Below are 111,216 nucleotides of genomic sequence, written 5' to 3'. Positions count from 1 at the left end.
TTCGGCAGCCTGTGGCAGGACGTATCGCCCGCGGCCGCGTTCGGACTCAGCGCGGCCTGCGCGATCGGTGCGATCCTGTTGCTGGCGACGAACCGCAAGGAGGCCGCGGCGTGACCCTCTGGTGGCAGCAACTGGTGCTGGTGATGCTCGGCGGCGCGCTCGGCGCGGGCGCGCGCTATTGGCTCGGCGGCGCGTTGCTGCGGCAGTTCGGCAGCGGCATCCCGTACGGCACGCTGGCGGCCAACCTGATCGGGTCGTTCGCGGTCGGCTTCCTCGCGATCTGGCTGGAAGGCCGCGGCCCGCAGGCGCTGTACTGGCGCGCGTTCCTGATCGTCGGCGTGCTAGGCGCGCTCACCACGTACTCGGCGCTGATGCTGGAATGCCTGCTGATGGCGCGCTCGCAACGCAGCGAACTGCTGTTGGGCTATCTCGGCGGCACCCTCGCCGCGGGCCTGGTGCTGGTCTGGGCCGGCGCGAAATTCGCGGCGATGCTGCGCCCCGCGTACTGATCCGCCAATGTTGGCAAGGTCGCGGGCGCGGGCGCATGCTCCGCCTGCGGCGATCCGGCCGCGGGGGAGGGAATGACGATGCGAATCCTGATAGCGGGCATCATCGGCGGCGTGGTGATGTTCATCTGGGGCGCGGTGGCGCACATGATGTTGCCGATCGGCGAGATGGGCATGAAGGTGCCGACCGAACAGGCCAGCGCGATCTCGGCATTGGGGCCGACGACGCAGGGCGCGGGCGTGTACATGTACCCGAGCATGCCTGCCGAGGACTGGCAGGACGACGCCAAGATGAAGGCGTTCGCGGAATCGGCGAAGGGCCAGCCGTACGCCTTCGTGATCTACCAGCCAGGCGGCAACCCGGTGAATGCATCGATGGGCCCTGCGCTCGGCAAGCAGTTCGCCTCCGACACCGCCGGTGCGCTGGTCCTGGCCTGGGTGCTGTCGCTGGTGGCGGGCGGTTTCGGCCGGCGCGTGCTGGTCGGTGCGGCGGCGGGCCTGTTCGCCTGGCTCGCGGTCAGCGTGCCGTACTGGAACTGGTACATGTTCCCCGGCGATTTCACTGTCGGCGCCTTGCTGGAACAACTGATCGGCTGGACCGTGGCGGCCGCCGCGAGTGCCTGGTGGCTGGGACGCGGCGAGCGTCGCTGACATTCAGCATCCGGGCGGGGTAACCCGCCCGGATGATTTGCCGGGGCACTGCAATGGTGCCCATGGCGCGCAGCGCGACGTCGCTCACGTGGGGCAGTTGTCAGTCGCATGCCCCTCGCGCATCCAATGAAAACGAAATCAGCACGGCCCATCGCCTGCGCTCGCAGGGCATGATGGCTTGCGGCGCACGCCACGGGGATCCGGGGCAGGGAGACCGCCTGGATCACCCGATCATCGCGGATCGCCACATGCGATTCGCCAACCGGCCGACGCGAGGGGGTTCGCGCCGACCGGTCCAACCGCAGGAGTGGCGCCGTGGGTCTGGGGACATTGGATATCGCAATCGTGCTGGCTTACCTCGCCGGCATCTTCATCCTGGCGCAGTGGGTCTCGCGCGAGAAAGCCGGGCACCAGAAGGACGCGAAGGATTACTTCCTCGCCGGCAAGGCGCTGCCGTGGTGGGCGATCGGCGCATCCTTGATCGCGGCGAACATCTCGGCCGAACAGATCATCGGCATGTCCGGTTCCGGCTATGCCATCGGCCTGGCGATCGCGTCTTACGAATGGATGGCGGCGGCGACGCTGCTGATTGTCGGCAAGTGGCTCCTGCCGGTGTTCCTGCGCAACGGCATCTACACCATGCCGCAGTTCCTGGAGCAGCGTTACGGCAGCCGCATTCGCACGCTGATGGCGGTGTTCTGGCTGGGCCTGTACGTGTTCGTCAACGTCACCTCGATCCTGTGGCTGGGCGCCATCGCGGTGTCGCAGGTCACCGGCATGGACCAGATGCTGGCGGTGGTGCTGATCGGCGTGTTCGCGCTGCTGTACCAGCTCTACGGCGGGCTGAAGGCGGTCGCGCTGACCGACATCGTGCAGGTCACGCTGCTGGTGCTGGGCGGATTGCTGGTGGCGGGCCTGACCCTGAACCAGCTGGGCGAGGGCGCCGGCATCGCGGCGGGCTTCCATCGTTTGTGGCAAGCGGAGCCCGGCCACTTCGAGATGATCCTCGACAAGGACAACCCGTTCTACAAGGACCTGCCGGGCTTGAGCGTGCTGATCGGCGGCATGTGGATCATGAACATCAGCTACTGGGGCTTCAACCAGTACATCATCCAGCGCGCACTCGCCGCCAAGGACATCGGCGAGGCGCAGAAGGGCGTGCTGTTCGCGGCCTTCCTGAAGCTGCTGATGCCGGTCATCGTGGTGTTGCCCGGCATCGCCGCGGTGATGCTGGCGCCGAACCTGGACAAGCCGGACCAGGCCTATCCGACGATGATGCGCTTTCTCCCCAGCGGCATCCTCGGCCTGGTGTTCGCGGCACTGGTCGCGGCGATCGTGGCCTCGCTGGCATCGAAGGTGAATTCCATCGCCACCATCTTCACCCTCGACTTCTACGCGAAGATGCGACCGCAGGCCGACCAGCAGCGGCTGGTGCGGGTCGGGCGCATCGCCGCGGTGGTCGCGGTGGCGGTCGGCATCCTCGCCGCCAAGCCGCTGCTCGGCAGCTTCGACCAGGCCTTCCAGTACATCCAGGAATACACCGGCTTCTTCACCCCGGGCATCGTGGTGATCTTCGTGCTGGGCCTGTTCTGGAAACGCGCCAACGAAGCCGGCGCGCTCGCGGCCGCGATCGGTTCGTTCGCGCTGTCGATCGCGTTGAAGCTGGCGTGGCCGGAGCTGCCGTTCATCGACCGCGTCGGCCTGGTGTTCCTGCTCGCACTGGCGCTGGCGGTGGCCGTGTCGTTGCTGACCCGGCATGCGCCCGAGAAGGACATCATCGAGACACGCGACGTCGATTACCGCACGCGATCCGTCTTCAACATCGGCGCGCTGGCCGTCATCGCCATCCTGACGGCTTTGTACACGGTGTTCTGGTAGGCGCTACGGCATTGGCATCAGGACAAGGGCGGGCCGAGAGGGCGCCGCCCAGTGCCGTTGCTGCCGTCATTTGGGAGAGTTTGGTCGATTTTCAATTTCGCATATCTAGCATCGCCCGACATTCGACCAAGCGTTGCCATCGCGCCGGAATAGTTGGCCGGCGATGCAGCGCTCGTTGCCGCGTAGCTCCGATGGCGGAACGTATGTAGGGGCTGCAACGGGTTCCCGGATCACGACTTGCTCGGTAGTGACCGGGCAACGTTCGTTTTCCTCATTGGCGAGCATCTGCTCTGTGGCGATCAGTTGTCGCTTGGTAATGAAAGCTGCCGCGATGGTCGCGACCCATAGGGCAGCCAGAATCAACGCTGTCGCTTGCCATCCTTCTCGTTGCACGGGCAATCTCCTGAGTTTCAGAATTCTAAGCCCGGCCCCGGAATAGCTCTCTCGCAGGCAAAATTTCAAACGATCGCCACATTTTCAATTGGTCGTTTGATTCCGCCTGCCGGTACTTGGCCAACCGTGCTTCTGCCGCTTGGCGAAACAGCAACCCGCGCAGGCGCTCCGGGCTGATCCGGTCTTTATCCGGCGACACCAGGTCGCGGCCGGCCATGCGCCAGCCAGCCCACGGCCCGTAGAGCGGCGTTCTGTTTTCGACCACGCGCTCATAGTGGCCGGCGGGGGACTCTTGCTTGCAGTACATGCAGGCGGTCATGCGGCGAAGGCCTCGATGTTGCTGGGGCTAGGCTTCGTACGCGAGAACCGCCATTTCAGCCAGTAAAGAATTAACACCGCTGCAGAACAGGCCACTCCAATAGTTCGCATAATGTCTATTATGTTAATATTTGGATTAGCCTCCCGGGCGCCGCCCTAGTAGCCATTGCACACGGCCCTCACCGCCGCATCGATCCTGCTCAGGTCGTCGAAAGTACGCTTGAAGCCGAGCCGCTCCAGTTGCCGTACGCGTTTGGCCTTGGCCAGTGAACATGGGCTTGGCCGGGGTGTGCGGCGGCGGCCGGAGCCATCGCGCACTCGAAGGTGCTTTCTCGTTGCTGGCGGCTTCGTCGTCCTGGTGGAAACCGCGATAGGCGGCGGCGACACCGGATCCGGCACGTATTCGATGCTGCGGTCCATCCGCTGGTTCGTTGCGCAAGCGGCCGACTGGTAGCTCACCTGGCCGGCACGGCCGACGCAGCGGTACAGGCTGGCAGCGGATGCCAGTCCCGGGAACAGGCAGATCATCAGCAGGATCGCGAATTTCATCGGGCTTCCATCGGCATGGGTCAACCCGACTATCGATGGCAGCGGACGCGACTTCTGTCGGGAAACCCCGCGCCCGCGGCTCGGGAACGCCCGCATGCATCCGCGGCCGTGCACCGGCGCGCAGTCCTGCGCTAGTCGTCCTCGGCGTAGCGCCAGAACAGCGGGCGGCCCAGCATCTCCCCGCCTTCGATGCCGATCTCCGTGCCCGCATCGATCGCGAGCGCCAGCGCGCCGTCCTGGAACGACCAGCTCATGGCTTCGGCAGCGGACGCATCGCTGGGCAGCGCGGTGACACGCCGCGCGCGCGCTGGCAGCAGGCCTTCGCCGGATCGCTTGCCGCGCGCTTCCTTCAGCGTCCACAGCGTGTGGAAAGCCGCTGCACGCTGCGCTTCCGGCATGCGCTGCAGGCGTTCGGCCTCTTCCGGCGAGAACGCGAAACGCGCCAGCGCATCGAGATCGCGTTGGCGGCGCGGGACTTCGACATCGATGCCGACCGGCATCGTCGCCAGCGCGACGGCCAGCCAGCCGCCGCTATGGCTCAAACTCAGCGAAAGCGGCGACGGCGCGCCGTCGACCAGCAAGCACGGGCGTCCGTCGTCGTGGCGCTGCAGCGCGATGCGCGTCATCTCCGCCTGCAGCCAGTCGGCTGCGATCCTGCGCGCCAGCCAATGTCCGGCAAGGAAACTGCGCCGGCGCGCCGGGGCGGACATGGCCTGCAGGCGCGAGGCCTCGTCGTCGGTCAGCCACCACTGGCCCGCGGCCTCCGCTTCGGCGGCGATGATGTCCAACTGCACGAGACGCATGCGTCCGACGGATGGCGTGCTCATGCTGCTATGCATCGGCTCCATTTGCCTTGGCTGTGCTTCGCGAGCATCGTGCCATCTGCCCCACGCCGCGAAAAGAAAAAGCCCGGCGCAAGCCGGGCTTTCGATTGCAGCATCTCGATTTCGCGGGTTTGGGTGGCGTCCCCACGGGGATTCGAACCCCGGTCGCTACCGTGAAAGGGTAATGTCCTAGGCCTCTAGACGATGGGGACAAAACCGCAAAATTTTCAGGAGATGGATCTGAAGAGTGGTGGAGCCAGGCGGGATCGAACCGCCGACCTCCTGCATGCCATGCAGGCGCTCTCCCAGCTGAGCTATGGCCCCACGGGCTGGAAAGACGCGCATTCTGCGGGACGTTTTCCGAAGCGTCAAGCGGCTGTTTCGATTTGCTTGCCGATTTCCGTTCGCGGCGCCGGCCGCAAGGTCGCCACGCCATGCCCCTGCTCGGCCAGGTACTGCAGCCATTTGCCGAGGAAGGTGTTCATCCGCAGGCGATGGTCGAGGATCCGCTCCGGCGGCGGGAACATGCCGATCACGTCCTGCCAGCGCCGGCCGGCATAGCAATGCGTGGCTTCCACCTGGCGCGCATCGCGGTACAGGCGCAGGTTCGCGGAGGGATCGTGCAGGCCGGTCTGCGGATCGACCAGCCCGTAGGTCATCCGCAACTCGACGGTATAGGCATGGCGTTCGACCGCTTCCAGCCGCAGGTCCAGCCCGTCGCCGATGCTCGACACATACGCGCCGCAGGCCAGGTCCGCCGGCTCGAACAGGCGCTGCAGGCGCGAATGATTCTCGGCATACAGGCCCATCAGCCAGCTGAAACGGCTCAGCTTCGGCAACGGAACGCGACGGGCAAGCACGCGGCTCATGGCATCGATCCTACACGTGCGATCCGCGCCGCGGCAGGATTGACGCAACGCGGGAACAGGCCTAGCGTGGGGATTCCCGCAGCCCGCTCAATACATCTCGCGATTGATGCCGAGATGCTCGAGGACGCGGCTGGAAATCTCCTCGATCGACGCATGCGTAGTGCTGAGCATCTCGATGCCTTCGCGGCGCAGCATCGCCTCCGCCTGGGCCACCTCCCGCTTGCAGGTGTCCAGCTGCGCATAGCGCGAATTCGCCCGGCGTTCCTGGCGGATCTGGTGCAGGCGGATCGGGTCGATGGTCAGCCCGAACAGCTTGTTGCGGTGCTGCCGCAACTTCGCCGGCAATCGCTCTTCCTCGAGGTCGTCCGGGGTCAGCGGATAGTTCGCCGCGCGGATGCCGTGGTGCAGGGCCAGGTACACGCAGGTCGGCGTCTTGCCCGCACGGGAGACGCCGACCAGGATCAGGTCGGCCTCGTCGTAGTTCATGCTGATGCCGTCGTCGTGGGTCAACGCGTAGTTCATCGCGTTGATGCGGCGGTGGTAGGTGTCGAAATCGACGATGCCGTGCGCCTGCCCCACCCGCTGCTGGCGGGCCTCGCCCAGCTCGCGCTCCAGCGGCTCGATGAACGGCGCGAACACGTCCAGCATCAGCGCCCCGCTCTCCGCCACAAGGGCGGTCAGCGACCCGTCCACGCACGAGGTGACCACGATCGGGCGCGTCCGCGCGGCCTCGCCCGCCGCTCGGATGCGGTTCGCGGCATCGCGGGCCCGGTCCGGGGTGTCCACGAACGGCAGGCGGTCGGTCTGGAAGCGGCTGCCGGAAAACTGGGTCAGCAGGCTGTGGCCGATGGTTTCGGCGGTGATGCCGGTACCGTCGGAGACGTAGAACACGGGGCGGACGGCATCCATATGCAATCGTAGTCATCGCTCTAGGCGGGCGATGTAAAATAACGGACTTCCAGCGCCCATGCGCCGCCCTGCCCCACGGAGCCCGCCTTGACCAGCAATGTCCTCTGGCTGCACGACCTGCGCCTGTCCGACCTCGCCCAGGTGGGCGGCAAGAACTCCTCGCTGGGCGAGATGATCGGCGAATTGTCCGGTCTGGGCGTCTCGGTGCCCGGCGGCTTCGCCACCACCGCCGACGCGTTCAAGGCCTTCATCGCCCACAACGACTTGCACCAGCGCATCTACGACAAGCTGGCGACCATCGACGTCGAGGACGTGCCCGCCCTGACCCGCGCCGGCGCCGAGATCCGCGGCTGGGTGATCGACGCCCCGTTGCAGCCGGAACTCGACGCCGACATCCGCACCGCCTACGCGAAACTGTGCGCTGATGCCGGTGCACCGGACATCGCCGTGGCCGTGCGCTCCTCCGCCACCGCCGAAGACCTGCCGGATGCGTCCTTCGCCGGCCAGCAGGAAACCTTCCTCAACGTGACCGGCGCCGACGACGTGGTGCACAAGGTCAAGGAAGTCTTTGCGTCGCTCTACAACGATCGCGCCATCGCCTACCGCGTGCACCACGGCTTCGCCCACGAGGACGTGTTCCTGTCCGCCGGCGTGCAGTTGATGGTGCGCTCCGACGTCGGCGCCTCCGGCGTGCTGTTCACCCTCGACACCGAATCCGGTTTCCGCGACGTGGTCTTCGTCACCGCCAGCTACGGCCTGGGCGAGATGGTCGTGCAGGGCGCGGTCAACCCGGACGAGTTCTACGTCTACAAGCCCACGCTCAAGGCCGGCAAGCCGGCGATCCTGCGCCGCTCGCTGGGCAGCAAGCAGCTGCGGATGGTGTATTCGAAGGTGCCCGGCGAACGCGTCAAGACCGAAGACACGCCGGCCGAACTGCGTTCGAAGTTCTCGATCAGCGATGCCGACGTGCAGGAACTCGCCAAGCAGTCGCTGGTGATCGAGCAGCACTACGGCCGGCCGATGGACATCGAATGGGGCAAGGACGGCAACACCGGCAAGCTCTACATCCTGCAGGCGCGCCCGGAGACGGTGAAGTCGCGCGCGCATGCGACGCAGATCGAGCGCTACACGCTGCAGCAGCGCGGCGAGGTGCTGGCCGAAGGCCGCGCCATCGGCAGCAAGATCGGCAGCGGCACCGCGCGGGTGGTGCGTTCGCTGGCCGACATGGAGCGCGTGCAGCCCGGCGACGTGCTGGTCGCCGACATGACCGATCCCGACTGGGAGCCGGTGATGAAGCGCAGCGCCGCCATCGTCACCAACCGCGGCGGCCGCACCTGCCACGCGGCGATCATCGCGCGTGAACTCGGCGTACCCGCCGTGGTCGGCACCGGCAACGCGCTGGACACCATCAAGGACGGCGACCCGGTCACCGTCAGCTGCGCCGAAGGCGATACCGGCTTCATCTACGCCGGCGCCCTGCCCTTCGAGCGCACCACCACCGACCTCGGCAACATGCCGCCGGCGCCGCTGAAGATCATGATGAACGTGGCGAATCCCGACCGCGCCTTCGACTTCGGCATGCTGCCGAACGCCGGCATCGGCCTGGCGCGGCTGGAGATGATCATCGCCAGCCATATCGGCGTGCATCCGAAGGCATTGCTGGAATACGCGAAGCAGGACGCGGCGACCAAGGCGAAGATCGACGCGCGCACCGCCGGTTACGCCGGCCCGGTCGAGTTCTACGTGGATCGTCTGGCCGAAGGCATCGCCACCATTACCGCCTCGGTGGCGCCGAACCCGGTGATCGTGCGCCTGTCCGACTTCAAGTCGAACGAATACGCCAACCTGATTGGCGGCAGCAAGTACGAGCCGCACGAGGAGAACCCGATGATCGGGTTCCGCGGCGCATCGCGTTACATCGACCCGAGCTTCCGCGACGCGTTCGCGCTGGAGTGCAAGGCGGTCAAGCGCGTGCGCGAGGACATGGGCCTCACCAATCTGTGGGTGATGATCCCGTTCGTGCGCACGCTGGACGAAGGCCGCAAGGTGCTGGACGTCCTGCGCGAGAACGGCCTGGTCCAGGGCGAGAACGGCCTGAAGGTCATCATGATGTGCGAGGTGCCGTCCAACGCGCTGCTCGCCGATGAATTCCTGGAGCTGTTCGACGGCTTCAGCATCGGTTCCAACGACATGACCCAGCTCACCCTGGGCCTGGACCGCGACAGCGCGATCGTCGCCGGCCTGTTCGACGAACGCGACCCGGCGGTCAAGAAGATGCTGTCGATGGCGATCGCCGCGGCCAAGGCGAAGGGCAAGTACGTCGGCATCTGCGGCCAGGGTCCGAGCGACCACCCGGATCTCGCGCTGTGGCTGATGGAACAGGGGATCGAGTCGGTGTCGCTGAACCCCGACACGGTGGTCGACACCTGGCTGCAGCTGGCCAAGGCCAAGCAGGCCTGATCGCATTCGCGGCTGGCGGCGCTTGCGCCGCCTCGCGGCTCCGGTAGGCTCGGCGGCATGCCGCACCGGAACATGCCATGGCGTATTTCCTGAGCCCGCTGCACTCGCCGCTGGCGCTGCTGCTGTTCGTCGTGCACCTGCTGGTGATCGCACGCGCGATCACCCGGCCCAATCGCGCGCCTGCCTCGCGGGTGGCCTGGGTGGCGGTGATCACCTTCCTGCCACTGCTCGGGGTGATCGCCTATCTGTTGCTGGGCGAAACCAGCATCGGCCGCACGCGGATCAAGCGTCTGCGCGAGACCGAGGCACGCATGCCCCTGCCAGTCGATGGCGGCGTGGCGGCGGATGTGTTCGCGCCCCGGGCCAAGCCCGTGTTCGACCTGGCCCAGTCGATCAACGGGTTCAAACCCGTCGCCGGCAACCGCATCGTCCTGCTCGGCGATCCAGCGGCACCCCCTGATGCACCGAAACTCGATTCGAATGCCGCCATCGATGCCCTGGTCGCCGATATCGAACAGGCCCGCGCGAGCGTCCACATCGGCTTCTACATCTGGCTGGACGACCGCAACGGCGCCCGCGTGGCCGATGCCGTCTGCGCGGCCGCGCAGCGCGGCGTGCAGTGCCGGGTGATGGTGGATGCCCTGGGTTCGCGCGCCTTCGCGCATGGCCCGCGCTGGAAGCAACTGCGCGATGCCGGCGTGCGCGTCCACGCCATGCTCGACGACGTGCCGCGCCTGGGTCATCTGGCGGTAGGCCGGGTCGACCTGCGCAACCATCGCAAAATCGCGGTGATCGACAACCGCATCGCCTACTGCGGCAGCCAGAACTGCGCGGATCCCGAATTCCGGGTGAAACCGAAGTTCGCACCGTGGATCGACCTGCTGCTGCGCTGCGAGGGCCCGGTGGTGCGGCAGGCGCAATACCTGTTCCTCAGCGCCTGGATCAGCGAAACCGGCGAGGCGCTGGAAGCGATGGTGACCGCATCGCCAGCGCCGGAGCAGTTCGAGGATGGCGTGATCGCGCAAATGTTCGGCACCGGCCCGACCGCCCGCCACAACGCGATGTCGGACATGTTTGTCGCGGCGATGTACGCGGCGCGCGAGGAACTGCTGGTCACCACGCCCTACTTCGTGCCCGACGAAGCCCTGCTGCGGGCCCTTTGCGCCGCCCCCCGGCGCGGGGTGAAGACCACCATCGTGTTCCCCGCGCGCAACGATTCGATGCTGGTCGGCAATAGTTGCCGCAGCACCTGGCCGGACCTGCTGAGCAGCGGAGTCAGCGTGCTCGAATATCCGTTGGGGATCCTGCACACCAAGTCGATGACCATCGATGGCGGGATCGCCCTGGTCGGCTCGGCCAACATGGACCGCCGCAGCCTGGAACTGAATTACGAGAACAACCTGCTGGTCGCCGACCATGCCGTCGTGCAGGCCATCCGCACGCGGCAGCTGGGCTACATGTCGGTCTCCCAGCCGGTCGATCTCGACACCGTGCGGGCGTGGCCCTACCGCCAGCGCCTGCTGCAGAACGCGATCGGGATGATGGCGCCGCTGCTGTAGCCAGGCCCTAGCCGCAGATGCGGTTGCGGCCGGCGCGCTTGGCTTCGTACATCAGGGCATCGGCGCGGCTGACCAGCCGCTCGTAATGGGCAAGCCCGGTGCGCTCCGCCACCCCGCCGCTGATCGACATCTTCCAGCCCGGGGCGAAGCCGCTGCAGTCCAGCCGCTCCACCGCCCAGCGCAGCCGTTCGCAACGCCGGCGCGCCTCTTCCAGCGCGAGCCCTTCGAACAGCACCGCGAATTCCTCGCCGCCCCAGCGCGCCAGCTTGCCCAGCGCGCCCAGTTCCTCGCGCATCACCCGCGCGACTTCGGTCAGGGCGCGGTCGCCGGCGGCGTGCGAATAGCCGTCGTTGATCCGCTTGAACTGGTCGATGTCGATCAGCGCGAAGCTCAACGGACGCCCGGATCGAGCCGCCTGGTCGAAGGCGCGCGCCAGTGCCTCGTCCATGCTGCGACGGTTGCCGAGCCCGGTCAGCGCATCCTCGCGCGCCTGCCGCTCGAACGCATCGGCCTGCTCCTTCAGCCGTGCGACCAGGATGGATTTCTCATGGTCGGATTCGCGCAGCTTGTCGGTCTGCTCGCGCAGGTCGCTGGTGCGCTGCTCCACCACGCTCTCGAGGTGCGCGGCGCGGCTGCGCAGGTGGCCCAGCCGCCAGCGATACAGGCCGGCAACCAGCAAGCCGGCGCAGGCGGCCAGCAACGCCAGGAACCAGGTCCGCTGCCACAGCCGCGGTTCGATCTCGATGTCGAGCGTGGTGACGTCGCGGCTCCAGCCCTGCCCCAGCCCCGGCGCCGAGGCATTCACTTCGAACCGGTATTTCCCCGGGCCGAGGTTGGTGTACTGGGCGACGCGCTGGTTGCCGCGTTCGATCCAGCCGCGGTCCACCCCCTCCAGGCGGTAGCGGTAGCGGACGAAACGCGGGGTCAGGAAATTGAGGCTGGCATAGTGGAATTCGAGCTTGCGGGTTCCGGCCGGCAGCTTGAGCGTGGCCTGCAGCGGCACGCTGGCATCGTTCACCAGCGCCTGTTCGATCACCACCGGCGGCAGCTGGCGCTTGTAGGCATGCAGGGAACGCGGCTGCACCACGGCCGCACCGCCGGCGGTCGCGACCCAGATCCGCCCGCTGCTGTCGCGCAGCGCCGCCGGGCCGGATGCGCCGTTGCACTGGTTGCTGGCCAGCCCGTCCGCTTCGCCGAAGCGATCGAGTTCGAGCGTGGCCTTCTTGCCGTCGAGCACCGCTTCCGCCTCGCTGCGGGCAATCCGCATCACGCCGCGATTGGAGGTCAGCCACAGGCTGCCGATGCCGTCGTCCACCACCGCGAACAGGGTATCGATCGGCAGCCCCTGCGCCAGCCCCAGCGCCTTCAGCCGGCCGTTGCGGTAACGCAGCAGGCCGCGGTCGGTGGCGAACCACAGCGTGCCGTCGTTGTCTTCGTGGAAATCGAACACGTCCTGCGCGCCGTTCATGCCACGCATGTCCACCACCTGCACGCGGCCGTCGGCGATGTGCGCCGCGCCGTTGGCGGTGCCGACCCACAGGCTGCCGTCGCGCGCCAGGTGCAGCGAGATGATGAATTCGCGCGGCAAGCCCTCCGCAACGCCGAAACGCTCGAACTTGCCGTCGCGCATCCGCACCAGCCCGCGGGTGGTGCCGATCCACACCGTGCCGTCGTCCTGCTGCGCCAACGCACGCACCTGGTTGCTGCCGGGCATTCCATGCGCGTTGTCGTAATGCGCGACCACCCTGCCGGCGCGCAGGCGCAGCAGGCCGGCGGTATAGCTGCCGACCAGCAGGCTGCCATCGCGATCCTCGAGCAGGCTGAGCACGGAATCGCTCGGCAAGCCGTCGGCGGCGGTGTAACTGGCTTCGAGCTTGCCGCCGCGCCAGCGGTTGAGGCCGCGGCTGGTGCCGATCCACATCGAGCCGTCGCGCGATTCCGCCAATGCGCGCACGTAGTCGTCGCTCAAGCCCTGGTCGCCGTTCCAGGTGCTGAACGGCGCATCGCTCAAGCGCAGCAAGCCGGCATTGGTGCCCGCCCACACGCTGCCTTCGCGGTCGATCAGCAACGCGGCGACGCGGTTGTTCGGCAGCCCGCGCAGGCTGGTGAATTTCTCGACGCCGGATTGCGTCAGCCGCAGCAGGCCGTTGTTGACGGTGCCGACCCAGAGGTTGCCGGCGGCGTCCTTCGCAAGGCTGGGCACGCCGTCGACCGGGAGCAAGCGCGATACCTGGACGAAACGCTCGCCCTCGCGACGGTAGACGCCGCGCTCGGTGCCGACGAACACGGTGCCGGCGGCATCCTGGATCGCGCGGAACACCGGCGCGTCGGGCAAGCCGGATGCCTTCGCATACACCACCGGGCGGCCGCCGGCGAAATGCACCAGGCCGCCCGCGGTCGCGGCCCACATGCTGTCGTCGCGATCCAGCATCAGGCCGTAGGTGACGCCACTCGGCAGGCCGCTGCCGGCATTGAAGTGGACGACCTTGTCGCCGTCGACCAGGTCGATGCCGGAGTCCTCGGTCGCCACCCACAACCGGCCCTTGCGGTCGAGCATGGCATCCATGATTTCTTCCTGGGCCAGGCCGTCCTTGACCATCCAGGTGCGCCAGAACTCGCCGCGCTTCACGGTCACCCCGCCGCGCGACGTGCCGATCACCACCGCGCCATCGGCGGAGGCGCGCACCGAGCGCACCCCGTTGTCCTTCAGCGCCGGCGTATTGCCGCGGTCGAAGGCATGGAATTCCAGGCCGTTGTAGCGGACCAGCCCTTCCCAGGTGCCGAACCACAGGTAACCGTCCGGGGTCTGCGCGATGGCATTGACCTGGTTGTGCGGCAACCCCTGGCGGGTGGTCCAGGTCTCGCGGAAATACGCGGACAAGGGCTTGTCCTGGGCGCCGGCCGGCGGAGGCAGCAAGCCGACGCACAGCAGCAACACGGCCATCGCCATGGCGCGCGCCAGATTCCCCACAGATGCCCCCCGCATCCGCTCCATCCGCCCTGTCCTCAGTCCGCCGGCAAGCCGGCGAGCGGTCCCATGAACTTGCGATAGTGGCGCAATTCCGCGATCGAATCGCGCACGTCGCTCAAGGCGGTGTGCGCCGACTCCTTGCTCACCCCGGCCAATACCCCAGGCGACCAGCGCCGCGCCAGTTCCTTGATCGTGCTCACGTCCAGGTTGCGGTAATGGAAATGCGCTTCCAGCGCCGGCATCAGGCGGTGCATGAAGCGCCGGTCCTGGCAGATCGAATTGCCGCACATCGGCGAGGCATTGGCCGGCACCCACTGCCGCAGGAAGTCCAGGGTGCGCGCTTCCGCCTCGGCCAGCGCCACGCCCTCCTCCAGCACCCGCCGCCACAGCCCGGACTTGCCGTGCTGGTTGCGGTTCCAGTCGTCCATCGCTTCCAGCGTGGACAAGGGGTGGGCGATGGCGAATTCCGGGCCTTCCGCGAGCAGGTTGAGCTGGCCATCGGTCACCACCGTGGCGATCTCGAGGATGCCGTCGCGGCCGGTGTCGAGCCCGGTCATTTCCAGGTCGATCCAGATCAGGCGCTCGTTGGGCTGTTCCACGGGCTAGGACTCGCGTGCATGCTGGGGTGCGGGCATCATACCGGCTCGCCCGCGAGGCCCTGCATGCTCCAGAACGCCACTTCGGCCATCGGCCACTACGCCATCCTGACCGCGATGCTGGCGCCCGCGCTGCTGATGGCCGCCACCGCGTCGCTGCTGGTTTCCGCCAATGCCCGCCTGGCCCGCGTGGTGGACCGCCTGCGCGCATTGATCGTGGCCTGGGAGCAGGATGCGCCCGACCGCGTCGAGCGCGACGACCAGATCCGCCGCCACCGCGAACGCGCGCACCTCGTGCTGCGCGCCTGCCGCCTGCTGTACGGCGGGCTGGCGAGCTTCGTCTGCACCAGCCTGGCGCTGGCGATGGACGCCTTCCTCGGGTTCAGGCTGGGCGCGATCCCCACCGTCACCGCGGTGGTCGGCGTGCTGTTCCTGCTCGCGGCCAGCTTCGCCATGTGGCGCGAGGTCAGCCTGTCGGTGCGCAGTTTCGACCTGGAACTCGACCAGGAACTGACCCGCCGCCGCGGCTAGCGCGCCGGCCTGGCGCGCTTGGCGCGGAAATACTGGGTCAGCATCGTGCCGGCCTCGCCGGCAAGCACGCCGCCCGCCACCTCAACGCGATGGTTGTGGCGCGGGTCCGCGAGCAGGTCGAACACGCTGCCGGCGGCGCCGGTCTTGGGGTCGCCCGCCCCGTACACCACGCGTGCGAGCCGCGCATGCACCATCGCCATCGCGCACATCGCGCAGGGTTCGAGCGTCACGTACAGCGTGCAACCCACCAGGCGATGGTTGCCGATGGCCGCGCCTGCCCGCCGCATCGCCACGATCTCGGCATGCGCGGACGGATCGGATTCGGCGATGTTGCGGTTCCAGCCCTCGCCGACGAGCTTGCCTTCGGCATCGACCACCAGCGCGCCGACCGGGATTTCGTCGTCCTCGTCGCGCGCGCGTTCGGCCAGCGCCAAGGCGTGGCGCATCCAGCGTTCGTCGTCAGCCGCGACGTCGGTCATTCCCACTCTATTGTAAACAAGACATTTTTATCTTTTATATTCAATGGCTTATTTTCCTGCTAATTGGTAATACCATGAAAAATACCATGCTCAGAAAAGGCTTAACAATATTTTGAAAAATTGCCTACTGAGCGCTGCCGCACAGCTCCATAGGCCGCTTTCCTGGCTTTGCTTCCAGATGTATGCTCTTCTGCTCCTGCAGCTAATGGATCACCGCAAACAGGTTACTCGCCTGGGGATTCCCTTTCGACCCGAGCATCCGTATGAGACTCATGCTCGATTATTATTATTATAGAAGCCCCCATGAATAAATCGCTCATCATTTTCGGCATCGTCAACATAACCTCGGACAGTTTCTCCGATGGAGGCCGGTATCTGGCGCCAGACGCAGCCATTGCGCAGGCGCGTAAGCTGATGGCCGAGGGGGCAGATGTGATCGACCTCGGTCCGGCATCCAGCAATCCCGACGCCGCGCCTGTTTCGTCCGACACAGAAATCGCGCGTATCGCGCCGGTGCTGGACGCGCTCAAGGCAGATGGCATTCCCGTCTCGCTCGACAGTTATCAACCCGCGACGCAAGCCTATGCCTTGTCGCGTGGTGTGGCCTATCTCAATGATATTCGCGGTTTTCCAGACGCTGCGTTCTATCCGCAATTGGCGAAATCATCTGCCAAACTCGTCGTTATGCATTCGGTGCAAGACGGGCAGGCAGATCGGCGCGAGGCACCCGCTGGCGACATCATGGATCACATTGCGGCGTTCTTTGACGCGCGCATCGCGGCGCTGACGGGTGCCGGTATCAAACGCAACCGCCTTGTCCTTGATCCCGGCATGGGGTTTTTTCTGGGGGCTGCTCCCGAAACCTCGCTCTCGGTGCTGGCGCGGTTCGATGAATTGCGGCTGCGCTTCGATTTGCCGGTGCTTCTGTCTGTTTCGCGCAAATCCTTTCTGCGCGCGCTCACAGGCCGTGGTCCGGGGGATGTCGGGGCCGCGACACTCGCTGCAGAGCTTGCCGCCGCCGCAGGTGGAGCTGACTTCATCCGCACACACGAGCCGCGCCCCTTGCGCGACGGGCTGGCGGTATTGGCGGCGCTGAAAGAAACCGCAAGAATTCGTTAACTGCACATTCGGGATATTTCTCTATATTCGCGGTTCAGCAGGCATGTCCCCTTTGAGGGCGACCCGACGACAGGATAATCGACCTTATGGTGCGCAAATATTTCGGCACAGACGGTATTCGTGGCAAAGCCAACGAAGGCGCGATGACGGCGGAAACCGCCTTGCGCGTCGGCATGGCGGCTGGCCGTGTCTTTCGTCGCGGTGACCACCGCCATCGTGTCGTGATCGGCAAGGATACGCGCCTGTCGGGCTATATGCTTGAACCCGCGCTCACAGCCGGTTTCACCTCGATGGGCATGGACGTATTCCTTTTTGGCCCGCTGCCGACAACGTATAGGAAGAATAAACGCCCTTTTCACCCAAGTCCAACAGCTTTGGACCGCAGTTGACTCTTTCGACACCCCTGCGATGCAACCCAATCCGGCTGACGGGGAGCCAGCAACGCTGAAAATTTACCCTCCTCTTTCCCACTAGCGGCTCCTTTTCCGACAACCAGCACGGCGGATCCCTGCCGCGGCGCTGTGAACGCAGCATTTTGATTGGTATCGTTGGCCTTCAGGCTCGTCAGTCAAACAGACCCAGGAGCAGCTCAGCCGGTGGCGCCCGGCTTTCGGGTAACGCCCTGGTCCCGCTGGTTTCGGCTTTGTGCTTCAGGTGATCAAGGATCTGCTTGATCACTATAGGGTCTTCAATGCAGGCGATGACTTTCATGGCGCCGCCGCAGCCGCTGCAGGTCTCGATGTCGATATTGAAAACACGCTTGAGCCGTTGCGCCCATGTCATCGACGCTCGCCGTTGTGCTGGTGTTGCCGGTTCATCAGCCACCCTGACCTTGTTGCCCCTGCCCCGTTTTGCCGGCGTGACCAACGCCCGGTGCCGACTGTTGGGTGCGAACACCCCGTGGAAGCGGGTTAGGTTGACTCTGGGCTTCGGTACCAGGGCGGCCAGCCTTGCAATGAAATCCAATGGTTCGAAAATGACGTGCGTGGTGCCGTCCCGGTACGGCGTCTTGAGCTGGTAGCGCACGTTGCCGCCTCGTGTTAACGACAGCCGCTTCTCGGATACCGCCGGGCGGCTGATGTACCGGCACAGCCGTTCGAGCTTCTTGCGTTCATCGGCCCTGGCCGCCACGCCGGCGTGCAGGCTGGACCCGGCTACCTTGCCAATCCCGTCACCGAACGGATCACCACTGGTCGGCAGAGTTTGCAAAGTGAACACCTTTCGCCCCGCCTGTGAACCGACAGCGATACGGTAAGTGATCGAGTGCCCCAGCAGGGGTGTCATCGGGTCGTCATCCACCGCATCCGAGGCCAGATAGCTGTTTTCGACATCCCGTTCCAGCAGGCCTTGCCGTTCCAGATAGCGACCCACCCGGTGGGCGATGGTGTGCGTCAGCTGGGTGAGCTCTGGGCTGGTCGGCGCCTTGACCCAGCGGAAACGCGCTGAGCCGTGGGATTGCTCGACATACACACCGTCGAGAAACAGCATGTGGAAGTGAACATTCAGATTGAGCGCCGATCCAAAACGCTGGATCAGGGTGACCGCGCCCGTCTTGGCCACTTGGTGGGTATGGCCCGCTTTCTTGACCAGGTGCGTGGCAATGACGCGGTAAACGATGCCCAGCACCCACCCCATGATCTCGGGCCGGCTGGCAAACAGGAAACGCAGCTGAAACGGGAAGCTCAACACCCACTGACGCATGGGTTGTTCAGGCAGTACTTCATCAACCAGCAAGGCGGCACTTTCGGCCATCCGCCGCGCCCCACAGCTCGGGCAGAAACCGCGACGCTTACAGCTGAAAGCGACCAGGTGCTCGGCGTGGCAAGACTCGCAGCGAACCCGTAGAAAGCCATGCTCCAGCCGCCCGCATTGGAGAAATTCTTCAAATTCCCGTTGCACATAGCCCGGCAATTCCTTTCCCTGCTCTGCCATAAGCGCAGCGAATGCCGGGTAATACTCGTCAACGATCTGATAGAGAAGGGTTTGCTCGGGTCGGTGGCTCTGGTAACGACCAGTATCCCGATCCCGGCTGGCCGTCCTGGCCGCCACATGAGGCATGTTCCGCGTCCTTGCAATACTGTGTTTACATACAGTCTATCGCTTAGCGGAAAGTTCTTTTACCCTCAGCCGAAATGCCTGCCGTTGCTAGACATTGCCAGCCAGTGCCCGTCACTCCCACTCGATGGTCGCGGGCGGCTTGCCGGAAATGTCGTAGACCACCCGCGACACGCCGCGCAGCTCGTTGATGATGCGGTTGGATACGGTGCCGAGGAAGTCGTACGGCAGGTGCGCCCAGTGCGCGGTCATGAAGTCGATGGTCTCCACCGCGCGCAGCGCGATCACCCATTCGTAGGCGCGCGCGTCGCCGACCACCCCCACCGACTTCACCGGCAGGAACACCGCGAACGCCTGGCTGGTCTTGTCGTACAGGTCGGCCTTGCGCAGCTCGTCGATGTAGATCGCATCGGCCTTCGCCAGCAGTTCCGCGTATTCGCGCTTCACCTCGCCGAGGATGCGCACGCCCAGCCCCGGGCCCGGGAACGGATGGCGATAGACCATCTCGCGCGGCAGGCCGAGCTCGACGCCAAGCCGGCGCACTTCGTCCTTGAACAGTTCGCGCAACGGCTCGACCAGCCCCAGCTTCATGTCTTCTGGCAGGCCGCCGACGTTGTGGTGGCTCTTGATCACGTGCGCCTTGCCGGTCTTGCTGCCGGCCGACTCGATCACGTCGGGATAGATGGTGCCCTGCGCCAGCCACTTGGCATTGCCGAGCTTGTTCGACTCCTCGTCGAAGATCTCGATGAACAGGTTGCCGATGATCTTGCGCTTGGCTTCGGGATCGCTGACGCCCTTGAGCTTGTCGAAGTAGCGATCCGCGGCATTCACGCGCACCACTTTCACGCCCATATGCTCGGCGAACATCGCCATCACCTGGTCGCCTTCGTTGAAGCGCAGCAGGCCGGTATCGACGAACACGCAGGTCAGCTGGTCGCCGATGGCCTTGTGCAGCAGCGCCGCGACGACCGACGAATCCACGCCGCCGCTCAAACCCAGGATCACTTCATCGGAACCGACCTGCTCGCGCACGCGGGCGATCTGGTCCTCGATGATGTTGGCCGCGGTCCACAGCGTCTGGCAGCCGCAGACCTCCACCACGAAACGGCGCAGCAGCTCCTGGCCCTGCTTGGTATGGGTGACTTCCGGGTGGAACTGCACGCCGTACCAGCGCTTGTCCTCGTTGGACATTGCCGCAACCGGGATGCGATCGGTGACGGCGGTGATGACGAAGCCCGGCGGCGCCTTGGCCACGTGGTCGCCATGACTCATCCACACGTCGATGCGCGGCGCGCCGCCGTGGTCGCTCAGGCCGTTGAACAATGCATCGGGCTTCACGATCTCGACTTCGGCGTGGCCGAATTCGCGCTGGTCGGCGGCTTCCGTCGCACCGCCGAGTTGCGCGGCCAGCGTCTGCATGCCGTAGCAGATGCCGAGCAACGGCAATCCGCTGTCGAACACCTGCTGCGGCGCGGCCGGCGCGCCGGCTTCGGTGGTCGATTCCGGCCCGCCCGACAGGATGATGCCCTTGGCGCCGAACGCCGCGATCTCCGCCGGATCGTGATCCCAGGCCCAGATTTCGCAATACACGCCGATCTCGCGGATGCGGCGGGCGATCAGCTGGGTGTACTGCGCGCCGAAGTCCAGGATCAGGATCTTGTCGGAATGGATATTGGTGTTCGGCTGCTGGGTCATGTGTTTTCTTCAACTGGAAACGAAGAAGGGAAACTCGCGTCTCCCTTCCGTGTGAACATCAACCGGCGCGGTAATTCGGCGGTTCCTTGGTGATCTGCACGTCGTGCACATGGCTCTCGCGCTGGCCGGCACCGGTCACCTTCACGAACGACGGCTTCTTGCGCATGTCCTCGATGGTGGCGCAGCCGACATAGCCCATCGTCGCGCGCAAACCACCGGCGAGTTGATGGACCACGCCGCTCAGCGGGCCGCGGTACGGCACGCGGCCTTCGATGCCTTCCGGCACCAGCTTGTCGGCGTCGCTGGCGTCCTGGAAGTAGCGGTCCTTGCTGCCCTTCTCCATCGCGCCGAGCGAGCCCATGCCGCGGTAGCTCTTGTAGCTGCGGCCCTGGAACAGTTCGGTTTCGCCCGGGCTTTCCTCGGTGCCGGCGAACAGGCCGCCGATCATCACGCTGGAGGCACCGGCGACGATCGCCTTGCCGATGTCGCCCGAGTAGCGGATGCCGCCATCGGCGATCAGCGGGATGCGGTCCTGCAGCGCCTCGGCGACCATCGCCACCGCGGTCACCTGCGGCACGCCAACGCCGGCGACGATGCGGGTGGTGCAGATCGAACCGGGACCGACGCCGACCTTGACCGCGTCCGCGCCGGCATCCAACAGCGCCAGCGCGGCATCGCCGGTGACGATGTTGCCGCCGACCACCTGCAACTTCGGGAAGCGCTGCTTGGTCCACGCCACGCGGTCGATCACGCCCTGCGAATGGCCGTGCGCGGTATCGACGATGACCACGTCCACGCCCGCCGCCACCAGCGCCTCGATGCGCTGCTCGGTATCGCCGCCGACGCCGACCGCGGCGCCCACCAGCAGGCGGCTGCCGGCATCGTAGGCGGCGTTCGGGTTGTCCGACTTCTTCTGGAAATCCTTGACCGTGATCAGGCCGCGCAACGCGAATTCGTCGTTGACCACCAGCACCTTCTCGATGCGGTGGCGGTGCAGCAGGCCCAGCACTTCGTCGTCGCTGGCGCCTTCCTTCACCGTGACCAGCTTCTCGCGCTTGGTCATGATGTGGCGGACCGGATCGTCCAGCTTCTTCTCGAAGCGCATGTCGCGGCCGGTGACGATGCCGACCAGCTGGCCGCCGTCGACCACCGGCACGCCGGAGATGTTGCGCGCGCGGGTGAGCTTGAGCACCTCGCCGATGGTGGTGTCGGGGCCGACGGTGAACGGCTCGCGGATCACCCCGGCCTCGAAATTCTTGACCCGGGCGACCTGCGCGGCCTGCGCCTCGGCCGACATGTTCTTGTGGATGATCGAGATGCCGCCGAGCTGGGCCATGGCGATGGCCAGGCGCGCTTCGGACACCGTGTCCATCGCCGCGGAGACGATCGGCAGGCGGATGTGCAGGTCGCGGGTCAGCCGCGTGGCGAGGCTGACGTCCTTGGGCAGGACCGTGGAATGCGCGGGGACGAGGGAAACATCGTCGTACGTCAGTGCTTCAGCCTGGATGCGGAGCATCGGCAGTCCCGGGAGAGTTGGGGAAGCGCGTCATTATAGCCGCCTGGCGCGCCCGGAGTCTGCCCTTGCCGCGAACTCAGCGTTCCGCGGCCGCCGCGTCGGCCAGTTCGGCCGCTTCCAGGGTGTTCTGCATCAGCGTGGCCACGGTCATCGGCCCCACCCCGCCCGGCACAGGCGTGATCCAGCTGGCGCGGTCGGCGGCGGCTTCGAACTGGACGTCGCCGGTCAGGCGGCCATCGTCCAGACGGTTGATGCCGACATCGATCACCACCGCGCCCGGCTTCACCCATTCGCCGGGGATCAGGCCCGGGCGGCCGACCGCAACGACGAGGATGTCCGCCTCGCCCACGTGCCGCTTGAGCACGTCCTGCGGGGTGAACTTGTGGCAGCTGGTCACCGTGCAGCCGGCGATCAGCAGTTCCAGCGCCATCGGCCGGCCGACATGGTTGCTGACGCCGACGATGGTCGCGCTGGCGCCGCGCACCGGGCGATCGGTGTAGGCCAGCAGCGTGGTGATCCCGCGCGGCGTGCACGGGCGCAGGCCGAACTGGCGCAGCGCCAGGTGGCCGACGTTCTGCGGGTGGAAGCCGTCCACGTCCTTGTCGGGATGGATGCGCTCGATCAGCGCGCTGGCATCGGGGATGCCGGGCAGCGGCAGCTGGATCAGGATGCCGTGCACCTTCGGGTCGGCGTTGAGCCTGTCGATCAGGGCGAGCAGTTCGGCTTCGCTGGTGCCGGCCGGCAGGTCGTGGTCGAACGCGGTGATGCCCACGATCGACGCCGCGCGGCGCTTGTTGCGCACGTAGCTCTGGCTGGCCGGGTCGCCGCCGACCAGCACCACCGCCAGCCCCGGCCGCGACTTGCCGGCGGCGACGCGGGCGTCGACCTGCGCCTTCAGGTTGTGCAGCAGGTCGTCGGCGATGCGCTTGCCGTCGAGGATCTTCGCGCTCATGCGGGGCTGGGATTCGATGCGGGGTAGGCGCACATTATCGCCCACCACGCTGCCGAGCCGATGCCATGACCGACAGGGAAACCGTTGAAATCGAGGCCGCGGCCTTCCGCCGCCTGCGCGACCACCTGATGCTGCAGCGCCCGGACGTGCAGAACATCGAGCTGATGATCCTGGCCGGCTTCTGCCGCAACTGCCTGGCCGACTGGTACCGCGAAGCGGCGGAAAACAGGGGCATGGCGATGACCCGCGACGAGGCGCGGGAAGCGGTGTACGGTATGCCCTACGCGGAGTTCAGGGCGCGGCACCAGGCCGAAGCCACGCCGGAACAGCTGGCCGCCTTCGAGGCGCGCAAGCGTTAGACCCGAACGTCGGCCTCATCACGCTACGATCAGAGCAGGCAGGGGACACCATGGCGATCCAGGGCGAATGTCCGAAGTGCGGCAAGCGCGTGTTGCACGTCAACGTCGAAATCATCGTCGGCATGGTGGACGGCGACAGCAAGGCGCGCTGCCTCAGCCACAGCTGCATCCATTGCCACACGGTGCTGGGCGTGCAGATCGACCCGCGCGCCAAGCCGCGTGCGCGCAGCAGCAAGACCGCGGCGAAAGCCTGAGTTCCCTCAGTTGCCGTCCTGCGGCAGCCCCCACGGCTGCGGCTTGGCTTCGCCTTGCAGCGGGCAACGCGGCACGCCGGAGCCGACCACGCAGTTCACGCAGCAATCCTGGCGCGGCGGCGCGGCGTTCGGCACCGGCAGGTAGGAAGGCGGTTGCACCGGGCCGAGTTGCGCCAGCTGCGCCTGCGGCTTGAGCTTGAGCAGCACCGCCCAGTCCTGGCGGTTGAAGTCGCAGGCGGACAGGGTATCCGGCGAGCATTCCACGCCATCCTCGCTGCGCTGCTGCAGGCCCCAGAAATGGCCGCTGGCATTGAGGTTGAGCACGCGCATGGTCACCGCCTGCTGCACGTTGCCGCCGATCAGATAGGCCTTGGCATCGCCGTCCGCACCCGCCGCGACCACGATGTCGCAATGCATCGCCAGCCCGGTGGCGCCGCTGTCGATGGCGCGCACCAGCCCCTGGTGGCCGTAGACGCGGCCGGTGCGCACGTAGCACAGCAGGTCGCCGGCCGCCGGCGGCGCCGCCATCGGCGCAAGGAACTGGTAGGGGCTGCCGGCGGGGTCCAGCCGCGCCGCGCGCACGTAATCGAAATGCCCGCCGGAAAGGATGAACCCAGGCACGCCGGCACGGCGCATCACCCACGACACGAAGGCCGCCGACCACGGATTGTCGATGACGAAACCGCGGCAACCCAGCCCGGGATAGGACGCGTTGCCCACCGCGTACGCGCAATCGCCGGCGCCGTTCGCGCCGCTGCGGCCGAGCAGCCCGGCGTCGTTCCAGTACATCGCGACCTGCCGCCAGGCCGCGCCGCCGCCTTCCAGCCCGCTGCCCTCGCCTTCGGCGACGATGCTGCTGGCCAGCCTGCCTTCGCTGGTGATGAAGGGCCGGCGCCAGCGCATGTGCTCGTCGCAGGCGACCGCGGCGATGCGGGTGGCGACCTCCGGGTCGGATTGCCGGCCGCGCAGCGACGGACACTGGTCGGCGGCGAGCGCGCTGCCCGCGAATGCCAGCAGGCAGAGCATGGCCAGCCCTTGCAGGGCACGCGTCATCGAATCCAACTTCAGCCACCTCCCGCGCAGAACGCGGCGTAATCGACATACCCAGGGAATGCGGAATCCGGCGCGCAAACCGGGCATTGCGGGTCGGCATGCAGGCGGGTTTCGCGGAACCGCATGGACAACGCGTCGAATTGCAGCAACCGGCCACGCAAGGGTTCGCCGATGCCGAGCAGCAGCTTGATCGCCTCGGTCGCCTGCAGCAGGCCGATCACGCCGGGCAGCACGCCCAGCACCCCGGCTTCCGCGCAATTCGGCGCGGCGTCCGCCGGCGGCGGCTCCGGGAACAGGCAGCGATAGCACGGCGCCTCGCCGCGATGGCGGCCGGCATCGAACACGCTGGCCTGTCCCTCGAAGCGGTGCACCGCGCCGTACACCAGCGGCTTGCGCAGTTTCACGCAGGCGTCGTTGAGCAGGTAGCGCGCAGGGAAATTGTCGGCGCCGTCGATCACGACATCGATGCCGTCCAGCAGGCGCTCCACGTTGTCCGATGCAACCCGCTCGCGCACGGCCTCGATCCTGGTGCGCGGATTGAGCGCGGACAGGGCGATGGCGGCGGACTCGACCTTCGGCATGCCGATGCGCGCGTCGGCATGCAGGATCTGCCGCTGCAGGTTGCTGCGGTCGACCGCGTCGTCGTCGGCGATGCGCAGGGTGCCGATGCCGGCGGCCGCGAGGTAGTACGCGGCGGGCGAACCCAGGCCGCCGGCGCCGACCAGCAGCACCCGCGCTGCTTCCAGCGCCTTCTGCCCGGCAAGGCCGACATCCGGCAGGCGCAGGTGGCGCGAATAGCGTTCGCCGAAATCGGCATCGACATCGGCGCGCCGCATCGGCAGGCCGGCGGCATCCCAGGCCTCGGTACCGCCCTCGACCGAGGCCACGTTGCGATAGCCGCGCGCTTCGAGGAATTCCGCGAGCTGGCGCGAGCGCATGCCGCGCTGGCACAGCAACAGCACTTCGGCGTCGATGTCCGGCAGGTGCGTTGCAGGATCGGCCTGCAGGTCTTCACGCACGATGCCGAGCGCGCCCTCGGCCATGCCGAGCGCGCGTTCGTGCGCGCCGCGCACGTCGATCAGCAGTACGCCCGCGCGCTGGCGGGCATGGGCTTCGCTGGGGCTGAGGTGGCGAATCGGCATGCTGCGATTATCGCCGATCAATAGGCGAGCACTTCGACCGCATCGCCGCGCGCGCAGGACTGCGGGCCCTCGGCCAGCACCAGCAGCGCATCGGCGTCCGCCGCGGCGCGCAGGCGATGCGAGCCGGTGGCGTCGTTCGGCGCGATCCATTGGCTGCCGTCATCGCCACAACGCAGGGTTCCGCGCATGAATTCGCGGCGTGCGTGCGGCTTTTCGATGGCCGCATCCAGCCGCGCGAACCGGCGCGGCCGGGCCGCCCTGCCCTGCATGCCATCGATCAGCACCCGTCCCAGCGCCAGGTACGTCGCCAGCACCGAGACCGGATTGCCCGGCAGGCCGAGGAACTGCGCACGGCCCAGCTGCCCAGCCAGCAGCGGCATGCCCGGCTTCATCCTGACCTTCCAGAAGTGCACCGCGCCATGCATCTGCAGCATCGCCGGGATGTGATCCTTCTCGCCGGCGGATACCGCGCCGCAGGTGATCACGATGTCGAAACTCGAAGCCGCGTCCTGCAGCATCGACGCGATGCGCGCGGGATCGTCCGGCAGGGTCGGCCACGCCGTCGGTTCCAGGCCGTCCGCGCGCAACAGCCCCATCAGCAGTTCGCGGTTGCTGTTGTAGATCTCGCCCGGCTGCAACGGCATGCCCGGCTCGACCAGTTCGTCGCCGGTGGTGAACACCGCGACGGTCGGCTTGCGCGACACCGGCAAGCGCTCGATGCCCAGCGAGGCCGCCAGCGAGACCTGCACCGCATTGAGCGGCGTGCCGGCGCGCAGCACCGGATCGCCCGGCCGTGCATCCTCGCCGGCCTTGCGCACGTTGGCGCCGTCGCGCACGGCGCTGCGCAACACGACCGCATTGCCGTCGACGCTGCTCTCCTCGCGGATCACGACCGTGTCCGCACCCCGCGGCATCGGCGCGCCGGTGGTGATGCGCACGCATTCGCCCTCGCCCACCTGCAGGTCCAGCGCGCGGCCGGCGAATTGCTCGCCGACCAGCACCAGCGTGACCGCATCGGCTTCGTGCAGGTCGGCATGGCGGCAGGCATAGCCGTCCATCGCGCTGTTGTCGAACGGTTGCAGCGCGATCGGCGCCGCGATGTCCTGCGCGAGCACGCGCCCGTGGCAGCGCGCCAGCGGCAGCTGCTCGACCGGCAGGCGATTCGCCATCGCGACGCGCTGCAGGATGGCGCGCGCGTCGTCGAACAGGATCGGGCTTGGGAAGTCAGTCATCCGCATAGCCTGCCAGACGCAGGTCGTCCGGCGTGTTCAGATTGCCGAAGCGGAACCCGCTGAAACGCACCCGCGCCAGCGACATGCGGGCCTGCATGGCCTGCACCGAGAAGTCCCGCGCCGCGATGCACACAGCCACGGCATCGCGCAGCGAGTCGACGCGATACAGCGCCACCAGCGGCTGCAGGCCGTCGTCGTCCTCGGCCACGGCGCCATCGCCGCCGGCATTCGCCAGCGTGCGCAGCAGGCAGTCGTTGGCATCGACGATGTCGACCGGGACGGTCAACAGCCACGGCGTTGCGCATGTCGATGCCAATGCATCGAGGCCGCCCAACGGGCCGATGTCGGCGATGCGGTCGGCGATTGCCTGCAGGCCAAGCCGGGAATGACGCGGCAAGTCGCGGTTCGCGGAAACCAGCACCGCGCCGCATTCCGGCTCGAAGCGCCGGGCGATGCGGAGTACCTGCGGCACGCCGTCGCGCTGCAGCCAGGCCTTGTCGCGGCCGCCGAGCCGACTGGCACGACCACCGGCGAGGATGCCCAGCGTGACCTCGCCGCGCGCCACCATCACGCGGCTACTTGGCGCGCTTGACGCGGCGGATCAGCCGCTGCTTCTTCGCGACCTGGCGATCGGTCAGCACGTTCTTCTTGTCCTTGTACGGGTTCTCGCCTTCCCGGAAGAGGAAGCGGATCGGCGTGCCGACCAGCTTGAAGCGCTTGCGGAAGAAATTCTCGAGATAGCGCTGGTAGGTGTTCGACAGCGTCTTCAGCCGAGTGCCGTGCACGATGAAAGTGGGCGGGCTTTCCGCGCCCGGATGGGCGAAACGCATCTTCGCCACGTGTCCGCGCACCACCGGCGGCGGGTTGGCCTCATAGGCCGCCTCGACCGCGCGGGTGACGTCGGCGGTGCTGAACACCTTGGTCGCCGAGGCATGCGCGCGGTGGATCGCTCGGAACAGCTCGCGCAGGCCGGAGCCGTGCAGCGCGGAAATGCGCACGTTCTCCGCCCATTCCACGAAACTCAGCTTGCGCGCCACCAGGGTCTCGGCCTGCTGGCGTTCGTAATCGCTGCGGCCGTCCCATTTGTTGATGGCGATGACCAGCGCCTTGCCGGCATCCAGCACCGCGCCGAGCACGGTGGCGTCCTGGTCGGTCACGCCTTCGCTGGCGTCCAGCATCAGCACCGCGACCTGGCATTGCTCGATCGCCTGCAGGGTCTTGAACACCGAGAACTTCTCGACCGCCTCCTCGACCTTGGAACGACGGCGCAGGCCGGCGGTATCGATCAGGCGGTACTTGCGGCCGTCGCGCTCGAGGTCCACCGCGATCGAATCGCGGGTGGTGCCCGGCACTTCCGAGGCGATCATCCGCTCCTCGCCGAGGATGCGGTTCACCAGCGTCGACTTGCCCACGTTCGGACGGCCGACGAAGGCGATGCGCACCCGCTTGGGATCCGCATCCAGGGTTTCGGCCGTGCCCTCTTCCGGCAGCAGCCGGACCGCCTTCGCCAGCAGGTCGTCGATGCCGGTGCGGTGCGCGGACGAGACCGGCAAGGCATCGCCGAACCCGTAGCGGGCGAATTCCGCCATCGCCGATTGCAGGTCGATGCCGTCCGACTTGTTGACGATCAACAGGGTCGGCTTGGAGAGCTTGCGCAGCCAGCGCAGGATGTCGTCGTCCAGCGCCGAAGCGCCTTCGCGGCCATCGACCACGAACAGCACCAGGTCGGCTTCCTCGGCGGCGGCGCGCGACTGGCGCGCGGTGGCGCCGGCCAGGCCTTCGTCCTCGCCGGCGATGCCGCCGGTATCGACCAGCACAAACGGGCGGCCTTCGACCAGCCGGCACACGCCGTAGTTGCGGTCGCGGGTGACGCCCGGCTCGTCGTGCACCAGCGCATCGCGGGTGCGGGTCAACGCATTGAACAGCGTGGACTTGCCGACGTTGGGACGCCCGACCAGGGCGACGAGGGGCAGCATGGATCAACCTTTGCGCGTGCGGCGCGGAATTTCTGTTTCGGGAAACGCGACGGCCCCGGCAGGGTAGCCGGGGCCGCAGGTGCATGCCAGCCCGGGGGCCGGCCCAGGCCTTATTGCAGCGCGAACGCGGCGAGCTGGCCCTCGACGGTCTGCACCACCAGGATGCCGTCGGCCACCGCCGGCTGGCCGTTGATCGCGCCGCCCACGCTGGAGCGCGCGGCGAAGGCGCCGTCGTTCAGGCGCAGCCAGTGCAGCACGCCCTCGAAGTCGCCGACCACGGCGTAATCGCCCTGCACGGCAGGCGCGCTGGTATTGCGGTAGGCCAAGCCGTCCTGCTGCCACAGGCTGCCGCCGGTGTTCTTGTCCAGGCCCCAGACCTTGCCGGTCGGGTCGGTCACCACCACGGCGGAATTGCTCAGGCCCAGCCCGCGCGGGCCGCCATTCTCGCGATCCCACATCAGCTGGCCGCTGGGGCCGTCGATCGCCACGGTGTGGTTCTTGTAGCTGGTGGCGAACAGGGTGGTGTTGTCGAGCACGGCCGGGCCGTCCACGTCGGCCATGCGCTCCAGCTCGCTGCGGCCGTCCGGCTGCGCGACCGGGGTGGTCCAGACCACGCCGCCATCGGTCATCGACAGCGCGGTCAGGGTGCCGTTGTCGTTGCCGACGAACACGATGCCGGGGCCGAGGGTGATCGCGCCGTTGCCGCGCACGGTCAGCGAAGGCACGTCGGCGCTGTAGAACCAGCGGCGCTCGCCGCTGGCGGCATCGAGCGCGGTGACGCGGCCATCGTTGGAATGCACGAACACCATGCCGCCGCCGATCGCCGGCGCGACCAGCACTTCGTTGGCGACCTTGGATTTCCACTTCTCGGCACCGGTGGCGGCGTCGAGCGCGATCACGTCGCCTTCCAGGCTGCCCACGACCACCAGGCCGTCGCCGGCACCCGGACCGCCGGTGAGCGGCAGCTCCGAGGCATAACGCCACAGCGACTGGCCGCTGCGCAGGTCGAATGCCGACACACCGCCTTCGACCGCGGCGGCATAGACGTGGCCATCGGCGATCGCCGGCCGCTGGGCGATGCCGAGCCGTTCCTCGCCCTTGCCGACCGAAGCGCTCCACAGCTTGCTGACGGTCACGCTGGGCGCGATCTGCACCAGCGGGGTCGGATCCTTGGAGCGATCCTTGCCGCGACCGTCGAGCAGGTTCTTGACGGTCGAGCAACCGGACAGCAGGGCAACCGCCAGCGCGGTGGCGGCGATCAGGCGCAGGGGGCTTCGCATGGCCTGGGTCATCAGGTCTTGTCCTCGGTGTGCGGCGGCGTGCCGCCGGCCTCGATCAGTTTCAGGGTCAGCAGGCGGTGCTGCGGGTCGCCGACATCGACCAGGGCCAGCGCCTTGAGGTATGCCTCGCGCGCCTTGGCGCGATCGCCCAATGCGAACTGCGCATCGCCGCGGGCATCGAGCATGGCCGGGTTCTTGTCGTCATCGAGCAGGGCCAGCGCTTCCTTGCCCTGGCCGGCGTCGACCAGCAGGCGGGCCAGGCGCTGGCGCACCACGCCGCGCAGGTCGGGATCGATGTCGTGCAGCCCGCGCAGGGTCGCGATGGCGTCGTCGCGCTTGCCGGCTTCGGTCTGCGCCTTGGCCAGCTGCAGGGCGGCCAGCGTGGCCAGGGTCGGGTTGCCCTTGCCGATCTGGTCGAGCGCCGCGCGCCCCTTGTCCACCGGCAAGCGGCCGGCTTCGTAGTTCTTCACCACTTCGGCATAGCGGCCGTTGACCGCCATCCCGCGCTGCTGCTGCTGGCCCTGCCACCACTGCCAACCGGCGATGGCGCCCAGGCCCAGGGCCACGCCGCCGATCAGGCCAAGCGCATTGCTGCGTACCCAGGAGCGGACTCGTTCGCTCTGTTCGTGCTCGTCGAGCAGGTCGTCGATTGCCATGCTGTCTCTTGCCCGCGTTCAGTACGCGGGTCGTCAATGAGTGTGGGAATTGGAATCGGTCGTCGGCATGGGACCGATGACCGGGCCGCCGGTTCGACGCTCCGACTGTTTCAATCGGCCGCGACGAGCGAACCGTCGGAGGATACCGTAAAGCGCGCGACGTTCGCGCGGGCGAAGGCGCCCATGTCCACGTTGCGCCCGTGGTTTTCGACATCCACCGCCGAGGCGTTGCCGATGGTCAGGCGCGCGACCTGAGCGGCGGCGTAACGGCGTTCGCTGTTGGCCGGCACCAGGCCTTTCTCGAGGCTGCTGCCATCGATCGCGGTCACGGTGATCCAGCTTTCGCCGCGGGTGCGGACCACGATGTCGCCGGCCGTCGCGGCGGGCGCGGCCACCGGCGCCATCGAGGCGACCACCGTGCGCGGGGTCGAGGGCTGCGGCTGCGCTTGCGTGGCCTTGCCGCTGAGATCGACCGGCACGTCCAGCGGCGCGCCATCGCCGGTATTCGCCAGGTGCTGGCGGGTCGCGACCCAGGCCGGCACCACCAGGAACAGGGTCAGCACGATGTAGACCAGCCGCCGGCCGAGCTGTTCGGCCCACCACTGCGCCTTCGGCGTGTGCGTGCGGCTGACGATCCGCGACGGCTCGACCGGCCCGACGTCGACCAGCGCATCCATCATCGGCGCCGTCATCAGGCCCATCAGGCGCGAATAGCTGCGCACCTGGCCGCGCACGAACACCGGGGCCCCCAGGCGCGACCAGTCCTCCGCTTCCAGCGATCGCACGATCCGCGCCGGCATGTGCAGCCTGGCGGCGACATCGTCGATGCTCAGGCCGGCGGCCTCGCGCGCCTGCTTGAGGCGTTCGCCGCAGCCCGCCAGGGCGTGGTGGGTCTTGTCCGGATGGGGAGTCATTGCGTGCGCGGGGCAGTCGTGGAGCCGGGGGAAATCGCCTCCAAACGGGAAAGATAACGCTCCGCGGCCAGGTTGTCGCCTAGTTTCTGCTCGATTCGCGCGGCCAATTGCAGTCCTTCGGCATCCGTCGGGGCGAGCGCCAGCCAGCGTTCGGCGAACGCGCGCGCCTCCAGGTACTGCCCGCGCGCGAACTGCAACGCCGCCATGCCCGACAGCGAAGGCAGGTTGCCGGGCTCGAGCGCCAGCGCCTGCCGCCATTGCGCTTCCGCGCGATCCTGCTGGCCTGCGCTGTCCGCGCAGGCCCCCGCGTTGGCCAACGCGGCGGCTGGAGTGGGATAGCCCGGATCCGCCAGGGCCTTGTCGAACCAGTCCAGCGATTCCGCGGCGCGTCCGTTCCCGCACAGCCAGGTGCCGTAGTTGTTGGCGTAGGCGCCGTTTGCCGGCGCGATCGCGACCGCCTGCTGGTAGTGGCTGCCCGCTTCCGCGGCATTGCCGCGCGCCGTGGCGATGGCGGCCAGCAGGGTATGCGCGTCTCCCGACCTCGCATCCGCCTTCAATGCCTGCCGTGCCAGGCGCTCGGCCTCGTCCATCCGCCCCGCGCGATACAGCCCCGTGGCGTTGGCCAGCAGTTGCGAGACCGCAACCGGCGCGCCCTTGCGCCCCTTGTCGCTGACCTCGTAAGTGGGTGCGACCTGGGTGTAATCGCCGCGCGCCGCCGTCGGCCTGATGATGCTCAAGCGCTCCAGGCGGCTGCAGCCGGCCGCCAGCAGGACCGCGCATGCGACCAGCGCGAGTGCCTTACGCCGCATCGGACACCCCGCTTTCCTGCAACCGCTTGCGATGCTCCGCCGAGCGGCGGGTGCGATCCATCACCTGCCCCTTCAGCTGGCCGCAGGCGGCATCGATGTCGTCGCCGCGGGTGCGGCGCACCGGCGCGATCATGCCGGCGTTGTTGAGCTGCTTCTGGAAGGCGCGGATCGCCTCGTCCGTCGGCCGCGCGAAACGCGTGCCGGGGAACGGGTTGAACGGGATCAGGTTGACCTTGGCGGCGTCCTTCATCTGCACGCGGCGGTCGAACTCGCGCAGCAGCTTGACCAGGCCGCGCGCGTGCTCGGGCTGGTCGTTGACGTCCTTCATCAGGGTGTATTCGAAGGTCACCGAGGTGCCGCGCTTGCGCAGCGCGTAGCGCACGCAGGCGTCCATCAGCTCGGCGATCGGGTACTTCTTGTTGAGCGGGACGAGTTCGCTGCGCAGCGCGTCGAACGGCGCATGCAGCGAGACCGCCAGCGACACGTCGCTGACTTCGCCCAGCCTGTCGATCATCGGTACCATGCCGGCAGTCGACAGGGTGACGCGCTTGTTGGCCAGCCCGTAGCCGAGGTCGTCGCGCATGATGCTCATCGCGCGCACCACGTTGTCGAAATTCGCCAGCGGCTCGCCCATGCCCATCATCACCACGTTGGTGAGCTTGCGCTGCTGGTGCGGCACGTTGCCGAGGTGGCGCGCGGCCACCCACACCTGGCCGATGATCTCGGCGGTGGACAGGTTGCGATTGAAGCCTTGCGTGGCGGTCGAGCAGAACTGGCAGTTCAGCGCGCAACCCACCTGCGAGGACACGCACAGCGTGCCGCGGCCCTTGTCCGGGATGTAGACGGTCTCGATGGCGTTCTTCGGATCCATGCCGAGCAGCCACTTGTGGGTGCCATCGGTGGATTCCTTGTCGAAGATCAGCTGCGGCGCATGCACCACCGCGCGATCCTCCAGCTTGGCGCGCAGCGCCTTGCCGAGATCGGTCATCTCGCCGAAATCGGTCACGTAGCGGTGGTGGATCCACTTCATCACCTGCTGCGCGCGGAATTTCTTCTCGCCGAGTTCTTCCTCGAAGAAGCGTTCGAGGGAGGCGCGGTCGAAATCGAAGATGTTGGTTCGCGTTGCGGCGACCGCAGCCGCCGCAACCGAATCGCGCGCACCGACAGCTTCGCCGACGAGGGCGATGTCGATGACCGGGGCGCGCGTCTCGCTCATCCCGGGCTCAGCGCGCGTAGACGTCGGTGGCCGGGAAGAAGTAGGCGGTCTCGATCGCCGCGTTCTCCAGCGAATCCGAACCGTGCACCGCATTCGCGTCAATGCTGTCGGCGAAGTCGGCGCGGATGGTGCCCGGCGCCGCTTCCTTCGGGTTCGTCGCGCCCATCAGTTCGCGGTTCTTCAGCACCGCGTTCTCGCCTTCCAGCACCTGGATCATCACCGGGCCGGAGATCATGAAGTTGACCAGCGCGTTGAAGAACGGACGCTCGCGGTGCACGGCGTAGAAGCCTTCCGCTTCCTGCTTGGACAGGTGCTTCATCTTGGCGGCGACGACCTTCAGGCCGGCCTTCTCGAAGCGGGAATAGATTTCGCCGATGACGTTCTTGGCAACGGCATCGGGCTTGATGATCGAAATGGTGCGCTCCAGCGCCATGGGAAATTCTCCAGTCAGGCGGGTCGCAAACTTCCCAGTTCGCTGACCCGAAGATAACAGAAAACCCGCGTACTGGCGCGGGTTTGGCCGATATGGCTGCGGAGAATTCTAACCGATGACGCGGCCCGTCCGCATCCACTTTCCGATGCCGGCGGTCGGCTGCCCGTTGACGCGTCGCGGAAACCCGGCCTAATATCAAACAAGCGTTTGATTCAGGAGACTGCCGGATGAGCCTGCAACACTTCTCCACCAAGGACCGGATCCTGCACGCGGCCGAGGAACTGTTCGCCGCGCAAGGGTTCGCCACCACTTCGCTGCGGCAGGTGACCAGCCGCGCGGACGTCAACATCGCCGCGGTCAACTACCACTTCGGCAGCAAGGACAACCTGGTCAACGAGGTGTTCCGCCGGCGCATGGACGAGATGAGCGCCGAGCGCCTGAAAGCGCTCAAGCACGCCCTCGACACCCGCCCGGGCGAGCTGGAACCGGTGCTTGCCGCCTTCGTCGAACCCGCGCTGGCGATGGCCCAGGACCGCCACGGCGGCGGCGCCTTCATCCGGGTGATCGCCCGCGCCTACGCCGAAAGCAACGACAGCCTGCGCAAATTCCTGTCCGACCAGTACGGCCACGTGCTGCGCGACTTCGCCAAGGCGATCGACGCCTGCGTGCCCGGCCTGGGCAAGGAAACCCTGTATCGCCGGCTGGACTTCCTGTCCGGCGCGCTGACCTATGCGATGGCCGACTTCGGCCTGATCAAGCGCCCGCACGGCGTCTCCGAGGCCACCCATCGCGAACGCGCCGCCAAGGCGCTGATCCGCTTCGCCGCCGCCGGCTTCCAAGCCGACGCGAACTGACGTTATACGATTTTTCAAGGAGTTGCATAATATGTCTGAGAAACTGCTTGTATGCCGTGCCGCGGTGCTTGGCGCCGGCGTAATGGGCGCGCAGATCGCCGCCCACCTGACCAATGCCGGGGTCGATACCGTGCTGTTCGACCTGGCCGCCAAGGAAGGCCCGGCCGATGGCGTGGTGCTCAAGGCGATCGGCAACCTGGGCAAGCTGTCGCCGGCGCCGCTGGCCAGCAAGTCGCTGGCCGAGGCGATCACCCCCGCCAACTACGACAGCGGGCTGGAGCTGCTCAAGGGCTGCGACCTGATCATCGAGGCCATCGCAGAGCGCATCGACTGGAAGCAGGACCTGTACAAGAAGATCGCCCCGTTCGTGTCGCCCACGGCGGTGCTGGCCAGCAATACGTCCGGCTTGGGAATCAACAAGTTGGCGGATGTTCTTCCCGAAGAGCTTCGGCACCGTTTCTGCGGCGTGCACTTCTTCAACCCGCCGCGCTACATGCACTTGGCCGAACTGATCCCGGCCAAGACCACCGATGCTTCGGTACTCGAGGGGCTGGAGACCTTCCTGGTCACCCAGCTCGGCAAGGGCGTGGTTTACGCCAAGGACACCCCGAACTTCATCGGCAACCGCATCGGCGTGTTCTCGATCCTGTCGGTGATCCACCACACCCAGCAGTCCGGCCTCGGTTTCGACGAGGTCGATGCCCTGACCGGCCCGCTGCTCGGCCGGCCGAAGTCGGCCACCTACCGCACCTCGGACGTGGTTGGCCTGGACACCATGGCCCACGTCATCAAGACCATGGCCGACACCCTGCCCGATGACCCCTGGCACCAGTACTTCAAGTCGCCGGCGTGGCTGGACGCGCTGATCGGCAAGGGCGCGCTGGGCCAGAAGACCGGCGCCGGCATCTTCCGCAAGGTCGGCAAGGACATCGTGGTCCTCGATCTCGAGAAGCAGGACTATCGCCCCGCCGACCGCGTCGCCGCGCCGGAAGTGGTCGAAATCCTCAAGGAGCGCGACCCGGCCAAGAAGTTCGCCGCCCTGCGCGCTTCCGCACACCCGCAGGCGCAGTTCCTGTGGGCCTGCTTCCGCGACCTGTTCCACTACAGCGCCTACCACCTGAAGGACATCGCCGAAACCGCGCGCGATGTCGACCTCGCCATCCGCTGGGGCTACGGCTGGTCGCTGGGCCCGTTCGAGACCTGGCAAGCCGCCGGTTGGAAGCAGGTCGCCGAATGGATCGCCGAGGACATCGTCGCCGGCAAGGCGATGAGTTCCGCCGCGCTGCCGGACTGGGTGTTCGACGGCCGCGAGGGCGTGCACGGCGCCGAGGGCAGCTACAGCCCGGCGCGCGACGCCAAGCTGCCGCGCTCGTCCCTGCCCGTCTACAAGCGCCAGCGCTTCCCCGACCCGGTGCTGGGCGAGCGCTTCGCCCCCGGCGAGACCGTGTTCGAGAACGAGGGCGTGCGCGCCTGGCACGACGGCGACGGCATCCTGGTCATTTCGTTCAAGACCAAGCTGCACACCGTCAGCGACAAGGTGCTGTCCGGCGTGCAGGAGGCCATCGCCATCGCCGAGCGCGACTTCCGCGGCGCGGTGATCTGGCAGCCGAAGGAGCCGTTCTCCGCCGGTGCCGACCTGTCCGGTGCGCTGGGCCTGCTGCAGTCCGGCGACCTCAAGGGCTTCGACGCGATGGTCGCCAACTTCCAGGCCACCAGCCAGCGCATCAAGTATTCGCTGGTGCCGGTGGTCGCGGCAGTGCGCGGGCTGGCGTTGGGCGGCGGCTGCGAATTCCAGATGCACAGCGCGCGCACCGTGGCCCACCTCGAGAGCTACATCGGCCTGGTCGAGGCCGGCGTCGGCCTGCTGCCGGCCGGTGGCGGCCTGAAGGAACTGGCGGTGCGCGCCTCCAACGCCGCGGGTCCGGGCGGCGACGTGTTCGCCGAACTGAAGAAGGTGTTCGAGACCATCGCGATGGGCAAGGTCTCGACCTCCGCGGTCGAGGCCAAGGAACTCGGCCTGGTGCGGAAGGACGACGTGGTCGCGTTCAACGCCTACGAGCTGCTGCACATCGCCAAGCAGGAAGCGCTGGCGCTGGCCGAACGCGGCTATCGCCCGCCGCTGCCGGCGCGCCGCGTGCAGGTGGCCGGCGAGGTCGGCATCGCCACCTTCAAGATGCTGCTGGTCAACATGCTGGAAGGCCGTTTCATCAGCCCGCACGACTACGAGATCGCCACCCGCATCGCCACCGTGCTCTGCGGCGGCGAGATCGACCGCGGTTCGCTGGTGGACGAGGACTGGCTGCTGCGGCTGGAGCGCGAGCACTTCGTGGCGCTGGCGCAGATGCCGAAGACGCAGGAGCGCATCGCGCACATGCTCAAGACCGGCAAGCCCTTGCGTAATTGAGCGACGACGACACAGGACTCATGACAATGATCAAGCAAATCCAGGACGCCTACATCGTCGCCGCCACCCGCACCCCGGTCGGCAAGGCGCCGCGCGGCGTGTTCCGCAATACCCGCCCCGACGACATGCTGGCGCACGTGCTGCGCAGCGTAGTCGCGCAGGCGCCGGGCATCGACGTCAACCGCATCGACGACGCGATCATCGGCTGCGCCATGCCGGAAGGCGAGCAAGGCATGAACGTGGCGCGCATCGGCGTGCTGCTGGCCGGCCTGCCGGACACGGTGGCCGCGCAGACCATCAACCGCTTCTGCTCCTCCGGCCTGCAGGCGGTGGCGCTGGCCGCCGACCAGATCCGGCTGGGCAATGCCGACCTGATGCTGGCCGGCGGCACCGAGTCGATGAGCATGGTGCCGATGATGGGCAACAAGGTCGCGCTGAGTCCGTCGGTGTTCAAGGACGACCACGTGGCGATCGCCTACGGCATGGGCATCACCGCGGAGAAAGTGGCCGAGGAATGGAAGGTGAGCCGCGAGGAACAGGACGCGTTCGCACTGGCCTCGCACCAGAAGGCCATCGCCGCGATCGCGGCCGGCGAATTCGCTTCCGAAATCAGCCCCTACGAAATCACCGCACACCTGCCCGACCTCGCCGGCAATGCCGTGCGGCTGAAGAAGTCGCTGGTCGAAACCGACGAAGGCCCGCGCCCGGACACCACCCTGGAAGGCCTGGGCAAGCTGCGCCCGGTGTTCCGCAACGGCCAGTTCGGCGGCAGCGTGACCGCCGGCAATTCCTCGCAGATGAGCGATGGCGCCGGCGCGGTGCTGCTGGCCTCCGAACGGGCGATCAAGGACTACGGCCTGACCCCGCTGGCCCGCTTCGTGAGCTTCAGCGTGGCCGGCGTGCGCCCGGAAGTGATGGGCATCGGCCCGATCGCGGCGATCCCGAAGGCGCTGAAGCAGGCCGGCCTGACCAAGGATCAACTCGACTGGATCGAGCTCAACGAAGCCTTCGCCGCGCAGGCGCTGGCGGTGATCAAGGACTCCGGCCTGGATCCGTCCAAGGTGAATCCGCTCGGCGGCGCCATCGCCCTCGGTCACCCGCTGGGCGCGACCGGCGCGGTGCGCACCGCGACCATCGTGCACGGCCTGCGCCGTCGCCAGCAGAAGTACGGCATGGTGACGATGTGCATCGGCACCGGCATGGGCGCGGCGGGGATCTTCGAGGCGCTTTGATTCCGCGCTGCGGCGGGAACGAAAAACGGGGCCGATGGCCCCGTTTTTTTGTACCGCGCTGGACGATTCAGTTCTCGACCACGCCCATTTCGTTCAAGGCGTTCTGCATCAACGCGCGTGCGGCATCGCTGAGCAATTCATGGTCCAGCGCATAGCGCACGGTGGCTTCGATCAGGCCGAGGTGGGTACCGCAGTCGAAGCGGGTGCCGTGGAAGCGGAACGCGTCGACTTGCTCCAACGGCAGCAGCTGGGCGATGGCATCGGTCAGCTGGATCTCGCCGCCACTGCCCTGCCCGGTCTTCTCCAGCAACTCGAAGATGCGCGGACTGAGCACGTAGCGCCCGACCACCGCGAGGTTGCTCGGCGCGTCCTCGGGCTTCGGCTTCTCGACGATCTGCGAGATGCGGCCCGCCTGCCCATCGAAACCTTCGGTGGCGACGATGCCGTAGCTCTTGGTCTGTTCGCGCGGCACGTCCTGCACCGCGATGGCGCTGCCGCCGGTGCGTTCGGCATGGTCGGCCATCTGCTTCAGCGCGCCGTCGCCGCGGCTCCAGATCAGGTCGTCCGGCAACAACACCGCGAACGGCTGGTTCCCGACCACGGGCTTCGCGCAGAGCACGGCATGCCCAAGGCCCAGCGCCTCGGCCTGGGTGACGAACACCGCGCGCACGCCGGGCGGCAGCACGTTGCGGATCAGTTCCAGCTGTTCGGCCTTGCCGGCCTTCTCCAGCTTCTGTTCCAGTTCGTAGGCCTTGTCGAAGTAGTCGGCCACCGCGTGCTTGTAGCGGTTGGTGATGAACACCAGGGTGTCGCAACCGGCTTCCACCGCCTCGTCCACCGCGTACTGGATCAACGGCTTGTCGACGATCGGCAGCATCTCCTTCGGCACGGTCTTGGTGGCCGGCAGGAAGCGGGTGCCGAGACCGGCGACCGGGAACACGGCGATGCGCACGCGGCGCGATGGATTCTGCTTCTGCATGCGTCGGTCGTCGGCCGTCGGTCGCTTACTGCTGGCGCGCGCGGCGTGCCGGGAACGCGACGATGGTCGATTCGCGCGCGTTGTCGGCATCGTCGGCCGACGGATTGAATTCCGGAACTGCCGCACGCAGCGACGCGGCGAGCCGATCGAGGTCGTAGCTGGCGGCGGCCTCGCGCAATGCCTGCAGCGCCGGCTCCACGCGCTCCCCGCTGACGCTGCGCGGCAAGGCCTGCAGGATCTTGGGATGGACGGTGGCGCTGTAGCGCTCGTCGACGTGGAACAGGGTTTCGTGCAGCTTCTCGCCGGGTCGCAGGCCGGTGTATTCGATGGCGATGTCCTTGCCCGGCTGCTTGCCGGCCAGGCGGATCATCTGCTCGGCGAGCATGCGGATCGACACTGCCTCGCCCATGTCCAGGGTGTACACCGCCTGCTGCGCGCCGATGGCCGAGGCCTGCAGGATCAACTGGCAGGCTTCGGGGATGGTCATGAAGTAGCGCGTCACGTCCGGGTCGGTGACCGTCACCGGCCCGCCGCGGCGGATCTGTTCGCGGAACAGCGGCACCACGCTGCCGGCCGAATCCAGCACGTTGCCGAAACGCACGGTCACGAAGCGGGTCGAACGCGGGTCGACCAGGGATTGGCAGAGCATTTCCGCCAGGCGCTTGGTCGCGCCCAGCACGTTGACCGGATCGACCGCCTTGTCGGTGGAGATCAGCACGAAGGTGCCGACGCCCGCATCGCGGCTGGCGCGCGCCACCACATCGGTGGTCAGCACGTTGTTGCGCACCGCTTCGCGCAGCTGCCGCTGCAGCAGCGGCACCTGCTTGTAGGCGGCGGCATGGAACACGGCTTCGGGTTCCGCTTCGCGCAAGGCATGCGCGATCACCGCCGGATCGCCGGCGTCGCCGAGCACCGGCAGGCATTCGATGCCGGGGAAATCGCGCCGCAAGTCGGCTTCGACCGTCAGCAGCGCGAGTTCGTCGATCTCGAGCAAGGCGATGCGCCTGGCGCCGTGGCGGGCGCATTGCCGGCACAGTTCGGAGCCGATCGAACCACCGGCGCCGGTCACCAGCACGGAACGCCCGCCCAGCCAGTTGCGGATCGCCTTCCAGTCCGGATTGAGCGGCTGCCGGCCGAGCAGATCCTCGATCGCCACTTCCTTCAGCTGGCCGGGCAGCGAGCGGCCATCCAGCACATCCGCCAGCCGCGGCACGGTGCGGAACGGCACCCCGCTCTCCTCGCAGATGCCGACCACGCGCCGCATCGCGATCGCATCCAGCGAGGGCATGGCGATGACCAGCAGCTGTACCCCGGTCTCGCGCGCGATCCGGACCACGTCGTTGACCCGGCCAAGGATCGGCAGCCCCTGCAGTCGGGTACCGCGCAGGGCGGCGGCGTCGTCGAGGAAGCCGACCGGCTGGTAGCGGCCGATCCGGCGCAGGTCGCGCACCAGCGCTTCGCCGGCCTGCCCCGCGCCGAGGATCAGCACGCGTTCGGCGGTGTCGTCCGAGCGCAGCAGGCGCTGGTCCTTCCAGGCACGGAAGATCAGGCGCGGCGCGCCCAGCAGCATGGTCAGCACGAACGGATACAGCAGCAAGGCCGCGCGCGACACCAGGTCGAGCCGGCTGTAGAAGAACAGCCCGGCCACCACCGCCAGCAGGCCCAGCAGGCTGGCCTTGAAGATATTGAGCAGGTCGGGGACGCTGGCGAAGCGCCACAGGCCCCGATACAGGCCGACCCGCCAGGAGATCAGACCCTGCGCCACCATCACGATCAGCACGGTGCTGGAAAACGGCTCCAGCGGCAGCGGGGTGGGCTGCAAGGCGTAACGCACGTAGTGCAGGCCCTGCCAGCAGACCCAGACCATGGCGAGGTCATGCACCATCACCGCCAGTCGCGGCAAGCCGTACTTGAACCGGTCCCGCCAGATCGTCATGTCCCGAATCCTTCGGTATTGTTCTTCTCGTAACGCCGGTGCAGCCGAAGCCACGCCCCTGCCGACGCCAGCAACACCGCCAGCGCCACCCCCAGCGCGATGCGCACGGGCCAATGCAGCGCCGCAAGCATGATCGCAACCGCCGCAAACGTCCAGAGCGCATAGCCGGCGCACACCCTGAGGTGCCCGCGCTGCCGGCTCCAGCGCTGGAACGCATGCTGCACGTGCGCCTGCCACCAGCGTTCGCCGCGGCGCATCCGCCACAACAGGGTCAGGCCGGCATCGGCCAGCATCGCCAGCGGCGGCAGCAGCAGCAGCGGCCAGCCGGCCATCGGCCGCGACGCGAATCCAGCCGCAAGCAAGGCCGCCACCACGTAGCCAAGCGCGCCACTGCCGACATCGCCGAGGAAGACCTTCGCCCGCGGCGCATTGAACGGCAGGAAGCCCAGGCAGGCACCGGCCAGGACCAAGGCCAGCAAGCGCCACGCATCGCCCAGCACGGCCGCGTATCCGGCCGCGCACAACAGGGCCTGGCTTGCCGCCAGGCCGTTGATGCCGTCCATGAAGTTCCATGCATTGACCAGCACCAGCGCCGACAGGAATGCGATGGCGACCACGACCGGTTGCGCTCCCTGCAGGTGCATCGCCCACGCCAGGCAGGCGGAGGCGACGGCATGCACCAGCAGCCGCGGCCAGGCCGGCAACGGGCGGTGGTCGTCCCACCAGCCGATCGCCGCGACCAGCGAAAGGCCAGCCGCGACCAGCCAGCCACTGCGCGAGGCCGGGCCGAAGCCCGCGGCGGCGGCCATCGCCACCAGGCAGGCGGCCACGATGCCGATGCCGCCACCGCGCGGGGTGGGGATGTCGTGGCTGCGGCGCTCGCCGGGTTGGTCGATCAGCTGGTTGCGATGGGCATGGGCGATGGACCAGGCGCTGCCGAGCGCGGACACCACGGCGGCCAGCAGGAAGGCGCCGGCCAGCATCGCCGGCGCCAGCGCCGCCGGCTCAGACCACGGCATAGTTCAGCAGCGGCTTCACCGTCCCCCATTCCTTGCAGCTGGGGCATTGCCAGTGGTGGCTGCGCGCGCCGAAGCCGCAACGGTTGCAGCGATAACTCGGGTTGCGCACCAGCAACTGGTCGGTGATGTGCTTGAGGTCGTGCAGGGTCGCCCTGGCGTCCGCCTGCTCCAGGTCGGGATGCTCGGCGAGGGTCAGGTCGATCAAGGCCGCTTCGCCGCGCACCGAGGGCCGGTCCTTCAGCTGCTGGCCCAGGTAACGCCGCGCCGCGGCCACGCCCTCCTCCGCCTCGACCATCCGGGTCAGCGCCAGCACCGGCGAGATGCCGCGGTAGTGTTCGCTCATCTCGGCCAGGAACGCGCGCGCGCCGGTGCGCTCGCCCACCTTGTCGTAGCTTTCGAGCAATGCCGGCAGGATCACCGGCAGGTAATCGGGATCGTGGCGGGCGGCGCGTTCGAACGCGCGGACCGCGCCCGCCGGGTTGCCGGCTTCGGCTTCGATCCGGCCTTCGCTGATGCCGGCGCGCACCGAGCTCGAGTCGGCGGCGTAGGCGCGGGCGATCGAGGCGCGCGCGGCCCCGATCTCGCCCGCGGCGCGCTGGCGGTCGGCCAGTTCGCATTCGAACTGGGCGACCAGCTTGCCCATCGGCTCGCCGGTGGCCGCCTCGAAGCGACTCGCGTTCTCGATCGCCTTCTCCCAGTCGCGCTCCGCCTGGTAGATGCCGATCAGGTGGCGCAATGCCTGCGGCGCGCGCTGGTCGATCCGCGCAAGGTCGGAGAACACGGTTTCGGCGCGGTCCAGCAGGCCGGAACGCATGTAGTCCTCGCCAAGCGCGGACAGCGCCTGCACCTTCTGCGCATCGTTGAGGTCGTTGCGCTGCGCCAGCGCCTGGTGCAGCCGGATCGCGCGGTCCACCTCGCCGCGGCGGCGGAACAGGTGGCCCAGCGCGACCTGGGTCTCGAAGGTGTCCTTGTCCAGTTCGGCGATGTGCAGGAACAACTCGATCGCCTTGTCCGGCTGTTCGTTCAACAGGTAGTTCAGCCCGCGGAAATAGGTGGTCGACAACTTGCTGACCTGGCTGTCGCTGTGGCGCTCGCCGCCGCGCCGGCCGATCACCCAGCCTGCCAGCGCCGCCAACGGCACCAGCACCACGAACCAGATCCACACGTCGAAATTGAAGCTACCCATTGGAAAGCCCGTCCATGTCGCTGTGCTCCATGCGCATCGCGCGCGCGGCGTTTTCGGCGCGGCGCAGGCGCCGGCGCAGTGGCGCCACCACGCCGACCGCGAGGATGGTGCCGCCCACCAGCACGCCCAGCAGCAACGCGACCAGCACGCTCAGGCCAAGGCTGGCGCGCACGCTGGCGATGCCGAAGTCGAGCAGCACGGGTTGGGTGTTCAGTGCGCCGACGATCGCACCCAGCAGGATGCAGGCGATGGCGACGATCAGGCGGATCAGGCGGATCATCGAGGTCGACCCTGCGGAATCGCCTGCTAGCTTAGCGGACTACGGCGGATCAGTCGTCGGTCGGCAGCGGCACGACGGTGGTCACGCGCTCGCGCAATTCCTTGCCCGGCTTGAAATGCGGGACATGCTTGCCCGGCAGGGCGACGGCATCGCCAGTCTTCGGGTTGCGGCCGGTGCGCGGCGGGCGGAAATGCAGGGAAAAACTGCCGAACCCGCGCACTTCGATGCGATCGCCGTCGGCGAGGGCGGTGCCCATCATCTGCAGCAACGACTTCACCGACAGGTCGACGTCGTCGGCCTTCAGGTGCGGCTGGCGCCGGGCCAGCAATTCGATGAGTTCGGACTTGGTCATGGACCCGTGCTTTGCAACTGCAACCATGAAAATGGCGGCCCGGCCGGAACCGGGCCGCCACGTTTGCTACGGCGAGCCGATCACTCGGACTTGCTGTTCAGCTGCTCGCGCAGCAGCGCGCCCAGCTTGGTGGTGCCGCTGGCGGCGTCGGAGGAGGCCTTGTTGTACTCGGCCATCGCTTCGGCGGTTTCGGCGTCGTCCTTGCCCTTGATCGACAGCTGCAGGCTGCGGCCCTTGCGGTCCATGCCCACGAACTTGGCTTCGACCTGCTGGCCGACCTTCAGGTACTGGCTGGCGTCGTCCACGCGCTCGTCGGCGACGTCGCGGGCCGACACGTAGCCTTCCACGCCCTCGCCGAGGTCGATGGTCGCGCCCTTGGCGTCGACTTCCTTGACGGTGCCGGTGACCTTGCTGCCCTTCGGGTTGCTCGCCATGAACTGGCCCAGCGGGTCCTGCTCCATCTGCTTGACGCCCAGGCTGATGCGCTCGCGCTCCGGATCGACCGCCAGCACCACCGCCTCGAGCGTGTCGCCCTTCTTGTAGTTGCGGGCGATGTCTTCGCCGGTGGAGTTCCAGGTGATGTCGGACAGGTGGATCAGGCCGTCGATGCCGCCGTCCAGGCCGATGAAGATGCCGAAGTCGGTGATCGACTTGATCTGGCCGGACACCTTGTCGCCCTTCTTGTGCATGGCGGCGAAGGTTTCCCACGGGTTGCTGGTGACCTGCTTGATGCCCAGCGAGATGCGGCGGCGCTCTTCATCCACGTCCAGCACCATGACCTGCACTTCGTCGCCGACCTGCACGACCTTGGCCGGGTTGACGTTCTTGTTGGTCCAGTCCATTTCGGAGACGTGCACCAGGCCTTCGACGCCCGGCTCGATCTCGACGAACGCGCCGTAATCGGTGACGTTGCTGACCTTGCCGAACACGCGGCTGTTGGCCGGGTAGCGGCGGGCGATGTTGTCCCACGGATCCTCGCCCAACTGCTTCAGGCCCAGCGAGACGCGGTTGCGCTCGCGGTCGTACTTCAGCACGCGGACGTCCAGCTCCTGGCCGACTTCGACCACTTCGGACGGATGGCGCACGCGCTTCCAGGCCATGTCGGTGATGTGCAGCAGGCCGTCGATGCCGCCGAGGTCGACGAACGCGCCGTAGTCGGTGAGGTTCTTGACCACGCCCTTCAGCACCGCGCCCTCGACCAGCTTCTCGAGCAGCTGCTCGCGCTCTTCCGAATGCTCGCTCTCGACCACCGCGCGGCGGGAGACGACCACGTTGTTGCGCTTGCGGTCCAGCTTGATCAGCTTGAACTCGAGTTCCTTGCCCTCGAGGTAGACCGGGTCGCGCACCGGGCGCACGTCGACCAGCGAGCCCGGCAGGAACGCGCGGACGTCCTTGATGTCGACGGTGAAACCGCCCTTCACCTTGCCGCTGATGCGGCCGACGATGGTCTCGTTCTTCTCGAGCGCTTCCTCGAGTTCGTCCCACACCATGGCGCGCTTGGCCTTCTCGCGCGACAGCACGGTTTCGCCAAAGCCGTTCTCGAGCGAGTCGAGCGCGACCTTGACCTCGTCGCCGATGCCCACGTCGATTTCGCCGGCGTCGTTGCGGAACTGCTCGATCGGGACGATGCCCTCGGACTTCAGGCCGGCGTTGATCACCACCACGTCGTTGCGGACGTCGACCACGATGCCCTTGACGATGGCGCCGGGCTTCAGCTTGGCGAGGTTGGCCTGGCTCTGTTCGAACAGTTCGGCGAAGGATTCGGTCATTACGGAATTCATGAAAAATCTCTGGTGGATACACAGGCCGCCCGCACTCACGGGGCGACCCACCTTGGGTCTGGCGTCGCGCAGGAACGCGCTTGGCCATGTGTGATGGTTGGATGGGCGCCACCCGACGCGGGATGCGCCAGGTGGAAGGATTCTGCGACGGGGGAAACGCGCTCAGCTCGCGCTGGGGCGGGACACGACATCCAGCACCAGCGCGACCACGCCATCGATGCCAAGGCCGGTGGTGTCGATGCGGACGGCGTCGTCGGCCGGTCGCAGCGGCGCCACCGCGCGACTGGCATCGCGGGCATCGCGGGCGAGAATCTCCCGTAGCAGACCGTCAAGTGTGACGGAAACCCCTTTGTCTTTCAACTGCTTATAGCGCCTTTCGGCGCGCTCGTCGGCGCTGGCGGTGAGGAACACCTTGTGGGCGGCATCCGGGAAGATCACCGTGCCCATGTCGCGGCCGTCGGCGACCAGCCCCGGCAGCTGCCGGAACACGCGCTGGCGGTCCTTCAGCGCGGCCCGCACCTCGGGGATCGCGGCAATGGCCGAGGCGGCGGCACCGGCGGTTTCGGTGCGCAGCTCGTCGGTGGCGTCCAGCCCGTTCACGATCACCCGCGGCTCGCCGGCGGCGTCGTCGCGGAAGCCGATCTCGGTGTCGAAGGTGCAGCGCACCAGCGCCGAGGCGTCGGACAGGTCGATGTCGGCCCAGCCGGCGGCGATGCCGACCGCCCGGTAGAGCGCGCCGGAATCCAGGTAATGCCAGCCCAGGCGCTGGGCCACGATGCGGCTGATCGTGCCCTTGCCGGAGCCGGACGGGCCATCGATGGTGAGGACGGGCGCGGTGGTATCCATGCCGGGAATTATGGCCGGCTTCGCCGCGGCTGCCGCAGCCCGGCAGTTTTTTCCTTCAAGCTATTGATTCGGCGAAACAAACCCCGCTAGAATGCGCGGCTTCGTGTTTCACCCATCCCGCTCCATCCACCGCTCCAATCCAACTTTTCGCCGAGGTTCTGTCATGAAGGTCCTGTCCTCCCTGAAGTCGGCGAAGGCCCGTCACCGCGACTGCAAGGTGGTCCGCCGTCGTGGCAAGGTCTTCGTGATCTGCAAGTCCAACCCGCGTTTCAAGGCGCGCCAGCGCTGATTCGCGCCACAGGTTGCACTGCCGAAGGCCGCCGCGTGCGGCCTTCGTCGTTTCCGCGGGCCGTCATCGCGGTTCGTTCACTTTTCAGGCATAGAATCCGCCGTTACCTCGTCTGCACAGGGAACGTCGCCATGAATCGTCTGACCTGCAGCATCCTCGCCGCCGCATCGCTTGCCGCGCCCTGCATCGCCCTCGCCCAGGACGTTCCGGTCCGGGGCGACGTCCTGCTGATCGAACGCGTGCGGGAGGAACCGGGCAACCTGCCGAAGCGCGGCATGAGCATGGCCCAGGTCGAAGCGAAGTACGGCGCGCCGAGCGATCGCCTGGATCCGCGCGGCGGGCAGAAGCGCGACTGGCCGACGATCAACCGCTGGACCTACCCGAACTTCACCGTCTATTTCGAGCGCAGCCGCGTCATCGACGTGGTGATGACCAAGGCCGACCCGGACGAGATCGGGCCGAAGCCGCCCACCACCTAAGAAACAAGCATGCAAGAGACCGTGCGCTTCCCCGCCGAGTGGGAACCCCAGTCGGCGATCCTGATCGCGTGGCCGAACGCCGACACCGACTGGGCCGAGCGCCTGGCCGAGGTCGAGGAGACCTACATCGCACTGGTCGCGGCGATCACCCGCTTCCAGCGCGTCGTCATCTGCGTGGCCGACGACGATGTCGAGACCTACGCGGAAATGCGCCTGCGCAGCAACCGCATCGACATGGAACGCGTGCGTTTCGTGACCGTGCCCTACGACGACACCTGGCTGCGCGATTCCGGCCCGATTGCGTTGCGCGCGGGCGACGGCTTCCGCCTGCTCGATTTCCGCTTCACCGGCTGGGGCGGCAAGTACGGCGCCAGCGACGACGACCGCCTGGTCGAGCGCCTGACCGCGCAGGGCGTGTTCGCCACGCAGGAGCGGCAGGTCATCGATTTCGCGCTGGAAGGCGGTGCCATCGAGACCGACGGCGACGGCACCCTGCTCACCACCTGGCAGTGCCTGCACGAACGCCATCCCGACGCCTCGCGCGAGGAACTGACCGCCAAGCTCGCCGGTTGGCTGCAGCAGGAGCGCGTGCTGTGGCTGGACCACGGCGCGCTGGAAGGCGACGACACCGACGCCCACATCGACACCCTCGCCCGCTTCGCGCCGGGCAACGGCATCGTGTTCCAGGCCTGCGATGACGAAGCGGACTCGCACTACGCCGACCTGAAGGCGATGGCGGACGAGATCGCCGCGCTGCGCACCAAGGATGGCAAGCCGTACCGATTGTTCCCGTTGCCGTGGGCGCAGCCGGTGATCGACATCGCTGAAGACGGAAGCCGCCGCCTGGCCGCGAGCTACGCCAACTTCCTGATCGTCAACGGCGCGGTGCTGATGCCGGCCTACGGCGATCCCGCCGACGATGCCGCCGCCGCCGTGCTGGCCGCAGCGTTCCCGGGCCGCGAAATCGTGCAGGTGCCCTGCCGCCCGCTGATCTGGCAGAACGGCAGCCTGCACTGCATCACCATGCAATTGCCCGAGGGCCTCGCCTGATGTCCAAGTACAGCAAGCTTCCCGTCGCGCTGGTGCAGGAACGCAACCACGGCGATGCCGCGGCGAACCTCGCCGTCATCGAAACCCGCGTGGCTGAGGCCGCCAGGTCCGGCGCCAAGCTCGTGCTGCTGCAGGAACTGCACAACGGCCCGTACTTCTGCCAGCACGAATCGGTGGACGAATTCGACCTGGCCGAGCCCATCCCGGGTCCGTCGACCGAACGCCTCGGCACGCTGGCGAAGCAGCACGGCGTGGTGCTGGTCAGCTCGCTGTTCGAGAAGCGCGCCACCGGGCTGTACCACAACACCGCGGTGGTCTTCGATGCCGACGGCAGCACCGCCGGCAAGTACCGCAAGATGCACATCCCGGACGATCCGGGCTTCTACGAGAAGTTCTACTTCACCCCGGGCGACCTCGGCTTCACCCCGATCGACACCAGCGTCGGCCGCCTCGGCGTGCTGGTGTGCTGGGACCAGTGGTATCCGGAAGCCGCGCGGCTGATGGCGCTGGCCGGCGCGGAACTGCTGCTCTATCCCACCGCCATCGGCTGGGATCCGTCAGACGAGCAAGCCGAAAAGAACCGCCAGCGCGATGCCTGGATCCTCAGCCATCGCGGCCATGCCGTCGCCAACGGGCTGCCGGTGCTGAGCTGCAACCGCGTCGGCCATGAAGCCTCGCCGCTGGGCGCGTCCGGCATCGACTTCTGGGGCAACAGCCATGTGCTTGGGCCGCAGGGCGAGTTCATCGCCGAGGCCGGCACCGATCCGACGATCCTGTTCGCCGATGTCGACATGGCGCGCAGCGAGCACGTGCGCCGGATCTGGCCGTTCCTGCGCGACCGCCGGATCGATGCCTACGGCGACCTCACCAAGCGCTATCGCGACTGAGCGCAGGCAGCGGGCCGATCCGACGAACGGTCAAATAAATCCGAACGGTCGTGCTATTGTCGCGGCCATGAACTCGCTTACCGCCACCAGCAAGGGCGCCGCCACCCGCGACGCCATCATCGACAAGGCCTACGAGATCGCTCGTTTCGCCGGCATCGAAGGCCTGTCGATCGGGCCGCTGGCGCAGGCGGTGGGGATGTCCAAGAGCGGCGTATTCGCCCATTTCGGTTCGCGCGAGGAGCTGCAGCTGGCCGTGCTGGAAGCGGCCGGCACGCGTTTCGGCGACTACGTGCTGGGCGCGGCCCTGTCGCAACCGCGCGGCCTGCCGCGGCTGCGCGCGCTGATGCGCAACTGGTTCGAGTGGGGGCGGCTGGAAAGCGGCGGCTGCGTGCTGGTGGCTTCGGTCAGCGAATTCGACGACCGCCCCGGCCCGCTGCGCGACCAGGTGCTGCGCAACGAGCGCCGCTGGCGCCAGGAACTGCAACGCGCCGCGCAGATCGCCATCGATTGCGGCCACCTGCGCGATGGCGACACCGACCAGTACGCCTTCGAGTTGTATGCGATCCCGCTGGCCATGCTCCACGAGGCCGGCCTGTTCGGTTACGAGCAGGCGCGCGGCCACGGCGACCGCGCGCTGGAGCGCTGGTTCGCCGCCCACGCCGCCTCCCCGCTCGCTGCTTCCCCCTGATCCCACGACGAGGTGCCGTCATGTCCATGCGCTTGGCTGAAATTAGCACGACCGTTCGTAATTACCTGAGGCTGCAGCTGGTACGGCTGACATTCCTGCTCGGCGGCCGCATCGCCCCGGATGCGATCGCGGCCAGGGCGGCACGACTGTTCACCACGCCGTTCGCCTCCAGCCGGGCGCGGGCGAACGCGGCGCCGACGCTGGGCGCGCGCGAGGAAGACCTCGGCATCGACGGCATCGCGATCCATACCTACGTCTGGGGCGACCCGGCCTTGCAGCCCTACGTGCTGTTCGCGCATGGCTGGTCCAGCCACGGCACCCGCGTCGCGCGCTGGCTGCAGCCGTTGCGCGACGCGGGATACGCGGTGGTGACCTTCGACCAGGCCGGGCACGGACGCAGCGGCGGCAGGCATACCACCCTGCCCGACTTCACCTGCCACCTGATGGCGGTGGCGAGGCATTACGGCCCGGCCGCGGCGGTGATCGGCCATTCGCTGGGCGGCGCGGCGACGGCACTGGCGCTGGCGCGCGGCATGCAGGCGAACAGCGCGGTGCTGATCGCGCCGGCCGCCGATCCGCTGGCCGCGGTCGAGCGCTTCTCCAGGCTGCTGTGGCTGGCCGGGCACCTGGGCCGACGCATGTTCGCCCGCTTCGAAACCGCGATGCGGTTCTCCGCCGACGAACTGCAGGCGCAGAACAATGCGCCGCGGATCGGGCGCCCGGCGTTGATCGTGCACGACATCGAGGACCGCGAAGTGCCGTGGGCCGAGGGCGAACGCTGGGCGCGCTACTGGCCGCAGTCGCGGCTGCTGAGCACGCGCGGCCTCGGCCACAACCGGATCGCCGACGACGCCGGCGTGATCGCCTCCGCCCTGCGCTTCCTGCGCGGCGAGGCGATCGGCGAGCGCGTGGTCTCCACCAGCGACCTGCCCTACGGACTGGCCTGAGCGGCAGCCGGCATCGCCATCGCGAAACCGTCTATCCTGCGCGGCCGCCATGCGAATGGCGGCCGTTTCCCGACGCCCACCCCGCACGACCGCGCAGGCACGATGACCACCGAACCCACCACCGATGCCTTCGCCGGGCAACCCATCGTCGAACTGGAACGCGATGGGGTCCGCTACACCCTGCTCGGCACCGCGCACGTGTCGAAGACCAGCATCGACGCGGTGCTGGCGGCGATCGACAGCGGCCGCTTCGACGCGGTGGCGGTGGAGCTGGACGAGCAACGCCACAAGGCGCTGACCAACCCGGACGCGCTGGCCCAGCTCGACCTGGTCAAGGTGATCCGCGAACGCAAGGTGGCGCCGTTCGCGGCGAACCTGGCGCTGGCCGCGTACCAGCGCCGGCTGGCGGAACAGCTCGACATCGAACCCGGCGCGGAACTGAAAGCCGCCGCGACCGAGGCGGTCGCGCGCAACCTGCACCTGCAGCTGATCGACCGCGACGTCGGCATCACCTTCCGCCGCATCCTGCAGGGCCTCAGCTGGTGGGACCGGATGAAGCTGATCGGCGGCCTCGCCGGCAGCTTGTTCGACAAGGAAGACGTGTCCGAGGACGACATCGAGCGGCTGAAGGAAGGCGACATGCTCGAATCCAGCTTCGGCGACTTCGCGCGCGACACGCCCTCGCTGTACGCCACCCTGATCGACGAACGCGACCAGTACATGGCGGCCAAGCTGCGCGAGCGCGACGATGGCGCGCAACACGTGCTTGCGGTGGTCGGCGCCGGCCATCTCAAGGGCATGGCGAAATACCTGGCCGACGAAACACGCGCGCCCGCCGCGCTGACCGCCGAACTCGCGCATGTCGCGAAGAAGCGCAACATCCCGTGGATCACCATCGTGCTGATGCTGTTGATCTGCGGCGGCATCGCCTGGGGTTTCGCCCGCGGCGGCGCCGACCTCGGCAAGGACCTGCTGCTGCAATGGGTGCTGTGGACCGGCGGCCTGGCCGGCCTCGGCGCGCTGCTGGCGCGCGGGCACCTGCTCAGCATCCTCACCGCCGCGGTGGCGGCGCCGCTCAAGCCGTTCCGCCCCGGCCTGCCGCCGGGCATGTTCAGCGCGCTGGTGGAAGTGCACCTGCGCAAGCCGGCCTATCCGGATTTCCTCGCATTGCGCGACGACGCGCAGACGCTTGGCGGCTGGTACCGCAACCGCGTGTGCCGGGTGGTGCTGGTGTTCCTGCTCACCAACCTCGGCAGCATGGCCGGCGTGTGGATCTCCGGCGCGGCGATCGTGCGCAAGCTGTTGGGCTGAACCCGCTCACGCCGCCCGCGGCCAACGCCACGCCAGCCAGGCGACGGCCCCGCACAGGGCGATTTCGATGCCGCTGTAGGCCAGGTAGAACCACCACGCACCGGGCATGGTGAGCGCGACGAACACCGCGTAGAACAGCGCCAGTCCGATGCACAGCCAACGCGCCAGGCGCGCCGGCAACGCCAGCGACAGGAACGCCATCAGTCCCGGCACCACCAGCAGCAGCGCGACGAACAGCAGCGAGCCCTGGCTGGCCGGGCCCATCGGGCCGGCGCCGTCGAGCATGTGCTGCAGCTTGCCGGGTTTGTACAGGCCGAAATAATCGCCGTAGAGGTAGCAGAAGGTCAGGCTGGACCACAGTGCGGACAGCTTCACCCGCAGCGGCAGTGGTGGATCGGACAAGGTTCGCGTTGCATCGACCGTCATCGGCGTTTCCCTCAATCGGTGGATGATCGCTGCAGGCCCGGGCGTGCGCCGAACGCGAGCAGCCACAGGCAGCTGCCGATCTCGCCGATGGCCGCCGGCATGCGCACGTAAGCCATCCATCCGGCATCCGCGATACCCGGCCACAAGCCGCCGAACACTTGCACGACATAGCCCACGCCGCCCAGCAGCAGGCACGCAGCCAACACCCGCGGCAGTCGGCCGGAACGCAGCACCAGCCAGCCGAACGGCAACAGCCACAGCCCCCAGAACAGGCTGGCGATGCGCAGGCCATGGCCATAGCGCTGCAGGCACAGCGCGAACGCGGCTTCCATCGCATCGGAAGCGGTGCCGGGCGCGCCTTCGAGCAGCGACAACGCCTCCATCCGGTGCGTCACCGCCACCAGCCCGATCGGCACGCTGACCGCCGCCAGCGCCACCATCAGCACCGCGGCTTGGCGGTTCACGTCGCCCAGCACCCGGTACAGCGCGAACGGCAGCAACAGGAACGCCACCTGCATCAGCAGGAAGGCGGCGATGCCGGCACGGAACAGATCCGCATGCGCCGAGGCCCCGGCGGGCGAGGCGCCCAGCTTCGACGGCACGTAGGCGAGGCAGAACATGCCGGCGAGCACCACGACCAGGTACAGCGCGCCTGAAATGCGCCCGTCGCGGCGCACGGCGACCGCGCCCGCGGTCATGCCGCGGCCCCGGCTTGGCGGCGCTGCGCGCGGGTCATGCGCGCCCTGCGGAGCAGCTTGGCGCTGCCCATGCGCAGGTCGTCCAGCATCGCGTAGATGGTCGGCAGGAACAGCAGGCTGACCACGGTCGAGAACGCCAGCCCGCCGGCGATCGCGCGCGCCATCGGGTAGTACGGCGGCATGCCCTCGGCGGTCTTGGTCGACAGCGCGATCGGGATCATCGCCAGGATCGCGGTGCCCATCGTCATCATGATCGGGCGCAGGCGTTCGCGGCTGCCTTCGACCAGCGCCTCGGTGCGCGGCAGGCCGCGCCGGCGCAGGTTGTTGATGTGCTCGATCATGACGATGCCGTTGTTCACCACCACCCCCATCAGCACCAGGATGCCGATCACCGCCATGATGTTCATCTCGGTGCCGGTGATCCAGAACAGCCAGTACACGCCGAAGATCGAGAACAGCACGCAGGACATGATCGCCAGCGGGAACAGCAGCGACTCGAACACCGCGGCCATGATCACCAGCATCAGCACCAGCGCGATGCCGATCGCGCGCATCATCTGCGCCATGCCGTCGAAGTTGATGTTGAAGCCGCCGCCGTCGAAGGTGTAGCCGTAGCCGGGCGGGAACTGCATCGCCTTCAGCGAATCCTCGATCGACTTGCGCGCGTCCTCCATCGACACGTCCTTGGCCAGCCCCGCCTGCACCTGCAGCATGGTCTGCCGGCTCTGGCGCTGGATCTGGGTGGCGGCCGGGCTCATGCCCACGTCCACCATCGCCAGCAGCGGCACGTCGGTGCCGTTGGGCGCGCGCACCATGAAGGTCGACAGGTCCTCGACGCCGTAATCGTCCGAACCGGCGAAGCGCACGTTGACCGGGATCTCGATTTCCTCGCGGTGGAAGTCGCGCAGCGAGGAGCCGCGCAGGGCCATGCCGACGAACTGCGCCACCTGCTGCGCGCTGAAGCCGTAGGCGGCGGCGCGCTCGCGGTTCACCCGCACCGTGAGCTCGGTGTTGGCGTCGCCGGTGTCGACCCGCACGTCGCGCAGCTTCGGGTTGCGGCCCAGCATCGGCACGATGTCCGCGGCCAGTTCCTGCAGGGTCTGGGTGGAATCGCCGACCAGGCTGAAGGTAATGCCCTTGCTGTCGTCGCCGCCCATCCCGCCCGGCCAGCCGATGCCGAGGTTGGCGCGCGCCGACTTGGGCAGGCCCTTGCGCACCTCCTCGGAGATCTTCTTGTTGAGTTCCGGGTCCTCGACGTCGAGGAACAGGCGGGTCTGCGCCCAGCCCTGCTCGCTGTAGCGGCTGTACACGCGCTCGACGTGGAACGGCTTGCGGTTGGCGTTGACGTAGGCCTCCACCCGCGCCACTTCCTTGCCCATTTCCTCCTTGGAATAGGCGCCCTTCCACTGGTAGAAGATGTTGATCTCGGTGGGGTCGTTGTCGTCGCCGCCGCCCTGGGTGTGGGTCATCGGGTACACGCTGACCAGCGAGATGGCGAGGATGCCGGCCACGCTCCAGCCGCGGTGCTCCAGGGTCCAGCGCAGCGCGCGCGCATAGCGCGCCTGCAGCGCGGTGATGAACGGCGACTTCAGCGCCGGCGGGGTCTTCATCCGCGCCGACAGCATCGGGATCAGGCTGATCGCGACCAGCCACGAGGCCAGCAGCGAGAACGAGATGGTCACCGCCAGCTGCGACAGGTAGATGGTGATGATGTTCTTCTCGCCGAACATCATCGGCAGGAACACCACGCAGTGGCACAGGGTGCCCGCGGACAGCGCGATGGCGACGTGGCGGGTGCCGATGACCGAGGCCAGCCACGGCCGGTCGGGGTACTTCTCGCGCTCCTGGTAGATGCTCTCGACCACCACCACCGCGTTGTCGACCAGCATGCCCACCGCCAGCAGCAGGCCCATCATCGAGATGATGTTGAGCGAGATGCCGGTGAAGTACATGAAGCCCAGGGTCATGACGAAGCAGATCGGGATCGCCGTGCTCACCATCAGGGTGGACGGCCAATGGCGCAGGAACGCGTACAGCACGATCACCGACAGCAGCAGGCCGATGCCGCCGGCTTCCGCCAGCGCCAGCAGCGAGCTGGTCACCGCCTGGCCCTGGTCGTCGGTGACCTCGATGTTGACCCCGCGCATCGCCGGATCCTTCTCCAGTTCGGCGATCTCCGCGCGCACCGAGCGCGACAGGTCGACCAGGTTGGCCGAGCGCTCCTTGTAGATGTCCACGCCGACGCTGGGCTTGCCGTCCATCCGCCGCACGTAGTCCATGCGCTGCGGCTTCAGGTCGATGTCGGCGACGTCGGACAGGCGGGTGCCGCGCTGGTCGATGCGCAGGTCGCGCAGCTGCTGCAATTCCAGCAGTTCGCCGCGCGGCTGCACGCGCAGGCGCCGCCCCGCCTCGCTGATCTCTCCCGCGGAAACCGAGAAGTTGGCCGCCTGCAGCTGCTGCACCAGCGCGTTCAGCGCCACCCCGTGCGCGTTGAGCCGGTCCTTGTCCAGCGCCACCAGCACTTCCTGCTTGGCCACGCCCTCCACTTCCACCCGGGCGACGCCCGGCAAGCGCTCCAGGCGCTGCTTGATGCTGCGTTCGATCAGGTCGGCGCGGGTGGTCAGGTCGACGCTGCTGGTCAGGCGCAGGCTGAGCGCCTCGCGGTCCGAGGTGCTCCAGCGGAACACGAAATAGCGGCGGAAATCGTCCGGCAATTGGTCGCGGATCGCGTCGATGCGCTCGCGCGCCTCCGACGCGGCGATCGCGATGTCCTTGTTCCAGTCGCTGAAGCGCACCTGGACCGAACCGCCTTCGGCGTTCGCCCGCGAGTTCATCGATTCGATGCCGGGCATCGTCGCCAGCGCTTCCTCGACCGGCCGCACCAGGTTGCGCTCCACTTCCTCCGAGGTCGAGCCGGCGTACGGCAATTGCACGAAGAAGAACGGGATGCTGGCTTCAGGCTCGGCTTCCAGCGGCAGCCGGAACGAGGCGATCAGGCCGATCACCACCATCGACACGAACAGCATGATCGTGGTGATCGGGCGGCGGATGGACAGTTCGGTGATGTTCATCGCGCGATCAGGCCCTGCCGCCGCCGTTCAACGGGTCGTGCTCGTGCGACAGCACTTCCGCCACGGTCTCCGCGTTGCGGCGCGCGCGCCGGCCGCGCTCGGCGTAGAACCCGTCGGGCTTGCGGTCCAGCAGGTCGTACACCACCGGGATCACCACCAGCGTCAGCAAGGTGGACACCAGCAGGCCGCCGATCACCGTGGTCGCCATCGGCGCGCGCACTTCCGCGCCCTCGCCGAACGCCAGCGCCAGCGGCAGGAAGCCGAACACCGCGCACAGCGTGGTCATCATGATCGGGCGCAGGCGCGAACGCGCGCCCTCGACCAGCGCCTCGCGCTTGGCCACGCCTTCCTCGCGCAGCTGGTTGACCTTGTCGATCAGGATGATCGCGTTCTTCACCACCAGCCCGACCAGCAGGATCAGGCCGATGAACACCACCACCGACACCGGCGCGCGGGTCAGCATCAATGCCGCCACCGCGCCGACCATCGCCAGCGGGATGGTGAACAGGATCACGAACGGATGCAGCAGCGATTCGAACTGCGAGGCCATCACCAGGTAGACCAGGAAGATCGCCAGGCCGAACGCGAACAGCAGCGAGCGGATCGATTCCGACAGTTCCTGGCCCTGGCCGCCGATGCGCATGTCGATGTCGGTGCCCAGCGGGTTCTGCGCGACCATGGCGTCGACCTCGCGGATCGCGTTGCCGAGGTCGATGCCGCGCAGGTTGGCGGAGATGATCGCGACGCGGTGCTGGTCGGCGCGATGGATCTCGCTGGGGCCGGTGGTCGACACCACCTCGGCCACCGAGGCCAGTTCCACCGGGGCGCCGCCGCCCGGGTTCACGATCAGGTGGCGGATGTCGTCGACCGAGGCGCGATCGCTTTCCTGCGCGCGCACCAGCACGTCGATCTTGCGGTCGCGGAAGCTGTAGCGGGTGGCGACCTCGCCCTTCACCTTCTTCACCACGGCGTCGGCGATCTGGCGCGTGGTCAGGCCCAGCGCCGCGGCGCGGTCCTGGTCGAACACGATCTGGATCTCCGGGAAGCCCTGCTCCACGGTCGACTTCACGTCGGCGTAGTGCGGATTGGCGCGCAGCATGCCGGCGAGTTTCGCGCCGGCAACGCGGATCTGCTCCAGGTCGGCGCCTTCCACCTCGATTTCCAGCGGCGGCGACAGGCTGAACAGTTCCGGCCGGCTGAAGTCCACCTGCGCCGACGGATAGGCCTGCATGGTCTTGCGCAGGGCTTCGGTCAGCGGCGCCTCGGCCTTGTTGTCGGCCATCACCACCGACAGCTTGCCGATGTTCTCGCCGCTCTCGGTCGGGCTGGCATCCAGCCGGGTGCCGGTGCCGGACACGCCGTACAGCACGCGCACGCCATCGTCCTTGGCATGCCTGGCCTGCACGTCGCGGATCAGCGCGTCGGTCTGCGCCAGCGGCGTGCCGGGCGGCAGCTTGGCGGTCATATCGAAGCGATCCTGCGCCAGCTGCGGGATCAGGTCGGTGCCGAGCAGCGGCAACGCGGCAAGCGTCAGCGCGAAGGCGATGCCGGCGACCAGCAGCACCGGCGTCGGCCGCCGCAACGCGGCCGGCAGGATGCGCAGGTAGCCGCGTTCGGCGCGCGCGTACGGCGCCATCGCCAGGTCGCTGGCCTTGCGCATCACCGGACCGACCACCGCCGAGAGGCCGCGCCACGCCCGCACGATCGCCCATGCGATGCCGAAGAACGCGTAGCGGAACAGGCCGCCGAGGCCGCGGCCGGCATACATCGCCGGCTTCTGCCATGTCTTCCGCGCTTCCCAGCGCGCATGCGCCGGCTCTTCCGGGAAGCCCAGCGGCGGGCGGCCCTTGAGCGCGCTCAGCATCGGGATCAGGGTCATCGCCACCACCAGCGACACGCCGATGGCGATCGCCACGGTCAGTGCCTGGTCGCGGAACAACTGGCCGGCGATGCCCTGCACGAACACCAGCGGCAGGAACACCGCGATCGTGGTCAGGGTGGACGCGACCACCGCCATGCTCACTTCGCGGGTGCCGGCGATCGCGGCCTCGAGGATGCCGAGCCCGCGCTCGCGCGCCTTGGCGATGCTTTCCAGCACCACGATCGAGTCGTCGACCACCAGGCCGGTCGCAAGCGCCAGGCCGCCCAGCGACATCACGTTGAGGCTCAGGCCCAATTGGCCCATGAAGAAGAACGTCGCGATGATCGACACCGGCAGCGACAGCGAGATCACGAACGTGCTCCAGCCGTCGCGCAGGAACAGGAAGATGATCAGGATCGACAGCAGGCCGCCGATCACCGCGTCCAGCTTGACGTCGCCGATGGCGTTGCGGATGAAGACCGACTGGTCCTCGATCACGGTCAGCTCGATGTCGCCGGGCAGCTGCTCGCGGATGCTCTTGAGCCGCGCTTCCAGCGCGTCCGCGGTGGCGACGGTATTGGCGTCGCCTTCCTTGTAGATCGCCAGCTCGACCGCCTCGCGGCCGTTGAGGCGGATGATCGCCTCGCGTTCCTTGTAGCCCTGGCGCACCTCGGCCACGTCCTTCAGGCGCAGCGGCAGGCTGCCCGAGGAGGCGTTGCCGCCCTGTTGCGACAGCGCCGCCATCACGCTGGCGTCGCCGCTGGCCGCGGCCAGGCGCATCGCCTGTTCCGAGCCGCCGCTGCTGGCCGACGCGGTGCGCGTGGTCAGCAGCATGTTGGCGATCTCGTCCACCGTCGCGAACTGGTTGACGGTGCGCACCAGGTAGCGCTGCGACCCCTCTTCCAGGCGGCCGCCGGAGACGTTGACGTTCTCCTGCTGCAGGCGGCTGATCACCGTATCCGGCGACAGCCCGAGCTGGGCGAGCTTGCGCTGGTCGATGTCGACCTGCACCTCGTCCTCGAGGCCGCCGCCGACCTTGACCGCGGCCACGCCATCGACCGGCTCCAGCTTGCGCTTGAGGTCGTCGTCGGCGAAGCGGCGCAGTTCCATCAGCTGGCGGATTTCCTCGGCATCGCCCGCACCGCCCTTGCCCGCATGCTTCGGCGACAAGGCCAGGCGCATGATCGGCTGGGTCGACGGATTGAAGCGCAGCAGCACCGGCGGCTTGGCATCCAGCGGGAACTGCAGCGACTCCATCTTGTCGCGCACGTCCAGGCTGGCCTGGTCCATGTCGGTGCCCCAGGCGAACTCGAGCACCACGTCGCTCTGCCCGGTGCGGCTGATCGACTTCAGCTTGCGCAGGCCCTTGACCACGCCCAGCGCTTCTTCCGCCGGCTGCGAGATCAGGGTCTCGATTTCCGAAGGCGCGGCGCCGGTGTAGTCGGTGCGCACGGTCAGCGTGGGGTAACTGAGGTCGGGCAGCAGGTTGACCTTGAGGCTGCCCAGCGCGATCAGGCCGAACAGCACCAGGGTCAGGGTCATCATCGCGATGGTGACGCGACGGCGGGTGGCGAACTCGACCAGGCTGAACCCGCCGGGCGATGCCAGCGGGTCGTGGCTATCGTTCGGACTCATTGCGCGGCTGCCTGCGCCGCGGCGGACGCCGGCGCGGCCTTGGCGCCGATCACCTGCACCGCGCTGCCCTCGCGCAACGCGGCCTTGCCCGCCACCACCACCGGATCGCCTTCCTTGAGGCCATCGCGCACCTCGACCCACTCGCCATCGACATAGCCCAGCTTCAGGGTGGTGCGCGCGGCCTTGTCGGCCCTGACCGTGTACACCGCCGGCGCATTGCCGTCTTCCAGCAGCGCCGTGCGCGGGATCACCAATGCGTTCGCGCGCTGGTCGTATTCGATGCGGATGCGGCCGAACATGCCCGGCTGCAGCAGGCCGCCGCCTTCGAACGCGCAGATCACCCGGAACGTGCCGCTGCCGGAATCCACCACCGGCGAGACGCGGTCGATGCGGCCGTCGAAGGTCTTGCCCGGCAGCGCGTCCACGCTCAGCTGCACGGCCTGCCCGGCCTTCAGCGTTTCGATCTCGCGTTCCGGCGCGTTGAGGGTGGCTTCCAGGCGCGAGGTATCGACGATGGTGAAGATCGGCGTGTTGATCTGCACCAGGTTGCCGAGCTTGATGTTGCGCGCGGCGATCACGCCCGAGATCGGCGCGGTCACGGTGCCGTAGGACAGTTCCAGACGCGCCATGCGCAGGCTGGCGCGGGCGTTCTCGAGGTCGTAGCGCAACTGGTCGACGTCGTTGACGCTGACCATCTTCTGCTCCACCAGTTGCGAGGCGCGGCGGTAGTTCGCTTCCAGCTTGCGCACCTGGGCATCGGCCTGGGCGACCTGCAAGGCGGCGCGGTCGCGGTCGATCTGCACCAGCGGCTGGCCGGCGCGGACCTGCTGGCCGACGTCGGCGAACACGCGCAGGGCGATGCCCGAGGTCTTGGCGACCACCTGCGATTCGCCGCGGGCTTCCAGCGGCGCGGTGCCCATGTAGCTGGCGGCGATCGAACGGCGACCGGCCTTGGCCACTTCCACCGGCACGGCTTCCGGGCCCTTGTCGGCCGCATCCTTGCCGTCCTTGCCCTTGTCGCCTTCGGGACCGCCCTTGCAGGCGGCAAGGGCAAGCGCCAGGGCCAGCAGGCTCAGGCGGGCGAGCGGGAGGAAGCGGCCGGAACGGGGGGCGGCGGCTTGGGTCGAGTCGTGCATGAAGGAAGCCTGTCTGGTGTTGTAGTCAAGTATGTCACCCACCCCCGCCCGGCCGTCATGCGCCGAAGGTCATGGGTGGACGTCCGTGCGGACAGTGCGCTAGGCGTGGGCCGCGGGCATTCTGTTTTGGCGGCGTAGGAAGCGGATGGATCCGTCGTTATACTGATGCGATTGCATGTCGCCCGTGCGTCATGCTTCTGCACTCTGGACTCCGGAAACTCCCTACCCATGAAGCGACTGTCGCCGATCGCCGCCAGCCTGGCCTTGATCCTCGCCGCCTCCGCCGCCGCGCAGGATGCCGCCGCTCCCGCCACTGATACCGCGGCCGCAACCCCGGTTGCAGCCGAACCGGCGGCGACGCCAGCCCCGGCCGCCCTCAAGGGCGACGCCGCCCGCGGCAAGAGCCTGACCTACACCTGCCGTGGCTGCCACGGCGTGACCGGCTACAAGAACGCCTATCCGAGCTACCACGTGCCGAAGCTCGGCGGGCAGTCGGAGACCTACCTCAACAACGCGTTGAAGGAATATCGCGAGGGCAAGCGCAAGCATCCGACGATGCAGGCGCAGGCGGAGAGCTTCTCCGAGCAGGACATCGCCGATATCGCCGCCTACCTGTCCAGCATCAAGTGAGCCGCGCCATGACCAAGACCTCCATGACCCTGCTCGCCGTCGCCTGCGCGCTGGCCCTGTCCGCCTGCGGCAAGCAGGAAGAACATCCGGCCGAAGGCGCCGGCCACGAAGCCGAAGCCGCGCACGCGTCCTCCTCCGCCGGTTTGCCGCATGGCGATGCCGCCGCCGGCAAGGCACTCGCCTCGACCAAGGGCGCCACCGGCCAGGCCTGCGTGGATTGCCACGGTGCCGAAGGCAATGCGCCGATCGATGCCAGCTACCCGAAGCTGGGCGGCCAGTACGCGGACTACATCGCGCACGCGCTGCAGGCCTACCGCTCCGGCACCCGCGGCGGCAGCCCGACCACCGACCTGATGGCCAGCCAGGCCAAGGAACTCAGCGACCAGCAGATCGCCGACCTTGCCGCCTACTTCGGCGGCACCAACAGCCAGCTGCGCGACATGCACGGCGCGAACTGATCCGATCGCAACGTTGTCACGAAAAAGGGGCCGCAAGGCCCCTTTTTCGTGCGCGCCACTCATGCGCAGCCGGCATGCTCCGAGGCACCGTCACTGCACCGGCTTCACGCTGCCGTTGTCTTCCTGCAAGCCCGGCTTGAACGGGATGTCCGGCGCCGGCCGCGCGCGCGCTGGCTGCTCGTTGACGTTGGGATTGACCGGGAAGCAGCCGCCGCCGAATTGCAGCAGCGACACCACGCATTCCAGCCTGGTGTCGGTGCCCGGGATCGGGATCGACACCTTCTTGATGCCGCGCCGCACCCATTCCTGCAGCAAGGTGCCCTGCGGAATCCAGTACTGGTCGAAACGGGTGCCGCGGTATTCCAGGCCCGGCCGCTTCAGCCACGAACCGGAACGATCCACGTCGATGCCGCTGAGCTGCGTCCATTCGTCGGACAGGCGCGGGCTGCCATCCGCGTTGAACACGCCGGATTTGCCGTCGCCCCGGCCGTTTTTCCCATTGCCATTGCCGGTACCGGCGACATTGCGCTTGGACGCGCCCCAGTCGTCGCTTTTCGCCGGGCTTGGCCAACCGCCCGGCGCGGCTGCGTTGGCAGGCCCCGCTCCCTTGCCGGTGGCGGCCACGCCACGGCCGCCCTGCTCGGCCGGTTTCGCGCCCGCGCCGGTGCCGGCCGCGGCCTGGCCGGCGGCCGGCGCACTTCCGCGTTCGCCGCCGGCGCCCGGCCTGTTCGCATTCGCCTGCGCCGCGGTGCCGCTGCCGGCCTGGGCGGAAGGGGTTGGCGCGCCGCCGGGCGGCATCGGGATATCGCGCACTTCGCCGCGCAATTCCGGCACGCGCAGTTGCGCGCTGCTGGCGGCCTGGCTGGGCGCGCTGCGCGCCTGCACCGTCGCCATCCGCTGCGGCGCGGGCACGTCGAGTTCCTGCGGCTGGTCGCGCAGTTCCGGCACCTTCACCTGAGCCTGCACCTCGCGCGGCTGCAGGCTGCGTTGCGGCTGCGCGCGCAAGCTGGCGATTTCTTCCACCTGTTGCCGCGGCTGCACTTCCCGCACCTGCAATTGCGGTTGCGGTGCGTCGCGCGGCTTCGGCGGCGGCAGCTGGAATGCCCGTGGTTCCGGCTCGCGCACTTCGCTGACGGCGAGCGGTTGCGCGGCTTCGGCGACCGCCAGCGGCGCCAGTTCGCGCACGCGCTGCGGCGCCTCGCTGCTGGCGGCGACCTGCGGCGGGCTCGGCACCGACATGGTCTCGATCGGCGCATCCGGCCGGCCGCTGGCGGGCGCAGGCGTGGCTGCGCGCGTGGCCGGCGCCGCCGCGGCGGGCGCGGATTCCGCCCCCGCATTGGCCAAGGCGCCGCCGCCCTCGGCGATGTTGCCGCGACCGATGAATTCCACCTGCACCGCCTCTTCCTCCGGCGGCGCCCGCGCCAGCGCCATGAAGCGCAGGTACATCAGCCACAGCAGCAGCCCGACCAGGATGACGTGCAGCACGATGTCGGCCGCGCCGACGCCGATCCGCAAGCCGCGTTCGTCGCGCAGGTTCGGCGTCCAGTTCTGCTGCAGCAGGTGGCCGATGGATTGCCAGCGATTGAGCGGCGCAGGCGCGCGCGGGATGCTGCGCAGCGGCCGTTGCGCGAAGGCCGCAACCCACGAGGGCGCCGGCGCGCCCGCGGCATGCGCATCGACCACCGGCATCGCGTCGAACCAGCGTTGCCAGCCCGGCGGCAGCTGCCCGGGGGCCTCGGGGCGGTTGCTGAAACGCGTGCGCCGCTGGTCGAGCGCGGCGATGAAGTCGGCGGCGGACGTCACGCGCGCCTAAGCCGTTCAGGCCGCGTCGCGCGGGACGTAGGGCGCATCGCCGGTGGCGTGGTCGGTCGCGTCGCGCACCGCGGTCACGCCCGGCACCTTCTCCATCAGCGTCTTCTCGATGCCCTGCTTGAGGGTCACGTCGGCCATCCCGCAACCGTGGCAGCCGCCGCCGAAGCGCAGCACCACCACGCCATCCGCGGTGACCTCCTGCAGCGACACATGGCCCTTGTGCTGGGCCAGCTGCGGATTGATCTCCTGCTCGATGGTCCAGCGCACGCGCTCGACCAGCGACGCCGCATCGCCCGGCGCCACGCCCTTGATCTTCGGTGCGCGGATCTGCAACTGGCCGCCGGTCGCCTTGCTTTCGTAGTCGATGGTCGCGCCGTCCAGGAACGGCACGCTGGCGGCATCCAGCCACAGGGTGAAGCCCTCGCAGTCGACCGCCCATTCGTCGCCGGACAATTCGCTGTCCTCGGCGAACTCCAGGCGCACGTCCGCGCGCGGCGTGCCGGCATCGCGCGCGGCCAGGCGCACGCCGAGGCCGGGGATGGCCTCGCGCTCGATCAGTTTGCGGAAATGCGTTTGTGCGGCTTCGGATATCTGGATCATGCGGCTATTCTAGCCATGCCGCCGCGCTACGCGCCGCCGCATCCCCCCGACCCGGCGCAGACGATGGCCGCGGTTCATGCGCCCACGCAGGAGAATGCCGATGGCCGACCTCATCCCGCTTGCCCAGGCCCGTTGCACGCCGCGTCGCGGCAGCGAACACCGGCTCACCGATGCCAGCATCCGCGAATGGCTGCCGCAGGTGCCGGAGTGGGCGCTGGTCGAGAACGGGCACGCCCTGAGCAGGACGTTCGCCTTCAAGGATTACTACCGGACCATGTCCTTCGTGAATGCCTTGGCGCATGTCGCCAATGCCGAAGACCACCACCCGGACCTGTCCGTGCACTACGACCGCTGCGTGGTGCGTTTTTCCACCCACGACGTCGGCGGACTCAGCGAGAACGACTTCATCTGCGCCGCCAAGGCGGACGCGCTCTACGCCTGAGGCGGCGATGCGGCCGCGCGCGGCGGCTCAGCCCGGCTGCAGGCGATAGGCCTGCCGTACCTGCTCGAAGGCCGCGCTGTCGAACGATGGCTTGCGCCGCAGGATCGCCAGCGAATCGCAACTGCCCAGCCAGTCGGTGAAGGCGAGCACCGGGTGGTAGGGCGTCCGGTTCCAGAAATCGTGGAACAGTAGGACGGCATGCGGGCGGCAGCGGGCCAGCGCTTCCAGCGCGCAGGCCACCCGGAAGCGGCCGTCGACCAGCACCAGGTCGGTGTCGAGGGCGGCCGGATCGTCCCAGACCGATTGGTAGTAGCGCGGCCATGCCGCCTGCATCGAACCGTCGCGCGGGAAGCCGAATTCGCCGACCGCACCGATGTCCACGCAATGCAGCCGCAGGCGACCGGCCTGTTCTGCGGCGGCGATCTCCGCTTCGATGCGCAGGCGCTCGATCCAGCCCGGGTCGCTTTCCACCGACCAGATCCGCCGCAGCGACGGGCTGCGCACCGCCAGCAGGGTGCTGCCGCCGCAGCCGAATTCGACCAGGCTGGCCGCCTTGGAGAAACATTCGCGCAGCACGGCGGCTTCGCCATCGGTCATCGCCGCCTGCAGCGGTGCGGGCTCAGCCATGCAGGCGATCGAGCACGTCGACCAGGTCGGAAGCCAGCGGCGCATTGAGCAGGTACGGCGTCTTGCCGCCGTCCAGCGCGAATTCCAGGGTGGACGCATGCAGGAACAAGCGCTTCAGCCCGGCCTGTTCGCGCAGGCGCCGGTTCGCGGCTTCGTCGCCGTACTTGTCGTCGCCGGCGATCGGGTGGCCGATGTGCCGGGCATGCACGCGGATCTGGTGGGTGCGGCCGGTCTCGATCCGGACCTCGCAATAGCTCTGGCCGCCGCGCCGTTCCAGCACCCTGAAATGGCTCATCGAGGGCTTGCCCCTGGGATTCACCTGCACATGCCGTTCGCCGCCCTGGCGCAGGCCGACATGCAGCGGCGCATCGACGCTCATCACCCCGTCCGGCATGCGTCCGCCGAGCAGGGCCAGGTAGCGCTTGTCGATGCCGGCGCCGTGGTCCTCGCGCAGCAGCGCCTGCAGTTCACTCAGTGCCGAGCGCTTCTTGGCCACGATCAACAGCCCCGAGGTATCGCGGTCGAGCCGGTGGACCAGCTCCAGCGTCTCCCTCGGCCGCAGCGCGCGCAGGGTCTCGATCGCGCCGAAGGAAATGCCGCTGCCGCCATGGCTGGCCACCCCGGACGGCTTGTTCAGCGCCAGCAGGCGGGCGTCCTCGAACACGATCGCCGCGTCCAGCGCGTCCATGAAGCCCTGCGGCGGGCTGCCCTTCTCGGCGGGATCCGGCAGCCGGAAGGGCGGGATCCGCACCTGGTCCCCCGCTTCCAGCCGGCGTTCCGCCTTGACCCGGCCGCCATTCACCCGCACCTGGCCGGATCTCAGCAGCTTGTAGACCAGGCTGCGCGGCGCGCCCTTCAGGTAGCCCAGCAGGAAATTGTCGATGCGCTGGCCATCGCGGTCCTCCATCACCCGCACGGTGCGGGCGCCGTGGGTGGGGGTTTCCGGAGGGGTCGGATCGGTCATGCGGCTTGCTCCTGGGACGGGCCGGCCCAAGCCGGGACCTGCTCCTGTAATGCCTGATCTGTTACACTCGGGGGGCGAGATAAGGGTTTGATTTCGCAGGAAGAACACCACGGTCCGAGAAGACCGCACCGGCCGAAAGCCGGCCTTCCCCGCGATCCCCGCCGCAGTGTCGTTGCCACCGCCCTCGGGGCGGCCATGTTAACGGCTGCGCGGCAGACCCCACCATCGCCGGATGCATGGGCATCCGTGACGGAACCGAACAACGCCCCGCGCGACGCGCCTGTTTCCTCTGGAACCCGGCGGCTGTCGCCGGCCCTGCAACATGAACTTAGGAACAAGCGCTCCCGCGGTCCGCCGTGGTGTCGTAGCGCTGGAACACTTGGAGCGACTCGGCGCACACCCGTGCAGCCGAGGCGCTTGCGGTATCCAGGGACGAAACGCCAACGGCGTTTCCGCGTGCAGCAGCGCGCGAGGAACGCACAATGAAGCGAATGCTCATCAATGCCACGCAGGCGGAAGAACTGCGCGTGGCGATCGTCGAAGGCCAGACCCTGTACGACGTCGACATCGAACAGCCGTCGAAGGACAACAAGAAATCCAACATCTACAAGGGCCGCATCACCCGGCTCGAACCCTCGCTTGAAGCCGCTTTCGTCGAATACGGCGCGGAACGCCACGGCTTCCTGCCGCTCAAGGAAATCTCCCGCGACTACTTCCAGGCCGGGGTCGATCCGAACAAGGCCGGGCTGAAGGAACTCCTGCGCGAAGGCCAGGAAGTCGTGGTCCAGGTCGACAAGGAAGAGCGCGGCAACAAGGGCGCCGCCCTGACCACCTTCATCTCGCTGGCCGGCCGCTACATGGTGCTGATGCCGAACTCGCCCAGCGCCGGCGGCGTCTCCCGCCGGATCGAGGGCGACGACCGCGCCGAGCTGAAGAAGGCGATGGACGCGCTCAACATCCCCGACGACATGGGCGTGATCATCCGCACCGCCGGCGTCGGCCGCGACGCCGAAGAGCTGCAGTGGGACCTGGACTACCTGCTGTCGATCTGGCGCGCGATCGCCGAAGCCGCGCTGACCAAGCCGGCGCCGTTCCTGATCTACCAGGAGTCGCGCCTGATCGTGCGCGCCCTGCGCGACTACATGCGCTCGGACATCGGCGAGATCCTGGTCGACACCCCGGAGATGTACGCCGAGGCGCTGGACTTCGTCGAACAGGTGATGCCGCACAACAAGCGCAAGCTCAAGCACTACACCGACGACACCCCGCTGTTCAACCGCTTCCAGATCGAATCGCAGATCGAGGGCGCCTACGAGCGCACCGTGCGCCTGCCCTCCGGCGGCGCGCTGGTGATCGACCAGACCGAGGCGCTGACCGCGATCGACGTCAACTCGGCGCGCGCCACCAAGGGCGGCGACATCGAGGAGACCGCGTTCAACACCAACCTGGAGGCCGCGGAGGAAGTGGCGCGCCAGCTGCGCCTGCGCGACCTGGGCGGCCTGGTGGTGATCGACTTCATCGACATGTCGAGCAACAAGCACCAGCGCGACGTCGAGAACAAGCTGCAGAACGCGCTGAAGTACGACCGCGCGCGCGTCCAGCTGGGCCGCATCAGCCGCTTCGGCCTGATGGAGATGAGCCGCCAGCGCCTGCGCCCGTCGCTGGGCGAGGCCAGCCAGATCGTCTGCCCGACCTGCGAGGGCCACGGCCGGATGCGCAGCATCGAGTCGCTGTCGCTGTCGATCATCCGCGTCGCCGAAGAGCACGCGATGAAGGACAACACCGGCCAGGTGCTGGTGCAGGCGCCGGTGGAGATCGCCAACTACCTGCTCAACGAGAAGCGCAACGCGCTGCGCGAGATCGAGCAGCGCCACGATGCGCCGATCGTGATCGTCGCCGACGAGCAGCTGCACACCCCGCACTACGAAGTCACCCGCATCCGCGAGAACGAACTGGGCGAGGAAACCGCGCGCCCCAGCTACCAGCGCGGCACCCCGCGCAAGCTGGCGACGATCGCCTTGACCAAGGCCCAGCTCAACATCCCGCCGGCACCGATGGTGACCAACGTGAAGCCGGCCCAGCCCGCCCCGTTGCGCGAGCCCAAGCCGATGCCGGTGGAAGCGGAGCCGCGTCCGGTCGCGGCGGCGGTACCGGTCGTCGTGGCCCCGGCCAGCAGCGGTTTCATCGGCTGGCTGAAGTCGATGTTCAACGGCGCGCCCGCCCCGGAGCCGCAGCCGGTGAAGGCCGAGGCACAAGGCGGCCGCCGCGAGGAGCGTGGCAACCGCCGCGATCGCGATGGCCGCGGCAACCGCGACAACCGGCGCGACGACAACCGCCGCAATGCGCAGAACGACAATCGCGGCGGCAACAAGCCGCAGGGCGACGCGCCGAAACAGCAGCAGGCGCAAAAGCAGAACCAGCAGAAGCCGCAGCAACAACAGCAGCCGAAGCAGGACAAGCCGCAGAAGCAACAGCAGCAGAACCAGCAGAAGCCGCTGCAACAACAGCAGCCGAAGCAGGACAAGCCGCAGGCACCGAAGCCGGCGCCGGCCGAAACCGCAGCGGCTTCGATCGCCGCTGTCGTCGCCGAGGACGCCACGGCCAAGGTCGCGGCACCGCTCGAGCAGGCGGTCGACGCTGCCGCGATCGCGATCCCGGCGCAGGCCGTCGCCGCCGAAAACGCCAGCGAGTCCGGCGATGATGCCGCGGGCGAAGGCGGCTCGAAGCGCCGTCGCGGACGTCGCGGCGGTCGCCGCCGTCGGCGTGGCGCGGGCGAAGCCGCCGGTGCCGCCGACGAGGCGATGCTGGATCAGGACGGCCCGCTGGACGAAGCCCTGGCCGCGGATGGCTCGCAGCCGGAATTCGATTTCGACGATATCGAAGCGCCAACGCCGGTTGCCGTCGAACGCGCGCCGGCGCCGGTCGCCGAAGTCGCACGCGTGGTCGCGGCCGCGCAGCCGGAGGTGATCGCCCCCGCACCGGCCGCGATCGAAGCGCCCGTCGTCGAGGCCATCGCGACGCCGGCCGAAGCCGCGCCCGCGGCAACGCCCGCCGTAGCGAGCGCACCCGAAACCGCCGTCGTGACCGAGGCAGCGGCACCCGCGGTGATCGAACGCGTTGCCGAAACCGTCGCGCCGGCGGAAGTGCCGGTCGAACCGGCAGCCGCGATCGCCCAGGCCGATGCCGCCGAAGAGGTCGTCGCTGCCGAGGAGGTCGCCGCCACGGCGGAGGTTGCGCAGGCAGCGACCGCGGTCGAGGCCGAAACCGTCTCGCCTTCGCCCTCGCCCGCGGACGAAGCCCTCAGCCGCGCCGAGCAACTGCGCGGGCTGTTCGATACCGCCCGCAACGATGCCGGCACCCCCCCGGCGCCTACGCAGGACGATGCCGCGGCCGTCGAGGCGAACCGCAACGCCTGAGCGGAACGCCCGAGCCGCCGACCGCGCCCGCCGTCAATGCACGGCGTGCGCGGGATCGACCAGGCCGTACTGGCTGACCAGCCGCGCCAGCGCGATGTTGTCGCGGATCGCCAGTTTCTCGAACAGGCGCGATTTGTGGGTATTGACGGTCTTCGCGCTCAGGCTCAGCCGCTTGGCGATCGCTTCCTGGCGCAGGCCCTGGTTGAGCAGCAACGCCACTTCCAGCTCGCGCGGGGTCAGCGCATCGAACGGCGATGCCTGTTCGCCCTTCATGCCCGACAGCGCCATGCCCTGCGCGATCGCATTGGCCAGGTATTTCTTGCCGCGCGACACATCGCGCACCGCGCGCAGCAGTTCGATCGCATCGCAGGCCTTGCCGACATAGCCCGAGGCGCCCGCTTCCAGCAACCGGCGCGGCATCGGGCCGTCCTCGAGCACGGATACCGCGATCACCTTCGAGCCGTAGTCGCCGCGCACCACCCGTTCGGTGACCTCCAGCCCGCTGATGCCGGGCAGGTGCAGGTCGCACAGCACCACGTCGGGCTTGAGCTTGCGGATCTGCGGCAGGGCTTCCTCGCCGCTTTCGGCCTCGCCCACGACCTCGATGTCGACTTCGCGGCCCAGGATCAGCCTGAACCCGGTGCGCACCAGCGCATGGTCGTCGACGATGAATACCTTGATGCTCATGGCAGCCCCCCCCTGCTCGATGGACGCCACGCTACGCCTGCGGCACAGGCCCGCCAAGCCGGTGATGCCCGCATCGCCGGGTAGGGAAAATCCTACGCGGGGAGGAGGATGGCGGAAGCGGTGAGATTCGAACTCACGGATGGTTTGACCCATCGCCGGTTTTCAAGACCGGTGCCTTAAACCGCTCGGCCACGCTTCCGTGGCCTTCATTCTCGCATGTCGCCGCGCTACGGCACATCGGCGCGACTGCCGACAAGGACGACGCGGGCGCCCCGCGCGGCAAGCGCAGGGATGCCCGGATCGATCCCGCCGCTCACGCCTTCTTCGCTTTCTTGCCCTGCCCTTCGCAACCGCCTTTCTCGCTGCAATCCAGGCGCGCGGCTTCCATCAGCGGCGGCAGCTTCTCGGCCAGGAAGTCGATCAACACCCGCACCGCAGGCAGCAGACCGCGGCGGGACGCGAACACCGCGTGCGCGATGCCCTGCGGCAATCGCCATTCCGGCAGCACCACTTCCAGGTCGCCGCGGCGCACCGCATCGGCGCACACGGTTTCCGGCAACAGGGTGATGCCGATGCCGCCCTCGGCCATCGCCTGCATCATCGGGAAATCGAAGCCGGTGACGCGCGGCTGCAGCTCGATCCGGCGCACCTCGCCGTCCGGGCCGTGCAGTTCCCAGCGCTGGCGCGCATCGTCCTCGCTGATGCTCAAGGTGACGTGCTCGGCGAGCTCCTCCGGGCTCTTCGGCCGCCCGGCGCGGTCCAGGTACTTCGGGCTGGCCACCAGCAATTCCTGGACCTGGCCGAAGCTGCGCATGACCAGGCTGCCGTCGTCGTCCAGCTTGGCGCGCACGCGCAGCGCCACGTCCACGCCTTCGTTGATCACGTCGACGCGGCGGTTGCTGACGATCAGCTGCAGGCGCACCTTCGGGTACAGCGCCATGAACTCGGGCAGCAGTTTCGGGAACTGCTGCTGCGCCATCGACACCGGCACGCTGATCCGCACCGTGCCGCGCGGTTCGGCGCTCAGGCGATCCACCGCTTCGCGCGCCGCCTGCGCCTCGGCCAGCATCGACTGCGCATGGCGATGCACGCTGGTGCCGACGTCGGTGACCGCGAAGCGCCGGGTCGAGCGCTGCAGCAGGCGCACCCCGAGCTCGCTTTCCAGCGCGCTGATGCGCCGGCTCAACCGCGACTTGGGGATGCCCAGCGCGCGTTCGGCGGCGGCGAATCCGCCGTGGTCGACCACGGCGGCGAAGTAGTACAGGTCGTTGAGATCCTGCATGACGATAATTCCGTATATGGAACGTATCGTGATATTTAACCTAGTTTATCCCGAATATGCAACGGAGCAGGATGCGCCCCAACGCGGCAACCGCCGCGACCGACCAACGGGGCCTTCCATGAAACTCCTGCATCTCGATTCCAGCATCCTCGGCACCCATTCCGCCAGCCGCGAACTGGGCGCGGCGGTCGTCGCCCGTTGGCAGCGCGATGTGCGCGGCCTTGAGGTCGTCCACCGCGACCTTGCGGCGAATCCGCTGCCGCACCTGAGCGGCGCCTCGCTGGCGCAGGCCGATGCCGACGAAACCGCCACCGCCGCCGCGGTGATGGACGAATTCCTGGCCGCCGACGTGATCGTGGTCGGCGCGCCGATGTACAACTTCGGCATCCCCAGCCAGCTCAAGGCCTGGATCGACCGGGTGGCGGTGGCCGGCAAGACCTTCCGCTACACCGCCGAAGGCCCGCAGGGCCTGGCCGGCGGCAAGAAGGTGATCGTCGCCGCGACCTACGGCGGCATGCACCCGGCGGACAGCGGCCGCAATTTCGTCGAACCGTACCTGCGCCAGGTGTTCGGCTTCCTCGGCATCGACGATGTCGAATTCGTCAGCGCCGAAGGACTCTCGGTGTCGCCGGAACAACGCAGCCGCGCGATCCTGGCCGCACGCGCGCAGATCGACGCGGAATTGCCGCTGGCGGCCTGAAACCAGGCTTCGCGTTCCGCGCCCTCCCCTGCCCCGGAACGCAACGGGCCCGCAATGCGGGCCCGTTTTTTGTCCGCGGAGCCGGAAGCGATCAGGCGATGCGTTCGAGGCCGCCCATGTACGGGCGCAGCGCGTCCGGCACGTCGATGCTGCCATCGGCGTTCTGGTAGTTCTCCATGACCGCGATCAGCGCGCGGCCGACGGCGACGCCGGAACCATTGAGCGTGTGCACCAGCTCCGGCTTGCCGGTGGCCGGGTTGCGCCAGCGCGTCTGCATGCGCCGCGCCTGGAAATCGCCGCAGTTGGAGCAGGAGCTGATCTCGCGATAGGTGTCCTGCGAGGGCAGCCAGACCTCGAGGTCGTAGGTCTTGGTGGCGCCAAAGCCCATGTCGCCGGTGCACAGCAGCACCTTGCGATACGGCAGGCCGAGTTTCTCCAGCACCGCTTCCGCGCAACGGGTCATGCGTTCGTGTTCGGCATCGGATTCGTCCGGCTTCGCGACGCTCACCAACTCCACTTTCTCGAACTGGTGCTGGCGGATCATGCCGCGCACGTCGCGGCCGCCGCTGCCGGCCTCGGAACGGAAGCACATCGAATGCGCGGTCATGCGCAGCGGCAGGCTCTCCGCATCGACGATCCCATCGCGGACGATATTGGTCAGCGGCACTTCCGAGGTCGGGATCAGGTAGCGCTTGTGCTCGCCGAGCTGGGTGGAGAACAGGTCTTCCTCGAACTTCGGCAACTGCCCGGTGCCGCGCATCGAATCGGCATTGACGATCACCGGCACGTTGGTTTCCTCGTAGCCGTGTTCGCCGGTATGCAGGTCCAGCATGAACTGCGCCAGCGCGCGATGCAGGCGCGCGAGTTGCCCGCGCAACACGGTGAAGCGCGAACCGCTGAGCTTGGCCGCGGTCTCGCCGTCCAGCCAGCCGTTACGGGCGCCGAGTTCGACGTGGTCCTTGACCGCGAAATCGAAGCTGCGCGGCGTGCCCCATTTTTTCTGCTCGGCGTTCTGGCTCTCGTCGCTGCCGAGCGGTACCGAAGCATCCGGAAGATTGGGAATGCCCAGCGCGATCGCCTCGATCTCGCCGCGGATCTCGTCGAGGCGGATTTCCGAAGCCTTCAGCTCCTCGCCGAACCCGGCCACTTCCGCCATCACCGCGGACACGTCCTCGCCCCTGGCCTTGAGCATGCCGATCTGCTTGCTGCGGGTGTTGCGCAGGTTCTGCAGTTCCTGGGTGCGGACCTGCAATTGCTTGCGTTGCGCTTCCAGCGATTCGAGGTGGCCGACATCGAGTTCGAAGCCGCGGCTGGCGCGCAGGCGTTCGGCGAGGTCGGCGGGATTGGCGCGCAGCAGGGCGGGATCGAGCATGGGGACGGGACATCATGAGTGAATGCACATTATCGCCGATGCGCCGGCCGGCTGCCCCGCCGCTTGCCAAAACCCTCACATCGGCATGCCAGAATGCCGGCATGTCCGAGCCAACACCTGTACGCCGCCCGCTGTTGCCGCCGCACCTGGTGAAGCCGCTGGCGATCGCCTTCGGCATCGGCCTGCTGCTGTTTTTCCTGCTGTGGCTGGACCAGCGCAGCGACAGCGATTTCTTCAAGGCGGGCAGCCCGAGCTCGGGGGCCACGGCCGATGGCGAAACACTCCCCGCGCCGGTCCCGGCCGACGTGGCCAGCGAGGACGGCAATGCCAGCGGCCTGAACATGCCGCGTGAAGGCATGCGACCCGCCGCACCGGCGGGTGAGCAACCCAGGATCATCGAACCGCCCGCACCACCGCCGCCTCCGCCCGCGCCCGTTGCGCCGACGGCCGTGGCCGATAGCGACGCGGTTCCGCTCAGCCGTCCGCCGCCGCGTTATCCGCAGGAAGCCCTGCGCCGCAACATCGGCGGCACCGTGCAGGTCAGGGCCAGCATCGCGACCGATGGCAGCGTCGAACGCATGGAGGTGGCCGAATCCAGCGGCAACCGCTTCCTCGACCGCGCGGCGATGGAGGCGGTGCGGCGCTGGACCTTCAAGCCGGCGATGCGCAACGGACGGGCCACGAGTTCGGACGTCGTCGTGCCGATCGCATTCAACCCGCAGAACTGATCAGCCCGCGTCCAGCTGCATGCCCGCGACGCGGGCCAACCCGTCGAAGCCCGGGAACGAGGTCGCCACGTTGGCGACATCGCCGATCCGCACTTCGCCATCCGCCAACTGCGCCGCCACCGCGAACGCCATCGCGATGCGATGGTCGCCATGCGATTCGACCGCACCGCCATGCAGCGCGCCGCCGTGGATGGTCGCGCCATCCGGGGTTTCATCGACGACGATGCCGAGCGCGCGCAGCCCGGTCGCCATCGTCGCGATGCGGTCGGACTCCTTGACCCGCAATTCCGCCGCGCCGCGCACCACGGTCGCGCCGCTGGCGCAGGCCGCGGCCACGAACAGCGCCGGGAATTCGTCGATCATGTCCGGCACGTGCGCGACCGGCACCTCGATGCCGCTCAGCGGCGCATGCCGCACGCGCAGGTCGGCCACCGGCTCGCCGCCCTGTTCGCCGGCGTTTTCCTCGACGATCTCCGCCCCCATCAGGCGCAGCACGTGCAGCAGTCCCGTGCGGCGCGGGTTCATCCCGACCCGGCGCAGCAACAGTTCCGAACCCGGCACCAGGCTGGCGGCGACGATGAAGAACGCGGCCGAGGAAAAGTCGGCCGGCACGCTGACATCGGTCGCGCGCAACGCCTGCCCACCGCGCAGGCGCGCGAGGCCGGGCGAAAATGCGATCTCCACGCCGAACGCGGACAGCATGCGTTCGGTGTAATCGCGGGTCGGGTGCGGTTCGCGGACCACCGTCTCGCCCTGCGCGTACAGCCCGGCCAGCAGCACGGCCGACTTGATCTGCGCACTGGCCACCGGCAAGGCGTAGTCGATGCCGTGCAATGCGCGCCCGCCATGGACCTGCAGCGGTGCGGCGCCGTCGTTCGAATCGATCCGCGCGCCCATCGAGGACAACGGCTCGATCACCCGTCGCATCGGCCGTTTGCTCAGGGACTCGTCGCCAACCAGCGTGCTGTCGAAGCGCTGCCCGGCCAGCAGCCCGGTCAACAGGCGCATCGCGGTGCCGGCATTGCCGCAGTCCAGCGCTTCACCGGTCGGCTGCAGGCCGTGCAGGCCGACGCCATGCACGATGCGCACGCCGTCGCTGGGCGCTTCGATGCGCACGCCCAGCTGGCGGAAGATCGCGGCGGTGGCGCGGGTGTCCTCGCCTTCGAGGAAGCCGTCGATGCGGGTGCTGCCTTCTGCGATGGCGCCGAACATGATCGCGCGATGCGACACCGACTTGTCGCCCGGCACCAGCAACTCGCCGCGCAGCGGGCCGCCACGTGCGGCGATCCAGTCCTGGCGGACGCTCATGCCCGAACCTCGTCCAAGGCTTCGAGCAGGCGCCGGTTCTCGGCCTCGGTGCCGACGGTGATGCGCAGGCATTCGCCGAGGCCATAGCCGCCCATCGGCCGCAGCACCACGCCGCGCGAGACCAGCCGCGATTCGATGCGCCCGGCATCGTCGCCGAATTCGACCAGCAGGAAGTTCGTCTGCGAGGGCGACACTTTCAGGCCACGCGCAAGCAGCGCTTGGGCCAGCGCTGCGCGCTGCGCTGCGTTGCCCGCAACCGACGCTTGCAGGTGCTCCGCATCCGCCAATGCCGCTTCAGCAGCGGCAAGACCCAGCGCATTGACGTTGAAGCTCTCGCGCACGCGCTCCATCACCGCGATCAGCTGCGGGTGCGCCACCGCGTAACCCACGCGCAGGCCGGCCAGCGCATACGCCTTGCTGAAGGTGCGGGTCACCACCAGGTTGGGATGGCGCGCGACCAGCGGCAGCGCCGAGGCGAAATCCACGGCATCGACGAATTCGGCATAGGCCTCGTCGACCACCACGATCACGTGCTCCGGCACCCGTGCCAGGAAATCGGCGAACAGCTCGGCGCCGAACCAGGTGCCGGTGGGGTTGTTCGGATTGGCGAGGTAGACCAGCTTGGTGCGCGGGCCGATCGCCTCCAGCACCGCCGCCAGGTCGTGGCCGCGCGGCATCGCCGCATCGCGCGACAGCGCCGGTGCCAGCCGCAGTTCCGCGCCCGCGGCCTGCGCCGCCAGCGCATACACCGCGAATCCGAATTTCGACGCGACGACGTCCTCGCCGGGGCCGGCGAACACCTGCGCGAACTGCATCAGCAATTCGTGCGAGCCGTTGCCGAGCAGCAGGTTGGCGCTGTCGATGCCGTGGTGCTTCGCCAGCGCGCGCTTGAGGTCGCCGCCGAGCGGATCCGGGTAGATGTGGATGCCGGCCAGCGCATCGACGATCGCCTGCTTCGCCTGCGGGCTGGCACCGTACGGATTCTCGTTGGAACCGAGTTCGACCAGTTGCGCCTCGACATAGCGGCGACGCAGCGCGACCAGGTCGTGGCCGGGATCGTAAGCGCGCAGGCCGCGGACGCCGGGACGCGCGAGGGTCTCGAAATCGACCATGTCAGAGGATCGCGACGGGATAGGAACCCAGCACGCGCACTTCATCGCCCTTTTCGGCGATCTCGTCCAGCGCGTCCTTCAGCGGCGATTCCTGGCAATGGCCGGCGACGTCGATGAAGAACGCGTACTGCCAGAGGTGGCCGTGCGCGGGCCGCGATTCGATCCGGTTCATGCTGATGCCGCGCCGCGCCAGCGGTTCCAGCACGCCGTACAGCGCGCCCGGTCGGTCGCGGATGAACACCAGCAGCGAGGTACGGTCGTGGCCCGAGGACGGGAACGATTCGCGGCCCAGCACCAGGAAGCGGGTGGTGTTGTCGCTGCGGTCTTCGATGGGACCCGCGATGCGCTTGAGGCCATACACCAGCCCGGCGGATTCGCCGGCGATGGCCGCGGCATCGTCCGCGTTGCGCGCGCGGCGCGCGCCCTCGGCATTGCTCGACACCGGGATCTTCTCCGCCTTCGGCAAATTCGTGCGCAACCAGCCGGCGGTCTGCGCCAGCGCCTGCGGATGCGCGTACACGCGCTCGATGTCCTCGATCCGGCCGCTGCGCGACAGCAAATGCTGGTGCACGCGCAGTTCGACTTCGCCGCAGATTTTCAGCGGCGAGGTGAGGAACAGGTCGAGGGTGACCTGGATCGTGCCCTGCCCCGAGTTCTCCACCGGCACCACGCCGAAATCGGCATGGCCGGCGGCGACTTCCTGGAACACTTCCTCGATGCTGGCCATCGGCAGGCCGTGCGCGGAATGGCCGAAATGCTTGTGCACCGCCTGTTGCGAGAACGTGCCTTCCGGGCCGAGGTAACCGATCTTCAGCGGCTCCTGCTGGGCCAGGCAGGCCGACATCACCTCGCGGAACACGCGCACCAGCACTTCGTCGGAGAGCGGGCCGTCGTTGCGGTCGACCACCCGGCGCAGCACCTGCGCCTCGCGTTCCGGGCGGTAGTAATCCACCGCGGCGGCGAGCTTGCCCTTGGCCTTGCCGACCTGGTGCGCCCAGTTGGCGCGCTCGGCGATCAGTTCCTGGATGCGACGGTCGATGCCGTCGATCTGCGCGCGGACTTCGGCCAGGTCGGGCTTGGCATCGGCCTCCTTGGCTTTCTTGACGGGTTTCTTAGCCATTTCTCGCCTGGAAATCCTTCATGAAATCGGCCAATGCCTGCACGCCCGCTTCCGGCATCGCGTTGTAGATCGAGGCGCGCATGCCGCCCAGCGCGCGGTGGCCCTTGAGCGAGATCAGGCCGGCTGCGGCGGCTTCCTTGAGGAAGGGCTTGTCCAGCGCCTCGTCGAACAGGAAGAACGGCACGTTCATGCGCGAGCGCACGGCGGCCTCGACTTCGTTGCGGTAGAAACCGCCCGATTTGTCGATCACGTCGTACAGCACCGCCGCCTTGCGCGCGTTGCGCGCGGCGAACTCGGCCACGCCGCCTTCGTCCAGCATCCACTTCACGGTCAGGCCGAGCATGTACCAGTTCCAGCTCGGCGGGGTGTTGAGCATGGACTCCGCCTTGAGCTGGCTGCGGTAGTCGAAGATGTCCGCGCGCGGCTGGCCGGCCCGTTCCAGCAGCTCGCGATCGACGATCAGCACGCTGATGCCGACCGGACCGAGGTTCTTCTGCGCGCCGGCGTAGATCGCGCCGAACTTGCGGATGTCCAGCGGCTCGGAGGCGATCGAGGAGCTGAAGTCGCCGACCAGCGGCACCTTGCCGGTCTCGGGGATGTCGCGGAACTCGACGCCGTGGATGGTTTCGTTGGCGGTGATGTGCACGTAGGCGGCATCCGGGGAGAGATGCCATTCGCCGCGCGCCGGGATCGAGCGGTAGCCGCCGGCCTCGCCGTTCGCGGCCACGTTCGCCGCCACGTACGGTTTGGCCTGCTTCAGCGCGGTCTTGCCCCAGTGGCCGGTGACCACGTAATCGGCGGCCTGCCCGGCCTCGGCGAAGTTCAGCGGCAGCAGCGCCTGGATGGTGGTGGCGCCGCCGGAGGTAAAGATCACCGCATAGTCGTCCGGGATCGACAGCAGCTTGCGCAGGTCGGCTTCGGTCTGCTGCGCCACCGCGATGAATTCCGGCCCGCGATGGCTGAGCTCGACGATGGAGGCCCCGGCATTGCCGAACTCCAGCATTTCCGCCTGCGCCTGGCGCAGCACGGGTTCCGGCAGGGTGGCAGGGCCGGCACTGAAGTTGAAGGCGCGCGACATCGGGAAGCTCCGGGTGGTAGGGGGAACCGCAGTATGCCGCAGTGCAGCACCGGCCGCGCAACAGGTTTCAGCGGCAACCGCTTGCGGCCGCCGGGCAACAACCGGCGGACGCCCTGCACCATCGCCACGCAACTTCCGTCGCGCCTGCCGCTCTATGCTTGCAGCGCACCCAAGCACCGCCGGAGGAAACCGCCATGCGCCTGCGCGAATCCCTGCATGTCCCCGCCGACGACATCACCGACGAAGCGGTCTATCGCGATCGCCGCCGGGTACTGGCGGCGATCGGCCTGCTGCCCGCCTTGGGCGTCGCCGGATGCTCAGAAGCCGCGCCTCCCCCGTCGAAGGTGGTGGTGACGCCGGCGCAGGCGAAATCCGGCTTCCGCACCGCCGAGGAACAGACCCGCGAGGCGGACGCGACCAGCTACAACAATTTCTACGAATTCGGCACCGCCAAGGACGATCCCTCGAATGCGGCGAAGACCCTGCGCACCAGCCCATGGACGGTGGCGGTGGGCGGGCATTGCGCCAAGCCCGGCAGGCTGTCGCTGGACGACCTGCTGAAGGGGCTCAGGCCCGAGGAACGCGTCTACCGGATGCGCTGCGTGGAAGGCTGGTCGATGGTGATCCCGTGGCTGGGCGTGCCGCTGGCGGACGTGCTGAAGCGCTTCGAGCCGACCTCGAAGGCCAAATACGTCGCCTTCACCAGTTTGGCCGACCCGCGGCAGATGCCGGGCGTGCGCGCCGACGTGCTCGACTGGCCCTACCGCGAAGGCCTGCGCATCGACGAGGCGATGCATCCGCTGACCCTGCTGGTGACCGGCATGTACGGCAAGCCCGTGCCGCAGCAGAACGGCGCGCCGTTGCGCCTCGTGGTGCCGTGGAAATACGGCTTCAAGGGAATCAAGTCGATCATCGCGATCACCTTCGTCGAGCGCATGCCGAAGACCAGCTGGAACCTGTCGCAGCCCTCGGAATACGGGTTCTTCTCCAACGTGAACCCCGCGGTCGACCACCCGCGCTGGAGCCAGAAGAGCGAGCGCCGGATCGCCGGCAGCGCCAGCAAGCTGTTCGCCGAACGCATCCCGACCCGGCCGTTCAACGGTTATGCCGAACAGGTCGCGTCGCTGTATGCCGGCATGGACCTGAAGAAGTGGTTCTGATGGCGAAGCCGAGGCGTCGCGCCGAACCGCGGATCATCCTCGCCAAGACCCTCGTCCACCTCGCCGCGCTCACTCCGCTGGCGATCCTGCTGTGGCAGGTGTGGAGCGTGGCCAGAACCGGCGGCAATGCGCTCGGCGCGGACCCGGTCGCCGAGATCGAGCACCGCCTCGGCCTGTGGGCGCTGCGTTTCCTGATGCTCACCCTGGCGATCACGCCCTTGCGCCAGCTCAGCGGCTGGAGCGTGCTGGTGCGCTTCCGGCGCATGCTCGGGCTGTACGCCTTCGCCTACGCCACGCTGCATTTCGCCGCCTACCTCGGCCTGGACCTGCGCGGGTTCTGGACGCAGGTGTTCGAGGACATCGCCAAGCGTCCGTACATCACCGTGGGTTTCATCGCCTGGCTGCTGCTGGTGCCGCTAGCGGTCACCTCCACCACCGGCTGGATCAGGCGCCTCGGCCGCCACTGGGCGCGCCTGCACATGCTGGTCTATGCCGTGGCCGTGCTGGCCGTGCTGCACTTCTGGTGGCTGGTGAAATCCGACATCCGCGAACCGGCGCTGTATGCCGGAATCGCCGCCTTGCTGCTGGGTTGGCGGCTGTGGAAACGCTGGCGGGTCAGAACTTCTCTTTCAGCACGCGCTTGATCTCGTTCTCGATCGGGTCCTTGAACATCGCGGTGAGGAAGCCGAGCTTGGCGTGCACGTGCAGTTCCTCCGGCTCCAGCGCGATGTGGCCGTCGACGCCGGAGCGCGAGAAATTCAGGGTGTCGCCCTCCCAGCCGTAATCCATCTCGAATTTCTCGGCGAGCTTCTTCGCGACGTCTTCGACCGCCTTGCGGGCCTTGGCCTTGGGCAGCGAATGGGCATGGCGGATATCGATGCGGGACATGGGCGGACCGTGGCGGCGGGTGACGGCGCATTGTGCCCGCCGCCGCGCCATGCAACCAGCCTCGCGGCCGGCGCATGCTAGATTCCCCCGCGATGAACGAACTGCGTCTGCGATTTTCCGATGGCGACCAACCCGACCTGGTGCTCGGCGCGGGCGTGCATGCGCTGGGGCGCTTGCCGACCGGGCTAGGCCCGGTGGACGGTGAGCAAGCGTGGCTGCTGCAGCTGTGCAACGACCGCCGCGGCATCTGGATGACCGTGGCCGACGAACTGCGCGGCGTGCACGTCAACGGCCGCCCGGTGCAGCACGTGGCGATGCTGCGCGCCGGCGACAGCATCCATGTCGACGGCAACGAACTGCTGCTGACCGCCGCCAACGACGGACGTGCGATGCCGCAGGCCAACGGCGCGCCGCGCGATCCGATCGGCAACCTGCGGCTGGTGCTGCGCGGCGTCGGCGGTGCGCACCATGGACGCAGCATCAGCCTGGAACAGCCACGCAAGATCGGGCGTGCGGGTGATGCCGACATCCGCATCGAAGGTCCCGGCATCGCCGAGCGGCATGCCACGGTGGAAGCCGTGAACGGCCAGGCCGTGCTGCGCGACGCCGGTGCCGACGTGCTGGTCAACGGCCAGCGCGTGCGCCAGGCGGCGCTGCATGCCGGCGACCAGATCGCGTTCGACGTGCAGCATCGCTTCGTGCTGGAGGGCCCGCCGCCGACGCCGGGGCCTTCGCCCGCCGCACGCCTGCGCGCGGCGTTCGCCGACGATGCGGATGAATTGCCCGCGCCGCCGCGCAAGTCCTGGCTGCAACGCATGCCCTGGTTGCTGGTCGCGGCGATCCTGCTGGCCGCGGCATTGTCCGCGTTGCTGCTGTTCGGCACCCGCTGAGTTCAGCCGCGGAACGGATCCGCGTCGCCGGCGAACAGCCGCTGCATCGTCAGCGTCTCGTTGCCGCGGATGTCGGCGAGGAAGGCGCGCGCATCGCCCAGCCCCTCGAAGGCGGCGAAGCCGCGCTCGAGGAAGGTCTGCAACTCGCCGAGTCCCGCGGCCTTCGCCGGCAGCCGCGACAGCCTGAGCAAGGCGCCCACGCCCGGCATCCGCAAGGCGGCCGCCAGGCCTTCGCCGACATCGCCGATCAGGGCGATCTGGCGGCCGCGCAAGCGCGGCAGGCCGACGTCGCGGTAGGCGCGTGCGTACAGTCCGTCGTCGATGCCGCGGCGTCGCCCGCCCAGCGCCTGCAGGGCGTCGGCCATGCGCAGGTCGAAGGCATGGGTCAGCGCGCCGAGCTCGATGCCGTCCGCCACGGTCTTCAACAGCGCGGCCGGCAGCAGCTTCTGCATCATCGGGATCACCCGCGCGATGTCGGCATCGCGGCGGGTGAAATCGTGGTCGCCGTAGACATCGGTCAGGAAGAAGCGCGCCGCCGGCCGCCGCGCCGGATCCTGCAGGAAGCCGGCGAAGCTGCGCTCCAGCCGCTGCGCCTGCCAGGCCTGCAAGGGCTTGAGCCAGCGCGACCGATTGCGCGGCTCGCGCGCCGGGTCGTACAGGGCCTGGTGGCAAGCCAGGCGCCGCGCCAGGCGCTCGGTTGGATCGGACTGGACGTGTGCGCGGCCGGCGGGCATCCGCGAAGTGTCGGCAGCCCGGCGAATCGACGCAATACTCGACAGCGCTCGGCTACACTCGGCCGCGCCCCGCACGAGTCCCCTGCATGCTGTCACTGCACGCCGCCGAACATCCCCGCCGCGACCGCGATGCCGCGCCACGCATCGGCCTGGCCATCGCCGGCGGCGGACCGATCGGCGCGATGTACGAACTCGGCGCGCTGCGCGCGCTGGACGAAGCCTGCGACGGCCTCGACCTGGCCCGGCTGGATTGCTACGTCGGGGTCAGTTCCGGCGCGTTCTTCGCCGCCGGCCTGGCCAACCGCATGGACACCGCCGAGCTGTGCCGGATCTTCATCAGCGGCGACAGCCAGGACGTCACCTTCCGCCCGGAAACCTTCCTGCGCCCGGCGCTGCTGGAATACATGCGCCGCGCCGCCTCGATCCCGCGGCTGACCGCCAAGCTCACCCAGGACCTGTGGTTCGGCCGCGGCGATTCGCGCTGGTCGGACCTGGTCACCCGCATCGGCGGACTGGTGCCGACCGGCCTGTTCGACAACGCCGAAGTCGAGCGCTTCCTGCGCGACGTGTTCAGCCGCCGCGGCCGCAGCAACGATTTCCGCGACCTGCAACGGCCGCTGTACGTGATCGGCGTGGATCTCGACAGCGGCGAGGCGGTGCGCTTCGGCGACACCGGTTGGGACGACGTGCCGATCTCGCAGGCGGTGCAGGCCAGCGCCGCCCTGCCCGGCCTGTATCCACCGGTGGAAATCCGCGACAAGAGCGGGCGCGCCCGCCATTTCGTCGATGGCGCGCTGCGCCGCACGATGCATGCCTCGGTGGTGCTCGACCGCGAGGTCGACCTGATGCTCGGCATCAATCCGCTGGTGCCGTTCAATCCCGGCAACGATGGCGATATCGAAGCGGCATCGCATCGCTTCAGCGACCGCCGCATCGCCGAAGGCGGCCTGCCCGGCGTGCTCTCGCAGACCCTGCGCACCATGCTGCAATCGCGCATGCAGGTCGGACTGGCGCGCTATGCACAGCAGTACCCGGACATCGACCAGCTGGTGTTCGAACCCAACGCCGCCGACCGCGAATTGTTCTACACCAACGTCTTCAGTTTCTCCGCGCGCCGGCGCATCTCGCAGCTCGCCTATCGCAACACCCTGGCCGACCTGCGCAACCGCCGCGACGTGCTGGAACCGGTGCTGGCACGGCATGGCATCACCCTGCGCGAGGACGTGATCGCCGATCGCCCGCGCTCGATCCTCGCCCACCTGCCGCCGTCCGGGCGCAGCACCGAGACCACTGCAGTCCTCGGCCGCGCGCTCGACGACATCGAGCATTCCTTGCGCAGGCATCGCCGCGGGCAATCGCGGCGCATGGTGTGAATGCTCTAGACAACAACGCGATGCTGCTGCGCAATCCATTCCCGTTGCGCCCGTTGGAGGGCACATGGCCAAGCTGAAGAAAACCGCCAACAAGAAGAGCCCCGCCGCCGATGCTTCGAGCAAGGCGCAGGCCGAGCGCTTGGGCAAGTCGATCACCGAGTCCGCGCAACAGATCTGGCTGGCCGGCATGGGTGCGTTCAACCGCGCGCAGGCCGAGGGCGGCAAGCTGTTCGAAAGCCTGGTCCGCGACGGCCTGTCGCTGGAGCAGACCGCGCGCAAGTTCACCGGCGCCCGCGCCGACTTCGTCCGCGACGCGGTCGAGGGCAAGGTCGGCCAGGCGCGCGAGCGCGCCACCGACACCTGGGACAAGCTGGAAAAGGTGTTCGAAGAGCGCGTGCAGCGCGCACTGGTCAAGCTCGGCGTGCCGGGTCGCGACGACCTCAATGCACTGACCGCGCGCGTCGAACGGCTGACCGAGGAATTGCGCAAGGCCAATGGCAGCGCAGCCCCCGCGCCGCCAAGAAGGCGCCGCGCAAGGCCGCTGCCGCCAAGGCACCGGCGAAACAGGCCAGCAAGCGCGCCAAGAAGGCCGCCGAGTAGATTTTCGCCAAAGTCCCGCCAGTCCGCCGCTTCGCTAGCTCCCCTCCCCCTGCGAATACGGACTGGCGGGCGTTTCGCGTGGCAATGGCCGCGTTCGCCATGCGCATGACCCCCAGCCCGCTGCCGAGCCGCGGGCATTGGCGCTATAGTCGTCACCCCGGATCCGGCTTCCAAGTCGAACGCGCATGACGCCCCTGTTACTCGCATTGTTCGTCTTCGCCATTGCCGGCGGCGCGGCCACGTACTGGCTGCGCCAGCACGGCAACCATGCCGATGCCAGCGTCGGCGTCCGCGAGCGTGGCGAAGCGCAGCTGGCGGAGCTGCGCTGGCGCGATTTCACCCGCCTGGTGCTGCAGGCGATGAAGGGCCGCGGCTACGAGCCGGTGATCGAAGACGGCATGTCGCCGGACGGGATTCCCTCTGATGGCGGCGACATCCTGCTCGAACGCAACGGCGAATACGTCCTGCTGTCCTGCAAGTACGGCAGTGCCGCGGTGGTCGGCGTGCAGGCGATCCTTGGCCTGGGCAAGTCGGCCACCCTGCGCGGCGCCGGCAGCGTGATCCTGGCCACGCCGGGGCGCTTCGAGAGCGAGGCGATGCGGGTCGCGCGCCAGCAGGGCAACATCGAACTGCTGGACGGCAAGGACCTCTGGCCCGAGTTGCGGCCCTACGTCGCGCGCGAACCCATCGATGCGCCGGCACCAATCGCCACGCCCACGCCACCACCGAAACGGGCGGTGGCCATCGCCTGGGGCGGTGCCGCGGCACTGGCCGCAGTCGCAGGCATGATCGCGCAGGGCATGCAGGGAGATGCGCCTGCCAGCGAGGCGCAAGCCATCGTTGCCAGCGCCCCTGCCCCCGCAACGCCGGCAGACGCGCCGGTACCGAAACCCGCGCCAACGGTGGCTGCAAACGACGCGGTTCCGACCGATCCCGCCGCGCTGGAACGTCGGCGCCGGGAGACCGCGAACGCGATTTCGACCCTGTTCGGCGTCGATCGCGCCCTGTGGTCGACCCAATCCACCCTGCTGGTGTATCTCTCCGCCGAGGAAGCCGATCCCAGCGGCGAACTTTGCCCGCTGCTCGAACGCTACCCGGAACTCGCCGCATCGCGCGTGCAATTGCAGCCGCCGCAGGGCAGCCAGAGGCCGGTGCGGTTCAAGCAGTGCCGCTCGTACTGAGCCGATCGACGCATGCGCGATGCCATGGCGGCATCGCGCATCGGATTCCCCCGATTACCAGTGCACCCCGCGCATCAGCGCGGCGAACGCGATCTGCTCGTTGCTCGGCGCAGTTTCGCCCTTGAGCGCGGCCTTGTCGCCCTTGGCCGCGGCCGAATCCGGGAACAGTTCGAACGCGGTGTTCATCACCACCTCGTAGGCCTTCGGCGCGAGGGCGTTGATCAATGCGCTGAAGATGCCCAGGCGGGTGGCGATGCGACTGGGCTTCTCGATGATGCCCTTCACCACCAAGTCGGCCGCCTCCTCCGGGCTCAGCGTCGGCACGCTGTCGTACATCTTGGTCGGCGCGATCATCGGGGTCTTCACCAGCGGCATGTTGATGGTGGTGAAGCTGATGCCCTTGCCCGACAGCTCGCCCTGCGCGCAGCGGCTGAACGCGTCCAGCGCGGCCTTCGACGCCACGTAGGCGGAGAAGCGCGGCGAATTGGCCAGCACGCCGATCGAGCTGATGTTGATGATGTGGCCCTTGCGGCGCTGGGTCATGGTCGGCATGAAGCCCATGATCAGTCGGATGCAGCCGAAGTAGTTCAGTTGCATGGTCCGCTCGAAATCGTGGAAGCGGTCGTAGCTGGCCTCGATCGAACGGCGGATCGAACGGCCGGCGTTGTTGACCAGGATGTCGACGTGGCCGTGCGCCTCCAGGATCTGCTTCACCAGCGCGTCGCAGCTGGACATCTCTGCCAGGTCGGCGGTGTAGGCGAACACCTTGCCGCCGGCGGCCTTCATCTCGTCGCGCGCCTTGAACAGCTCTTCCTCGCCGCGCGCCACGATCACCGTCACCGCACCCGCCGCCGCGACCTTCTGCGCGGTGGCCAGGCCGATGCCGGAGGACCCGCCGGTGATCACCACCACTTTGTTGCGCACCTTGCCCTTCAACGTGCGGTCGACGTACAGGTCGGGATCGAGGTGGCGTTCCCAGTAATCCCACAGCCGCCAGGCATACGAATCCAGCGCCGGCACCTTGATCCCGCTGCCCTTCAGCGCGCGCTCGGTCTCGCGGTTGTCGAAGCGGGTCGGATAGGTGATGAACTTCAGCACTTCCTTCGGGATCTTGAAGTCGCGCAGCATCATGCCGACGAAGCGCTTGACCGGCGGCAGGTTGCCGACCGCCATGCGGATGCCGCCAGGCACGAAGGCGAACATGCGCGCATCGATGCGCATGGTCATTTCAGGGGCGTGGCCGGCGCGGGCGAAGGTGTTGAGCACCTCGCCGACGCGTTGCGGTTCCGGATCGACCAGGTGGAAACAATGGCCATCCAGGCGCGGCTTGTGCGCGATGTGGTCCATCGCATCGACCACGAAATCGACCGGCACCACGTTGATCCGCCCGCCCTCGATGCCCAGCGTCGGCATCCACGGCGGCAACATTTCGCGCAGCTTCTTGAGGAAGGTGAAGAAGTAATAAGGGCCGTCGATCTTGTCCATTTCGCCGGTCTGCGAATGGCCGACCACCATGCCCGGCCGGTAGATGCGCCACTTGATCCGCTTCTCGCCGCGCACCAATCCCTCGGAATCGTGCTTGGTGCGCAGGTAGGGATCGTCCAGGCCCTCGGCTTCGTCGAACATGTCCTCGCGGAACACGCCCGGGTACAGGCCGGCGGCGGCGATCGAACTGGTGTGGTGGAAGCAGCCCACCTTCAGCGCGGCGGCCAGGTCCAGCGCGTGCTGGGTGCCGTCGATATTGGCGGCGCGCTGGCTTTCCGCGCTGGCGGTCATGTCGTAGATCGCAGCGAGATGGAAGAAATGCTGGATCTTCTTCGCCGACAGCGTGCGGATCTGCGCCGCGGACAAGCCGCACTTCGGCGCGGTCATGTCGCCGGTGACCGGCAGCACGCGCTTGGGATCCCAACCCATCTTCTTCGCAAGCGCGTCGAATTTCTTCAGCGACTCCTTGCGCACCAGCACATGGATGAGGCCCTTGCGCTTGAGCAGGTTGCCGATCAGGAAGCGACCCAGGAACCCGGTACCGCCGGTCACGAAATAGCTCATGCGCGCTCCCCTCGGAGGTTTGCAGGCGCGAAGCGCGCCTTGTATGCGCTACGTTGCCAGAGGCCGCGCGATCAAACAATTCCCCTGCGTATTGACCCCTCCCGGGACGCATGCTCTGATGCCCCCTCCACAGGGAGGAGCCCATACCATGTCCAAGCAGGCGATGTCCGATCTCAAGGCCAAGTTCGAACAGGCGGCCAAGGACGTGCATGCGCTGGCCGAGCGCCCGGACAACGACACCCTGCTGCGCCTGTACGGGCTGTACAAGCAAGGTGCGGAGGGCGACGTCAGCGGGCCGAAGCCGGGCTTCTTCGATTTCGTCGGCACCGCCAAGTACGAGGCCTGGGCCAAGCTGGCCGGCACCAGCCAGGACGATGCGATGAAGAAATACGTCGACCTGGTCAAGAAGCTGACCGCCTAGGCGCAGGACGACGATGGCCCGCCAGACCCGCCAGCGCATCCTGGATGCGTCGCTCGCGATGTTCAACGCGCAGGGCGAGCCCAACGTCACCACCAACCACATCGCCGACGAGCTGGAGATCAGCCCGGGCAATCTGTACTACCACTTCCGCAACAAGGACGACATCATCGAGCAGCTGTTCGGTGGTTACGAGGCGCGCATGGATGCCGCCCTGACCGCGCCGGAAGGCCGCCTGCCGGGCCTCGAGGACGTGTGGCTGCAGTTGCACCTGGTGTTCGAGTGCATCTGGGACTACCGCTTCCTGTACCGCGACCTGGTCGACATCCTGACCCGCAACCGCCGCCTGCGCATGCGCTTCGCGCGCATCCTCAAGCGTGCCGACGAACAGGCCCACCAGGTCATGCGCGGACTGGTGCAGGCGGGGGTGATGCGCGCCTCCGCCGACGAGGTGGATGCCGCGGCGACCAACATCCTGGTCATCGCCACCTTTTGGATGAACTACGCCGCCGCCCGCGGCGACAAGGACGAGCGCGCCTCGATCCGCGACGGCATCGTGCAGGTGATGATGCTGATCGCGCCGTTCCTGCGCGATGCGGAACGCGTGCATCTCAACACGCTGACCCGCGCCTACCTCGACTGATCGCGGATACGACAACGCCCCGCTTGCGCAGGGCGTTGCCGGGTACCGACAGGAGATCGGCAGGACTTAACGCGCGGCTTTCTTCGCCACGCGCTTGGCCGGCTTGCGCACGGCGCGACGGGCAACCGGCTTCTTGGCCGCGGTCTTGCGGGCCTTGCGCACGCTGCGCTTGGTTTTCGGTGCAAGGCCCAGCTTGGCGACGATCGGCGCCAGGCGCGCTTCGACTTCACCGCTGAGCTTCAACACCTTCGGCTCGACCTGGCTGCGCACGCCGTCGACGCCGGCGCGCAGGTCCGCCTCGGCGCGGCGGATCGCGTAACGCGCATCCGCGACGGTGTTCTCGACCTTGGACGCCGCACGCTTCACGGCGGCCTTCGATTCGCGACGCGCGGCGACCAGCATGCCGAGCGACGCCAGCCACAGGTGGCGCGGGGTCGGTTCAAGCGCAGTGGCCTGCAGCTTCTTGCGGGTTGCCTTCTTCTTGATGGCGGCCATGGCAGGCTCCGTAGGGGACGTGGGGTATTCGATGCGCGTAGCCTGCCGTTGCGCTGTCGAGCAAACACACTACCGATCCCCCTTGCCAGCACGCGCGCATGGCGGGATGCTGACCGCCTACGACATCGACTCGAGGGGAATCCGGATGGCGGCCAAATCGAACTGGGCGGCGTTTCCGCACGATGCCAAGGCCTATGCCTACGCAGGCGATGCGCTGAAGAAAGCCTGGCCCAAGTTGCACGCCGGCGATTGCGAGCCCTTCCCCGACGCCAAGCGCGCCGCCGCGCTGTTGAAGGCCGCCGGCAAGGCCGCGCCCAAGCTCGATGCCGATGCCCTGGCCGAAGCCCTGCAGGATGCCTGGCGCGCCTTCCATCGCGGCGATTTCAAGGCCGCCTTCGATGCCGGCGAGAAACTCGGCCCGGTCGGCGCCTCGGTCGCGATCAAGGCGATCGGCATCCACGCCACCTACCTGGTCGACGACGAAGCCGAGCAGCTGAAGCGTTACGAACAAGCCTCGAAGATCGCCGAAGCCGCGATCAAGGCGCTGCCGGACGAGGCCAACAGCCATTACCGCCACGCCTTCGCGCTGGGCCGCTACAGCCAGGGCCTGAGCATCGCCAAGGCGCTGAAGATGGGCATCGCCGGCAAGGTCCGCGCCTCGCTGGATGCCACCCTCGACCTCGAACCCAAGCACGCCGAGGCGCATACCGCGCTGGCCCTGTACCACGCCGAGATCATCAACAAGATCGGCGCGATGATCGGCGGCCTGACCTACGGCGCCAAGGCCGGCGAAGCGGAGAAGCACATCAAGGAAGCGGTCAAGCTGACCCCGGCCTCGCCGATCGCCCACATCGAGCACGGCAACGTGCTGTTGCTGCTGGACGAGAACCGCAACGAGGACGCCGCCGCCACCGCCTACGAGAAAGCCGGCAAGTGCAAGCCGCTGGATGCGATGGAAGCGCTGGACGCGGCCTATGCGCAGGAGCAGCTGGAGTAAGGCCGGCCCGGTTCAGGGCTGGCGATCGACCGGCCCGGTTTCGAGCCCTTGCGGCGGTGCGCGGCGCAATGCGCGGAAGAACGCCACCGCCCGTGCGCGATCCCGGGTCAGCAGGTACCAGCCGACGCACAGCAGCAGGAATGCGGCCAAGAGGAGCGGATGCGGCACGTCCAGCCGCATCGCCTGCCCGACCAGCAACCCGCTGAGGAGGCTGAACACCGTCAGCCACAGCGCCGCCCGGGTCGGACCGAAGCCGGCGTCCTGCATCAGGTGATGGATATGGTCGCGCCCCGCCGAGAACGGCGAGCGGCCTTCCTGCAGGCGGCGCACGATCAACACCAGGCAATCCATCACCGGGATCGGCAACAGCCACAGCGCCAGCACCGGGTTCACCGGGTGCCCCGGGTTCTGGGTGAGGCGGAACGACACCCAGGCGATCACCAGGCCCAGCAAGGCGCTGCCCGCATTGCCCAGGAACACCTTCGCGCGCGGGCGCCACGGCAGGCGGATGTTCCACGCCAGGAAGCCTGCCAGCGCACCGCACAGGACGGACAGGCGCATCGCCAGCAATTCGTTGCCCGCATAGATCGATGCCGCGCACAGCATCGCCAGCGCCGCCAGCCCCAGCAAGCCGGCCAGGCCATCGGCGCCATCGATCATGTTCATCGCATTGACGATGCCGATCGTGGCGAACACGGTGAACGGCACCGACAGCCAGCCTAGCGACATCTCGCCCAAGCCGAACACCGGTCCGATTTGTTCCACCTGGACGCCGCCCCAGAAAATGATGATCAGGGCCGCCGCGGATTGGGCCAGGACACGCCAATACCAACGCAAGTCGTGCAGGTCGTCGTACAGGCCGACCGCGACCAGCAAGACTGCCGCCACGCAGAACGCCTGCAAGGTCTGGCTGCTGGTCTGCACGAAGAAGAAGGCGACCAGGCAACCGACCAGGATGGCCAGGCCGCCGGTGACGGGGGTAGGATGCTCATGGTCCTTGCGGCCCTGCGGGTGGTCGAGCAGGTTCAGTCTGCGGGCCACCGGCTGCATCAGCCAAAGCATCAAGGTCGTGACCGCGAAAGCGACGAACGCGGACGTAGGGTTGAATCCGTGCAACACGCGAATCCCGTGGGCTGTCACGGCAAGCCGGACGACGAGGCCATTCTACCCGGCCTGGCAACCGATCTCACTGTTTTCGTGACAAAGTTCGTGCTATCATCGGCCGGCCTCAAGCTTTGTGCGGGCTGACCACAGGGGGATTCACCTTATGAAGCATATTCGTTGCAGGAAGGCCGCTGTCCTGATGATGGGCATTGCCGGCGTCGGTCTGGCTCAGGCACAGGAAGCACCCATCGGCGCGCCGCAGGACTGGAGCAGCCGCGCAGTCATCACCGCCAAGCCGATGACGCCGGACGAACTTGACCGTGCAGGCCGCAGTGCCGATATCCCCCGACTCTACCGCGACCCACGCTATGTCGCATCCGTGCTACGTCGGATCGAGAACGAAACCCCGCGTGTCGCCGCGCTGGCGAAGACCACCTCTCCCGCCCAGACAGGTCGCACGCGTGATCGCACGCGGCCTCAACCCGGCGGCGGACAAGGCGGCCAGCCCAATGGCAATTCGGAAACCGTCCTGCGCGACTGGAGCAATGTGCTCGGCGGCGGTGCCGATGGACAAGGCGGCCGCGCCGCACCGGGCATCTTCCCGGCCAAGTACAACCTGGACATCTTCGCCCCGCCCAGTTGCAGCGGCGACTTCGTGGTCTACACCACCAATGCTGCCGGCGCCAGTCAAAGCGGCACCGCGCAAGAGCAATGGAGCGGCAGCTTCAGCAACAATCCGACCAACGGCCAGACCGTCACCATTGGCCTGGCAGGTTCGCGCCGGGTGCAATTGACCGCCAGCACCAGCAGCAATACCGGGCTCAATTTCCAGATCGGGGCAGACGCCACCGCAACCGCCACGAACCTGCGCAACGCCATCACCCGCTGGGAAGGCCAGACCGGCTTCCGCGCCGCGGGCGCCGGCACGACGGTCACTCTCATTTCCAATACCGCCGGCGACATCAATAACAGCTCGATCGCATCGACGCTGTCCAACATCACCCTCACCCGCACGTACAGCGGCACCGCCAGCGCGGGGCAACCGACCGTCCTCGCCTTCAACCAGTTGTACAACACCACCTGCAACGCGGGACGCACCAACACCAATGCGCCCAACGTGATGTGGGCCTACAACACCGGCACCGGCTACATCACCGAGACCTCGCCCGTGTTGTCCTATCTGGATGGCGGCAAGCAGGTCGCCTTCGTCCAGCGCAACGGCAACACCCTGCAACTGGTACTGCTGAAGCCGGGCAGCGGCTCAGGAACCGCGGCGAATCCCGCCTCCCCCACGCTTGTATCCAATGCAGCCTACCGGGGTTGCTCCGACGCGGGCGGCTGTTACACCACGATTTCGTTCAGCACCGCGGCTGGCGCCAACAACGTCACCACCACCACCGTCCCGACGTATTCCTCGCCGTTCGTGGACTACGTTGGCGACATCCTGTGGGTGGGCGACGGCAACGGCATCCTGCACAAGTTCGCGGACGTGTTCCAGGGCGCCAACCCGCGGGAAATCACCAGCGGCGGTTTCCCGAAGGCGGTCGAACTGGGCATGAAGTTGTCTTCGCCGGTGTTCGACTACAACGGCCGCGTGTTCGTGGGCACGCAGAGCGGTACCGGAACCGTGGGCGGCAAGCTGCACCGCATCCTGGCCAGCAACGGCACCACCGAAGCCACCAGCGGCAAGCTGGCCCGGGACGGGACCACGGGCCTGCGCGAATCGCCGATCATCGACCTGCGCACCGGCAGCGTCTATGCCTTCACCTTCAACGACAACACCTCCAACTTCACCGATGCCAACCGCTGCGATGCATTCAACAACGAGATCGACGGCTGCCGTGCGGTCTTCCGCTTCGATCGCCTGTTCGCTGCCAACAACACCGGCACGCGCCAGTGGCTCGGTCGCGGCAACGGCTTGACGCGCGCGTTGTACGCCGGCGGGTTCGATGACGCCTACTACAACGGGGACGGCACCACCGGCAACATGTACATCACCGGTGGGCTCCCGGACAATACCTTCTACGCCACCCTCTGGAAGGTGCCGATCACCACGAACGGCGAATTGGGCAGCTCGATCATCGGTCCGACATTCGGCGTGCGCGACCGCTACATCGACGGCGACGCGGGTACCGGCCTGAACGGATCCATCGACAACCTGCAGAATCTCTCCCCCGTCACGGTCATCAAGAATCCCCACACCGGTTTCGAGTATCTGTATGCCAGCACCGCAAGCTGGGGCAATGCCGCCGGCTGCGGCAACGGCACCTACGCGGGCGGCGCCTGTCTGTACATGTACCGCCTGAATCAACAGGTGACCGTGGTGGGCAGCAGCGAGACCTGGACGCTACGGATTGCAGCGGGCACTTACACTGGTCAATGGTGGAATCCAACCTACCAAGGCATGCCTTCGCCCGGTGCCGGTAGTATCAATCTGGAGGGCACGGTTCTGACTGCGGGGACCCACTTCAGCACATCTGGTAATCGCAGTGCGGATCGCACTGCCTTGGTGAATGCCATCGATGCACTGACTGGCTACAACGCGGTGGCCACTGGCGGTTGCGACACGGGCTTCAATCCAGGCGCAGCCTGCGACATCCTCATCACCCGCGTGGCGCAGGGTAATGTGACCCCCGACACGGTGACCGCATCGCTCACCAACGTCAGCCAGACCGGCAATGTGGACGGTGCAACCGGCGGCACCTACATGCAGGACATCACCTGGGACACCAGCGTCACGCCCACCGCCGCACTGGCGGTGACCGCCGGCAACGGCGCCGCGCCGGCGACCCAGGTGCCTGGCGGCACCGGCGGTATCGTGGTGGACAACGTGCGCCCGGATACGGAAACGGGCACCTCGCAGGTGTATTTCACCCAGGGCGGTGTGACCGGCAACGCCGTTCAGGCCAGCCAGAGCGGTTTGCAGTAAGTTCGCCCAACACATCCAGCAGAGACCCACATGACCACGAAGCAGCAGAACGCAACCCAGGAGATGGTCTCCCCAGCCGCCGCGACGACTGATCGCCTGCCCTATATCAAGCCGGCCTTCAGCAGCGAAAGCGTGTTTGAGACCATGGCCTTGGCATGCGGCAAGGTGCGTGGCCAGTCGCAGGATCAGTGCCGGCGAGTGGCGAGCAATTCGTGAGTGCAAACCGGGTTGTGGAAACGACCACAGCCAATGTACGGATCGAACTGGCGCAGGACACCCTGCGCCAGTTTGGTTTTCTGCGTATGCGTGCCACCGGCAGTAGCATGCTGCCGGCCATCGCGCCGGGCGATCTGCTCACCTTCCGCGCATGCAGCGCCGATCAGGCGCAACCCGGGCAGGTGGTTCTGCTGCGCCGGTCGCAGGGACTGGTGGCTCACCGACTGGTCGCATGCGAGGGCGCGCTATTGACGACCCGTGGCGATGCCTTGGCCGCGACAGACGAACCTGCTGCCACTGCATCTCTACTCGGCGTATTGGTGGGCCAGGAACGTGGCTTGCGCAATCTTCCGGCCGGCGGCCGCTACTGGCTGCGCCGGCAACGCGCCGCGCGCTGGCTGATCCAGCGTTTCGATGCTGCGCATCGGCTATTGAACCGCATGCCTGTGCTTGTCCGGTTGGCCGCATGAACGCCCACGCCATTGCCACCGCTGCACGCGAGATGGACATCGGTATCGGCGGCCTGTGGGTACGCCTGCGTACCGATTCGCCCGACTTCGTCGCCGCAATGGCCGGGCGCTTCCGGGGCTTTCTGGGCCATGTGGCGCAACCCGATCACGTATTCGACATCGAGCTGACGCCATTCCCTGATGGCGACGACGAAGCAGTGGATGCCCATGCCGATGAAGTGCAGGTGACCCGCGCTGGTCACCTGTGGCAAGTGCGCCGCGGCGATTTCTTCGCCCAGTGGGATCCTCGCCTGCGCCATGGGCATGCGCGCATGGTGCCGAGCCCGTATTCGCTCGATTCGGTGATTCGCATCCTGCACACGCTGATCCTGGCGGAACAGGGCGGCATGCTCATGCATGCCTCCAGCGTGGCCTGGGGTGGGCGCGCCTTCGTGTTCACCGGCGTCTCCGGTGCGGGCAAGACCACCATTTCGCGCCTGTGTCCGCCGGATGCGCATATCCTGACCGACGAGATGTCGTTCATACGTGCAACCGATGGCCTCTACTCCGCGCATGGCACGCCATTCTCTGGCGAATTGGGCCGGCCCGGCGAAAACCTGAGCGCACCGCTGGCCGGAATCTTCCTGCTGGCACAGGGTCCGGAAAACCGCGTTGATCCGTTTTCGCCAGCGCAAGCAGTGCGTGCATTGATGGCCAACATTCTGTACTTCGCCCGCGACGATGCGTTGACTACACGCGTCTTCGACAACGCGATCGCGCTGGCCGCGCGCGTACCGGTGCGCAGACTCACCTTCGTCCCCGATAGTCGCGTCTGGGACCTGATCGGCAGCCAAGCATGAGCAACCCGACCTACCTGTTGCGCGAAGAGAACGTCGCGGCGCGCCGCATCGGCGACGAACTGATGATCATGTCGGCGAAAGAATCGGCATTGTTCAGCCTCAACGAAACCGCGGCGATCCTCTGGAACGCGGCGGACGGGATCACCCCGCTGTCGGACATCGTGGCGCGCGACATCTGCACGCGCTACGAGATGGATGCCGACACCGCCATGCGGGACGCATGCGAGCTAGTCGAAGGCCTCGCCGCGCATGGCATCGTTCGCCTGTCGGATCGGCCATTCGGGGACCAGGGATCGTCGCCATGAGCCTGATGCACCAGATGGGCACGCGCGCGCTGGAGCTGGGCATCCCGCTCAGCGTGCAGCTCGATCTGACTTATCGCTGCAACGAGCGCTGCGTGCATTGCTACCTCGACCATGAAGACCATGGCGAGATGACCACGTCCGAAATGCTGGACCTGCTGGATCAGTTGTCCGCCGCCGGTGTGTTCTTCCTGACCCTGAGCGGCGGCGAGATCTTCATGCGCCAGGACCTTTTCGCCATCGTTGAACATGCGCGCAAGCTGCAGTTCTCGGTGAAGCTGAAGACGAACGCAGTGATGATCCGGGAAGCGAAAGCCAGGCGAATCGCCGAATTGGGCGTGGATTCTGTGCAGATCAGCCTGTATTCGCACGATGCCGCCACACAGGACGAGATCACCAAGCTGCCCGGCTCCTTCAAACGCACGATCGAAGGGATCCGCTATCTCCGCGACGCCGGCGTCAAGGTGTCTCTGGCCAATGTGTTGATGGCGCAGAACGCCGACCATTACAAGCAGGTGCAGGCGCTTGCCGACGACATGGGTGTTGGCTATACCGTGGACGCCACCATCACCCCGATGATGGATGGCGACCGCGGCATCGTCGACCTCAACATGGATCCGGCCCGGCTTGCCGGGATCATGCACGACACCTCCCTGCTCGGCGACCAGGTGGAGCGCCTGCTCGCACCTCCCAGCGGTCCCACGCCACTGGAAGAGGCTTACAAGACCCTGCCCTGCAGCGCCGGCCACACCGCCTGCTACGTTTCGCCCTACGGCGACGTGTTCCCCTGCGTGCAGTTCCCCTACAAGGTGGGCAACGTGCGCGAGCAGGCCTTCATCGACATCTGGAAGCACTCGCCGCAACTCAACGACGTGCGCGCGATCCGGGTCAGCGACCTCGAGGGCTGCTCCAGCTGCGTGCACGGCAGCAGCTGCACCCGCTGCCCGGGGCTGGCCTACCTGGAGGGCAACATGCGCGGACCGTCGATCCAGGACTGCGAGAAATCCTTCGCCCGCACCGGGGTGCCGTCGAAGAACCTGCAACGCAAGCAGGGCCGCGAGATCCCGCTGCAGGTGCTGGTGGCCTGACCGCGGTCAGGGCCGGCGCAAGCGCCGGAAGAACGCGACCGCGCGCGTCCGGTCGCGGGTCAGCAGGTACCAGCCCACGCACAAGGCGATGTAGGCGGCCAGCAGCAGCGGGTTCGGCACGTCCAGGCGCATCGCCTGCCCCACCACCAGGCCGCAGGCCAGGCTGAAGACCGTGAGCCAGAAGGCCGCACGCGTGGGCCCGAAGCCGGCGTCCTGCATCATGTGGTGGATGTGGTCGCGGCCCGCGGCGAACGGCGAACGCCCCTCCTGCAGGCGACGCACGATCAGCACCAGGGTGTCCATCACCGGGATCGGCAGCAGCCACAGCGCCAGCACCGGGTTCACCGGGTGGCCATCGTTCTGGGTCAGCCGGAACGCGACCCAGGCGATCACCAAGCCCAGGAAACCGCTGCCCGCATTGCCCATGAACACCCGCGCGCGCGGACGCCACGGGAAGCGCAGGTTCCACACCAGGAATCCGGCGAGGGCGCCGCACAGCACCGCCACGCGCTCGGCCAGCACCAGGTTGCCGGCATAGACCGAGGCCGCGCAGAGCATCGCCAGCGCCGCCAGCCCGAGCATCCCGGCCAGGCCGTCCGCGCCGTCGATCATGTTCATCGCATTGATGATGCCGACCATCGCGAACACCGTGAACGGCACCGACAGGAACCCGAGCGAGGTCTGCCCGAGGCCGAACAACGGCCCCAGCTGCTCCACCCGCACGCCGCCCCAGAAGATCACCACCAGCGCCGCGACGACCTGCGCCAGGACCCGCCAGTACCAGCGCAGGTCGTGCTTGTCGTCCCACAGGCCGACCGCCACCAGCAGCACGGTGGCGATGCAGAACGCCTGGATCGATGGCGTCAGGTTGGGCGCGGCCCAGTAGGCCAGGATACTGGCGATCGCCATCGCCAGGCCGCCGGTGACCGGGGTCGGGCGCTCATGGTCCTTGCGCCCCTTGGGATAGTCCATCAGGTCCAGGCGACGCGCCGCTGGCTCCAGCCACCACGGCAACAGGGCGGCCAACACGAAGGCGGCCACGGCGCTGGTCGGATCGAAGCCCCGGAACACTGGCACTCCCGCAGGAAAACGTAGGAATTCCGCAGGCCATGACACGCCGCGGATGGCGTGTCGCCACGATACAGATCAGACCGCCTCGCGCAAGCCCCCGCGCTCGAGCAGGAGCACGCGATCGGCCAGCGCGAGGCTGGCCGGCCGGTGGGTCACCAGCAGGACCGTGCGATGGCGCAGCCCTTCGCGGCAGGCGGCGACGAATTCCGCCTCGCCGGCCGGGTCGAACATCGCGGTGGCCTCGTCGAGCACCAGTACCGGCGGATCCAGGAGCAACGCGCGCGCCAACGCGATCCGCTGGCGCTGGCCGCCGGAGAGGCGCACCCCATCGTCGCCGACGGCCGTCGCATACCCCGCCGGCAACGCCGCGATGAAGCCATCGGCGCGCGCCAGGCGGGCCGCCGCCTCGATCTCGGCCTGGCTGGCCCCCGGGCGCCCGTAGGCGATGTTCTCGCCGATGCTTGCATTCGCCAGCAGCACCTGCTGCGACACCCAGCCGACCTGCGACCGCAGCCAATCCAGCGGCAACGCGCGCAGGTCGGTTCCGTCGAACAGGATGCGGCCCGCGTCCGGATCCGCGAACCGCAGCAGCAGGTGCAGCAAGGTGCTCTTGCCCGCGCCGTTGGCGCCGGTCACCGCCACCGTCTCGCCGGCGCGGATGCGCAAGTCGAGGCGCTGCAACACCGGCTCGCCCCCCGGGTAGGCGAACGACACCGCCTCGAAGGCGATCTCGCCGCGCGCCGCGGACGGGAGGCGCGTCCCGCCGCGGGGCTCGGGCGCCGTGGCCAGCGCGCGCGCGATGCGCTCGGCGGCACCGCGGGCCGATTGCCACTGGCCCCACACGCCCGCGAGCTCGCCGACCGGTTGCGCCAGCAGCAAGCCGTACAACATCAGGCTGACCAGGTCCGCCACCGCCAGTGTCCCCGCCGCGACCCGACCCGCCGCCAGCCACAGCAGCCCCAGGACCAGCGCGGAGGCGAGCAGCCGAACCAGCGGCGGGATCGCCGCTTCCCAGCGCCCGAGCCGACGCTCGAGCGCACGCACCTGCGCAAGCTGCCCGCGGAAGCGCTGCACAGCGCGCGGCGTGGCCACGAAGGCCTTGGCCAGCGGCAGCAGCGCCAGCGCCTCCTCCGCCTGTGCCGCGCGCTGCGCGTAGGCATCGGCCAAGTGCCGGCCGAGCGGGCGCAAGCGACGCCCCAGCAGCTTGAACCCCAGCCATCCCAGCGGCACCAGCACCGCGACCGGCAACGCGAGCGCCGGGGCGATCCACAGCATCATGCCCAGCGCGCCGATGCAGGTGAACAGCAACGGCAGCACCGACGCCAGGGTACTGCCGAGGAACCAACCCAGGCGGTCGATGTCCTCCGTCAGCAGCGCCAGGATGTCGCCACGACGGCGCGCCTGGTGCCAGGGCAGCGGCAACGCCTGCAGATGCGCGAACAGGCGACCGCTGCCGTCGGCCACCATGCCGGTCGCGGTGTCCTGTATCCGCACCGCCACCCACCACGACAAGCCCGCCTGCAAGGCGACCAGCCCGAACACCGCCCACAGCCATGGCGCCACGCCTTGCGCCGACACCAGGGCCGCGGAAACGCGTCCCGCGGCCCAAGGCAGCCCGAGCATCGCCAGGCTTTGCGCAAGCAGCAGGCACGCGGTGAGGGCCAGCGTCTTCGCGTGCGGCCGCAACAGGCTGGCGAAGATCCCGCGCACGTCGGCGTCGGGCGGCGGGAGGTCATCGGTGCGCATCCGGCGAGTATCGCCGATCGCACCACGCCTGCAGGCGCGCGCCTACCCGGGCGCGTCGCGGCCGTAGACGTCCTCGAAGCGGACGATGTCATCCTCGCCGAGGTAGCTGCCCGACTGCACCTCGACCAACTCCAGCGGCACCACGCCGGGATTCTCGAGGCGATGCTTCACGCCCAGCGGGATGTAGGTGCTCTGGTTCTCGCCGAGCAGGATGACCTCGTCGCCGCGGGTGACCTTGGCGGTGCCGCTGACCACGATCCAGTGCTCCGCGCGATGGTGGTGCATCTGCAGGCTGAGCGCCGCGCCGGGCTTCACGGTGATCCGCTTGACCTGGAAGCGCTCGCCGACGTCGACCGAATCGTAGTGCCCCCAGGGCCGGTAGACCTTGCGGTGCAGGCTGGTCTCCGCGCGTCCGCGCCGCTTCAGTTCGGCGACGATCGCCTTCACGTCCTGCACGTGGTCCTTGTGCGCCACCAGCACGGCATCCGCGGTATCCACCACCACCACGTCGCGCAGCCCGAGCAGGGCCAGCAGGCGGCCATCACCCCAGGCGAGGGTGTCGCGGCAATCGCGGGCGAGCACGTCCCCGTGGTGCGCATTGCCGTCGCCATCCTGCTCGGCGACCTGCCACAGCGCGGCCCAGCTGCCGACGTCGTTCCAGCCGACATCGATCGCAAGGACCGCCGCGTGCGCGGTCTTCTCCATCACCGCATAGTCGATCGAATCCGACGGCGAAGCGGCGAACGCCGGCTGGTCTAGGCGCACGAAATCGACGTCGCGCCGCGCACGCGCCAGCGCCTCCCGGCAGGCCGCGAGCATCGCCGGCTGGTGGCGCTCGAGCTCCGCCAGGTAGGCGGAGGCGCGGAACAGGAACATGCCGCTGTTCCACGCGTAGTCGCCGCTGGCGACATAGGCCGCCGCGGTGGCGGCATCGGGCTTCTCCACGAAGCGCTCGACCGCGCGCACGCCCTCGCCCGCAGCCGCCTTGATGTAGCCGTAGCCGGTCTCGGGCCCGGTGGGCACGATGCCGAAGGTCACCAGCGCCCCCGCTTCGGCGGCGGCGCCGGCGGCACGCACCGCTGCACGGAACGCCGCGGCGTCGACGATCACGTGGTCGGACGGCAGCACCAGCAGCAGCGGGTCGGCACCATCCCGCGTCGCCTCCAGTGCGGCCGCCGCGATCGCCGGGGCGGTGTTGCGCGCGAGCGGTTCCAGCAGGATCGTGGCGTCGGCGCAGCCGGCCTCGCGCAACTGCTCGGCGACCATGAAGCGATGCGTCTCCCCCGCCACCACGATCGGCGCGCCACTCGCCAACGGCGCGACCCGGTGCCAGGTCGCCTGCAACATCGAATCATGACCGACCAGGGCGAGGAACTGCTTCGGGAAGGCGTCGCGCGACAGCGGCCACAGCCGGGTGCCGGAACCACCGGAAAGGATGACGGGGATCATCGGCGGATTATGCCAGCGACGACCGCCGCCCCCCGGAGCTAACCCGCCAAGGGCGTCGACAACTTGAGCCCGTATCATCGCGGCATGCCGCCAACCGCCCACGCATGACACGCACTCCCTCCCCGATCGTTGCGGCCAGTGCAGACGATGATGGCGTGCGCCGGCTGGCAGGCGCCTGCTACCTGGCGATGGCCAGCGGGGATCCCACCTGGCTGCACGCGCTGCCCTCCGTGCACAGCATGCAGCGCAGCGGGCTCGGGGCGACCTGGGCCAACCTGCGCGCGCGCCATGGGATGCAGGCACCGCGCGAGGCCGCCATGGCCGGCATGCATCTTTCGGCCGGGATCGCGCGGCGCTGGGAGCGCCTGCGCGAAACGCTCGCCTCGGCACGTACGGCGGGATTCTCGCCGGTGCTGTTCAAGGGCGGCGCCATCCATGCCCGCTGGCCAGAGACCCGTGAGACGCGTCCCCTGTCCGACTACGACCTCATCGTGCCGCAAGCAGAGGCCGACGCATTCCGCGCGTTCCTCGCCCGCCGCGGATTCCGGTCGCCACCCATGGGTTCGCGCCTGACCCGGTGGCTCAGCAAAGGCTGGATGGTGTGGCGCGGCGAAGGCCCCACCTACGAGAACCTCGACATCCATGCCCGGGTCACCGAACCCCCGATGTGCACCTCGCTGACCCGCTCGATCCTCGGCAGCCGCGAGAGCCGCGACGGCCTCCGCATCCCGGATGCCCATGACAGCGCCTGCATGATCGCCCTGCACGTCGCACGCAGCGGCATGCACCGGCCATTGCACGAGTACCTCGATCTCCTGCGCTTCGTCGACGGGATGGCGGATGCCGACTGGCTCGCGCTGCAGGAACGCGCACGCAGGCACCACCTGCGACCTGCCTTGTTCGCCGCGCTGCGGCAGGCGCTGCACTGCCTGGCGTTGCGCGAGCTGGATCCTGCCCGTGCTGCCGCGCTCGAGGCGCGCATCGACGCCCTCGGCCGCCGCATCGGCGCACTGCGACGGCACGCACTCGACCGTATCGCTGCGCCCGACCATCCCTTGCACCCGGCCCCTGCGCAGGATCGCCCGCTGGTCCGCCGCAGCCTCGTCTTCTGGGCCGGCACCGAGTCGAGCGGGCGGGTCATGGCTGCCTTCGTCCTGTACGGAGGCGCGCGCCTGCTGGACCGCTTCCCGGGCGCCAGTACCCCCGCAGGCGAGGATGGCGATCAGGCGCCGTAATAACCCCGGTACCACTCCACGAAACGCGCCACCCCGGTCTCCACCGGCACCACCGGGCGGTAGCCCACGTCGGCGATCAGGTCCGAGACGTCGGCCTCGGTGTCGGGCACGTCGCCCGCCTGCAGCGGCAGCAGTTCCATCTGCGCCTTCCGGCCCAGGCAGTCCTCCAGCACCTCGATGTAGCGGAGCAATTCCACCGGCTGCTCGTTGCCGATGTTGTAGAGCCGGTACGGGGCGACGCCGCTGCTGGCGGGGTCGGGCCTGGCGCTGTCCCAGGCCGGGTTCTTGCCCGGCGCCTGGTCGAGCGTGCGCACCACGCCTTCGACGATGTCGTCGACGTAGGTGAAGCTGCGCTTGTGCCGACCATGGTTGAACACGCGGATCGGCTTGCCATCGAGGATCGCGCGGGTGAACAGGAACAGCGCCATGTCCGGGCGACCCCACGGGCCGTACACCGTGAAGAAGCGCAGTCCGGTAGTGGGGATGCCATACAGGTGGCTGTAGCTGTGGGCCATCTGCTCGTTGCCCTTCTTGCTCGCCGCGTACAGCGTCAGCGGGTGCTCCGCAGAGGCGTGCTCGCTGAAGGGCATCGCGGTGTTGGCGCCATAGACCGACGAGGTGGAGGCATACACCAGGTGCTCGACGCCGTGGTGGCGGCAACCTTCGAGGACGTGCAGGAAGCCGACCACATTGCTCTGCACGTACACGTGCGGGTTCTCCGCCGCGTAGCGCACCCCGGCCTGCGCGGCGAGGTTGACCACGCGCTGCGGCTTGTAGGCGGCGAAGGCGGCTTCGACGGCGGCACGGTCCGCGAGGTCGCCGGCCACGTGGGTGTAACCGGCGCGCGCCTGCAGCCGCGCCAGCCGTGCCTGCTTCAGGGTGACGTCGTAGTAGTCGTTGAGGTTGTCGAACCCGACGACCTCGTCGCCGCGGTCGAGCAGGCGATGGGCCAGGTGGGAGCCGATGAACCCGGCGGTGCCGGTGACCAGGACCTTCATGCGGGGAAGCGCTCCGGCGCGGGAATCTCGGAGCGCATTCTACGTGGCCTGCCCCGGGGAGACCGCATCGTCCCCGGTGAGGCGCACGCGCCCGCGACGATCGACGCCACCCGCTCCGCGCGGCATGGGCACCTCCTGCACGTACACGACGGAACCCCGCCCGGCATGGACCTCGATGCGTCCCATGGGCTTCGCCCCCATCCGCTGGTAGAACCGGTGCGCGGCGGCGAGCGATTCGCCCACCGTGATGCGGAACGCGTTGATGCCTCGCCGCGCGAAGTGCTCCTCCAACCCCTCGTAGAGGCGCACGGCCAGGCCTGTCCCGCGACAAGCAGGATCCACCGCGACGCTCAGCAGTTCCGCGCGCGGCAGGACGAGACCGGCGTCCGATGCCCTTCCGTAGCGAACGATGTCCATCATCCGCAGGAGCCTGGACGGCTGCGCGAACACCGACGCCAGCGAGAACGCCAGCTGCAGGGGATGTCGCAGCATGCGCCGGTAGATCGTCGCCATGCCCGAGCCGCCCGCCACGAAGCCCACGACCCGCCCGTCGAGTTCCTCGACCAGCAGGACGCTGTCCGCGGCCTCGTCGATCGCGCGATACACCTGTGCCAGGAAAGGCTCGCCTAGCGTGGCCAGGAAGCCCTGGTCGATGGCGGCCGCATGCAAGGCCGCGACCTGGCGATGGCGTTGGGCAGGCGACATGCCAGGCTCAGAGGGATCCCGCGAGCCCTTCCGGGGCGCTGGGCAGCCCAGGAAAAAGCCGCCAGGCCACGCGCGAGGCCGGGAACAGCACCACCCATGCGGTCACGAAGATCGCGGCGAGGTAAGTCCTGGCCCCCTGGTGCGCCACGTACCACTCTTCCAGCCGGCCCTTGTACGGCATGATCACCTCGTCATAGAACCGCTCCGGTTCCTGGCTGGCATGCATCAGTTCTTCCTCGTCGCGAAAGACGATGGAGCCGATGCCGGACAGGCCGGGGCGTACCCTGATGATCTGCGCCTGCGATTCCGGCGGGAACGCATCGAAGCAGCGCTGGGTTTGCGGGCGCGGACCGATGATGCTCATGTCGCCCTTCAGGATGTTCAGCAGCTGCGGCAATTCGTTCAGCTTGGTCTTGCGCAGCAACCGGCCCAATGGCAGGACACGCGGATCGCCCTTCACCGTCACCGTTCCGGTGCCGATGTTGGGACTGTCCTTGAGCATGGTGGCGAACTTGTAGAGTCCGAATGGGCGGCCGCCGCGCCCCACGCGCTGCTGGATGAAAAATACCTCGCCCTCCCCGGTCAGGCGCAGGATCAGCATGACGGGAAGCAGCAGCGGTGACAGCACCAGCAGGGCCAAGCCAGAGAGCAGGATGTCGAGGAAGCGCTGCATGGCCTACATCCGCCCGTCGAGGTACTTGCCGGTGTCCTTGTGCCGGAACTCCGGGATCATGTGGTTGAACAGCTCCACCAATTCCGGCTTGTCCCAGGTGGGCTGGGCGCGCAGGCGCTCGATGGTGGCCAGGAAGTAGTCCAGCTTTTCCCCGTCGTACACCGCTTCGTTCCGGATCACGCCGATGGCTTCGAAGCGGTCCAATTCCAGCGCTTCGGCCCCGGTGTAGAACTCTTCGAAATCCTTCTCGCCGGTGGTGTCGCTGGCGAAGAAATACACCGGCCATTGCTTGCGCGCGATCAACTCCGCGGCACGGTCCCGCGCCTCGCCTTCGCTGGCGCATTCGAAGGGCTCGAAGCCCAGGGACTGCAGGTAGCGCACGGCGATGTCGGAAAAGCGGGTCAGGTCCAGTTGCGCGCTCAGCTGGGGGAAGAAGATATCGCGGTTGTCGCCCAACAGGCAGGAGCTCAGGCACAGTTCGCCGGACTCCTGCGGGGTGACGAAGTAACGGCGCACGTCGTTGGGCGCGGAGATCGGCTGGCGTTTGGCGAAGCGCTGGTTGAAGCCGTGCAGCAGCGACCCGTCGGAGAAGGCCACATTGGCGAAGCGCGCGGTGGAGATGGGCAGCGACTCGCTTGCGCGCATCAGGAACATCTCCATGATCCGCTTGCTGGCGCCCATCATGTTGACCGGGTTGGCCGCCTTGTCGGTGGACACGCAGAAATACTTGCGCGCCCCGCCCGCCTGCGCTTGGGCAACGGTCGAGATCGTGTTGAGCACGTTGACCTCGATCATCCGCATCAGGGTGAACGGGTCCTTCTCGCTGCGGACGTGCTTGAGTGCGGACAGGTTCAGCACATGGTCGTAGCCCTGCCCGGCCGCCATCAACGCGGCGAACCCGCGGGAACCGCAGTCGATGGCGAAAGTGCGGAAGTCGCCTTCGATGTAGCCCAGCGTGCTGCGGATGTCCCGCACCAGCTCGACCATGTTGTTCTCGCTGATGTCCACCACGTGCAGCGCACGCGGCTTGCGCTTGAAGATCTCGCGAGTCACCGCCTGGCCGATCGAACCCGCGCCGCCGATGACCAGGAAGCGGCCTCCACTCACCATCGCGGAGAGTTCCACCTCGTGGGCCCGGATATCGTCCTCGAACAACGGACGCTCGCGCCCGATCAGCTGCAACACGTTCATCCCTGGAATTTCCGCATGGCGCCATCCGGAACGCTGGATGGCAAATTCACCACCCGCGCCTCCAGCCACTGCGAGTTCTCCAGCCCGTCGTGCTGGCAATGCTTGAACATGTCGAGGCGCGACATCAGCCGCCAGATCGGTCGGGTCATCACGCCCTGCGCATTCGTGTATTCCAGAAGTGCATCACGCTGCGCCTGGTCGTGCAGCACGATGGCATTGAGCCACCGATTGGCTGTCGCTCCCTCGATGGGCTGCACGAAGCGGACACCGCTGGCTTCGAAGAACCCGGCGTAGCGGCGTGCCACCTCAGCCTTGGCGGCCAACATCTCCGGCAACCGTTCCATCTGCGCGCACCCAAGCGCGGCGTTGAGGTTGGGCAGGCGATAGTTGTAGCCCACCTCGTCGTGCACGAACTCGTACGGATGCGGGATCTTGGCGGTGGTGGTGATGTGCTTGGCGCGCCTTGCCAGCACCTCATCATCGGTGACGATCATGCCGCCGCCACCGGTGGTGATGGTCTTGTTCCCGTTGAAACTGAGCGTGGCCAGCTTGCCGAAGGTGCCGGTGTGGCGACCACCGACGTAGCTGCCGAGCGATTCGGCCGCGTCCTCCACGACGGGAATGCCGTATTCATCGCAAACGGCGACCACCTCCGCGATCCGCAGCGGGAACCCGAAGGTGTGCATCGGCACGCAGGCGGCGATGCGGCGGCCGGTCGTGCGGTTGAATGCCCGTCCTTCGCGAACCTCCGCATTGGCCGACAGCCAGCGGCGCAGCGCTAGCGGACTCAGCCCCAAGGTATCCAGATCCACGTCGATGAAGACCGCATCGGCACCGGCATAACGCAGCGCATTGCAGGTGGCGACGAAAGTCAGCGCCTGGCTGATCACCTCGTCGCCACGCTGCACCCTGGCCAACTGCAGCGCCACGTGCAGCGCTGCGGTCCCGTTGACGGTGGCAATCGCGTATTTCGCGCCGGTGAAGGCGGCAACCTGCTGCTCGAACTCGGCGACCTTCGCTCCCACCGACGAGACGAAGTTGGAGTCGATGCAGTCGACCAGGTACCGGCGCTCGTTGCCCTCGAAGACGGGGCGATGGAGGGGGATGAAGCCCTCCCCGTAGAGCGCCCTGACGTGCGCAACCAGCGCAGGGAACGAATCGTCAGCCTGCATGAGGCGCACCACTCTGCGGGGGGGCAATGCCCATCTCACGCAGCATCACGGCGTTGACCTTGTGCACGTCGTACTTCTCCTCCGCGATTCCCCGCGAGCGTTCACCCATTCGCGGGGCGAGCGCCGGGTCTCCGATGAATTTCACCATGGACTCGACCAGCGCGTCGACGGAACCGACCGGCACCAGGAAGCCGTTCTCCCCGTCGATCACGGTTTCCCGGCAGCCAGGCGCATCCGTGGTGATGATGGGGCGGCCCATGGCCATCGCCTCCAGCACCGTGCGCGGGGTTCCCTCGCGATAGGACGGGAGCACGTACGCCGTGGCCGCGGCGATGGCGGGCCGGACATCTTCCAGCCTGCCCAGGAACTCGATGGTGCCGTCCGCGACCCAGGCGTCCAGTTCTTCCGGTGCGATCGCATCCGGGTTGGCGTCGATCCAGCCCGCCAACCGGAAGCGCGCGGCGGGAAACCGCAGCTTGACGCACCGGGCGGCCTCCGCGTATTCGCGGACGCCCTTGTCGCCGATCAGGCGACCGATCATCAGGAAGACCGGGGACCCCGTCGGCAGCGGGGTGGCAGCGTAAGAAGCGACGTCGACGCCCGAGCCATCCACCACCACCGACGGCGTCGAGGAGAGGAGCAGGCCCCGCGCTCGGAACAGGCGTTGGTCATCCGGATTCTGGAAGAACACCAGGCGTGCCCGCACCAGTGCGATCCGGTACAGGAAAGCGACCACCTGCGTGAGCATCCCGCGGCGACCAGCGGTGAAGGCGAACCCGAGCCCGGTGACGAGGGCGTAGCGGTACGGCACGCCGGCAACCCAGGCCGCCAAGGTCCCGTAGATGACGGGCTTGGCGGTATACGCCAGCGTGGCCGCGGGCCTGACCCGCCGCATCAGGCGCCAACTGCGGAACAAGTAGGCGAGGTCCGCAGGGATGCTGGTCCCGGTCCGCCCGAGGGGTGTGTCGTGCATGCGCACGCCCATGCGCGACAACGCTTCGGCGACCTCGCGGCAGGCGGACAACCCCGGCGCCGCCACGTGCACCTCGCAGCCGCATGCCTGCATCGCGCGAATCAGGTCGCCGCGGAAACGCACCACCGACGCCGCGAACCCGGCCAGCAACAGCACCCTCACCGCCGCGACCCGTCCGCAGCCCGTGGCGTCTCGACCAAGGCCAACAGCGCGTCGATCTTTGCGCCATCGTCCATCAGCGCGTCGGGATACCCTCCCGCCGCCAGGCGCGACCGCAGCGCCGGGTCCAGGAGCAGGCGACGCATCCCCGACACGATGGCATCCGTCTCCTGCTCCACGATCAGGCCGTTGACCCCGCTTTCGATCTGTTCCTCGACGCCCGCGAAGCGGGTCGCGATGATCGGGCGCTCCAGCACGCGCGCCTCGTTGACGACCCCACTCAGTCCTTCGATATAGGACAACACCGCCACCAGGTCGGCGTGCGCATACCAGGCGAATGGATTGGCCACGGCCCCATGCAGGATGAAGGTGCCTGAGGCGCCGCGCTCCGCGATTGCGCGTTCCAGCAGGAAGCGGTCCGGACCATCGCCCAGCACATGCCATTCGTGCCGAATGCCGGCATCCAGCAACCGCTGGTGCACCTCGACCATGCGCAGCAAGGCCTTCTGCGATTCCTGCAGGCGGCAGACGCTGAGGACCCGCGGGCCAACTTGATCACCGGCGACGCCGAACGGATCCGGTGCCTCCGCGGCGCGCGCGCGCATGCCTTCGGGCTGGATCAGGTTGTAGATGCGGACGGCCTTCGGCGCCAGGTGCGGGAAACGCGCCAGCAGCGACGCCCGTACCGCGCCAGAGACGCAGACGTACGCGTCGATGGCGTCGGCGAAGCGCGCGATATTGCGGCGCAGGCGGCCCCGCGGGTCATCGGCTGCGTCGCTCCTGACCATGACCAGCCGCGTGGCGGCGCGAACATGCCGGCATACGAACGCAGGCGAGGTCCCGTGCAGACCGACGATGGCGGCATCGAACGCCATCGCGTGGAAGCGCCGCGACCGCCATGCTTGCTGGACCCTGCCACGGCACCAGGCCGCGATCCCGCGCAGGTAGCGGAACGCATCGGCGATGCCCGCCAGGCGGTTCGGCAGCTCGGCCGCCCCGTGGCGCAGGTGATGCACGACCACCCGCGGATCGACCTGTGGCTCAAGCGTCCCTCCTCGCGTGGTCAGTACCAGGTGCACTTCGCACCCCCGATCGACCAGCGCCGAAAGCAGGCGCAGCGTGGAATGCTCCGCTCCGCCGGTATTGAGGACGGGATAGTGCAGGAGGATCCGCGGTGCCTGCCCTGGCGTAGTTTCAGACTGCATCGCGGGCTCCTGCCGCCAAGGCACGCATTCCGCCGAACCACTGCTCGAGAACGAGTGCCTGATAGGCAAGCTGGTCGCGCAGGCCACGATCGAAACGGCCGGACGGATGCGCCAGCGAACGCGCACCCCGTTCCGAAAGCAGGCCGGCTGCGACCATCGCACCGCCGACCAGCGATTCGCCGCGGGCGCGCACCAGCGCCGCCACCCACTCGCGCGTCGGCGGCGAGAATCCACGCTTGGGGCGATTCAGCACCCACTCCGGGATGTCCTGGGCCACGGCGGCACGCAGCCAGCGCTTGCCGGGTGCCACCGCATCCGCCTGGGTGTCGTTGAGCCCCACCGCGTGTTCGACCAGCCGGTAGTCCACGAAGGGCAACCGCGCTTCCACGCCTGCCGCCATGCTGTAGCGGTCGGCCTGCGAGATGC

General features: G+C 68.0%; 106 protein-coding genes, 3 tRNA genes and 1 pseudogene (2 of these 110 running past the window's edge). 43 read left to right on the top strand and 67 right to left on the bottom strand.

Annotated features, from left to right (window positions below):
• The 4 genes from FHQ07_RS00840 to FHQ07_RS00825 all read left to right on the top strand — a co-directional run.
• On the top strand, positions 1-114 hold the final stretch of the coding sequence (locus tag FHQ07_RS00840; protein WP_139714848.1) for an MFS transporter. 1,059 nt of this gene lie to the left of the window's left edge; the window shows 114 of its 1,173 coding nt (coding positions 1,060-1,173); the start codon falls outside the window, past its left edge; it ends in the stop codon at positions 112-114.
• A gap of 29 nt (positions 115-143) precedes the next feature.
• Positions 144-509, top strand: coding sequence for a CrcB family protein (locus FHQ07_RS00835; protein WP_139717806.1), 366 nt, complete (start codon positions 144-146; stop codon positions 507-509).
• Between the two features lie 78 nt (positions 510-587).
• Positions 588-1,157 carry a hypothetical protein gene (locus FHQ07_RS00830; protein ID WP_139714847.1) on the top strand — a complete coding sequence of 190 codons (570 nt, stop codon included), beginning with the start codon at positions 588-590 and terminating at the stop codon, positions 1,155-1,157.
• Positions 1,158-1,472: 315 nt separating this feature from the next.
• Entirely contained in the window at positions 1,473-3,035 is a 1,563-nt protein-coding gene (locus FHQ07_RS00825; protein ID WP_139714846.1) for a sodium/sugar symporter, read from the top strand.
• Between the two features lie 418 nt (positions 3,036-3,453).
• Here the strand turns inward: FHQ07_RS00825 and FHQ07_RS00820 are convergent, their stop codons facing one another.
• The 7 genes from FHQ07_RS00820 to ppsR all read right to left on the bottom strand — a co-directional run bounded on the left by FHQ07_RS00820 (position 3,454) and on the right by ppsR (position 6,897).
• Positions 3,454-3,747: a hypothetical protein gene (locus FHQ07_RS00820; protein WP_139714845.1), complete on the bottom strand. Its 294-nt coding sequence runs from the start codon at positions 3,745-3,747 to the stop codon at positions 3,454-3,456.
• 155 nt (positions 3,748-3,902) lie between these two features.
• Complete coding sequence (locus FHQ07_RS00815) at positions 3,903-4,295, bottom strand: DUF4124 domain-containing protein (RefSeq protein ID WP_168191422.1); 393 nt, start codon at positions 4,293-4,295, stop codon at positions 3,903-3,905.
• A 131-nt stretch (positions 4,296-4,426) separates the two neighbouring features.
• Positions 4,427-5,122: a 4'-phosphopantetheinyl transferase family protein gene (locus FHQ07_RS00810; RefSeq protein ID WP_168191421.1), complete on the bottom strand. Its 696-nt coding sequence runs from the start codon at positions 5,120-5,122 to the stop codon at positions 4,427-4,429.
• 133 nt (positions 5,123-5,255) lie between these two features.
• Positions 5,256-5,331: transfer RNA gene (locus tag FHQ07_RS00805), tRNA-Glu, on the bottom strand.
• 36 nt (positions 5,332-5,367) lie between these two features.
• A tRNA-Ala gene (locus tag FHQ07_RS00800) sits at positions 5,368-5,443 on the bottom strand.
• A gap of 44 nt (positions 5,444-5,487) precedes the next feature.
• A complete protein-coding gene (locus tag FHQ07_RS00795; RefSeq protein WP_139714842.1) occupies positions 5,488-5,988 on the bottom strand; it encodes a DUF1249 domain-containing protein in 501 nt (166 codons plus the stop codon).
• Between the two features lie 87 nt (positions 5,989-6,075).
• On the bottom strand, positions 6,076-6,897 hold the full coding sequence (gene ppsR, locus FHQ07_RS00790; protein ID WP_139714841.1) for a posphoenolpyruvate synthetase regulatory kinase/phosphorylase PpsR: 822 nt from the start codon (positions 6,895-6,897) through the stop codon (positions 6,076-6,078).
• A gap of 87 nt (positions 6,898-6,984) precedes the next feature.
• Here ppsR and ppsA point away from each other — a divergent pair, with 87 nt between their 5' ends.
• Together ppsA and cls are read left to right on the top strand one after the other, a co-directional pair.
• Complete coding sequence (ppsA, locus tag FHQ07_RS00785; protein WP_139714840.1) at positions 6,985-9,357, top strand: phosphoenolpyruvate synthase; 2,373 nt, start codon at positions 6,985-6,987, stop codon at positions 9,355-9,357.
• Positions 9,358-9,434: 77 nt separating this feature from the next.
• Complete coding sequence (gene cls / locus FHQ07_RS00780) at positions 9,435-10,916, top strand: cardiolipin synthase (RefSeq protein ID WP_139714839.1); 1,482 nt, start codon at positions 9,435-9,437, stop codon at positions 10,914-10,916.
• Positions 10,917-10,923: 7 nt separating this feature from the next.
• Here cls and FHQ07_RS00775 read toward each other — a convergent pair whose 3' ends face one another.
• Together FHQ07_RS00775 and orn are read right to left on the bottom strand one after the other, a co-directional pair.
• Positions 10,924-13,866 carry a ligand-binding sensor domain-containing diguanylate cyclase gene (locus FHQ07_RS00775; protein ID WP_168191420.1) on the bottom strand — a complete coding sequence of 981 codons (2,943 nt, stop codon included), beginning with the start codon at positions 13,864-13,866 and terminating at the stop codon, positions 10,924-10,926.
• Between the two features lie 56 nt (positions 13,867-13,922).
• Positions 13,923-14,486: an oligoribonuclease gene (gene orn, locus FHQ07_RS00770; RefSeq protein ID WP_277871800.1), complete on the bottom strand. Its 564-nt coding sequence runs from the start codon at positions 14,484-14,486 to the stop codon at positions 13,923-13,925.
• Positions 14,487-14,549: 63 nt separating this feature from the next.
• On the opposite strand from orn, the gene FHQ07_RS00765 reads away from it, so the two are divergent.
• Positions 14,550-15,014 carry a DUF2721 domain-containing protein gene (locus tag FHQ07_RS00765; RefSeq protein ID WP_168191419.1) on the top strand — a complete coding sequence of 155 codons (465 nt, stop codon included), beginning with the start codon at positions 14,550-14,552 and terminating at the stop codon, positions 15,012-15,014.
• Here the strand turns inward: FHQ07_RS00765 and tadA are convergent.
• Positions 15,011-15,493: a tRNA adenosine(34) deaminase TadA gene (tadA, locus tag FHQ07_RS00760; RefSeq protein ID WP_139714836.1), complete on the bottom strand. Its 483-nt coding sequence runs from the start codon at positions 15,491-15,493 to the stop codon at positions 15,011-15,013. The genes FHQ07_RS00765 and tadA overlap by 4 nt on opposite strands.
• 303 nt (positions 15,494-15,796) lie before the next feature.
• Here tadA and sul2 point away from each other — a divergent pair, with 303 nt between their 5' ends.
• Together sul2 and FHQ07_RS00745 are read left to right on the top strand one after the other, a co-directional pair.
• Positions 15,797-16,612, top strand: a complete 816-nt coding sequence (sul2, locus tag FHQ07_RS00750) for a sulfonamide-resistant dihydropteroate synthase Sul2 (protein WP_001043260.1) — start codon at positions 15,797-15,799, stop codon at positions 16,610-16,612.
• A gap of 86 nt (positions 16,613-16,698) precedes the next feature.
• Positions 16,699-17,001 carry a phosphoglucosamine mutase gene (locus FHQ07_RS00745; protein ID WP_000251875.1) on the top strand — a complete coding sequence of 101 codons (303 nt, stop codon included), beginning with the start codon at positions 16,699-16,701 and terminating at the stop codon, positions 16,999-17,001.
• Between the two features lie 175 nt (positions 17,002-17,176).
• Here FHQ07_RS00745 and FHQ07_RS00735 read toward each other — a convergent pair whose 3' ends face one another.
• The 4 genes from FHQ07_RS00735 to folD all read right to left on the bottom strand — a co-directional run bounded on the left by FHQ07_RS00735 (position 17,177) and on the right by folD (position 22,830).
• Positions 17,177-18,670, bottom strand: coding sequence for an IS91-like element ISCR2 family transposase (locus FHQ07_RS00735; protein ID WP_001120888.1), 1,494 nt, complete (start codon positions 18,668-18,670; stop codon positions 17,177-17,179).
• 111 nt (positions 18,671-18,781) lie between these two features.
• Positions 18,782-20,362 carry a glutamine-hydrolyzing GMP synthase gene (guaA, locus tag FHQ07_RS00730; RefSeq protein ID WP_139714835.1) on the bottom strand — a complete coding sequence of 527 codons (1,581 nt, stop codon included), beginning with the start codon at positions 20,360-20,362 and terminating at the stop codon, positions 18,782-18,784.
• 58 nt (positions 20,363-20,420) lie between these two features.
• Positions 20,421-21,878: an IMP dehydrogenase gene (guaB, locus tag FHQ07_RS00725; protein WP_139714834.1), complete on the bottom strand. Its 1,458-nt coding sequence runs from the start codon at positions 21,876-21,878 to the stop codon at positions 20,421-20,423.
• 76 nt (positions 21,879-21,954) lie between these two features.
• Positions 21,955-22,830 carry a bifunctional methylenetetrahydrofolate dehydrogenase/methenyltetrahydrofolate cyclohydrolase FolD gene (gene folD, locus FHQ07_RS00720; protein ID WP_139714833.1) on the bottom strand — a complete coding sequence of 292 codons (876 nt, stop codon included), beginning with the start codon at positions 22,828-22,830 and terminating at the stop codon, positions 21,955-21,957.
• A 65-nt stretch (positions 22,831-22,895) separates the two neighbouring features.
• Between folD and FHQ07_RS00715 the strand changes: the two genes are divergently transcribed.
• Together FHQ07_RS00715 and FHQ07_RS00710 are read left to right on the top strand one after the other, a co-directional pair.
• On the top strand, positions 22,896-23,189 hold the full coding sequence (locus tag FHQ07_RS00715; RefSeq protein ID WP_139714832.1) for a DUF1244 domain-containing protein: 294 nt from the start codon (positions 22,896-22,898) through the stop codon (positions 23,187-23,189).
• Positions 23,190-23,239: 50 nt separating this feature from the next.
• Positions 23,240-23,443 carry a hypothetical protein gene (locus FHQ07_RS00710; RefSeq protein ID WP_139714831.1) on the top strand — a complete coding sequence of 68 codons (204 nt, stop codon included), beginning with the start codon at positions 23,240-23,242 and terminating at the stop codon, positions 23,441-23,443.
• A 6-nt stretch (positions 23,444-23,449) separates the two neighbouring features.
• Here the strand turns inward: FHQ07_RS00710 and FHQ07_RS00705 are convergent, their stop codons facing one another.
• The 11 genes from FHQ07_RS00705 to ndk all read right to left on the bottom strand — a co-directional run bounded on the left by FHQ07_RS00705 (position 23,450) and on the right by ndk (position 34,154).
• A complete protein-coding gene (locus tag FHQ07_RS00705) occupies positions 23,450-24,496 on the bottom strand; it encodes a DUF2272 domain-containing protein (protein ID WP_168191418.1) in 1,047 nt (348 codons plus the stop codon).
• 11 nt (positions 24,497-24,507) lie between these two features.
• Complete coding sequence (gene moeB, locus FHQ07_RS00700; RefSeq protein WP_139714829.1) at positions 24,508-25,638, bottom strand: molybdopterin-synthase adenylyltransferase MoeB; 1,131 nt, start codon at positions 25,636-25,638, stop codon at positions 24,508-24,510.
• 17 nt (positions 25,639-25,655) lie between these two features.
• Positions 25,656-26,870, bottom strand: a complete 1,215-nt coding sequence (locus tag FHQ07_RS00695) for a molybdopterin molybdotransferase MoeA (protein ID WP_139714828.1) — start codon at positions 26,868-26,870, stop codon at positions 25,656-25,658.
• Complete coding sequence (mobA, locus tag FHQ07_RS00690) at positions 26,863-27,438, bottom strand: molybdenum cofactor guanylyltransferase (RefSeq protein ID WP_139714827.1); 576 nt, start codon at positions 27,436-27,438, stop codon at positions 26,863-26,865. Before mobA ends, FHQ07_RS00695 begins: the two co-directional genes overlap by 8 nt.
• 7 nt (positions 27,439-27,445) lie before the next feature.
• Positions 27,446-28,846: a ribosome biogenesis GTPase Der gene (gene der / locus FHQ07_RS00685; RefSeq protein WP_139714826.1), complete on the bottom strand. Its 1,401-nt coding sequence runs from the start codon at positions 28,844-28,846 to the stop codon at positions 27,446-27,448.
• Between the two features lie 110 nt (positions 28,847-28,956).
• Positions 28,957-30,126: an outer membrane protein assembly factor BamB gene (bamB, locus tag FHQ07_RS00680; protein ID WP_139714825.1), complete on the bottom strand. Its 1,170-nt coding sequence runs from the start codon at positions 30,124-30,126 to the stop codon at positions 28,957-28,959.
• Positions 30,127-30,137: 11 nt separating this feature from the next.
• The gene (locus FHQ07_RS00675) at positions 30,138-30,782 is read right to left on the bottom strand and encodes a YfgM family protein (RefSeq protein WP_139714824.1); all 645 of its coding nucleotides are present in this window, start codon (positions 30,780-30,782) and stop codon (positions 30,138-30,140) included.
• Between the two features lie 110 nt (positions 30,783-30,892).
• Entirely contained in the window at positions 30,893-31,696 is an 804-nt protein-coding gene (locus FHQ07_RS00670) for a helix-turn-helix domain-containing protein (RefSeq protein WP_139714823.1), read from the bottom strand.
• Positions 31,693-32,505 (bottom strand): type IV pilus biogenesis/stability protein PilW, encoded by an 813-nt coding sequence (gene pilW / locus FHQ07_RS00665; protein WP_139714822.1) that lies wholly within the window; start codon positions 32,503-32,505, stop codon positions 31,693-31,695. Before pilW ends, FHQ07_RS00670 begins: the two co-directional genes overlap by 4 nt.
• Positions 32,495-33,721, bottom strand: a complete 1,227-nt coding sequence (gene rlmN / locus FHQ07_RS00660; RefSeq protein WP_139714821.1) for a dual-specificity RNA methyltransferase RlmN — start codon at positions 33,719-33,721, stop codon at positions 32,495-32,497. Before rlmN ends, pilW begins: the two co-directional genes overlap by 11 nt.
• Positions 33,722-33,728: 7 nt before the next feature.
• Positions 33,729-34,154 (bottom strand): nucleoside-diphosphate kinase, encoded by a 426-nt coding sequence (gene ndk, locus FHQ07_RS00655; RefSeq protein WP_139714820.1) that lies wholly within the window; start codon positions 34,152-34,154, stop codon positions 33,729-33,731.
• A gap of 227 nt (positions 34,155-34,381) precedes the next feature.
• Here ndk and FHQ07_RS00650 point away from each other — a divergent pair, with 227 nt between their 5' ends.
• Genes FHQ07_RS00650 through FHQ07_RS00640 form a run of 3 tightly spaced genes read left to right on the top strand, consistent with a single transcriptional unit; the run spans position 34,382 to position 38,644 of the window.
• On the top strand, positions 34,382-35,008 hold the full coding sequence (locus tag FHQ07_RS00650) for a TetR/AcrR family transcriptional regulator (RefSeq protein ID WP_139714819.1): 627 nt from the start codon (positions 34,382-34,384) through the stop codon (positions 35,006-35,008).
• Between the two features lie 31 nt (positions 35,009-35,039).
• Positions 35,040-37,412 carry a 3-hydroxyacyl-CoA dehydrogenase/enoyl-CoA hydratase family protein gene (locus tag FHQ07_RS00645; RefSeq protein WP_139714818.1) on the top strand — a complete coding sequence of 791 codons (2,373 nt, stop codon included), beginning with the start codon at positions 35,040-35,042 and terminating at the stop codon, positions 37,410-37,412.
• 26 nt (positions 37,413-37,438) lie between these two features.
• Entirely contained in the window at positions 37,439-38,644 is a 1,206-nt protein-coding gene (locus tag FHQ07_RS00640) for an acetyl-CoA C-acyltransferase (RefSeq protein ID WP_139714817.1), read from the top strand.
• A 67-nt stretch (positions 38,645-38,711) separates the two neighbouring features.
• On the opposite strand, the gene galU is transcribed toward FHQ07_RS00640, so the two are convergent.
• The 8 genes from galU to cmk all read right to left on the bottom strand — a co-directional run bounded on the left by galU (position 38,712) and on the right by cmk (position 47,023).
• Positions 38,712-39,623 (bottom strand): UTP--glucose-1-phosphate uridylyltransferase GalU, encoded by a 912-nt coding sequence (galU, locus tag FHQ07_RS00635; protein WP_139714816.1) that lies wholly within the window; start codon positions 39,621-39,623, stop codon positions 38,712-38,714.
• A 25-nt stretch (positions 39,624-39,648) separates the two neighbouring features.
• On the bottom strand, positions 39,649-41,559 hold the full coding sequence (locus tag FHQ07_RS00630) for a polysaccharide biosynthesis protein (RefSeq protein ID WP_139714815.1): 1,911 nt from the start codon (positions 41,557-41,559) through the stop codon (positions 39,649-39,651).
• Complete coding sequence (locus tag FHQ07_RS00625) at positions 41,556-42,578, bottom strand: MraY family glycosyltransferase (RefSeq protein WP_240703520.1); 1,023 nt, start codon at positions 42,576-42,578, stop codon at positions 41,556-41,558. The genes FHQ07_RS00630 and FHQ07_RS00625 overlap by 4 nt, the downstream gene beginning before the upstream one ends.
• Positions 42,565-43,764, bottom strand: coding sequence for a lipopolysaccharide assembly protein LapB (lapB, locus tag FHQ07_RS00620; protein ID WP_139714814.1), 1,200 nt, complete (start codon positions 43,762-43,764; stop codon positions 42,565-42,567). Before lapB ends, FHQ07_RS00625 begins: the two co-directional genes overlap by 14 nt.
• Positions 43,757-44,044, bottom strand: a complete 288-nt coding sequence (locus tag FHQ07_RS00615; protein ID WP_139714813.1) for a lipopolysaccharide assembly protein LapA domain-containing protein — start codon at positions 44,042-44,044, stop codon at positions 43,757-43,759. Before FHQ07_RS00615 ends, lapB begins: the two co-directional genes overlap by 8 nt.
• A 49-nt stretch (positions 44,045-44,093) precedes the next feature.
• The gene (locus FHQ07_RS00610) at positions 44,094-44,429 is read right to left on the bottom strand and encodes an integration host factor subunit beta (RefSeq protein WP_338419649.1); all 336 of its coding nucleotides are present in this window, start codon (positions 44,427-44,429) and stop codon (positions 44,094-44,096) included.
• A gap of 47 nt (positions 44,430-44,476) precedes the next feature.
• The gene (gene rpsA, locus FHQ07_RS00605) at positions 44,477-46,165 is read right to left on the bottom strand and encodes a 30S ribosomal protein S1 (protein WP_139714811.1); all 1,689 of its coding nucleotides are present in this window, start codon (positions 46,163-46,165) and stop codon (positions 44,477-44,479) included.
• Positions 46,166-46,339: 174 nt separating this feature from the next.
• Positions 46,340-47,023, bottom strand: coding sequence for a (d)CMP kinase (gene cmk / locus FHQ07_RS00600; protein WP_139714810.1), 684 nt, complete (start codon positions 47,021-47,023; stop codon positions 46,340-46,342).
• 163 nt (positions 47,024-47,186) lie between these two features.
• Between cmk and ykgO the strand changes: the two genes are divergently transcribed.
• The 7 genes from ykgO to FHQ07_RS00565 all read left to right on the top strand — a co-directional run bounded on the left by ykgO (position 47,187) and on the right by FHQ07_RS00565 (position 52,674).
• On the top strand, positions 47,187-47,312 hold the full coding sequence (ykgO, locus tag FHQ07_RS00595) for a type B 50S ribosomal protein L36 (protein WP_010342887.1): 126 nt from the start codon (positions 47,187-47,189) through the stop codon (positions 47,310-47,312).
• Positions 47,313-47,443: 131 nt separating this feature from the next.
• Positions 47,444-47,791, top strand: a complete 348-nt coding sequence (locus FHQ07_RS00590; RefSeq protein WP_240703518.1) for a hypothetical protein — start codon at positions 47,444-47,446, stop codon at positions 47,789-47,791.
• 9 nt (positions 47,792-47,800) lie between these two features.
• Entirely contained in the window at positions 47,801-48,841 is a 1,041-nt protein-coding gene (locus FHQ07_RS00585) for an agmatine deiminase family protein (RefSeq protein WP_139714809.1), read from the top strand.
• A complete protein-coding gene (locus FHQ07_RS00580; RefSeq protein ID WP_139714808.1) occupies positions 48,841-49,728 on the top strand; it encodes a carbon-nitrogen hydrolase in 888 nt (295 codons plus the stop codon). Before FHQ07_RS00585 ends, FHQ07_RS00580 begins: the two co-directional genes overlap by 1 nt.
• 67 nt (positions 49,729-49,795) lie before the next feature.
• Positions 49,796-50,416, top strand: a complete 621-nt coding sequence (locus FHQ07_RS00575; RefSeq protein WP_139714807.1) for a TetR/AcrR family transcriptional regulator — start codon at positions 49,796-49,798, stop codon at positions 50,414-50,416.
• 20 nt (positions 50,417-50,436) lie between these two features.
• On the top strand, positions 50,437-51,363 hold the full coding sequence (locus FHQ07_RS00570) for an alpha/beta fold hydrolase (RefSeq protein ID WP_240703517.1): 927 nt from the start codon (positions 50,437-50,439) through the stop codon (positions 51,361-51,363).
• A gap of 102 nt (positions 51,364-51,465) precedes the next feature.
• Positions 51,466-52,674: a TraB/GumN family protein gene (locus FHQ07_RS00565; protein ID WP_139714806.1), complete on the top strand. Its 1,209-nt coding sequence runs from the start codon at positions 51,466-51,468 to the stop codon at positions 52,672-52,674.
• Between the two features lie 6 nt (positions 52,675-52,680).
• On the opposite strand, the gene FHQ07_RS00560 is transcribed toward FHQ07_RS00565, so the two are convergent.
• The 6 genes and pseudogenes from FHQ07_RS00560 to FHQ07_RS00540 form a co-directional block, all read right to left on the bottom strand.
• Entirely contained in the window at positions 52,681-53,100 is a 420-nt protein-coding gene (locus FHQ07_RS00560; protein WP_139714805.1) for a DUF6326 family protein, read from the bottom strand.
• 11 nt (positions 53,101-53,111) lie between these two features.
• Positions 53,112-53,798, bottom strand: coding sequence for a DUF4386 domain-containing protein (locus FHQ07_RS00555; protein WP_139714804.1), 687 nt, complete (start codon positions 53,796-53,798; stop codon positions 53,112-53,114).
• The gene (locus FHQ07_RS00550; protein WP_139714803.1) at positions 53,795-56,869 is read right to left on the bottom strand and encodes an efflux RND transporter permease subunit; all 3,075 of its coding nucleotides are present in this window, start codon (positions 56,867-56,869) and stop codon (positions 53,795-53,797) included. Before FHQ07_RS00550 ends, FHQ07_RS00555 begins: the two co-directional genes overlap by 4 nt.
• 7 nt (positions 56,870-56,876) lie before the next feature.
• Entirely contained in the window at positions 56,877-58,505 is a 1,629-nt protein-coding gene (locus tag FHQ07_RS14690; protein ID WP_425476975.1) for an efflux RND transporter permease subunit, read from the bottom strand.
• A gap of 176 nt (positions 58,506-58,681) precedes the next feature.
• Positions 58,682-60,365 (bottom strand): annotated as a pseudogene (locus FHQ07_RS14685) (efflux RND transporter permease subunit); the annotation flags it as partial.
• Positions 60,362-61,501, bottom strand: a complete 1,140-nt coding sequence (locus FHQ07_RS00540; protein WP_139714801.1) for an efflux RND transporter periplasmic adaptor subunit — start codon at positions 61,499-61,501, stop codon at positions 60,362-60,364. The gene FHQ07_RS00540 and the pseudogene FHQ07_RS14685, both read right to left, overlap by 4 nt.
• A gap of 228 nt (positions 61,502-61,729) precedes the next feature.
• Between FHQ07_RS00540 and FHQ07_RS00535 the strand changes: the two genes are divergently transcribed.
• A complete protein-coding gene (locus FHQ07_RS00535; RefSeq protein WP_139714800.1) occupies positions 61,730-62,131 on the top strand; it encodes a c-type cytochrome in 402 nt (133 codons plus the stop codon).
• Positions 62,128-62,589: a c-type cytochrome gene (locus tag FHQ07_RS00530; protein WP_425476927.1), complete on the top strand. Its 462-nt coding sequence runs from the start codon at positions 62,128-62,130 to the stop codon at positions 62,587-62,589. The genes FHQ07_RS00535 and FHQ07_RS00530 overlap by 4 nt, the downstream gene beginning before the upstream one ends.
• Positions 62,590-62,679: 90 nt before the next feature.
• On the opposite strand, the gene FHQ07_RS00525 is transcribed toward FHQ07_RS00530, so the two are convergent.
• Positions 62,680-64,392, bottom strand: a complete 1,713-nt coding sequence (locus FHQ07_RS00525) for a hypothetical protein (RefSeq protein ID WP_139714798.1) — start codon at positions 64,390-64,392, stop codon at positions 62,680-62,682.
• A gap of 15 nt (positions 64,393-64,407) precedes the next feature.
• On the bottom strand, positions 64,408-65,001 hold the full coding sequence (locus FHQ07_RS00520) for an NfuA family Fe-S biogenesis protein (RefSeq protein WP_139714797.1): 594 nt from the start codon (positions 64,999-65,001) through the stop codon (positions 64,408-64,410).
• A 100-nt stretch (positions 65,002-65,101) separates the two neighbouring features.
• Here FHQ07_RS00520 and FHQ07_RS00515 point away from each other — a divergent pair, with 100 nt between their 5' ends.
• Positions 65,102-65,443, top strand: a complete 342-nt coding sequence (locus FHQ07_RS00515; RefSeq protein ID WP_139714796.1) for a 4a-hydroxytetrahydrobiopterin dehydratase — start codon at positions 65,102-65,104, stop codon at positions 65,441-65,443.
• Between the two features lie 27 nt (positions 65,444-65,470).
• Here the strand turns inward: FHQ07_RS00515 and FHQ07_RS00510 are convergent, their stop codons facing one another.
• Together FHQ07_RS00510 and FHQ07_RS00505 are read right to left on the bottom strand one after the other, a co-directional pair.
• Positions 65,471-66,070: a class I SAM-dependent methyltransferase gene (locus tag FHQ07_RS00510; protein ID WP_139714795.1), complete on the bottom strand. Its 600-nt coding sequence runs from the start codon at positions 66,068-66,070 to the stop codon at positions 65,471-65,473.
• Positions 66,063-67,034, bottom strand: a complete 972-nt coding sequence (locus tag FHQ07_RS00505) for an RluA family pseudouridine synthase (RefSeq protein WP_139714794.1) — start codon at positions 67,032-67,034, stop codon at positions 66,063-66,065. The genes FHQ07_RS00510 and FHQ07_RS00505 overlap by 8 nt, the downstream gene beginning before the upstream one ends.
• 482 nt (positions 67,035-67,516) lie before the next feature.
• On the opposite strand from FHQ07_RS00505, the gene FHQ07_RS00500 reads away from it, so the two are divergent.
• On the top strand, positions 67,517-70,450 hold the full coding sequence (locus tag FHQ07_RS00500; protein WP_139714793.1) for an Rne/Rng family ribonuclease: 2,934 nt from the start codon (positions 67,517-67,519) through the stop codon (positions 70,448-70,450).
• Positions 70,451-70,483: 33 nt separating this feature from the next.
• Here the strand turns inward: FHQ07_RS00500 and FHQ07_RS00495 are convergent, their stop codons facing one another.
• From FHQ07_RS00495 to FHQ07_RS00485, 3 genes are all read right to left on the bottom strand, one after another.
• A complete protein-coding gene (locus FHQ07_RS00495) occupies positions 70,484-71,137 on the bottom strand; it encodes a response regulator (protein ID WP_139714792.1) in 654 nt (217 codons plus the stop codon).
• A 109-nt stretch (positions 71,138-71,246) separates the two neighbouring features.
• A tRNA-Ser gene (locus FHQ07_RS00490) sits at positions 71,247-71,336 on the bottom strand.
• Between the two features lie 114 nt (positions 71,337-71,450).
• Positions 71,451-72,419, bottom strand: a complete 969-nt coding sequence (locus FHQ07_RS00485) for a LysR family transcriptional regulator (RefSeq protein WP_139714791.1) — start codon at positions 72,417-72,419, stop codon at positions 71,451-71,453.
• A 118-nt stretch (positions 72,420-72,537) separates the two neighbouring features.
• Here FHQ07_RS00485 and FHQ07_RS00480 point away from each other — a divergent pair, with 118 nt between their 5' ends.
• Entirely contained in the window at positions 72,538-73,119 is a 582-nt protein-coding gene (locus tag FHQ07_RS00480) for an FMN-dependent NADH-azoreductase (protein WP_139714790.1), read from the top strand.
• A 91-nt stretch (positions 73,120-73,210) separates the two neighbouring features.
• Here FHQ07_RS00480 and serS read toward each other — a convergent pair whose 3' ends face one another.
• Positions 73,211-74,491 (bottom strand): serine--tRNA ligase, encoded by a 1,281-nt coding sequence (serS, locus tag FHQ07_RS00475; RefSeq protein ID WP_139714789.1) that lies wholly within the window; start codon positions 74,489-74,491, stop codon positions 73,211-73,213.
• Between the two features lie 38 nt (positions 74,492-74,529).
• On the opposite strand from serS, the gene FHQ07_RS00470 reads away from it, so the two are divergent.
• Positions 74,530-75,219, top strand: a complete 690-nt coding sequence (locus FHQ07_RS00470; RefSeq protein WP_240703516.1) for an energy transducer TonB — start codon at positions 74,530-74,532, stop codon at positions 75,217-75,219.
• Here FHQ07_RS00470 and aroA read toward each other — a convergent pair whose 3' ends face one another.
• Genes aroA through serC form a run of 4 tightly spaced genes read right to left on the bottom strand, consistent with a single transcriptional unit; the run spans position 75,220 to position 79,837 of the window.
• A complete protein-coding gene (gene aroA, locus FHQ07_RS00465; protein WP_139714788.1) occupies positions 75,220-76,527 on the bottom strand; it encodes a 3-phosphoshikimate 1-carboxyvinyltransferase in 1,308 nt (435 codons plus the stop codon). It abuts the gene before it with no gap.
• Positions 76,524-77,639 carry a histidinol-phosphate transaminase gene (gene hisC / locus FHQ07_RS00460; protein ID WP_139714787.1) on the bottom strand — a complete coding sequence of 372 codons (1,116 nt, stop codon included), beginning with the start codon at positions 77,637-77,639 and terminating at the stop codon, positions 76,524-76,526. Before hisC ends, aroA begins: the two co-directional genes overlap by 4 nt.
• Before the next feature lies 1 nt (position 77,640).
• Positions 77,641-78,759 carry a prephenate dehydratase gene (pheA, locus tag FHQ07_RS00455; RefSeq protein ID WP_139714786.1) on the bottom strand — a complete coding sequence of 373 codons (1,119 nt, stop codon included), beginning with the start codon at positions 78,757-78,759 and terminating at the stop codon, positions 77,641-77,643.
• Positions 78,752-79,837 (bottom strand): 3-phosphoserine/phosphohydroxythreonine transaminase, encoded by a 1,086-nt coding sequence (gene serC, locus FHQ07_RS00450; RefSeq protein ID WP_139714785.1) that lies wholly within the window; start codon positions 79,835-79,837, stop codon positions 78,752-78,754. Before serC ends, pheA begins: the two co-directional genes overlap by 8 nt.
• Positions 79,838-80,031: 194 nt before the next feature.
• Between serC and msrP the strand changes: the two genes are divergently transcribed.
• Together msrP and msrQ are read left to right on the top strand one after the other, a co-directional pair.
• Positions 80,032-80,997 carry a protein-methionine-sulfoxide reductase catalytic subunit MsrP gene (msrP, locus tag FHQ07_RS00445; protein ID WP_139717795.1) on the top strand — a complete coding sequence of 322 codons (966 nt, stop codon included), beginning with the start codon at positions 80,032-80,034 and terminating at the stop codon, positions 80,995-80,997.
• On the top strand, positions 80,997-81,641 hold the full coding sequence (msrQ, locus tag FHQ07_RS00440) for a protein-methionine-sulfoxide reductase heme-binding subunit MsrQ (RefSeq protein WP_139714784.1): 645 nt from the start codon (positions 80,997-80,999) through the stop codon (positions 81,639-81,641). Before msrP ends, msrQ begins: the two co-directional genes overlap by 1 nt.
• Here the strand turns inward: msrQ and FHQ07_RS00435 are convergent.
• A complete protein-coding gene (locus FHQ07_RS00435; protein ID WP_139714783.1) occupies positions 81,613-81,885 on the bottom strand; it encodes a polyhydroxyalkanoic acid system family protein in 273 nt (90 codons plus the stop codon). The genes msrQ and FHQ07_RS00435 overlap by 29 nt on opposite strands.
• Positions 81,886-81,977: 92 nt before the next feature.
• Between FHQ07_RS00435 and FHQ07_RS00430 the strand changes: the two genes are divergently transcribed.
• Positions 81,978-82,775 (top strand): FHA domain-containing protein, encoded by a 798-nt coding sequence (locus FHQ07_RS00430; protein ID WP_139714782.1) that lies wholly within the window; start codon positions 81,978-81,980, stop codon positions 82,773-82,775.
• Between the two features lie 2 nt (positions 82,776-82,777).
• On the opposite strand, the gene FHQ07_RS00425 is transcribed toward FHQ07_RS00430, so the two are convergent.
• Positions 82,778-83,509 (bottom strand): DUF8198 family protein, encoded by a 732-nt coding sequence (locus FHQ07_RS00425; protein ID WP_139714781.1) that lies wholly within the window; start codon positions 83,507-83,509, stop codon positions 82,778-82,780.
• An 86-nt stretch (positions 83,510-83,595) separates the two neighbouring features.
• On the opposite strand from FHQ07_RS00425, the gene FHQ07_RS00420 reads away from it, so the two are divergent.
• The 3 genes from FHQ07_RS00420 (at position 83,596) to FHQ07_RS00410 (ending at position 86,663) form a co-directional block, all read left to right on the top strand.
• Positions 83,596-84,882 (top strand): patatin-like phospholipase family protein, encoded by a 1,287-nt coding sequence (locus tag FHQ07_RS00420; protein ID WP_139714780.1) that lies wholly within the window; start codon positions 83,596-83,598, stop codon positions 84,880-84,882.
• Positions 84,883-84,946: 64 nt separating this feature from the next.
• Positions 84,947-85,591 (top strand): phasin family protein, encoded by a 645-nt coding sequence (locus tag FHQ07_RS00415; RefSeq protein ID WP_139714779.1) that lies wholly within the window; start codon positions 84,947-84,949, stop codon positions 85,589-85,591.
• Between the two features lie 76 nt (positions 85,592-85,667).
• Positions 85,668-86,663: a restriction endonuclease gene (locus tag FHQ07_RS00410; RefSeq protein WP_139714778.1), complete on the top strand. Its 996-nt coding sequence runs from the start codon at positions 85,668-85,670 to the stop codon at positions 86,661-86,663.
• Between the two features lie 54 nt (positions 86,664-86,717).
• On the opposite strand, the gene FHQ07_RS00405 is transcribed toward FHQ07_RS00410, so the two are convergent.
• Entirely contained in the window at positions 86,718-88,712 is a 1,995-nt protein-coding gene (locus FHQ07_RS00405) for an SDR family oxidoreductase (RefSeq protein ID WP_139714777.1), read from the bottom strand.
• Positions 88,713-88,875: 163 nt separating this feature from the next.
• Here FHQ07_RS00405 and FHQ07_RS00400 point away from each other — a divergent pair, with 163 nt between their 5' ends.
• On the top strand, positions 88,876-89,133 hold the full coding sequence (locus FHQ07_RS00400; RefSeq protein WP_139717793.1) for an acyl-CoA-binding protein: 258 nt from the start codon (positions 88,876-88,878) through the stop codon (positions 89,131-89,133).
• Between the two features lie 13 nt (positions 89,134-89,146).
• Entirely contained in the window at positions 89,147-89,773 is a 627-nt protein-coding gene (locus tag FHQ07_RS00395) for a TetR/AcrR family transcriptional regulator (RefSeq protein WP_139714776.1), read from the top strand.
• 66 nt (positions 89,774-89,839) lie between these two features.
• Here the strand turns inward: FHQ07_RS00395 and FHQ07_RS00390 are convergent, their stop codons facing one another.
• Positions 89,840-90,268, bottom strand: coding sequence for a hypothetical protein (locus tag FHQ07_RS00390; RefSeq protein WP_139714775.1), 429 nt, complete (start codon positions 90,266-90,268; stop codon positions 89,840-89,842).
• 145 nt (positions 90,269-90,413) lie between these two features.
• Here FHQ07_RS00390 and FHQ07_RS00385 point away from each other — a divergent pair, with 145 nt between their 5' ends.
• Positions 90,414-91,265, top strand: a complete 852-nt coding sequence (locus FHQ07_RS00385) for a tetratricopeptide repeat protein (RefSeq protein WP_139714774.1) — start codon at positions 90,414-90,416, stop codon at positions 91,263-91,265.
• Between the two features lie 12 nt (positions 91,266-91,277).
• Here the strand turns inward: FHQ07_RS00385 and FHQ07_RS00380 are convergent, their stop codons facing one another.
• Positions 91,278-92,306 (bottom strand): MraY family glycosyltransferase, encoded by a 1,029-nt coding sequence (locus FHQ07_RS00380; protein ID WP_168191416.1) that lies wholly within the window; start codon positions 92,304-92,306, stop codon positions 91,278-91,280.
• 226 nt (positions 92,307-92,532) lie between these two features.
• Between FHQ07_RS00380 and FHQ07_RS00375 the strand changes: the two genes are divergently transcribed.
• Genes FHQ07_RS00375 through FHQ07_RS00350 form a run of 6 tightly spaced genes read left to right on the top strand, consistent with a single transcriptional unit; the run spans position 92,533 to position 98,213 of the window.
• A complete protein-coding gene (locus FHQ07_RS00375; protein WP_139714772.1) occupies positions 92,533-95,298 on the top strand; it encodes a hypothetical protein in 2,766 nt (921 codons plus the stop codon).
• Between the two features lie 30 nt (positions 95,299-95,328).
• Positions 95,329-95,514: a hypothetical protein gene (locus FHQ07_RS00370; protein ID WP_139714771.1), complete on the top strand. Its 186-nt coding sequence runs from the start codon at positions 95,329-95,331 to the stop codon at positions 95,512-95,514.
• Positions 95,515-95,528: 14 nt separating this feature from the next.
• Positions 95,529-95,984, top strand: a complete 456-nt coding sequence (locus FHQ07_RS00365) for a S24/S26 family peptidase (protein ID WP_139714770.1) — start codon at positions 95,529-95,531, stop codon at positions 95,982-95,984.
• Complete coding sequence (locus FHQ07_RS00360; protein WP_139714769.1) at positions 95,981-96,823, top strand: hypothetical protein; 843 nt, start codon at positions 95,981-95,983, stop codon at positions 96,821-96,823. Before FHQ07_RS00365 ends, FHQ07_RS00360 begins: the two co-directional genes overlap by 4 nt.
• On the top strand, positions 96,820-97,128 hold the full coding sequence (locus tag FHQ07_RS00355; RefSeq protein ID WP_139714768.1) for a PqqD family protein: 309 nt from the start codon (positions 96,820-96,822) through the stop codon (positions 97,126-97,128). Before FHQ07_RS00360 ends, FHQ07_RS00355 begins: the two co-directional genes overlap by 4 nt.
• On the top strand, positions 97,125-98,213 hold the full coding sequence (locus FHQ07_RS00350) for a radical SAM/SPASM domain-containing protein (protein WP_168191415.1): 1,089 nt from the start codon (positions 97,125-97,127) through the stop codon (positions 98,211-98,213). The genes FHQ07_RS00355 and FHQ07_RS00350 overlap by 4 nt, the downstream gene beginning before the upstream one ends.
• Before the next feature lie 6 nt (positions 98,214-98,219).
• Here the strand turns inward: FHQ07_RS00350 and FHQ07_RS00345 are convergent, their stop codons facing one another.
• The 3 genes from FHQ07_RS00345 to FHQ07_RS00335 form a co-directional block, all read right to left on the bottom strand.
• The gene (locus FHQ07_RS00345) at positions 98,220-99,284 is read right to left on the bottom strand and encodes an MraY family glycosyltransferase (RefSeq protein WP_139714766.1); all 1,065 of its coding nucleotides are present in this window, start codon (positions 99,282-99,284) and stop codon (positions 98,220-98,222) included.
• A gap of 75 nt (positions 99,285-99,359) precedes the next feature.
• Positions 99,360-101,030, bottom strand: a complete 1,671-nt coding sequence (locus tag FHQ07_RS00340) for an ABC transporter ATP-binding protein (RefSeq protein ID WP_139714765.1) — start codon at positions 101,028-101,030, stop codon at positions 99,360-99,362.
• Between the two features lie 42 nt (positions 101,031-101,072).
• Positions 101,073-102,479, bottom strand: a complete 1,407-nt coding sequence (locus tag FHQ07_RS00335) for a mannose-1-phosphate guanylyltransferase/mannose-6-phosphate isomerase (RefSeq protein ID WP_139714764.1) — start codon at positions 102,477-102,479, stop codon at positions 101,073-101,075.
• A gap of 155 nt (positions 102,480-102,634) precedes the next feature.
• On the opposite strand from FHQ07_RS00335, the gene FHQ07_RS00330 reads away from it, so the two are divergent.
• Positions 102,635-103,714, top strand: a complete 1,080-nt coding sequence (locus tag FHQ07_RS00330; protein ID WP_168191414.1) for a nucleotidyltransferase family protein — start codon at positions 102,635-102,637, stop codon at positions 103,712-103,714.
• On the opposite strand, the gene FHQ07_RS00325 is transcribed toward FHQ07_RS00330, so the two are convergent.
• The 8 genes in view from FHQ07_RS00325 to asnB are tightly spaced (at most 39 nt apart) and all read right to left on the bottom strand, a layout consistent with a single transcriptional unit that may run on beyond the window.
• Entirely contained in the window at positions 103,702-104,712 is a 1,011-nt protein-coding gene (locus tag FHQ07_RS00325) for an NAD-dependent epimerase (protein ID WP_139714762.1), read from the bottom strand. The two genes, FHQ07_RS00330 and FHQ07_RS00325, sit on opposite strands and share 13 nt — an antisense overlap.
• A gap of 39 nt (positions 104,713-104,751) precedes the next feature.
• Positions 104,752-105,417 (bottom strand): GNAT family N-acetyltransferase, encoded by a 666-nt coding sequence (locus tag FHQ07_RS00320; RefSeq protein ID WP_139714761.1) that lies wholly within the window; start codon positions 105,415-105,417, stop codon positions 104,752-104,754.
• 7 nt (positions 105,418-105,424) lie between these two features.
• On the bottom strand, positions 105,425-106,090 hold the full coding sequence (locus tag FHQ07_RS00315; protein ID WP_139714760.1) for a sugar transferase: 666 nt from the start codon (positions 106,088-106,090) through the stop codon (positions 105,425-105,427).
• A gap of 3 nt (positions 106,091-106,093) precedes the next feature.
• Positions 106,094-107,281 (bottom strand): UDP-N-acetylglucosamine 4,6-dehydratase, encoded by a 1,188-nt coding sequence (locus tag FHQ07_RS00310; RefSeq protein WP_139714759.1) that lies wholly within the window; start codon positions 107,279-107,281, stop codon positions 106,094-106,096.
• Positions 107,278-108,453, bottom strand: coding sequence for a LegC family aminotransferase (locus FHQ07_RS00305; RefSeq protein ID WP_139714758.1), 1,176 nt, complete (start codon positions 108,451-108,453; stop codon positions 107,278-107,280). Before FHQ07_RS00305 ends, FHQ07_RS00310 begins: the two co-directional genes overlap by 4 nt.
• Positions 108,443-109,582, bottom strand: a complete 1,140-nt coding sequence (locus tag FHQ07_RS00300) for a glycosyltransferase family 4 protein (protein WP_240703515.1) — start codon at positions 109,580-109,582, stop codon at positions 108,443-108,445. The genes FHQ07_RS00305 and FHQ07_RS00300 overlap by 11 nt, the downstream gene beginning before the upstream one ends.
• A gap of 2 nt (positions 109,583-109,584) precedes the next feature.
• Positions 109,585-110,814, bottom strand: a complete 1,230-nt coding sequence (locus FHQ07_RS00295) for a glycosyltransferase (protein WP_139714756.1) — start codon at positions 110,812-110,814, stop codon at positions 109,585-109,587.
• On the bottom strand, positions 110,780-111,216 hold the 3' portion of the coding sequence (gene asnB / locus FHQ07_RS00290; protein ID WP_168191413.1) for an asparagine synthase (glutamine-hydrolyzing). Its footprint extends 1,477 nt past the window's final position; 437 of the gene's 1,914 nt are visible here — the last part of the coding sequence; its start codon lies beyond the right edge, outside the window — the gene reads right to left on this strand; the stop codon is at positions 110,780-110,782. Before asnB ends, FHQ07_RS00295 begins: the two co-directional genes overlap by 35 nt.

It is taken from the genome of Thermomonas aquatica, from assembly GCF_006337105.1.
Classification (GTDB): Bacteria; Pseudomonadota; Gammaproteobacteria; order Xanthomonadales; family Xanthomonadaceae; genus Thermomonas; species Thermomonas aquatica.
Note: the sequence above shows the minus strand (reverse complement) of the source record. Positions and strands in the feature narration are given on the sequence as shown.

Coding starts and splice junctions, on each gene's coding strand:
- FHQ07_RS00315 (WP_139714760.1), bottom strand. CDS start 106,090: ATGCAGCGCTTCCTCGACATCCTGCTCTCTGGCTTGGCCCTGCTGGTG.
- FHQ07_RS00385 (WP_139714774.1), top strand. CDS start 90,414: ATGGCGGCCAAATCGAACTGGGCGGCGTTTCCGCACGATGCCAAGGCC.
- FHQ07_RS00570 (WP_240703517.1), top strand. CDS start 50,437: ATGTCCATGCGCTTGGCTGAAATTAGCACGACCGTTCGTAATTACCTG.
- bamB (WP_139714825.1), bottom strand. CDS start 30,126: ATGCGAAGCCCCCTGCGCCTGATCGCCGCCACCGCGCTGGCGGTTGCC.
- FHQ07_RS00585 (WP_139714809.1), top strand. CDS start 47,801: ATGCAAGAGACCGTGCGCTTCCCCGCCGAGTGGGAACCCCAGTCGGCG.
- FHQ07_RS00735 (WP_001120888.1), bottom strand. CDS start 18,670: ATGCCTCATGTGGCGGCCAGGACGGCCAGCCGGGATCGGGATACTGGT.
- FHQ07_RS00480 (WP_139714790.1), top strand. CDS start 72,538: ATGAAACTCCTGCATCTCGATTCCAGCATCCTCGGCACCCATTCCGCC.
- FHQ07_RS00340 (WP_139714765.1), bottom strand. CDS start 101,030: ATGCGCACCGATGACCTCCCGCCGCCCGACGCCGACGTGCGCGGGATC.
- FHQ07_RS00590 (WP_240703518.1), top strand. CDS start 47,444: ATGAATCGTCTGACCTGCAGCATCCTCGCCGCCGCATCGCTTGCCGCG.
- FHQ07_RS00795 (WP_139714842.1), bottom strand. CDS start 5,988: ATGAGCCGCGTGCTTGCCCGTCGCGTTCCGTTGCCGAAGCTGAGCCGT.
- cls (WP_139714839.1), top strand. CDS start 9,435: ATGGCGTATTTCCTGAGCCCGCTGCACTCGCCGCTGGCGCTGCTGCTG.
- ykgO (WP_010342887.1), top strand. CDS start 47,187: ATGAAGGTCCTGTCCTCCCTGAAGTCGGCGAAGGCCCGTCACCGCGAC.
- mobA (WP_139714827.1), bottom strand. CDS start 27,438: ATGGTGGCGCGCGGCGAGGTCACGCTGGGCATCCTCGCCGGTGGTCGT.
- FHQ07_RS00810 (WP_168191421.1), bottom strand. CDS start 5,122: ATGAGCACGCCATCCGTCGGACGCATGCGTCTCGTGCAGTTGGACATC.
- FHQ07_RS00400 (WP_139717793.1), top strand. CDS start 88,876: ATGTCCGATCTCAAGGCCAAGTTCGAACAGGCGGCCAAGGACGTGCAT.
- galU (WP_139714816.1), bottom strand. CDS start 39,623: ATGCAGAAGCAGAATCCATCGCGCCGCGTGCGCATCGCCGTGTTCCCG.
- rlmN (WP_139714821.1), bottom strand. CDS start 33,721: ATGAGCGAGACGCGCGCCCCGGTCATCGACATCGCCCTCGTCGGCGAA.
- FHQ07_RS00505 (WP_139714794.1), bottom strand. CDS start 67,034: ATGACCGATCCGACCCCTCCGGAAACCCCCACCCACGGCGCCCGCACC.
- FHQ07_RS00535 (WP_139714800.1), top strand. CDS start 61,730: ATGAAGCGACTGTCGCCGATCGCCGCCAGCCTGGCCTTGATCCTCGCC.
- pheA (WP_139714786.1), bottom strand. CDS start 78,759: ATGGCTAAGAAACCCGTCAAGAAAGCCAAGGAGGCCGATGCCAAGCCC.
- guaA (WP_139714835.1), bottom strand. CDS start 20,362: ATGACCCAGCAGCCGAACACCAATATCCATTCCGACAAGATCCTGATC.
- FHQ07_RS00625 (WP_240703520.1), bottom strand. CDS start 42,578: ATGCCGTGGTCTGAGCCGGCGGCGCTGGCGCCGGCGATGCTGGCCGGC.
- sul2 (WP_001043260.1), top strand. CDS start 15,797: ATGAATAAATCGCTCATCATTTTCGGCATCGTCAACATAACCTCGGAC.
- FHQ07_RS00745 (WP_000251875.1), top strand. CDS start 16,699: ATGGTGCGCAAATATTTCGGCACAGACGGTATTCGTGGCAAAGCCAAC.
- FHQ07_RS00765 (WP_168191419.1), top strand. CDS start 14,550: ATGCTCCAGAACGCCACTTCGGCCATCGGCCACTACGCCATCCTGACC.
- FHQ07_RS00485 (WP_139714791.1), bottom strand. CDS start 72,419: ATGCAGGATCTCAACGACCTGTACTACTTCGCCGCCGTGGTCGACCAC.
- FHQ07_RS00555 (WP_139714804.1), bottom strand. CDS start 53,798: ATGACCGCGGGCGCGGTCGCCGTGCGCCGCGACGGGCGCATTTCAGGC.
- ndk (WP_139714820.1), bottom strand. CDS start 34,154: ATGGCGCTGGAGCGCACCATTTCGATCATCAAGCCCGATGCCGTTGCC.
- FHQ07_RS00775 (WP_168191420.1), bottom strand. CDS start 13,866: ATGGCGATGGCCGTGTTGCTGCTGTGCGTCGGCTTGCTGCCTCCGCCG.
- tadA (WP_139714836.1), bottom strand. CDS start 15,493: ATGACCGACGTCGCGGCTGACGACGAACGCTGGATGCGCCACGCCTTG.
- FHQ07_RS00435 (WP_139714783.1), bottom strand. CDS start 81,885: ATGTCCCGCATCGATATCCGCCATGCCCATTCGCTGCCCAAGGCCAAG.
- folD (WP_139714833.1), bottom strand. CDS start 22,830: ATGAGCGCGAAGATCCTCGACGGCAAGCGCATCGCCGACGACCTGCTG.
- FHQ07_RS00830 (WP_139714847.1), top strand. CDS start 588: ATGCGAATCCTGATAGCGGGCATCATCGGCGGCGTGGTGATGTTCATC.
- aroA (WP_139714788.1), bottom strand. CDS start 76,527: ATGAGCGTCCGCCAGGACTGGATCGCCGCACGTGGCGGCCCGCTGCGC.
- FHQ07_RS00335 (WP_139714764.1), bottom strand. CDS start 102,479: ATGATCCCCGTCATCCTTTCCGGTGGTTCCGGCACCCGGCTGTGGCCG.
- FHQ07_RS00645 (WP_139714818.1), top strand. CDS start 35,040: ATGTCTGAGAAACTGCTTGTATGCCGTGCCGCGGTGCTTGGCGCCGGC.
- serC (WP_139714785.1), bottom strand. CDS start 79,837: ATGTCGCGCGCCTTCAACTTCAGTGCCGGCCCTGCCACCCTGCCGGAA.
- FHQ07_RS00670 (WP_139714823.1), bottom strand. CDS start 31,696: ATGACTCCCCATCCGGACAAGACCCACCACGCCCTGGCGGGCTGCGGC.
- FHQ07_RS00305 (WP_139714758.1), bottom strand. CDS start 108,453: ATGCAGGCTGACGATTCGTTCCCTGCGCTGGTTGCGCACGTCAGGGCG.
- moeB (WP_139714829.1), bottom strand. CDS start 25,638: ATGCCGATTCGCCACCTCAGCCCCAGCGAAGCCCATGCCCGCCAGCGC.
- msrP (WP_139717795.1), top strand. CDS start 80,032: ATGCGCCTGCGCGAATCCCTGCATGTCCCCGCCGACGACATCACCGAC.
- FHQ07_RS00630 (WP_139714815.1), bottom strand. CDS start 41,559: ATGACGATCTGGCGGGACCGGTTCAAGTACGGCTTGCCGCGACTGGCG.
- rpsA (WP_139714811.1), bottom strand. CDS start 46,165: ATGACCGAATCCTTCGCCGAACTGTTCGAACAGAGCCAGGCCAACCTC.
- FHQ07_RS00310 (WP_139714759.1), bottom strand. CDS start 107,281: ATGAACGTGTTGCAGCTGATCGGGCGCGAGCGTCCGTTGTTCGAGGAC.
- ppsR (WP_139714841.1), bottom strand. CDS start 6,897: ATGGATGCCGTCCGCCCCGTGTTCTACGTCTCCGACGGTACCGGCATC.
- serS (WP_139714789.1), bottom strand. CDS start 74,491: ATGCTCGATCCCGCCCTGCTGCGCGCCAATCCCGCCGACCTCGCCGAA.
- FHQ07_RS00500 (WP_139714793.1), top strand. CDS start 67,517: ATGAAGCGAATGCTCATCAATGCCACGCAGGCGGAAGAACTGCGCGTG.
- FHQ07_RS00355 (WP_139714768.1), top strand. CDS start 96,820: ATGAGCAACCCGACCTACCTGTTGCGCGAAGAGAACGTCGCGGCGCGC.
- FHQ07_RS00360 (WP_139714769.1), top strand. CDS start 95,981: ATGAACGCCCACGCCATTGCCACCGCTGCACGCGAGATGGACATCGGT.
- FHQ07_RS00705 (WP_168191418.1), bottom strand. CDS start 24,496: ATGACGCGTGCCCTGCAAGGGCTGGCCATGCTCTGCCTGCTGGCATTC.
- FHQ07_RS00470 (WP_240703516.1), top strand. CDS start 74,530: ATGCGCCGGCCGGCTGCCCCGCCGCTTGCCAAAACCCTCACATCGGCA.
- FHQ07_RS00325 (WP_139714762.1), bottom strand. CDS start 104,712: ATGAAGGTCCTGGTCACCGGCACCGCCGGGTTCATCGGCTCCCACCTG.
- FHQ07_RS00540 (WP_139714801.1), bottom strand. CDS start 61,501: ATGCACGACTCGACCCAAGCCGCCGCCCCCCGTTCCGGCCGCTTCCTC.
- FHQ07_RS00405 (WP_139714777.1), bottom strand. CDS start 88,712: ATGAGCTATTTCGTGACCGGCGGTACCGGGTTCCTGGGTCGCTTCCTG.
- hisC (WP_139714787.1), bottom strand. CDS start 77,639: ATGGTCGATTTCGAGACCCTCGCGCGTCCCGGCGTCCGCGGCCTGCGC.
- FHQ07_RS00390 (WP_139714775.1), bottom strand. CDS start 90,268: ATGGCCGCCATCAAGAAGAAGGCAACCCGCAAGAAGCTGCAGGCCACT.
- FHQ07_RS00415 (WP_139714779.1), top strand. CDS start 84,947: ATGGCCAAGCTGAAGAAAACCGCCAACAAGAAGAGCCCCGCCGCCGAT.
- FHQ07_RS00425 (WP_139714781.1), bottom strand. CDS start 83,509: ATGCCCGCCGGCCGCGCACACGTCCAGTCCGATCCAACCGAGCGCCTG.
- FHQ07_RS00650 (WP_139714819.1), top strand. CDS start 34,382: ATGAGCCTGCAACACTTCTCCACCAAGGACCGGATCCTGCACGCGGCC.
- lapB (WP_139714814.1), bottom strand. CDS start 43,764: ATGGGTAGCTTCAATTTCGACGTGTGGATCTGGTTCGTGGTGCTGGTG.
- FHQ07_RS00350 (WP_168191415.1), top strand. CDS start 97,125: ATGAGCCTGATGCACCAGATGGGCACGCGCGCGCTGGAGCTGGGCATC.
- FHQ07_RS00495 (WP_139714792.1), bottom strand. CDS start 71,137: ATGAGCATCAAGGTATTCATCGTCGACGACCATGCGCTGGTGCGCACC.
- guaB (WP_139714834.1), bottom strand. CDS start 21,878: ATGCTCCGCATCCAGGCTGAAGCACTGACGTACGACGATGTTTCCCTC.
- der (WP_139714826.1), bottom strand. CDS start 28,846: ATGCTGCCCCTCGTCGCCCTGGTCGGGCGTCCCAACGTCGGCAAGTCC.
- FHQ07_RS00575 (WP_139714807.1), top strand. CDS start 49,796: ATGAACTCGCTTACCGCCACCAGCAAGGGCGCCGCCACCCGCGACGCC.
- FHQ07_RS00430 (WP_139714782.1), top strand. CDS start 81,978: ATGAACGAACTGCGTCTGCGATTTTCCGATGGCGACCAACCCGACCTG.
- FHQ07_RS00510 (WP_139714795.1), bottom strand. CDS start 66,070: ATGGCTGAGCCCGCACCGCTGCAGGCGGCGATGACCGATGGCGAAGCC.
- FHQ07_RS00675 (WP_139714824.1), bottom strand. CDS start 30,782: ATGGCAATCGACGACCTGCTCGACGAGCACGAACAGAGCGAACGAGTC.
- FHQ07_RS14690 (WP_425476975.1), bottom strand. CDS start 58,505: ATGGCGCCGTACGCGCGCGCCGAACGCGGCTACCTGCGCATCCTGCCG.
- FHQ07_RS00815 (WP_168191422.1), bottom strand. CDS start 4,295: ATGAAATTCGCGATCCTGCTGATGATCTGCCTGTTCCCGGGACTGGCA.
- FHQ07_RS00640 (WP_139714817.1), top strand. CDS start 37,439: ATGATCAAGCAAATCCAGGACGCCTACATCGTCGCCGCCACCCGCACC.
- FHQ07_RS00320 (WP_139714761.1), bottom strand. CDS start 105,417: ATGTCGCCTGCCCAACGCCATCGCCAGGTCGCGGCCTTGCATGCGGCC.
- pilW (WP_139714822.1), bottom strand. CDS start 32,505: ATGCGGCGTAAGGCACTCGCGCTGGTCGCATGCGCGGTCCTGCTGGCG.
- FHQ07_RS00615 (WP_139714813.1), bottom strand. CDS start 44,044: ATGATCCGCCTGATCCGCCTGATCGTCGCCATCGCCTGCATCCTGCTG.
- FHQ07_RS00695 (WP_139714828.1), bottom strand. CDS start 26,870: ATGACTGACTTCCCAAGCCCGATCCTGTTCGACGACGCGCGCGCCATC.
- FHQ07_RS00370 (WP_139714771.1), top strand. CDS start 95,329: ATGACCACGAAGCAGCAGAACGCAACCCAGGAGATGGTCTCCCCAGCC.
- FHQ07_RS00565 (WP_139714806.1), top strand. CDS start 51,466: ATGACCACCGAACCCACCACCGATGCCTTCGCCGGGCAACCCATCGTC.
- FHQ07_RS00835 (WP_139717806.1), top strand. CDS start 144: ATGCTCGGCGGCGCGCTCGGCGCGGGCGCGCGCTATTGGCTCGGCGGC.
- FHQ07_RS00710 (WP_139714831.1), top strand. CDS start 23,240: ATGGCGATCCAGGGCGAATGTCCGAAGTGCGGCAAGCGCGTGTTGCAC.
- msrQ (WP_139714784.1), top strand. CDS start 80,997: ATGGCGAAGCCGAGGCGTCGCGCCGAACCGCGGATCATCCTCGCCAAG.
- FHQ07_RS00410 (WP_139714778.1), top strand. CDS start 85,668: ATGACGCCCCTGTTACTCGCATTGTTCGTCTTCGCCATTGCCGGCGGC.
- cmk (WP_139714810.1), bottom strand. CDS start 47,023: ATGGATACCACCGCGCCCGTCCTCACCATCGATGGCCCGTCCGGCTCC.
- FHQ07_RS00715 (WP_139714832.1), top strand. CDS start 22,896: ATGACCGACAGGGAAACCGTTGAAATCGAGGCCGCGGCCTTCCGCCGC.
- FHQ07_RS00395 (WP_139714776.1), top strand. CDS start 89,147: ATGGCCCGCCAGACCCGCCAGCGCATCCTGGATGCGTCGCTCGCGATG.
- FHQ07_RS00420 (WP_139714780.1), top strand. CDS start 83,596: ATGCTGTCACTGCACGCCGCCGAACATCCCCGCCGCGACCGCGATGCC.
- FHQ07_RS00820 (WP_139714845.1), bottom strand. CDS start 3,747: ATGACCGCCTGCATGTACTGCAAGCAAGAGTCCCCCGCCGGCCACTAT.
- FHQ07_RS00580 (WP_139714808.1), top strand. CDS start 48,841: ATGTCCAAGTACAGCAAGCTTCCCGTCGCGCTGGTGCAGGAACGCAAC.
- FHQ07_RS00560 (WP_139714805.1), bottom strand. CDS start 53,100: ATGACGGTCGATGCAACGCGAACCTTGTCCGATCCACCACTGCCGCTG.
- FHQ07_RS00515 (WP_139714796.1), top strand. CDS start 65,102: ATGGCCGACCTCATCCCGCTTGCCCAGGCCCGTTGCACGCCGCGTCGC.
- FHQ07_RS00520 (WP_139714797.1), bottom strand. CDS start 65,001: ATGATCCAGATATCCGAAGCCGCACAAACGCATTTCCGCAAACTGATC.
- FHQ07_RS00550 (WP_139714803.1), bottom strand. CDS start 56,869: ATGAACATCACCGAACTGTCCATCCGCCGCCCGATCACCACGATCATG.
- FHQ07_RS00375 (WP_139714772.1), top strand. CDS start 92,533: ATGAAGCATATTCGTTGCAGGAAGGCCGCTGTCCTGATGATGGGCATT.